Source organism: Streptomyces sp. NPDC056144 (genome assembly GCF_042264145.1).
Classification (GTDB): Bacteria; Actinomycetota; Actinomycetes; order Streptomycetales; family Streptomycetaceae; genus Streptomyces.
The window spans coordinates 595,396-705,123 of the sequence record NZ_JBHJVF010000003.1; the positions used below are offsets into that span (position 1 = coordinate 595,396).

Below are 109,728 nucleotides of genomic sequence, written 5' to 3' on the forward strand. Positions count from 1 at the left end.
ACGCCGTGGTGCTCCTCGGTCTGGACCGTGTCGACGCCGTGGGTGTCGGCGTACGCGGACATGGCGAGGGCGGCCTTGTAGCGCTCGGAGAGGGACTCCGGAGTGGCTCCCGGATCGACGAGGTTGAACCGTACGACGCTGAACGGCATGGGAAAGTCCCCCTTCGCGGGTGCGCGGAAGGGGGACAGTATCTGACGTGTCGTCAGATGGAAACGGTCTCGTCGGGCTCGGGGGTCTCGTCGGACTCGACGGACTCGACGGACCCGGTGGCCTTCGCCGGGACGGCGGCCGGGGCCGTGCGCGGCAGCACCGCGTACAGCACACCGGCCACCACGATCGTGGCCGCCCAGCCGAGACCGTTCTCGCCGATCCAGGACGAGGCCAGCGGACCGGCGAACCAGTCGACCTTGGTGAACAGCAGACCCACGGCCAGGGCGACCGCCCACGCCGTCATCGCCTGCCAGGCATAGCCGCCCCGGTACCAGTACGCGCTGGTCCGGGTGGTGTCCATGAGCGCCACCGGGTCGTACGTCTTCCTGCGGAGCATGTCCACGCCGAAGACGCCGATCCACGCCGAGAAGGCCACCGCGAGCAGCGTGAGGAAGGAGATGAACGAGCCGATGAAGCTGGTCGCGACCACCATCAGGAGGAAGCCGAAGACCAGGCTGATGACCGCGTTCACGCTGACGGCCGCGGCCCGCGAGACCTTGATGCCGAGCGTCTGCGCGGTGAAGCCGGCCGAGTACATCGACATCGAGTTGATCAGGAGCATGCCGATCAGCGCGATCACCAGGTACGGCACGGAGATCCACATCGGCAGCAGCTCGCCGATGAAGGAGACCGGGTCCTGCGCCGAGGCCAGGTCGGGGGTGGAGACCGCCATGACCGCGCCCATCAGGACCATCGGGAGCACGACGATCCCGGCGCCGCCGATCGTCGAGCCGACCAGCGCCTTCGAGGAGGCCGTCCGGGGGAGGTAGCGGGTGAAGTCGGGGCCCGAGGGGACCCAGCTGATGCCGCCGGCGGCGATCGTGCCGATGCCCGCGACCATCATCGCCGTCGAACCGGCGGGCTTGGCGAAGACCGCGTCCCAGTCGGTGTTGGCCACCAGGTAGACGAGGACGAGCACCGAGAACGCGCCGAAGAGGTACGTGGACCACTTGCTGCACACCCGCAGCGCGTTGATCCCGAGGCCGGACACCAGGAAGGTGCAGGTGACGAAGAGCAGCAGCGTCACGATGATGAGGAACGTGTTCGACTTCACGCCGAAGAGCAGATCGAGGACGGTCAGCACCGCGTAGGCGCCGGTCACCGCGTTGATCGTCTCCCAGCCCCAGCGGGCCACCCAGATCAGCGCACCGGGAAAAAGGTTTCCTCGCTGACCGAAGACGGCCCGTGACAGCGCCATGCCCGGCGCGCCGCCCCGCTTGCCCGCGATCGAGATCAGGCCGACGATCCCGTACGAGATCACCGGCGCGACGACCGCCACGGCCAGGACCTGCCAGAAGTTCAGGCCGTTGAAGACGATCAGGCCCGCGCCCATCGTGAGCAGCAGCACACTGATGTTGGCCGCGACCCAGGTCGGGAAGAGCTCGCGGACCCTGCCGGTCCGCTCCGCGTCGGGGACGGGTTCGAGACCTCGGGTCTCCATGGCGCCGTCGTGCGTCGCGCCTGCGGCTTCGGAGGCGTCGTGGGGCATGGGGGTACTCCGTACGAATGTGGGGGGAGCCATCCAGGGTACGTGCTCCGCCTGTGCGGGGGTCGTGGCCGATACTGGACGGGTTATGGAACTCATCCTTGCTGTAGTCATCGCTCTGGTCGTCGCGGTCGCCGTGACGAGCGGGCTCGTGATCAGCGGCCGCAAGAAGAAGCAGCTGCCGCCGGCCGAGCCGCCGTCCACCACGCCGATCATCACCGCTCCGCCCGCCGAACCGCATGTCGGCGAGGAGGCGGAGACACCGCGGGAGGAACCACGCCGCACGGTCGAGGAGGTCGAACTCCCCGACGCGACGGCCCCCGAGGCCCCCGCCGCCGAAGCCCCGGCCGAGGAGGCCCCGGCCACCGTGGAGCCCGAGGCTCCCGAGGCCCCGGCCGCTCCGGAGATCGAGGTCCCCGAGCCCACCGCCGGCCGCCTCGTACGGCTCCGGGCCCGCCTCGCCCGCTCCCAGAACTCGCTCGGCAAGGGGCTGCTCACGCTCCTGTCCCGCGAGCACCTCGACGAGGACACCTGGGAGGAGATCGAGGAGACCCTTCTCACGGCCGACGTTGGCGTCGCCCCCACGCAGGAGCTCGTCGACCGGCTCCGCGAGCGGGTCAAGGTCCTCGGCACCCGCACCCCCGACGAGCTGCGCGCCCTGCTCCGCGAGGAGCTCGTCGCGCTCCTCGGCGACTACGACCGCACCGTGAGGACGGAGAGCCCCGAGGACACCCCGGGCGTCGTCATGGTCGTCGGCGTCAACGGCACCGGCAAGACCACCACCACCGGCAAGCTGGCCCGCGTCCTCGTCGCCGACGGCAAGTCCGTCGTCCTCGGCGCCGCCGACACCTTCCGCGCCGCCGCCGCCGACCAGCTCCAGACCTGGGGCGAGCGCGTCGGCGCCCGCACCGTCCGCGGCCCCGAGGGCGGCGACCCGGCGTCGATCGCCTTCGACGCGGTCAAGGAGGGCATCGCCGAGAAGGCCGACGTCGTCCTCATCGACACCGCCGGCCGTCTCCACACCAAGACCGGCCTCATGGACGAGCTCGGCAAGGTCAAGCGCGTCGTCGAGAAGCACGGCCCGCTCGACGAGATCCTCCTCGTCCTCGACGCCACCACCGGCCAGAACGGTCTGATCCAGGCCCGCGTCTTCGCCGAGGTCGTGGACGTCACCGGCATCGTCCTGACCAAGCTCGACGGCACCGCCAAGGGCGGCATCGTCGTCGCCGTCCAGCGCGAGCTGGGCGTCCCGGTCAAGCTGGTCGGCCTGGGCGAGGGCCCGGACGACCTGGCCCCCTTCGAGCCGGGCGCCTTCGTCGACGCCCTGATCGGCGACTGACCGCCGTACCGGCACACGCGTGAGGGCCCCCGCCGTGGGAAACGGCGGGGGCCCTCACGCGTCCACGGGTCCACGGGTGTCAGGCGCGCGTCCGGTGACAGATGTACGCGAGAGTGCCCAGCAGCAGCCGCGCCTGCGGCGGAGCGCCCGCCGTGTCCAGCGTCGGCGGGCGAAGCCAGCGCACCGGCCCGAGCCCGCCGAGGTCCGACGGGGGAGCGGTGACGTGCGTGCCGGGCCCCAGACAGTGCAGGTCCAGATCGGCGTCGTCCCAGCCCATCCGGTAGAGCAGCCGCGGCAGCTCGGCCGCCGCGCCCGGCGCCACGAAGAACCGCGCCCGCCCGGTCGGGGTCGCGCAGACCGGTCCCAGTGGCAGCCCCATCCGCTCCAGGCGCACCAGCGCCCGGCGGCCCGCCGCCTCCGCGACCTCCAGGACGTCGAAGAACCGGCCCACGGGCAGCAGCAGCGCCGCGCCCGGGTACTGGTCCCACGCCTTGACCGCGTCGTCGAGACCCGCGCCCGCGGGCACCGGTTCCGCGAAGGAGAGGGGGTGCGCCCCCGGAGCCGCGCACGCCGGATCCCCGCAGGAGCACCGGCCGGAGGCGGCGCGTGCTCCGGGGACCACGTCCCAGCCCCACAGTCCTGTGTACTCGGCCACCGCTGTGCACTCAGAGGTGCGCACGCGGCGGCGCGAGCCGGACCGCATCTCACGAATGCCGCCGATCGTGAAGCCCATGCCCCCTCCAACGGGTCGAACGCGCCGGTGGTTACGACCCGGAGGGTCCTCGTCACCTTCGGACACGGTCCGACGCCGTCCAGGGCGTGCGGTCGTGGGCGGGGTGGTGCGGGTCGTCGCGCGCGCCTCTCCGCGCATCCGTCCGCCAACTCCGGTTCGTCGCCTGTCAAGTGAATCGCGTTCCGTGGGAGGCGAGTTCATTCGAAGGGGTGGCGAATGGTGGCGTTTCTTGAATCGCCCTCACGGGAGGGGTGATCGTAGGATTACTTTCGGTACGCGAACCCGGGGCCACTCCGCGCGTGGGTATGCCGGAGGCAAGCCGGATTCCCGTTCGAAGGAGTGAGAACGCCGGACGGAAGCCCCCACGAGGCGGCATTCTGATAGGGCTTCGCATGACAGGCATTCAGGTGGATGGGGGCGTTCCAGTGGGCGGCAACGGCGCAGACGGTACGACTGCCGGCAAGCGCCCGAACGAGCAGCTGGGCTCATGGTTCGTGCGCAGCGGCTGGTCCAAGGGCGAACTGGCGCGGCAGGTGAACCGCAGGGCGCGCCAGATGGGCGCGCACCACATCTCGACCGACACCTCGCGCGTACGGCGCTGGCTCGACGGCGAGCAGCCGCGCGAGCCCATCCCGCGCATCCTCTCCGAGCTGTTCTCCGAGCGCTTCGGCTCCGTCGTCGCCGTCGAGGACCTCGGGCTGCGCACCGCCCACCAGTCCCCGTCGGTCTCCGGCGTCGACCTGCCCTGGGCCGGACCGCAGACCGTCGCCCTGCTCAGCGAGTTCTCCCGCAGCGACCTCATGCTGGCCCGGCGCGGCTTCCTCGGCTCCTCGCTCTCGCTCGCCGCCGGCCCCCAGCTCATCGAGCCGATGCAGCGCTGGCTCGTCCCCACCCCGGTCACCGAGATCGCGGTCCCGGAGATCGCGGCCCCCGACGGGCGGCGGCCCAACAAGCTCTCCGAGATCGAGCTCAACCTCCTCGAGTCCACCACCGCCATGTTCCGCAAGTGGGACGCCCAGTGCGGCGGCGGACTGCGCCGCAAGGCCGTCGTCGGCCAGCTCCACGAGGTCACCGACCTCCTCCAGGAGTCGCACCCGGCCGCCACCGCCAAGCGCCTCTTCACCTGCGCCGCCGAGCTCGCCGAGCTCGCCGGCTGGATGAGCTACGACGTGGGCCTCCAGCCCACCGCCCAGAAGTACTTCGTACTCGCCCTGCACGCCGCCAAGGAGGCCGGCGACAAGCCCCTCGGCTCGTACATCCTGTCGTCCATGAGCCGCCAGATGATCCACCTCGGCCGGCCCGACGACGCCCTCGAACTCATCCATCTGGCCCAGTACGGCAGTCGAGACTGCGCCACCGCCCGCACCCAGGCCATGCTGTATGCGATGGAGGCCCGCGCCTACGCCAACATGGGCCAGCCCTCCAAGTGCAAGAGGGCCGTCCGCATGGCCGAGGACACCTTCGCCGACGCCGGCCTCGACGGCGAGCCCGAGCCCGACTGGATCGGCTTCTTCTCCGAGGCCGAGCTCAACGGCGAGAACTCCCACTCCTACCGCGACCTCGCCTACGTCGCCGGACGCTCCCCGACCTACGCCTCGCTCGCCGAACCCGTCATGGAGCGGGCCGTCGAGCTCTTCGCGCAGGACCCCGACCACCAGCGGTCGTACGCCCTCAACCTCATCGGCATGGCCACCGTCCACCTCCTCAAGCGCGAGCCCGAGCAGTCCGTGGCCCTCGCCGAGAAGGCCCTCGGCGTCGCCCGCAGCATCCGCTCCGAGCGGGTCAACAACCGCCTCCGCAAGACCGTCGACCAGGCCGCCCGCAGCTTCGGCGACGTCGCCGAGGTCGTCCGGCTCACCGACAGCATCACCCAGCTCCTCCCCGAGGCGGCCGCCGAAGCCGTCTGACCCGCCCCCGGTCCCGGGGCCCCGCCCCGAGACCCCGCACAGACCCCGGCCGCGCCGGACGTCCCGTACAACCCGACTCGGCTCCCCCGCCGCAAGGTCAACGGACGCCCCGCGCGGCCGGTTTTGTCGTCCCAGGACCGTTCACGGCCGCGTAACACGCCTCACACCTTCGTCACCGTCGCGAAACATCGAGCGGCATCGGCCGAAACCGCGCTGCGCGAATCTCTGGCCCATAACCGGCCACGCCCCTCAACGGCCGACCGCTCCCCGGCCCCGCCCCGCACAGGCCGCTTCGACGACGAGGAGACGCCGATGGCACCAGCCATCACGACCCTGGCAGCAGACGCCCCCGAGCTGTCCGCCGCCAACACCGGGTTCATGCTCATCTGCTCCGCCCTGGTCATGCTGATGACCCCGGCACTCGCCTTCTTCTACGGAGGCATGGTCCGCGTCAAGTCCACGCTGAACATGCTGATGATGAGCTTCATCAGCCTCGGCATCGTCACGATCCTCTGGGTGCTCTTCGGCTTCAGCATGGCCTTCGGCACCGACATCGGCTCGATCGTCGGCTGGTCCTCCGAGTACGTCGGCCTCAGCGGCATCGGCATCACCGAGCTCTGGGACGGCTACACCATCCCGGTCTATGTCTTCGCCGTCTTCCAGCTGATGTTCGCGATCATCACCCCCGCGCTCATCAGCGGCGCCCTCGCCGACCGCGTCAAGTTCACCGCCTGGGCGCTCTTCATCACCCTCTGGGTCACGGTCGTCTACTTCCCCGTCGCCCACTGGGTCTGGGGCGCGGGCGGCTGGCTCTTCGAGATGGGCGTCATCGACTTCGCCGGCGGCACCGCCGTCCACATCAACGCGGGCGCGGCCGCCCTCGGCGTCATCCTCGTCATCGGCAAGCGCGTCGGCTTCAAGAAGGACCCGATGCGCCCGCACAGCCTCCCGCTGGTCATGCTCGGCGCCGGTCTCCTCTGGTTCGGCTGGTTCGGCTTCAACGCCGGCTCGTGGCTCGGCAACGACGACGGCGTCGGCGCCGTGATGTTCGTCAACACCCAGGTCGCCACCGCCGCCGCCATGCTCGCCTGGCTCGCGTACGAGAAGATCCGCCACGGCTCCTTCACCACCCTCGGCGCCGCCTCCGGCGCGGTCGCCGGCCTCGTCGCCATCACCCCGTCCGGCGGCGCCGTGAGCCCGCTCGGCGCGATCGCCGTCGGCGCCATCGCCGGTCTCGCCTGCGCCATGGCCGTCGGCCTCAAGTACAAGTTCGGCTACGACGACTCCCTCGACGTCGTCGGCGTCCACCTCGTCGGCGGTGTCATCGGCTCCCTGCTCGTCGGCTTCTTCGCCACCGGCGGCGTCCAGTCCGACGCCAAGGGCCTCTTCTACGGCGGCGGCCTCGACCAGCTCGGCAAGCAGGCGGTCGGCGTCTTCGCCGTCCTCGCCTACTCCCTGATCGCCTCCGCGCTCCTCGCCCTGATCATCGACAAGACGATGGGCATGCGGGTCAGCGAGGACGACGAGGTCTCCGGCATCGACCAGGTCGAGCACGCCGAGACCGCCTACGACTTCAGCGGCGCCGGCGGCGGCGTCACGGGACGCGGCACCGCCGTACCCGCCCCGGTCGTCACGGAGAACAAGAAGGTGGACGCATGAAGCTCATCACCGCGGTCGTGAAGCCGCACCGGCTCGACGAGATCAAGGAGGCCCTCCAGGCCTTCGGGGTCCACGGCCTGACCGTCACCGAGGCCAGCGGATACGGACGCCAGCGCGGCCACACCGAGGTCTACCGCGGCGCCGAGTACACCGTCGACCTCGTCCCCAAGATCCGCATCGAGGTCCTCGTCGAGGACGAGGACGCCGAACAGCTCATCGACGTCGTCGTGAAGGCCGCCCGAACCGGCAAGATCGGAGACGGCAAGGTGTGGAGCGTGCCGGTCGAGACCGCCGTACGGGTCCGCACCGGCGAGCGCGGTCCGGACGCACTGTAAGCACACGTGAGGAGCCGCCGGGTGACGAGCACCGACATGAGTGGAACGACCGAAGACTCGGGACCCGGCGGTTACGCGGCGGCCCGGCTGCTCCTTCTCCACGAGAAGGAGCGGTCCGGGCCGCCGCGCCGTTCCGCCCTGGCCCGGCTCACCGACGACTGGCTGGCCGGACTCTTCGCCGCCGCCGCGCCGCCCCGCGGGACCGCCCTCGTCGCCGTCGGCGGCTACGGACGCGCCGAACTCTCCCCGCGCAGCGACCTCGACCTCCTCCTGCTCCACGACGGCACCGCCGACACGGCCGCCGTCGCCGCCCTCGCCGACCGCATCTGGTACCCCGTCTGGGACCTCGGCCTCGCCCTCGACCACTCCGTACGGACCCCCGCCGAAGCCCGGACCACCGCAGGCGAGGACCTCAAGGTCCACCTCGGCCTCCTCGACGCCCGGCACGTCGCCGGAGACGCCGGACTCGTCGCCGCCCTGCGCACCACCGTCCTCGCAGACTGGCGCAACCAGGCCCCCAGGCGCCTCCCCGAACTCGACGCCCTCTGCCGCGAACGCGCCGAACGGGCCGGAGAGCTCCAGTACCTCCTCGAACCCGACCTCAAGGAGGCCAGGGGCGGCCTCCGCGACGCCCAGGCACTGCGCGCCGTCGCCGCCTCCTGGGTCGCCGACGCCCCCCGCGAGGGCCTCGACGCCGCCCGCCGCCGCCTCCTCGACGCCCGGGACGCCCTCCACCTCGCCACCGGACGCGCCACCGACCGGCTCGCCCTCCAGGAACAGGACGCCGTCGCCCGCGAGCTCGGCCTCCTCGACGCCGACACCCTGCTCCGCGAGGTGTACGAGGCCGCGCGGACCATCTCGTACGCCACCGACGTCACCTGGCGCGAGGTCCACCGCGTCCTCAAGGCCCGCTCCGCCCGGCCCCGGCTGCGGTCCCTCCTCGGCCGGGGCGGCGGGGTGAAACCGCCCGCCGAACGGACCCCGCTCGCCGAAGGCGTCGTCGAGATGGACGGCGAGGCCGTCCTCGCCCTCACCGCCAAACCCGAACGCGACCCCGTCCTCCCCCTGAGGGCCGCCGCCGCGGCCGCCCAGTCCGGCCTGCCCATCTCCCTCCACGCCGTACGCCGACTGGCGACGGCCGCCAAACCCCTCCCCGTCCCGTGGCCCGCCGAGGCCCGCGAGGAGCTCGTCACCCTCCTCGGCGCGGGCGAGGCGACCGTGCCCGTCTGGGAGGCCCTCGAAGCCGAAGGGCTCGTCACCCGGCTCCTCCCCGACTGGGAACGGGTCCGCTGCCGCCCGCAGCGCAACCCCGTCCACACCTGGACCGTCGACCGCCACCTCGTCGAGACCGCCGTCCGCGCCTCCTCCCTGACCCGCCGCGTCGGCCGCCCCGACCTCCTCCTCGTCGCCGCGCTCCTCCACGACATCGGCAAGGGCTGGCCCGGTGACCACTCCGTCGCCGGCGAGACCATCGCCCGCGACCTCGCCGCCCGCATCGGCTTCGACCGCACCGACACCGCCACCGTCGCCACCGTCGTCCGCCACCACCTGCTCCTCGTCGAGACCGCCACCCGGCGCGACCTCGACGACCCGGCCACCATCCAGTCCGTCGCCACCGCCGTCGGAACCCTCGGCACCCTGGAACTCCTGCACGCCCTCACCGAGGCCGACGCCCTCGCCACCGGCCCCGCCGCCTGGTCCTCCTGGCGCGCCTCGCTCGTCGCCGACCTCGTCAAACGGGTCGCCGGCGTCCTCGCGGGCGAACCCCTGCCCGACCCCGAGGCCGCCGCGCCCAGCGCCGAACAGGAACGGCTCGCCATGGAGGCCCTGCGCACCGGGGAACCCGTCCTGGCCCTCCGTACCGAACCGGTCGCCGCCGAGCCGGAGGAACCCGAGCCCGTCGGCGTCGAACTCCTCATCGCCCTCACCGACCGGCCCGGCGTCCTCCCCGCCGTCGCCGGCGTCCTCGCCCTCCACCGGCTCACCGTCCGCGCCGCCGACCTCCGCGCCGTCGAACTCCCCACCGGGGTGGGCGCCGGCAGCGTCCTCGTCCTCGACTGGCGGGTCGCCGCCGAGTACGGCTCGCTGCCGGAGGCCACGCGGCTCCGCGCCGACCTCGTCCGCGCCCTCGACGGCACCCTCGACATCCCCGCCCGGCTCGCCGAACGCGAGGCCGCCTACCCGCGCCGCCGGGGCCTCACCGCCCCGCCGCCCCGCGTCACCGTCGCCGCCGCCGACTCCCGCCTCGCCACCGTCATCGAGGTCCGCGCCCAGGACGCCCCCGGCCTCCTCCACCGCGTCGGCCGCGCCCTGGAGGGAGCGGCGGTACGGGTCCGCAGCGCCCACGTCTCCACCCTGGGCGCCAACGCCGTCGACACCCTGTACGTGACCCGCCCCGACGGCACGCTCCTGACGGACGAGGAGGCGATCGACCTGGCCCGGGCGGTGGAGAAGGCGCTGGGGTGACGCCCCGGCCGACCCGCTCCCGTCCGCCGGATCCGGTGGGCGGGAGCACATCCTTCGAGCGGCCCGATACCCTGGAGGGCAATCCGACCGCCCCCGACACCTGAGGATCCGCGACCGCCGTGTTCGATACCCTCTCCGACCGCCTTGCAGCGACCTTCAAGAACCTCCGCGGCAAGGGCCGTCTGTCCGAGGCGGACATCGACGCCACCGCGCGCGAGATCCGTATCGCGCTGCTCGAAGCGGATGTCGCCCTGCCGGTCGTCCGGTCCTTCATCAAGCAGGTCAAGGAGCGCGCCCTCGGCATCGAGGTCTCGCAGGCGCTGAACCCGGCGCAGCAGGTCATCAAGATCGTCAACGAGGAGCTCATCGGCATCCTCGGCGGCGAGACCCGCCGTCTGCGGTTCGCCAAGACCGCGCCGACCGTGATCATGCTCGCCGGTCTCCAGGGTGCCGGTAAGACCACCCTCGCCGGAAAGCTCGGTGTCTGGCTGAAGGGCCAGGGCCACTCCCCGCTGCTCGTCGCCTGTGACCTCCAGCGCCCCAACGCCGTCAACCAGCTCTCCGTCGTCGCCGACCGCGCGGGCGTGGCCTTCTACGGCCCCCAGCCGGGCAACGGCGTCGGCGACCCGGTCCAGGTCGCCAAGGACTCGATCGAGTACGCGCGCACCAAGCTGTACGACGTCGTGATCGTCGACACCGCCGGCCGCCTCGGCATCGACCAGGAGCTGATGCAGCAGGCCGCGGACATCCGCGACGCCGTCAGCCCCGACGAGGTCCTCTTCGTCGTCGACGCCATGATCGGTCAGGACGCGGTCAACACCGCCGAGGCCTTCCGCGACGGCGTCGGCTTCGACGGCGTCGTGCTGTCGAAGCTCGACGGCGACGCCCGCGGTGGTGCCGCGCTCTCCATCGCGCACGTCACCGGCAAGCAGATCATGTTCGCCTCCAACGGCGAGAAGCTCGACGACTTCGACGCGTTCCACCCGGACCGCATGGCGTCGCGCATCCTCGGCATGGGCGACATGCTCTCCCTCATCGAGAAGGCCCAGCAGACCTTCGACGAGGAAGAGGCCACCAAGATGGCCTCGAAGCTCGCGTCGAAGAAGGGTCAGGACTTCACGCTCGACGACTTCCTGGCGCAGATGGAGCAGGTCCGCAAGATGGGCTCCATCTCGAAGCTCCTCGGGATGCTGCCCGGCATGGGCCAGATGAAGGAGCAGATCGCCAACATCGACGAGCGGGACGTCGACCGCACGGCCGCCGTCATCAAGTCGATGACCCCTGCCGAGCGCCAGGACCCGACCATCATCAACGGCTCCCGCCGTGCCCGTATCGCCAAGGGCGCGGGCGTCGAGGTCAGCGCCGTGAAGAGCCTGGTCGAGCGGTTCTTCGAGGCCCGCAAGATGATGTCCCGCATGGCCCAGGGCGGCGGCATGCCGGGGATGCCCGGCATGCCCGGCATGGGTGGCGGCCCCGGTCGGCAGAAGAAGCAGGTCAAGCAGGCCAAGGGCAAGCGCAAGAGCGGCAACCCGATGAAGCGGAAGGCCGAGGAGCAGGCCGAGGCCGAGCGTCGCGAGCAGGCCCAGGCGGGCGGCGCCTTCGGCCTGCCGGCGGCGGGTCAGACCCCGAAGGACTTCGAGCTCCCGGAGGAGTTCAAGAAGTTCATGGGCTGACGCAGCAGAAACCGGCGCAGCACAGGCTGACGCAGCACAGGAGAAGGGGCCCGTGGCGGTACGACACCGCCGCGGGCCTTTTTTCGTACTTTCTTTCACCCCACCGGCCTGTCTGTTATGCCGGGTTAGCCCCGTTCTTCGATACTGAGGCCATTGCCGCCCCCGAGGAGAGAGCCACGTGGCCAACCCCGTACCCCCGCGCGACCGGACCGACCAGCCCTGGCGCTCGGAAGGGGCCCCGCCGCCCCCGCCGCCGAAGAGGAAGATGCCGGGCGGCTGGGGGAGCCTGATCCTGACCGCCCTTGCCGTGTACCTGATCGCCAACATCGTGCTCGGGTTCTTCAACGGCGGCGACGGGCCGACCGTCTCGTACACCGAGTTCAGCAAGCAGGTCGCCGCCGGCAACGTCACCAAGATCTACTCCAAGGGCGACGCCATCCAGGGGCAGCTGAAGAACGAACAGCCCGTCCCGGACGGCAAGGGCGACTACACCAAGTTCCAGACCCAGCGCCCGGCCTTCGCCGACGACGACCTGTGGGACCAGCTGACCAAGCAGAAGGTCACGGTCACCGCCGAGCCCGTGGTCCAGGAGCGCAGCTTCCTCGCCAACCTCCTGCTCTCGCTCGCGCCGATGCTGCTCCTCGTCGTCCTGTGGATCTTCATCGCCCGCCGGATGAGCGCCGGCATGGGCGGCGGGGGCGGCGGCATGCTCGGCCGCAAGACCCCGCCGAAGCCGGTCGAGCTGGAGGAGGGCGGCAAGCGCACCACCTTCGCGGACGTCGCCGGCATCGACGAGGTCGAGGGCGAGCTCAACGACGTCGTCGACTTCCTGAAGAACCCCACCGCCTACCGCGAGATGGGCGCCAAGATGCCCCGGGGCGTGCTGCTCGCCGGTCCTCCCGGCACCGGCAAGACCCTGCTCGCCCGCGCCGTGGCCGGCGAGGCCGGGGTGCCGTTCTTCTCGGCCTCCGCCTCCGAGTTCATCGAGATGATCGTCGGCGTCGGCGCCTCCCGGGTCCGCGAGCTCTTCGCCGAGGCCCGCAAGGTCGCCCCGGCGATCATCTTCATCGACGAGATCGACACCATCGGCCGGGCCCGCGGCGGCGGCTCGGGCATGGGCGGTCACGACGAGCGCGAGCAGACGCTCAACCAGATCCTCACCGAGATGGACGGCTTCACCGGCTCCGAGGGCGTCATCGTCCTCGCCGCCACCAACCGCGCCGACGTCCTCGACCCCGCCCTCACCCGGCCGGGCCGCTTCGACCGGATCGTCCACGTCAACCCGCCGGACCGGGGCGGCCGCGAGGCGATCCTGAAGATCCACACGCGGGCGATCCCGCTCGCGAAGGACGTCGACCTGGAGCAGGTGGCCAGGACGACCCCCGGTATGACCGGCGCCGAACTGGCCAACCTCGCCAACGAGGCGGCCCTCCTCGCCGTCAAGCGCGACCAGAAGGCCGTCACGCAGTCCGACCTCTCCGACGCCCTGGAGAAGGTCCAGCTCGGTGCCGAGCGCCCCCTCGTGATGCCGGAGGAGGAGCGGCGCCGTACCGCGTACCACGAGAGCGGGCACGCGCTGCTCGGCATGCTCCAGCCCGGCGCCGACCCGGTCCGCAAGATCACCATCGTGCCGCGCGGCCGCGCCCTCGGCGTCACGCTGTCCACCCCGGACGCCGACAAGTACGCGTACACGGAGGACTACCTGCGGGGCCGGATCATCGGCGCCCTCGGCGGCATGGCGGCCGAGCAGGTCGTCTTCGGGGTCATCACCACCGGCGCCGAGAGCGACCTCGAACAGGTCACCAACATCGCCCGGGGCATGGCGGGCCGCTGGGGCATGAGCGAGCGCGTCGGCCGGCTGACCGCCATCCCGAGCGACGCCCAGCAGGCGTACGGCCTGTCGGCGGCCCCCGCGACCCTCGACACCGTCGACGAGGAGATGCGCCGGATCGTCGACGAGTGCTACGAGAAGGCCGTGCGCCTGCTCGGCGAGCACCGGTCGCAGCTGGACGCCCTGGCCGCCGCCCTCCTCGCGAACGAGACCCTGGAGGAGGACGCGGCCTACGCGGCGGCGGGCATCACGCGCGTGGTGGAGGGCGCGGGCGGGGGCGGGGGCGCGGAGGCCTGAGCCGTACGCCCTGACGACGTCCGGGGCCCCGCGACCGTCACGGTCGCGGGGCCTCCGTCGTACGGCTACGGCACGCGCGCGAGTACGTACCGGAAGACGTTCGGCATCCACACCGTCCCGTCGCCGCGGACGTACGGGGCGAGCGCCTCCTCGATCTCCTTGCCGACCTGCGAGGGGTCGGTCGCCAGGACCGCCTCGTCGAAGGCGCCCGTGGACAGGAGCCCGCGGACCGCGCTGCCCGCGTCCGCGTACCCGAAGGGGCAGGCGACCCGGCCCGACCCGGCGGGCCGCAGCCCCGCGGCGGCGACCAGCGCCTCCAGGTCGGGACCCGGCGCCTGTCGCCGGTCCGCGAGCCGCGCGGCGATCCGCAGGACCGGTTCCGTCGCGCACCGCTCGGCCGGTCCCCACCCGGCGAGGACGACCGCGGCGCCGGACTGCGCCGTACGGGTGAGGGCGGCGAGCGCCGGGAGGTCCGCAGCCGTCGCGTGGAAGGCGGTGACCACGTCGTACGGATCACCCTCCGGGGCCCCCGGGAGCCGGTCCGTCAGCACGACCTCCCGGGGGAGCCGCTCCCTCGCCAGCTCCACGCGCGCGTGGTCCCGGTCCACCCCGGTCACCCGGGCTCCCCGCGCGGCCGCCATCAGGAGCGCGAGGCCGGAGCCGCAGCCGAGGCCCAGGAGCCGGGACCACGGGCCCACGCCGAGGCGGTCGTACACCGCCTCGTAGAGGGGGACGAGCATGCGTTCCTGGATCTCGGCCCAGTCGCGCGCGGGGTGGTGCGGGACGAGCGTAGGTGTCATGGAAAAGCGCCCCAATCCGTGCTTCGGACGACAGCCCCCCGTAGTCAGGGAACTGCGCATCACGGGCCGCGTCCAGTGCTCGCGCCGCACGGGTTGGCACGGGTTCGCCCGGAGGGAGGGGCGGTGCGCCCGCCCGCGTACGGACCCGGTAATGTCCTCGCAACAGTCCCACCGGACCGCCCCCGTCCCCGCAAGGGGCGCGCGCATCAGGAATGCGCGCCGGGGCGTATGCGCTACTACGCACCGGCTTGAGGACTCCTGCGCGACTTCTCCGCAGATCGGCGCACTGGCCCTCGTCAGGACGCATCAACGGCAACTGACGGGTACGTGCAAAATATTTGGGATGCCCCGGAATGGAACCCGGCGGCACTTCGGCTCGTTGTAGACGACGTGAGCACGACACCACCTGTTCTCGCCGCAGAGCTGGCACAGGCGTGGGCCGACATTCAGCGGCACCACCCCGAGCTGCCCGATCTTGCCGCGCCCGAGTCCCTGATCGGAGAGTCCTCGTCCGCCTGCGGCGCCGAGCTCTCCTTCGAACGGCTGCTCCACGAGGCAGTCCACGGCATCGCCGCAGCCCGGGGGGTCCGCGACACCTCCCGGGCCGGCCGCTATCACAACCGCAGATTCCTCGCGATCGCCGAGGAGATGGGGCTCGACCACCCCGAGGAACCACACGCGAGCAGCGGTTTCTCCCTGGTCACGCTGAACCCGGAGGCGCGCAGGCGCTACCGGCCGACGATCGAGCGGCTCCAGCGCGCCCTCAAGGCGCACACGGTCGCGACGGCCGCCGACACCAAGCGCTCCTTCCGGGGTCCGGCCGCCCGGCACGGCTCCTCGGGCGGCGGCGTCCGGGTCAAGGCGGTCTGCGACTGCGGGCGGAACGTGCGCGTGGTGCCGTCGGTGCTGGCCCAGGCTCCGATCATGTGCGGCGGCTGCGGCAAGCCCTTCCGCATCCCGGAGACGGTGGGCGCCGCCAACTGAGGCGGCGGCGTGTGGCACAATGGCTAGCTGTACTCGACAGTCGCATAGGACCCCTCTCTCCTCCGGCTGACGCGTCCATCGGGCATCCGAGTACCGCAACCCCACGTGGCATCTCAAGTGCCCAACCACGTCAAGACCAGGAGACACCACTCCAGTGGCAGTCAAGATCAAGCTCAAGCGCCTCGGTAAGATCCGCCAGCCGCACTACCGCATCGTCGTCGCCGACTCGCGCACCCGCCGCGATGGTCGCGCGATCGAGGAGATCGGCCTCTACCACCCGACGTACAACCCGTCGCGTATCGAGGTCGACTCCGAGCGTGCGCAGTACTGGCTGTCTGTCGGCGCCCAGCCGACCGAGCCGGTTCTCGCCATCCTGAAGCTCACCGGCGACTGGCAGAAGCACAAGGGCCTGCCGGCTCCGGAGAAGGCCCTGCTCGTCCCGGCCACCAAGGAAGCCAAGCGCGCCTCGTTCGACGAGTTCGCGAAGGCCCTCGAGGGCGGCGACGACAAGGGTGAGGCCATCACCCCCAAGGCCAAGAAGGCCGACAAGAAGGCTGACGAGGCCGAGGCCGCGTCGACCGAGTCGACCGAGGCCTGATCATGCTCGAGGAGGCTCTCGAGCACCTCGTGAAGGGCATCGTCGACAACCCCGACGATGTGCAGGTCGCCTCGCGCAACCTGCGCCGTGGCCGCGTGCTGGAGGTCCGGGTGCACCCCGACGACCTCGGCAAGGTGATCGGCCGTAACGGCCGCACCGCGCGTGCGCTGCGTACCGTCGTGGGCGCCATCGGCGGCCGTGGAATCCGTGTCGACCTCGTCGACGTGGACCAGGTCCGCTAAGTCGGCCGCATCGGTTGAATGATGTGCCGGCACGGGCCGGGGAGGGCTTTAGCCCACCCCGGCCCGTTGTCGTTTTTGTCGTTCGTACTGCGTGACAGGAGAGTGTGGAGCAGTGCAGTTGGTAGTCGCGCGGGTCGGCCGCGCCCACGGCATCAAGGGCGAGGTCACCGTCGAGGTGCGGACGGACGAGCCCGAGCTCCGGCTCGGCCCCGGCGCCGTCCTGCGTACCGACCCGGCCTCCCTCGGGCCGCTGACCATCGAGTACGGCAAGGTCCACAGCGGCAAGCTGCTGCTGCGCTTCGAGGGCGTCCGCGACCGCAACGGCGCCGAGGCCCTCCGCAACACCCTCCTCATCGCCGAGGTCGACCCCACCGAGCTGCCGGAGGAGGAGGACGAGTACTACGACCACCAGCTCATGGACCTCGACGTCGTCCTCGCCGACGGCACCGAGATCGGCCGGATCACCGAGATCTCCCACCTGCCGTCGCAGGACCTCTTCATCGTCGAGCGCCCCGACGGCACCGAGCTGATGATCCCGTTCGTCTCCGAGATCGTCACCGAGATCGACCTGGAGGAGCAGCGGGCCGTCATCGACCCGCCGCCCGGCCTGATCGACGACCGCGCCGAGATCGTCTCCTCCCGCGACGAAGAGCCGGGTGACGAGGCATGAGGCTCGACGTCGTCACGATCTTCCCCGAGTACCTGGAACCGCTGAACGTCTCGCTCGTCGGCAAGGCGCGCGCGCGGGGACAGCTCGACGTCCACGTCCACCACCTCCGCGACTGGACGTACGACCGGCACAACACGGTCGACGACACCCCGTACGGCGGCGGTCCCGGCATGGTCATGAAGACCGAGCCCTGGGGCGACGCGCTCGACCAGACGCTCGCCGACGGGTACGAGGCCGGTGCGCACGGCCCGGTCATGGTCGTCCCGACCCCCAGCGGCCGGCCCTTCACCCAGGAGCTCGCCGTCGAGCTCTCCGAGCGGCCCTGGCTGATCTTCACCCCGGCCCGGTACGAGGGCATCGACCGGCGCGTCATGGACGAGTACGCGACCCGGATGCCCGTCTACGAGGTCTCCATCGGCGACTACGTCCTCGCGGGCGGGGAGGCCGCCGTCCTCGTCGTCACCGAGGCCGTCGCCCGCCTCCTGCCCGGCGTCCTCGGCAACGCCGAGTCGCACCAGGACGACTCCTTCGCGCCCGGCGCCATGGCCAACCTCCTGGAGGGGCCCGTCTACACGAAGCCCCCGGAGTGGCGCGGCCGGGGCATCCCCGACGTACTGCTCAGCGGGCACCACGGCAAGATCGCCCGCTGGCGGCGGGACGAGGCCTTCCGGCGTACCGTCGCCAACCGGCCCGACCTCATCGAGCGCTGCGACCCGTCCGCCTTCGACAAGAAGGACCGCGAGGTCCTCTCGATGATGGGGTGGGCGCCCGAGCCCGGCGGCCGATTTTGGCGCAGGCTCCCCGACGTGGAAGAATAGGCCGCTGTCGTCCGTCCGGCGCGCGCCCCTGCCACAGGGGGACCGACGCCCGCCAGGGACGCACGACATCCCCATCATCCGAACGTACCGCTGATGACCTGTGGCATCAGCGAGGAAAGAGACCTTCATGGCCTCCCTGCTCGACCAGGTCAACGCGGCCGCGCTCCGCTCCGACCTCCCCTCCTTCCGCCCCGGCGACACCGTGAACGTCCACGTGCGCGTCATCGAAGGCAACCGCTCCCGCATCCAGCAGTTCAAGGGTGTCGTCATCCGCCGCCAGGGCTCGGGCGTCAGCGAGACCTTCACGGTCCGCAAGGTCTCGTTCTCCGTCGGCGTCGAGCGCACCTTCCCGGTGAACTCCCCGATCTTCGAGAAGATCGAGCTCGTGACCCGCGGTGACGTCCGTCGCGCCAAGCTCTACTACCTGCGTGAGCTGCGCGGCAAGGCTGCCAAGATCAAGGAGAAGCGCGACCGCTGAGCCCCGGCTCACCGCTCACGCGACGCTTGAGGTCCTCGCACAGACGGGCCGGATAGGCTCTGTCCCCGATGGACACCGAAGCACAGCACACGGAGCGCGACCCCTCCACCGACATGGAGGAGGGGTCGCGCTCCGCGCGCGTTTCCTGGCGGCGCACGGGGCTCGCGGGCGTCGCCTGCGTGGTCTTCCTGCTGCTCCTGAGCCACTTCGTGATCCAGCCGTTCCTGATCCCCAGCGGCTCGATGCAGCCGACGCTCGACGTCGGCGACCGGATCCTCGTGAACAAGCTGGCGTACCGTTTCGGCAATGAGCCGGAGCGGGGCGACGTCGTCGTCTTCGACGGCACGGGATCCTTCGTACGGGCGGAGACAGGCGGCAATCCCGTGGCCGGCCTCCTGCACGACGGCGCGGCCGCCCTCGGCTTCGCCGAGCCCGACGAGACCGACTTCGTGAAGCGGGTCGTCGGCGTCGGCGGCGACCGGGTGGTCTGCTGCGACAAGGACGGACGGCTCACCGTCAACGGCGTCCCCGTCGCGGAGCGGTACGTGATGCTGGGCGACCAGCCCTCCAGCGTGCCCTTCGACATCGTCGTCCCCGAGGGCACGCTCTGGGTGATGGGCGACCACCGCAGCCAGTCCAGCGACTCCCGCGACCACCTCGGCAACCCCGGCGGCGGCATGGTCCCCGTCGAGAAGGTCGTCGGACGGGCCGACTGGATCGCCTGGCCCTTCGGCCGCTGGTCGACCGTGGCCGGGACCGACGCCTTCGCCGGCGTACCGGCCCCGCCCGCCGGCGGGCACGCGACGGGCCCCCGTGGGTAGCCGCGGCCGCACGGCCGACGGGACGGGCGACGGCGGCGCGCCGCTGCCGGGCCGCGCCGAGCGGCGCAGGCTCGCCCGCAAGGTCAAGCGGCGCAGGCAGCGCTCGGCGATCCGCGAGATCCCGATCCTCCTCACCGTCGCCGTCCTCATCGCGCTCGTCCTGAAGACCTTCCTGGTCCAGGCGTTCGTCATCCCCTCCGGCTCAATGGAGCAGACGATCCGGATCGACGACCGGGTCCTCGTCGACAAGCTCACCCCCTGGTTCGGCACCCGGCCGCAGCGTGGCGACGTCGTCGTCTTCAAGGACCCCGGCAACTGGCTCCACGACGAGCCCGCGCCGGCCGACGAGGACCCGATCGGCGTCAAGCAGGTCAAGCAGGCCCTGACCTTCATCGGACTGCTGCCCTCGGCCGACGAGCGCGACCTCATCAAGCGGGTCGTCGCCGTCGGCGGGGACACCGTCCGCTGCTGCGGCACGGACGGACGGCTCACCGTCAACGGCGTACCCGTCGAGGAGCCGTACCTGCACCCGGGCAACGAGCCGTCCACGATCCCCTTCGAGGTGAAGGTGCCGGAGGGCCGGATCTTCGTCCTCGGCGACCACCGCGCCAACTCGGCCGACTCGCGCTTCCACCTCGACGAGCCGGACCGCGGCACGATCTCCGAGGACCAGGTCGTGGGGCGGGCCGTCGTGATCGCCTGGCCCGTCTCGCACTGGCGGGGCCTGGAGGAACGGGAGACCTTCGCCGCCGTACCGGACGGGCGTGCGACGTCTGATCAAGCGAGTGATCTGTCGCATAGTGTGTCCTCGCGGGATCTCAATGGATTCCCCGGGCTCCCGACCCCTGCGGAACTTCTGCTCGTTATGGGAGTGATGGGCCTTCCCCTGTTCCGGGGTGGGCAATCGCACGGAGTGAGGAGTGGACGTGGGGGATTTGGCCGTCGGCGCACGATCCGGACACGATGGGCCCGAGAAGAGGGCCGACGAGGCCATCGGTGACGACGTGACAGGTGACGACGTGACGGATGACGACGCGACAGGCGGCGTGACGGGCGGAGGCGCCCCGGGTGGCGGCGCGGACGGCGACGAGCCGACGCACGACCACGACGCGGGCGGGTCGGGCAAGGGCCCGAAGAAGCAGCGTTCCTTCTGGAAGGAGCTGCCCCTCCTCATCGGCATCGCCCTGGTGCTCGCGCTGTTGATCAAGACCTTCCTGGTGCAGGCGTTCTCGATTCCCTCGGAGTCGATGATGAACACCCTGCAGAAGGGCGACCGGGTCCTCGTCGACAAGCTCACTCCGTGGTTCGGCTCCGAGCCGGAGCGCGGAGAGGTCGTCGTCTTCCACGACCCGGGCGGCTGGCTCGAGGGCCAGGTGACCCCGAAGCCGAACGTCGTCCAGAAGTTCCTCAGCTTCATCGGCCTCATGCCGTCCGCCGAGGAGAAGGACCTGATCAAGCGGGTCATCGCGGTCGGCGGCGACACGGTCTCCTGCAAGGAGGGCGGCAAGGTCGTCCTCAACGGCAAGGCCCTGGACGAGAGCGCGTACCTCTACCCGGGTTCCGTGCCCTGCCAGGACTCCTTCGGCCCGATCAAGGTCCCCCAGGACCGGATCTGGGTCATGGGCGACAACCGGCAGAACTCGCTGGACTCCCGCTTCCACCAGCAGCTCCCCGGCGGCGGCACCATCGCCAACGACGGTGTCGTGGGCCGCGCGGTCGTCATCGCCTGGCCGGTGACCCGCTGGGCCACCCTCCCGGTGCCGGACGTCTTCGACCAGCCCGGCCTGAACCAGGCCGTGGCCGCCGCGCCGCTCGGCGCGGTGAGCGTGGCCGGAGCACTCCCGCTGGTGCTGTGGCGCCGCAAGAAGCGCACGGCGGGGCATACCGCCGAGTAGCTTCCCGCGGGTAGATTGCCGTCCCGAACGTCGACAGACCTCTGACGTCGACCGATCCCTGGGGTGGCGCATGAGCGGGACCATACGAGCGAAGGGCGGCCGCGGCCGCCTCGGCAGCGTGCTGTCGGGGCTGGCCGTGGCCGTCGGCTTTCTGCTCTTCCTCGGCGGCTTCGTCTGGGGCGCGGTGGCCTACCAGCCGTTCAGCGTGCCCACGGACTCCATGAACCCCACCATCGCGACCAACTCCAAGATCCTCGCCGAGCGCGTCGACGGCACGGAGGTGCGGCGCGGTGACGTCGTCGTCTTCGCCGACCCCCTCTGGGGCGGCTCGACGATGGTCAAGCGGGTCGTCGCGATCGGCGGCGACACCGTCGCCTGCTGCGGCGCGGACGGCCGGCTCACCGTCAACGGCACGCCCGTGGACGAGCCCTACCTCGGGCGCGGACTCGAAGGCCGGTCCGTCGCGTCCGAGCAGGAGTTCTCCGTGACCGTCCCCGACGGCAACCTCTTCCTCCTCGGCGACGACCGCTACACCTCGCTCGACTCCCGCTCCCACCTGGAGGACGCCGGGCAGGGCACCGTGCCGCGCTCCACGGTCGTCGGCCGGGTCGACCTCGTCATCTGGCCCGACACCAGCTACCTGGAGCGCCCGGCGGGCTTCGCGGGGCTCCCCGGCGGGGTCTCGGACCCGGGGCCCTTCCGCGCCCTCTTCACCGCGATCGTCGCCGGGTGTGTACTGATCCTGGCGGGGTCCGCGTACGGCCCCGTGGCGCGGCTCGCGGACCGGCGCCGGGGCAGGGCGGCGGCCGGGGCACGGGAGAAGGTGGGCACATGAGACGGCAGGTGGCCAGGGTCGTCCTCCTCGACCCCGACGACCGCGTCCTGCTCCTGCACGGACACGAACCGGACGACCCGGCCGACAACTGGTGGTTCACCCCGGGCGGCGGACTCGAAGGCGACGAGACGCGTGCAGAGGCCGCGCTGCGGGAACTCGCCGAGGAGACCGGCATCACCGACGCGGAGCTCGGGCCGGTCCTCTGGCAGCGGTACTGCTCCTTCCCCTTCGACGGGCGTCGCTGGGACCAGGACGAGTGGTACTTCCTCGCCCGCGTCGGAAGGACCGCCGCCGAGCCCCGGCACCAGGCCCTGACCGAGCTGGAGAGCCGCAGCCTCGCGGGCCTCAGATGGTGGACCTCCGCCGAACTGTCGGCGGCGCGTGAGACGGTGTACCCGACCAGACTCGCCGAGCTGCTGCGCACGCTGCTCGACGAGGGACCTCCCGGTGCGCCGGTGGTCCTCGCCCCGGAAATCGTCTAGGGCGCGGACGGCTGACGCACAATAGGTGGACGCACGGCTGAAGGGGAACATGCCATGAGCGCCGAGGACCTCGAGAAGTACGAGACCGAGATGGAGCTGAAGCTCTACCGGGAGTACCGCGACGTCGTCGGGCTGTTCAAATACGTGATCGAAACCGAGCGGCGCTTCTACCTCACCAATGACTACGAGATGCAGGTGCACTCGGTCCAGGGCGAGGTCTTCTTCGAGGTCAGCATGGCCGATGCCTGGGTCTGGGACATGTACAGGCCGGCCAGGTTCGTCAAGCAGGTCCGCGTCCTCACGTTCAAGGACGTGAACATCGAGGAGCTCAACAAGAGCGACCTCGAACTCCCCGGCAGCTGACCGCCCGCTGACCGCCGGCTGACCGCCGCTCACTCGGGAGAGTGAGCGGGTTTTCCACAGCGCCACGGTCGTCCACAGCGCCGCACGCGGATCGCCCCACCACGTCACAGTCGGTGACGGAGGTGGTACCGCATGAACAAGACCCAAGCCCTCGGACGGTACGGGGAAGAGCTGGCGACCCGCCGGCTCACCGCGACCGGCATGCACATCCTCGCCAGGAACTGGCGCTGCGGCCGGGCCGGAGAGATCGACATCGTCGCCCGGGACGGCGACACCCTCGTCATCTGCGAGGTCAAGACCCGACGCCACGGGGCGTACGAGCACCCCATGGCCGCCGTCACCCCGACCAAGGCCGAGCGGCTCCGGCGCCTCGCCGCCTGCTGGCTCGACCGCAGCGGCGTCCCGGCCCCCGCCGGAGGCGTCCGCATCGACCTCGTCGGCATCGTCCTGCCCCACAAGGGTGCCCCCGTCCTCACCCACGCGCAGGGGGTGGCCTGATGGGATTCGCCCGCACCTGCTCCGTCGCGCTCGTCGGCGTCGAAGGCGTCGTCGTCGAGGTCCAGGCCGACCTCGAACCCGGCGTCGCCGCCTTCACCCTCGTCGGCCTGCCCGACAAGAGCCTCAGCGAGAGCCGCGACCGCGTGCGCGCGGCCGTCGTGAACTCCGGTGCCGAGTGGCCCCAGAAGAAGCTGACCGTCGGGCTCAGCCCGGCGTCCGTGCCGAAGAGCGGCAGTAGTTTCGACTTGGCAGTGGCGGTCGCCGTCCTCGGCGCCGCCGAGCGCGTCGACCCCGCCGCCATCGCCGACCTCGTCCTCATCGGCGAACTCGGGCTCGACGGGCGGGTCCGGCCCGTCCGCGGCGTCCTGCCCGCCGTCCTCGCCGCCGCCGAAGCCGGATACCGCCAGGTCGTCGTCCCCGAGCAGACCGCCGGCGAGGCCTCCCTCGTCCCGGGCGTCTCCGTCCTCGGCGTCCGCACACTCCGTCAGCTGATCGCCGTCCTCACCGACGAACCCGTCCCCGACGAGGAACCGCCCGAGGAGGGCAGGCCCGACGCCATGCTCGCCGGGCTCCTCGTCCCCGGCGCCGGCATCGGCGCGGGACTCAGCCCCGGCTCCGCCGACGGGCCCGACCTCGCCGACGTCGCCGGGCAGCACCGGGCCCGCCGTGCCCTGGAGATCGCCGCCGCCGGCAGCCACCACCTGCTGCTCTCCGGCCCGCCGGGGGCCGGGAAGACCATGCTGGCCGAGCGGCTCCCCGGCATTCTCCCGCCCCTCACCCGACAGGAGTCCCTCGAAGTCACCGCCGTCCACTCCGTCGCGGGCATCCTCCCGCCCGGCGAACCCCTCGTCCGGCGCGCGCCCTACTGCGCCCCGCACCACTCCGCGACCATGCAGTCCCTGGTGGGCGGCGGCAACGGCCTCCCGAGGCCAGGCGCCGTCTCCCTGGCGCATCGCGGCATTCTCTTCCTCGACGAGGCGCCGGAGTTCTCCGGCAAGGTCCTCGACGCGCTCCGCCAGCCCCTCGAATCCGGGCACGTGGTCATCGCCCGGGCGGCGGGCGTCGTCCGGCTGCCCGCCCGGTTCCTCCTCGTCCTCGCCGCCAACCCCTGCCCCTGCGGACGGCACAGCCTGCACGGCTCCGACTGCGAGTGCCCCGCCTCGCTCGTCCGCCGCTACCAGGCACGGCTGTCGGGGCCGTTGCTCGACCGCGTCGACCTGCGCGTCGAGGCCGAACCCGTCACCCGGGCCGACCTGCTCGGGCGGGGCGGGCGCGGCGAGAGCAGCGCCGTCGTCGCCGCGCGCGTCCAGGAGGCCAGGGACCGCGCCGCCGCGCGGCTGGCCGGCACCCCCTGGAGCGTCAACAGCGAGATCCCCGGCCAGGAACTCCGTACGCGCTACCTCGCGGCCCCCGGCGCCCTCGCCGCCGCCGAACGGGACATGGAGCGCGGCCTGCTCACGGCACGCGGCCTCGACCGGGTCCTCCGCGTCGCCTGGACCGTCGCCGACCTCGCGGGCCACGACCGGCCGGACGGCCAGGACATCGCCCTGGCCCTGGAGATGCGGACGGGCGTCGCACGCGGAGTCCCCGTGGGAGCGGGGGAGTACGCATGACCGGGAACGCGAATACGCACACGGAGGACGAGCGGGTCGCCCGGGCCGCGTTGACGCGGGTCGTGGAACCCGGGGACGAGCACGCGGGGCGATGGATGCGGACGTACGGAGCCGCGGGGTTCCTCGAACGGCTCCTCGGGGGCGAGGACGACATCTGCCCCGGGACCGGGGGGAAACGGGTCGAGGGGTGGCGGAGGCGGGCCGCCGGGGCCGAGCCCGCGCGGGACCTCGACGCCGTCCGGCGGGACGGCGGACGGTTCCTCGTCCCCGGTGACATCGAGTGGCCGCGTCAACTCGACGACCTCGGCGACGCCCGGCCCGTCGGGCTCTGGATCCGCGGCCCCGCCGACCTGCGGACCTGGGCCCTGCGCTCCGTCGCCCTCGTCGGCGCCCGCGCCTGCACCTCGTACGGCGCCCACATGGCGGCCGACCTCGCCACCGGTCTCGCCCGGCAGGGCTGGGTCGTCGTCTCCGGCGCGGCCTACGGCATCGACGGCGCCGCCCACCGGGGCGCCCTCGCCGCCGGCGGGGCCACCGTCGCCGTCCTCGCCTGCGGCATCGACACCCCCTACCCCCGAGGCCACGCCGGGCTCATCGGCCGCATCGCGGAACAGGGCCTCGTCCTCGGGGAGCTCCCGCCCGAGAGCCACCCGACACCCGCCCGGTTCATCCTCCGCAACCGCGTCATCGCGGCCCTCACGCGCGGCACGGTCGTCGTCGAGGCCCAGCACCGCAGCGGCTCCCTCGTCACCGCCCGGGCCGCCGCCCGGCTCGGACGGCACACGATGGCCGTTCCCGGCCCCGTCACCAGCGCGTTGTCCGCGGGGGCCCACGAACTCCTGCGCGGCGGAGCCACCCTCGTCACCGACGCCGACGAGATCGTCGAACTCGTCGGTGACATGGGCGAACTGGCCCCCGCCCGACGCGGGCCCGTCCTCCCGCGCGACCTGCTCGCCCCCGCCGCCGCGCACGTCCTCGAAGCCGTCCCGGCCCGGGGGCCCACCCCCACGACCGAGATCGCCCGCCGCGCCGGAACCGGCCCCGACGAGACGCTCGCCCGCCTGTACGAACTCCACTCGCTCGGCTTCGTCGAACGGTACGGAATCGGCTGGCAGTTGACGAACAAGGGCACGCGGCCTTCGAACGGACGGCGAGGCGATACTTGACCTGGAGCATTCGGGTGACAGGGTGAAGACGATGAACACCCGAGTTCTCTCGGCCGGATCCGAGGGGCCGCGACGCGCCACGGCCCGGGTTCGAAGATGTGGCCGACGGCGTCCACCCGGACCGGCGCGATCCGCCGCCGTGCGCGCACCGCGACAGCTCACTCACGCTACGCTCACCAGGATTCCCCACAGGACACCTCCACCGACACACCCGACGGCAGAACGGCTCAAGGCAACGCATGCCCCAGCACACCTCCGGGTCTGACCGCGCTGCGGTGCCCCCAGCAGCCCGGGGCACCGTGCGACCGTCCGCACCGACCTCGCTCGACGAGCTGTGGCGGTCGTACAAGGACACGGGCGACGAGCGCCTGCGGGAGCAACTGATCCTGCACTACTCGCCGCTCGTCAAGTACGTCGCCGGCCGGGTCAGCGTGGGGCTGCCGTCCAACGTGGAGCAGGCCGACTTCGTCTCCTCCGGCGTCTTCGGCCTCATCGACGCCATCGAGAAGTTCGACGTCGAGCGGGCCATCAAGTTCGAGACGTACGCGATCACCCGCATCCGCGGCGCCATGATCGACGAACTCCGCGCCCTGGACTGGATCCCGCGCTCCGTCCGTCAGAAGGCCCGCAACGTCGAACGTGCCTACGCGACCCTCGAAGCCCAGCTCAGGCGCACCCCCACCGAGAGCGAGGTCGCCGCCGAGCTCGACGTGACACTGGAGGAACTGCACGCGGTTTTCAGCCAGTTGTCCCTGGCGAACGTGGTCGCCCTCGAAGAGCTGCTGCACGTCGGCGGGGAGGGCGGCGACCGGCTGTCCCTGATGGACACCCTGGAGGACACGGCGGCCGACAACCCCGTCGAGGTCGCCGAGGACCGTGAGCTGCGCCGCCTGCTCGCCCGGGCGATCAACACGCTCCCCGAGCGCGAGAAGACGGTCGTCACCCTCTACTACTACGAGGGCCTCACCCTGGCCGAGATCGGCCACGTCCTCGGCGTCACGGAGAGCCGCGTCAGCCAGATCCACACCAAATCGGTTCTCCAGCTCCGCGCCAAGCTGGCCGACGTCGGACGCTGAGCCGGCCGGAGCCGGTCGTACAGTGGACGGGTGCCCAGGATTCGAGCGGCCTCCGTGGCCGAGCACCGGACGATGCAGCGAGGCGCCCTTCTGGACGCCGCGCGATCCCTCCTGTCCGAGGGCGGTACGGAGGCGCTGACCTTCCCCGCCCTCGCCGAGCGCACCGGCCTGGCCCGGTCGTCGGTGTACGAGTACTTCCGCTCCCGCGCCGCCGTCGTCGAGGAGCTCTGCGCCGTCGACTTCCCCGTCTGGGCTGCCGAGGTCGAGACGGCCATGGCCGCGGCCGACACCCCCGAGGGCAAGGTCGAGGCCTACGTCCGCGCCCAGCTCGCCCTCGTCGGCGACCGGCGCCACCGCGCCGTCGTCGCGATCTCGGCGAGCGAGCTCGACGACGGCGCCCGCGAGAAGATCCGCGCCGCCCACGGCGGCCTCGTCGCCATGATCGTCGAAGCCCTCGCCGCCCTCGGCCAGACCCAGCCCCGCCTCGGCGCCATGCTCCTCCAGGGCGTCGTCGACGCCGCCGTCCGCCGCATCGAGCTCGGCGCCGCCGAGAACCCCGACGAGATCGCCGAGGCCGCGGTCGCGATGGCCCTGCACGGCGTCGGCGGCTCACCCGCCGACCGGTAGCAGCCGCGACGGAGGTCTCCGCACCAGCAGGAGCGGATTCAGATAGTCCCCGCCCCGGAGCAGCCCCCAGTGGAGGCAGGTCTCCGGGCAGTGGGACCCCGGCGCCACCCGGGCGATCACCGTCCCCGCCGCGACCCGCGCCCCCGCCCGTACCACCGGGGTCACCGGGGAGAAGGTCGTCCGCAGCGGGGGAGCGCCCGTGTCCGGCAGTGTGAGGGTGACCACCCCGCGCCCGCCGACCGGGCCCGCGAACGAGACCGCCCCGGCCGCCGGCGCCAGGACGGGGGCACCCGGGGCCGCGGCCAGGTCGACACCGCGGTGACCGGGGCCGTACGGCCCCGCCGGCGGCTGCCAGCCGCGCACGATCACGGGCGGCGGCGGACCCACCGGCCACAGCAGGCCGAGGACGAGAAGCAGCGGCAAGAAGTTCATGGCGGCAGGCTGCCCGCCCCGAACGCTCCGTGACGGCCCCGGGCCGGATCTGTGGACAACCCACCGCTTGTGTACAGGGCCGTCACCCGCCACGCCCGGGGTCCCGTACACTTCCTATGGCGACTCGGGTCACCGGGTCGACTTCGCACGCCCCGCCAGCGGCCCTCACCGGCCATGGCAGCGCCTTTCGGTCCCTCTGGGGCATGGCGCGCCGGGGCGTCAGGAATACAAAACCGAGAAACCAAGGAGATGGCCATGGCCGTCGTCACGATGCGGGAGCTGCTGGAGAGCGGCGTCCACTTCGGTCACCAGACCCGTCGCTGGAACCCGAAGATGAAGCGCTTCATCTTCACCGAGCGCAACGGCATCTACATCATCGACCTGCTCCAGTCGCTGTCGTACATCGACCGCGCCTACGAGTTCGTCAAGGAGACCGTCGCGCACGGCGGCTCCATCATGTTCGTCGGTACGAAGAAGCAGGCCCAGGAGGCCATCGCCGAGCAGGCGACGCGCGTCGGCATGCCGTACGTCAACCAGCGTTGGCTCGGTGGCATGCTCACCAACTTCTCCACCGTCTACAAGCGTCTGCAGCGCCTCAAGGAGCTCGAGCAGATCGACTTCGAGGACGTGGCCGCCTCCGGCCTCACCAAGAAGGAGCTCCTGGTCCTCTCCCGCGAGAAGGCCAAGCTGGAGAAGACCCTCGGTGGTATCCGCGAGATGCAGAAGGTGCCGAGCGCCGTCTGGATCGTCGACACCAAGAAGGAGCACATCGCCGTCGGTGAGGCGCGCAAGCTCCACATCCCGGTCGTCGCGATCCTCGACACCAACTGCGACCCCGACGAGGTCGACTACAAGATCCCGGGCAACGACGACGCGATCCGCTCCGTCACCCTGCTCACCCGCGTGATCGCCGACGCCGTCGCCGAGGGCCTCATCGCCCGCTCCGGCGCCGCGACCGGCGACTCGAAGCCGGGCGAGAAGGCCGCCGGCGAGCCCCTCGCCGAGTGGGAGCGCGACCTGCTCGAGGGCGAGAAGAAGGCTGACGCCGAGGTCCAGACCTCCGCCGAGACCGAGAAGGTCGCGGACGCCGAGGCTGCCGAGGCTCCGGCCGAGGCCGCCGAGCAGGCCTGACCCTTCAGGACCTTCGGTTGAGACGGCGGGGGCCCACAAAGCCCCCGCCGTCCACCCGTGGACCCGCCCGAATCTTTCAGACTTCGAGAGAGAAACAGACTCATGGCGAACTACACCGCCGCTGACGTCAAGAAGCTCCGCGAGCTCACCGGCGCCGGCATGATGGACTGCAAGAAGGCCCTGGACGAGGCCGACGGCAACGTCGACAAGGCCGTCGAGGCCCTGCGCATCAAGGGCATGAAGGGCGTCGCCAAGCGCGAGGGCCGTTCCGCCGAGAACGGCGCCGTGGTCTCCCTCATCGCCGACGACAACACCTCCGGTGTCCTCGTCGAGCTGAAGTGCGAGACGGACTTCGTCGCCAAGAGCGAGAAGTTCCAGGCCGTCGCCAACCAGCTCGCCGCGCACGTCGCCGCGACCTCCCCGGCCGACCTCGACGCGCTGCTCGCCTCCGAGATCGAGGCCGGCAAGACCGTCCAGGCGTTCGTCGACGAGGCCAACGCCAACCTCGGCGAGAAGATCGTCCTCGACCGCTTCGCGCAGTACGCCGACGGCTCGGTCTTCGCGTACATGCACCGCACGATGCCCGACCTGCCCCCGCAGATCGGTGTCCTCGTCGAGTTCGACAAGGCCGACGCCGACGTCGCCAAGGGTGTCGCGCAGCACATCGCCGCCTTCGCGCCGAAGTACCTCACCCGTGAGGACGTCCCGGCCGAGGTCGTCGAGACCGAGCGTCGCGTCGCCGAGGAGACCACCCGCGCCGAGGGCAAGCCCGAGGCCGCGCTCCCGAAGATCGTCGAGGGTCGCGTGAACGGCTTCTTCAAGGACGCCACGCTGCTCGGTCAGCCGTACGCCCTTGACAACAAGAAGTCCGTCCAGCAGATCCTGGACGAGGCCGGTGTCACCCTGAAGCGCTTCACCCGCATCAAGGTCGGCATCTGAGTCCGTCCGCGAACGCGACGGACGCCGGACCCCGGTAGGGTCTGAGGCAGTCGTCCGCGCCCGCGCAGGACGACCGCAGATCTGACGAGGAGGCCATTGCCGCACGGGATACCGCGAGTACCCAAGGCAATGGCCTCCTTCGTATGTGCACGAGGAGATCTCCATGAACCAGGGCGCCGTACAGGGCGACGACAACAACGGCAAAAAGGTCGGCCGCTTCATGCTGAAGCTGTCCGGAGAGGCTTTCTCCGGCGGCACCGGCCTGGGCGTCGACCCGAACGTCGTGCACGCCATCGCGCGTGAGATCGCGGCGGTCGTCCGCGACGGCGCGGAGATCGCGGTGGTGATCGGCGGCGGCAACTTCTTCCGCGGCGCCGAACTCCAGCAGCGCGGCATGGACCGGGCCCGCTCCGACTACATGGGCATGCTCGGCACCGTGATGAACTGCCTCGCCCTCCAGGACTTCCTGGAGAAGGAAGGCATCGACTCCCGCGTCCAGACCGCCATCACCATGGGCCAGGTCGCCGAGCCGTACATCCCGCTGCGCGCCGTGCGCCACCTGGAGAAGGGCCGCGTGGTCATCTTCGGTGCGGGCATGGGCATGCCGTACTTCTCCACCGACACCACCGCCGCCCAGCGCGCCCTGGAGATCGACGCCGAGGCGCTCCTCATGGGCAAGAACGGCGTGGACGGCGTCTACGACTCCGACCCGAAGGCCAACCCCGACGCGGTCAAGTTCGACGCCCTCGAGTACGGCGAGGTGATCTCCCGCGACCTCAAGGTCGCCGACGCCACCGCCATCACCCTGTGCCGGGACAACAACCTCCCGATCCTCGTCTTCGAACTGCTCACCGAGGGCAATATCGCTCGCGCGGTGAAGGGTGAGAAGATCGGCACGCTCGTGAGCGACCAGGGCACCCGGGCCTGACACCCGAACCGGGAACCGCCCCGCGAGGGGATGGACAGAGCCCTGCCGGTCGTACCCACCGTGCAGGACACAACGCGACGACACGCAGGAGCATGTGGTGATCGAAGAGACCCTCCTCGAGGCCGAGGAGAAGATGGAGAAGGCCGTCGTGGTCGCCAAGGAGGACTTCGCCGCGATCCGCACCGGCCGTGCGCACCCGGCGATGTTCAACAAGATCGTGGCCGAGTACTACGGCGCCATCACCCCCATCAACCAGCTCGCGTCGTTCTCCGTGCCGGAGCCGCGCATGGCCGTGGTCACGCCGTTCGACAAGAGCGCGCTGCGCAACATCGAGCAGGCCATCCGCGACTCGGACCTGGGCGTGAACCCCAGCAACGACGGCAGCATCATCCGGGTGAACTTCCCCGAGCTGACCGAGGAGCGCCGCCGCGACTACATCAAGGTCGCCCGGACCAAGGCCGAGGACTCCAAGGTCTCCATCCGCGCCGTGCGCCGCAAGGCCAAGGACGCCCTCGACAAGCTCGTCAAGGACAAGGAAGCGGGCGAGGACGAGGTGCGCCGCGCCGAGAAGGAGCTGGACGACCTCACGGCGAAGCACGTCGCCCAGGTCGACGAGCTGCTCAAGCACAAGGAAGCCGAGCTCCTCGAGGTCTGATGAACGACTCTTCCTGGGGGCCCGCGGCCGGTACCGGCCGCGGGGGACCCGACCAGGGGCCCGCCCCGGCGGGTCCCGCACACGATCGGCATCAGGCGGCGCAGACTCGGCCCATGCCCATCGTGCCCGACGTTCCCTCCGGCGGATTCCAGGACGGTCACGGCCGGGGGGCCGCTCACCCGAGCGGTCCCCTGTTCCGTGACGACACGCCGCACGAGCACCCGCAGGAGCCCATGCCCAGCCCCGCCCCGCCTTCCCCGCCCGCGCCGCCGGCGCCCCGGCAGAAGAAGAGCGCGGGTCGTGACCTGGGCGCGGCCATAGGGGTCGGTGTCGGACTCGGCGCCGTCATCGTCGCGTCGCTGTTCATCTGGAAGCCGGCGTTCGTCGGCGTGATAGCGGTCGCGGTCGTCGTCGGTCTGTGGGAGCTCACCTCCCGCCTCCAGGAGCGCAAGGCCATCAAGGCCCCGCTGGTGCCGCTCGCGGTCGGCGGCGCGGCGATGGTCGTCGCCGGATACGTCCGGGGCCCCGAGGGCGCCTGGGTGGCGATGGCGCTCACCGCGCTCGCGGTGCTCGTCTGGCGCATGACGGAGCCTCCCGAGGGCTACCTGAAGGACGTCACTGCGGGCGTGTTCGCCGCGTTCTACGTGCCGTTCCTGGCGACCTTCGTGGCGATGCTCCTGACCGCGGACGACGGCGCGTGGCGGGTGCTGACCTTCCTGATCCTCACCGTCGTCAGCGACACCGGGGCGTACGCGGTGGGCTGGCGCTTCGGCAAGCACAAGCTGGCCCCGAGGATCAGCCCCGGGAAGACCCGGGAGGGTCTCCTCGGCGCGGTCGCCTTCGCGATGGCCGCGGGCGCGCTGTGCATGGAGTTCCTGATCGACGGCGGGGTCTGGTGGCAGGGCCTGCTCCTCGGCCTTGCCGTGGCGGCGAGCGCGACGCTCGGCGACCTCGGCGAGTCGATGATCAAGCGCGACCTCGGCATCAAGGACATGGGCACGCTGCTGCCGGGCCACGGCGGCATCATGGACCGCTTGGACTCGCTGCTGCCGACGGCGCCGGTGGTGTGGCTGCTGCTCGCGCTGTTCGTCGGCACGACTTGACGGACAGCGGGTACTCTGGAAGGGCTCGTGGCGCGTGCGCCGCGGGCCCTTCGTTCGTCCCCGCCACCGCGGGGATGGTCCAGTGAGGTCTCCTGGCTCCGGCATCGTGGTGCCGTGCTCCCCGCCCGCCGCGGGGATGCCAGACCTCGTGCCGTCTGAGGAGACACCCCATCGTGGCCCGTCCTGTGCCCGGAGAACTCACTTTCGTCGCCCCCCGCGGAGCCAAGAAGCCGCCGCGGCACCTCGCCGACCTCACGCCCGCCGAGCGCAAGGAAGCCGTCGCCGCGATCGGCGAGAAGCCGTTCCGCGCCAAGCAGCTGTCCACGCACTACTTCGCGCGGTACGCCCACGACCCCGCCGAGTGGACGGACATCCCGGCCGCCTCGCGGGAGAAGCTGGCCGGGGAGCTGCTGCCCGACCTCATGTCCGTCGTGCGGCACATCTCGTGCGACGACGACACCACCCGCAAGACGCTGTGGCGGCTGCACGACGGCACGCTCGTCGAGTCGGTGCTCATGCGCTACCCGGACCGGGTGACCATGTGCATCTCCTCGCAGGCCGGCTGCGGCATGAACTGCCCGTTCTGCGCGACCGGGCAGGCCGGCCTCGACCGGAACCTGTCGACCGCCGAGATCGTGCACCAGATCGTCGACGGCATGCGAGCCCTGCGCGACGGCGAGGTCCCGGGCGGTCCCGCGCGGCTCTCCAACATCGTCTTCATGGGCATGGGCGAGCCGCTCGCCAACTACAAGCGGGTCGTCGGCGCCATCCGCCGTCTCACCGACCCCGAGCCCGACGGCCTCGGCCTCTCCCAGCGCGGCATCACGGTCTCCACCGTCGGCCTCGTGCCCGCGATGCTGCGCTTCGCCGACGAGGGCTTCAAGTGCCGTCTCGCCGTCTCGCTGCACGCCCCGGACGACGAGCTGCGCGACACCCTCGTGCCCGTCAACACGCGCTGGAAGGTCCGCGAGGTCCTCGACGCCGCCTGGGAGTACGCGGAGAAGTCCGGCCGCCGGATCTCCATCGAGTACGCGCTCATCCGCGACATCAACGACCAGGCCTGGCGCGGCGACCTCCTCGGCCGCCTCCTCAAGGGCAAGCGGGTGCACGTCAACCTCATCCCGCTCAACCCGACGCCCGGCTCGAAGTGGACGGCCTCCCGCCCCGAGGACGAGAAGGCCTTCGTCGACGCCATCGCGCGCCACGGCGTGCCGGTGACCGTCCGCGACACCCGAGGTCAGGAGATCGACGGTGCCTGTGGACAGCTGGCGGCCGCCGAGCGCTGAGCTTGTACTCTGTGCTCGCACACATCTTCATATTCCGACAGGGGAGCGCCACAGCGCTGAGAGTGCGGTAACCGTAGACCGCAGACCCTCTGAACCTTGCCCCGGTCATTCGGGGTAGGAAGTTCGGTCGTTTACTCAAGCTGTTGCGCCCTGCCCGCGTCCGGTCTCCTCCGGACGCGGGCAGGGCCGCGTCTCTTCCTGGTCATACCCAGGAGGACAATCCAGTGAGCATCAAGAAGGCCGCCGCCGTCGCGCTCGTCGCGGCGCTCGGCGTCACCACCCTCGCCGCGTGCGGTGGCGACTCCGACTCCGGCACGAAGAAGGACGCGGCCGGCAAGTCCGGAGCGCCCGCGCCGAAGAACGTCACCCTCGTGACCCACGACTCGTTCGCCGCCTCCAAGGAGGTCCTGGCGGACTTCACGAAGCAGACCGGCTTCACCGTCAAGGTGCTCAAGGCCGGTGACGCGGGCGAGGCGGTCAACAAGGAGATCCTGACCAAGGGCTCCCCGCAGGGCGACGTCTTCTTCGGCGTCGACAACACCCTGCTCTCCCGCGCCCTCGACAACGGGATCTTCGTCCCGTACGAGGCGAAGGGCCTGGACCGGGTCCCGGAGGCGTACCTGCTCGACAAGGAGCACCGGGTCACGCCCGTCGACTCCGGTGACATCTGCGTCAACTACGACAAGAAGTACTTCGCCGACAAGAAGCTCGCGCCGCCGGTGACCTTCGACGACCTCGCGAAGCCGGCGTACAAGGACCTACTCGTCGTCGAGAACCCCGAGCGGTCCTCCCCGGGCCTCGGCTTCCTCCTCGGCACGGCCGCGAAGTACGGCGACGAGGGCTGGCAGGACTACTGGAAGAAGCTCAAGGCCAACGGCGTGAAGACCGTGGACAGCTGGGAGCTCGCCTACAACCAGGAGTTCTCCGGTTCGGCCGGCGGCAAGCAGGCCAAGGGCGACCGGCCGCTCGTCGTCTCCTACGCCTCCAGCCCGCCGGTCGAGGTGCTCTACGGCGAGCCGCAGCCGAAGGTGGCGCCGACCGGCGTCTCCACCGGCACCTGCTTCCGGCAGACCGAGTTCGCGGGCCTGCTGAACGGGGCGAAGAACCCCGAGGGCGGCAAGGCGCTGATCGACTTCCTGATCTCGAAGAAGTTCCAGGAGGACATGCCGCTCCAGATGTTCGTCAACCCGGTCGCGAAGGACGCGGCGCTGCCGGAGCTCTTCACGAAGCACGGCGTGGTCGTCGACAAGCCGGAGACCATGGCGCCCGACAAGATCGCGGCCAACCGTGACGCGTGGATCCAGCAGTGGTCGTCGCTCGTCCTGAAGTGACCTCCCGCCCGGCACCTCGCCCGAAGGGGAGCGCGGCGCGGCTGGGGCTGATGGCCCTGCCCGTCGCGTTCTTCGCCGTCTTCTTCGCCTGGCCGGTCGTGTCGATCGTCGACCGGGGCCTCAGGCCCGACGGCTCCTGGGACCTCGGCCGGATCGGGGAGACCCTGACCCGGCCCGACATCCTGGACGTGCTCGGCTTCACGGTGTGGCAGGCGCTCGCCTCCACCGCCCTGACGCTGCTGGTCGCGCTGCCGGGGGCGTACGTCTTCGCGCGCTTCGACTTCCCCGGCAAGGGCGTGCTGCGGGCCGTCGTCACCGTCCCGTTCGTACTGCCGACGGTGCTCGTCGGTACGGCGTTCCTCGCGCTCGTCGGCCGGAACGGGCTGACGGACCAGCTGTGGGGCCTGCGGCTCGACACGAGCGTGTGGGCGATCCTCCTCGCCCACGTCTTCTTCAACTACGCGGTCGTCGTCCGGACCGTCGGCGGCCTCTGGTCGCAGCTCGACCCGCGCCAGGAGGAGGCCGCCCGGGTCCTCGGCGCCTCCCGCTGGACGGCCTGGCGGACGGTGACCCTGCCCGCGCTCGGGCCGGCCGTGTCGGCGGCGGCCCTGATGGTCTTCCTCTTCACCTTCACCTCCTTCGGCGTCGTCCAGATCCTCGGCGGGGACCAGTACTCCACCCTGGAGGCCGAGATCTACCGGCAGACGGCCCGGCTGCTCGACCTGCGCACGGCCGCCGTCCTCACCCTCGTCCAGTTCGCGGCCGTCGGCGCGATCCTCGCCGTGCACGCCCGGACGGTACGGAGACGGGAGACCGCGCTGCGGCTCGTACCGCCCGAGCGGACCGCGCGCCGGCCGCGCGGCGCCGGGCAGTGGGCGCTGCTCGGCGGCGTCCTCGTCTCGGTGGCGCTGCTGATCCTGCTGCCGCTCGGTGTGCTCGTCGAGCGGTCCTTCGCGGGACCCGACGGGTACGGCCTGCGGTACTACCGGGCGCTCGGCGAGATCGACGACTCCGGGACCTTCCTCGTACCGCCGCTCGAAGCCATCGGGAACTCGCTGCGGTACGCGGGCGCCGCGACGGCCATCGCCGTGCTGATCGGCGGGCTCGCGGCGGCGGCGCTCACCCGGCGGGCCGGGCGGCTCGTGCGCGGCTTCGACGCGCTGCTCATGCTGCCGCTCGGGGTGTCGGCGGTCACCGTCGGCTTCGGCTTCCTCATCACCCTCGACGAGCCGCCCTTCGACCTGCGGGCCAGCTGGATCCTCGTACCGCTCGCGCAGGCCCTGGTCGGCGTGCCCTTCGTCGTACGGACGATGCTGCCGGTGCTCAGGGCGGTGGACGAGCGACTGCGGGAGGCGGCGGCCGTGCTCGGTGCCTCGCCGTGGCGGGGCTGGCGGGAGGTGGACCTGCCGATGGTGCGGCGGGCGCTGCTCATCGCCGCCGGGTTCGCCTTCGCCGTCTCGCTCGGAGAGTTCGGCGCGACCGTCTTCATCGCCCGGCCGGACGCCCCGACGCTGCCGGTCGCGGTGGCCCGGCTCCTCGGGCGGCCCGGCGAGCTCAACTACGGACAGGCCATGGCCCTGTCGACGATTCTGATGGTGGTGTGCGCGGTGTCCCTGCTGCTGCTCGAACGGCTGCGCACCGACCGGACCTCCGGGGAGTTCTGATGCTGTCGATCGAGAACGCGACCGTACGGTTCGGGGAGCGGGCCGCGCTCGACGCCGTCGGCCTGGAGGTCGCCGAGCACGAGACCGTGTGCGTCCTCGGCCCGAGCGGCAGCGGCAAGTCCACGCTGCTGCGGGTGGTCGCCGGGCTCCAGGGCCTCGACGGCGGCCGGGTGCTGCTCGGCGGGGCCGACCAGGCGGGGGTGCCGACGCACAAGCGGGGTGTCGGACTGATGTTCCAGGACCACCAGCTGTTCCCGCAGAAGGACGTCGGCGGGAACATCGCCTTCGGGCCCCGGATGCGCGGCGCCGACCGGGCCGAGCGGGCGGAGCGCGTACGGGAGCTTCTCGACCTCGTCGGGCTGCCGGGGGCGGAGAAGCGCTCCGTCGCCACGCTCTCCGGCGGCGAACAGCAGCGGGTGGCGCTGGCCAGGGCGCTCGCGCCGCGGCCCCGGCTGCTGATGCTGGACGAGCCGCTCGGGCAGCTCGACCGGGGGCTGCGGGAGCGGCTCGTCGTCGAGCTGCGGCAGCTCTTCGGGCGGCTCGGGACGACGGTCCTCGCCGTCACCCACGACCAGGGCGAGGCCTTCGCGCTCGCCGACCGGGTCGTCGTCATGCGGGACGGGCGGATCGCCCAGTCGGGCGCGCCCGTCGAGGTGTGGTCGCGGCCGGCCTCGGAGTTCGTGGCGCGCTTCCTCGGCTTCGAGAACGTGGTGGCGGCACGGGTGGACGGCACGGTCGCCGAGACCGCCTGGGGGCCGGTGCCGGTGCCGGAGGGCTCGCCGCGGGGCGAGCGACGGCTGCTCGTACGGCCCGGGGGCGTGCGGCTCACGGCGGACGGCGGCTGGACGGTCGCGTCGCGCACCTTCCGGGGCAGCCATGTCCTGGTACGGCTCCGCCGGGGCGACGGCCCGCCCCTGGAGGCGGAGCTGCCGCTGCGGGAGGCGCCGGAGGAGGGCGCCGAGGTGGGCGTGGAGTTCCGGGCGGAGGACGTCGTGGTCCTGGGGGCTGACGGGCAGGACGCCGCCTAGCGGATGCGATGAGTTCCCTCCGGCGGAAGAGTCTTCTCCTGTGTCCGTCGTTTCTGTCGACTGTGCCGGAGGAAAGTCGTGGGACAGCTGCTGAGGGTCCAGAACTTCAACGTCTCGTCCGACGGGTTCGGCGCCGGTGAGGGGCAGAGCCTGGAGCGGCCGTTCGGGCACGCGGATCCGGGGGAGATGTTCTCCTGGGCCGGTGCCACGGCGAGCTGGCCCATGCGGACCGATCCCGGGGGCAGCCGGGGGCTCGACGACTACCTGACGCGGGACTTCGCGCGGAACATCGGCGCCGAGATCATGGGCCGCAACAAGTTCGGCCCGCAGCGCGGGCCCTGGCGGGACCACGAGTGGCGGGGCTGGTGGGGCGACGAGCCGCCGTTCCACACGCCGGTCTTCGTCCTCACCCACCACCCGAGGCCCTCGTTCACGCTCTCCGACACCACGTTCCACTTCGTCGACGCCGATCCGGCGACGGTCCTGGAGATGGCCCGCGAGGCGGCCGACGGCAAGGACGTCCGGCTCGGCGGCGGGGCGGCGACCGTCCGGGAGTTCCTCGACGCCGGTCTCGTCGACACCCTGCACGTCGCCGTCTCGCCGTTGAGGCTCGGCGCCGGGTCGCGGCTCTGGGAGTCGCCCGAGGAGCTCCTCGACCGGTACCACCGCGACGTCGTGCCCAGCCCGGGCGGCCGGGTGACTCATCACCTGTTCTGGAAGAAGGAGTCCTAGGCGGCGGAGAGCCGCTCCAGGGCAGCCGGGGCCTCGTCGATCGAGTCGACCAGGGTGATCCTCGCGGCCATCGGACGGCCGGCGGCGAGGGTCTCCAGGAGGGGCCAGGCCGGGAGGCGGGTGGTCCAGTGGGCGCGGTCGACCAGGACCATCGGGGTCGGGGCGCCCCGGGACTCGTAGTAGTTCGGGGTCGCGTTGTCGAAGATCTCCTGGACCGTGCCGGCCGCGCCGGGCAGGAAGACCACGCCGGCGGTGGAGCGGGCGAGGAGACCGTCCTCGCGTGTGGCGTTGGCGAAGTACTTGGCGATGTGGCCGGCGAAGGCGTTCGGCGGCTCGTGGCCGTAGAACCAGGTGGGGATGCCGACCGAGTCCCCGCCGTGCGGCCACCTCGACCGTACGTCGAAGGCCGCGCGGGCCCAGTCGGTGACCGAGGGGGCGAAGGACGGGGTCTCGGAGAGGAGCGCGAGGGCCTTCGGCAGGGTCTCGTCCTCGAAGGGGGCCAGGTACGCGCCGAGGTTGGCGGCCTCCATCGCGCCGGGGCCGCCGCCGGTCGCCACGGTGAGGCCCGAGCGGGCCAGGGTCCTGCCGAGCCGCGCCGCGCCCGCGTACGCCTCCGTGCCCCGGCCCATCGCGTGTCCGCCCATCACGCCGACGACGCGCTCGCCGGCGAGGAGTTCGTCGAGGGCGTCGGAGACGGCGTCGTCGTGGACCGAGCGGAGCATCGAGGCGAGGATGTCGCCGTCGGCCCTGGTCCGGCCGAACCAGTCGTACGCGAGGGCGTCGGGCGTCGCCGCGTACCCCGCCGGGCCGGATATACCGCCGTAGAGCTCCTCGGGCGCGTAGAGCGCGGAGCGGTACGGGTCGAACGGCAGGTCGGGGACGGGCGGGAAGACGAGGGCCCCGTCGGCGCCGACTTTCGCCGCGGCCTCCGGCTCCATGGGGCAGCCCAGGAAGACGGCCTCGGCGGTGGAGACCGAGAGCAGGGCGAAGGTCCGGCCCGTCAGGTCGATCGACTGGAGGCGGAGCCCGGCGAGCGCGCCGGGCCGGGCCACGGCCGCGTCGAACTCGTCGAGCGTGTGGATCTCGCGTCCGTGCCCGCGCGGACCGGGCGGGCGGTGGGCCGGGGGGAGCGTCGCCATGGCCCCCACGATAGGGGCCGCCTCCGACAGCGGCCCCTCGTGGCGGATCGGGGCGGTGCTCAGCCGGTCAGGGGCAGGGCCGCCAGCTCGGCGACGAGCCAGGTCAACGGCAGGAAGACGGCGAGGAGGGCGCCCGCGCGGACCAGCGCGGTGGTGCGCAGGACGGCGGGCGGGGCGCCGAGGCGGCGGAGCGCCTCGGTGGTGTGGGCGCGGTACTGCCGGGAGTCGAGGGCGGCGGTGAGGAGCGTGGCGGTGGTGCAGGCCACGACGAGGCTCGCGCCGAGGGCGGTGAGCGGTCCGAACGCGCCGGGTTCCGTGCCCGCCGAGTAGAGCGCCGCCGCGGCGAGCGTGCCGGAGAGGACCGCGCTGACCACGCCGAGCGGGCGGCCGATGCGGCGGGAGTCGTCCATGAGGACACGGCCCGCGAGGAGCCGGACGGCGCCGGGGCGGACCGCCTGGAGCAGCCGTCCGCAGCCGTACGTGATGCCGGGGCCGGCGAGCGCGAGGCCGAGGGCGGTGAGGACCCAGCCGGCCAGGACGCCCGCCGGGCTGCCGTCGAAGTTCCCCGGCAGCGGCAGGCCGTCCTCGCCGCCGCCGCGTCCCGCGTACATCTCGACGGCGAGACCGATCGCGATGAGCGCGACACCCCAGGGGAGGCCGGTCGGCACGGGCTTCTCGGCGCCCTCGGGCGCGGTGGGCGCGGAGCGCGGGCGCAGGGCGAGCCCGGCGGCGGTGGCGGCGACGACGGGGAGGATCGCGAGGAGGGTGAGGGCGGCGGCGAGCGGCATCGGCTGGTCGGCGGCGAGCAGGTCGGCCGCCGCCCCGTCGAAGGGCAGGCCGGTGATGTCCCCGCGCAGGTGCAGATAGACGAGGAGGGCGACCGTCGAGCCGAGCGTGCAGGCCACGGCCGTCGAGGCGGCGGCGACGGCGGTGAGCCGGACGGGTCCGAGGCCGACGGCGGAGAGGCCGGTGCGCGGCCGGGTGCTGGGGTCGGTCCGGGCGACGGCGACGGCGAACTGGACGGTGGCGGCGAGCGGCAGGACGCACCAGAGCAGGCGCAGGACCGAGGCCGAGGACTGGGCCGGGTGCCCGACGGCGTATCCGAGGGTGCAGAGCAGCAGGAAGCCCACGCCCGCGGCCGCGGCGGCGACGAGGAGCCGCCGGGTCTGGACGAGCGGGTGGGACCCGCGGGCTAGACGGAGAGCGAGCACGCGGCGACGCCCTCCGCCCCTGACGCCGGGGGTACGGTGCCGACCCGGCGTCCGTCGAGGAGGGCGACCGTGCGGTCGGCGAGCGCCGCGACCTCGGGGTCGTGGGTGGCGAGGAGCACGGTGATGCCGTGCGAGCGGGCGGCGGCGGTGAGGGTGCGCAGCACCTGTGCCCCGTCGGCCCGGTGCAGCGAGGCGGTGGGTTCGTCGGCGAAGAGCACCGAGGGGGTGGTGACGAGGGCGCGGGCGATGGCGATCCGCTGGCGCTGCGCCTGGGTGAGGGCGTGCGGGCGCTTGCGGGCGCAGGCGCCGATGTCGAGGCGCTCCAGCCACTCGGTCGCGGCGGTCCTCGCGGCCCGGTGGGAGACGCCCCGGAGCAGCAGGGGGAGGGCGGTGTTCTCCCAGCCGTTCAGTTCGGGTACGAGGCCGGGCTCGGGGGCGATCCAGCCGAAGCGTTCGCGGCGGAGCCGTTCGCGCTGGGCGGGGCCGAGGGTGTGCACGGGGCTGCTGTTGAACCAGATCTCGCCCTGCTGGGCGACGAGCTGGCCGGACAGGCAGCGCATGAGGGTGGTCTTGCCGCTGCCGCGCGGGCCGACGAGGGCGAGGATCTCGCCTTCGCGGACGCCGAGGGAGACGCCGCTGAGGGCGTCCGAACCGTCGAGGGCGCAGTGCAGGGAACGCGCCCAGAGCACGTCGTTGTCCGGTGGGGCCATCGCGTACACCTCGAAGTCGGATCTGATGTGTATTCCCCCCGTCGTCCCCCGTACGGGGGAACGAGGGGACCGGCCTGTGGGTCACTCGGCACGGTAAGGATTCAGATCCGCTTGTAGAAACAGCACACGGCCCGGGGCGCCGCCATCCACTCGGATGGCGGCACGCCCGGGCCGCGGGGGTCACGCCGTGAGGGCGGCGTGATGCTGGTGGACCCTTCCGCACAGGGTCCGCGGGACCTTTAGAGCTTGGTCCAGGCCTCGGTGAGCACGTTGCGCAGGATGCCCTCGATCTCGTCGAAGGTGCCCTGGTCGGCGATCAGCGGCGGGGCCAGCTGGATGACCGGGTCGCCACGGTCGTCGGCGCGGCAGTACAGGCCGTTCTCGTACAGCGCCTTGGAGAGGTAGCCGTACAGGACGCGCTCGACCTCTTCGTCGTTGAAGGACTCCTTGGTGACCTTGTCCTTGACGAGCTCGATGCCGTAGAAGAAGCCGTTGCCGCGGACGTCGCCGACGATCGGGAGGTCGTGCAGCTTCGACAGCGTCGAGAAGAAGGCGCCCTCGTTGTCCAGCACGTGCTGGTTGAGGCCTTCCTTGTCGAAGATGTCGAGGTTGGCGATGGCGACGGCCGAGGAGACCGGGTGGCCACCGAAGGTGTAGCCGTGCAGGAAGGTGTTGTCACCCTTGTAGAACGGCTCGGCGATGCGGTCCGAGACGATGCAGGCACCGATCGGGGAGTAGCCCGAGGTCATGCCCTTGGCGCAGGTGATCATGTCCGGCACGTAGCCGAACTTGTCACAGGCGAACATCGTGCCGAGGCGGCCGAAGGCGCAGATCGTCTCGTCGGAGACGAGCAGCACGTCGTACTGGTCGCAGATCTCGCGGACGCGCTGGAAGTAGCCGGGCGGCGGCGGGAAGCAGCCACCGGCGTTCTGCACGGGCTCGAGGAAGACGGCCGCGACGGTCTCGGGGCCCTCGAAGAGGATCTGCTGCTCGATCTGGTCGGCGGCCCAGCGGCCGAAGGCCTCGGGGTCGTCGCCGTGGATCGGGGCGCGGTAGATGTTGGTGTTCGGCACCTTGTGCGCGCCGGGGACCAGCGGCTCGAAGGGGGCCTTCAGGGCCGGCAGACCCGTGATGGACAGGGCGCCCTGCGGGGTGCCGTGGTAGGCGACCGCACGCGAGATGACCTTGTACTTGGTGTGCTTGCCCTGCAGCTTGAAGTACTGCTTGGCGAGCTTCCACGCGGTCTCGACGGCCTCGCCGCCACCGGTGGTGAAGAAGACCTTGTTCAGGTCGCCCGGGGCGTAGTCGGCGAGGCGCTCGGCCAGCTCGACGGCCTTGGGGTGCGCGTACGACCACACGGGGAAGAACGCGAGCTCCTGGGCCTGCTTGTACGCGACCTCGGCGAGCTCCTTGCGGCCGTGACCGGCGTTGACCACGAACAGGCCGGCGAGGCCGTCGAGGTAGCGCTTGCCCTTGTCGTCGAAGATGTAGGTGCCCTCACCGCGGACGATGGTGGGGACGGGGTTGTTCTCGTACGACGACATGCGGGTGAAGTGCATCCACAGGTGGTCGTAGGCGGTCTTGGACAGGTCCTGGCTCACGGCTATCGGGTTCCCCACATATAGGTCTGCTTCTTGAGCTTCAGGTAGACGAAGCTCTCGGTGGAGCGCACCCCGGGGAGGGTGCGGATGCGCTTGTTGATCACATCCAGGAGGTGGTCGTCGTCCTCGCAGACGATCTCCACCATCAGGTCGAAGGAGCCCGCGGTCATCACCACGTACTCGCATTCGGCCATGGCCGTCAGCGCCTCCGCAACCGGATCGAGGTCACCCTCGACGTTGATGCCGACCATCGCCTGGCGCCGGAAACCCACGGTGAGCGGGTCGGTGACGGCGACGATCTGCATGACGCCCTGGTCGAGCAGCTTCTGTACGCGCTGGCGGACGGCGGCCTCGGAGAGGCCGACGGCCTTGCCGATCGCCGCGTAGGGGCGGCGACCGTCCTGCTGGAGCTGTTCGATGATTGCCAGGGAGACGGCATCGATCGTCGGGGACGAACCGGTTCCGGTTCTGGAGTCTGTGCTTCGACTGGCCACACCTCACTGTGCACCGAGACTCGTCGTTCTGGCAAGCCCGGAGCGATGTAATTCGTTGTTAAGGACCTCCGGCTCCACTGAATCCGAAGTTGGCGAGGGGCGGGGCTGTTGAAAGCGTCTGCCGACCGATTAGGCTGAGGTGTCCCACCCACTGGGACGCCGCACAAGGATGTGCGACGACAGAACGTGACAGGAGGGGTGGCCACGTGACCACCGAGCTGCGCCGGCTGCGTAACTACATCAACGGGGAGTTCCGTGACGCGGCCGACGGCCGCACCATCGAGGTGGTCAACCCGGCCACCGGCGAGGTCTACGCGACCTCCCCGCTCTCCGGCCAGGCCGACGTCGACGCCGCCATGGAGGCCGCCGCGGCCGCCTTCCCCGCCTGGCGCGACGCGACCCCGTCCGAGCGCCAGAAGGCGCTCCTCAAGATCGCCGACGCCTTCGAGGCCCGCGCCGACGAGCTCGTCGCCGCCGAGGTCGAGAACACCGGCAAGCCGATCGCGATGACCGCGAGCGAAGAGGTTCCGCCGATGGTGGACCAGATCCGCTTCTTCGCCGGTGCCGCCCGCATGCTGGAGGGCAAGTCCGCCGGCGAGTACATGGAGGGCATGACCTCCATCGTCCGCCGCGAGCCCGTCGGCGTCTGCGCCCAGGTCGCGCCGTGGAACTACCCGATGATGATGGCCGTGTGGAAGTTCGCCCCGGCGCTCGCCGCGGGCAACACCGTCGTCCTCAAGCCCTCGGACACGACCCCCGCGTCGACCACCCTGATGGCCGAGATCATCGGCGAGATCCTCCCCAAGGGCGTCTTCAACGTCATCTGCGGCGACCGCGAGACCGGCCGCGCGATGGTCGAGCACCGGACCCCGGCCATGGCCTCCATCACCGGCTCCGTCCGCGCCGGCATGCAGGTCGCCGAGTCGGCGGCCAAGGACGTCAAGCGCGTCCACCTGGAGCTCGGCGGCAAGGCCCCCGTCGTCGTCTTCGAGGACACCGACATCGAGGCCGCCGTCGGCGACATCGCCGTCGCGGGCTACTTCAACGCCGGCCAGGACTGCACGGCCGCCACCCGCGTCCTCGTCCACGAGTCGATCCACGACGAGTTCGTCGCCGCGCTCGCCAAGGCCGCCACCGAGACGAAGACCGGCCAGCCGGACGACGAGGACGTGCTCTACGGCCCGCTCAACAACGCCAACCAGCTCGCGCAGGTCGCCGGCTTCATCGAGCGCCTCCCCGCGCACGCCAAGGTCGAGGCCGGCGGTCACCGTGTCGGCGACAAGGGCTACTTCTGGGCCCCGACCGTCGTCTCCGGCCTCAAGCAGGACGACGAGATCATCCAGAACGAGGTCTTCGGCCCCGTCATCACCGTCCAGTCCTTCACGGACGAGGCCCAGGCCCTGGAGTTCGCCAACGGCGTCGAGTACGCCCTGGCCTCCTCCGTCTGGACCAAGGACCACGCGCGCGCGATGCGCATGTCCAAGAACCTCGACTTCGGCTGTGTGTGGATCAACACCCACATCCCGCTCGTCGCCGAGATGCCCCACGGCGGCTACAAGAAGTCCGGCTACGGCAAGGACCTCTCCGCGTACGGCTTCGAGGACTACACGCGCATCAAGCACGTCATGACCTCCCTGGGCTAAGCACCCCGGCACGCCAGGCGCGGCCCCGACACCGTGATCGACAAGGTGTCGGGGCCGCGCCGCGTCGCTCGACGGACCGTCCATTGCCGCAGGTCATGGCGGGCGGGAAGACTGCCCGAGTGAGAGCGATAGCCAGGAACACCCTGTCCCGCCGATCCCTGCTGCGCGGGACGGCCGGCCTCGGCGCCGCGACCCTGCTCGCCGGCTGCGGAGTGCCCCCCGCCTACGTCGACGAGAGCAGGCGGGCCGCCCGCGACCTCTCCGCCCGCGACCGCACGCTCGCGTTCTCCAACTGGCCCCTCTACATCGACACCGACGACGAGGACACGGCCAAGCGCCCCACCCTGAACGCCTTCCGCGAGCGCACCGGCATCTCCGTCCGCTACACGGAGGAGATCAACGACAACGACGAGTTCTTCGGCAAGATCGGCCCGTCCCTCATGAACGGGCAGGAGCCCGGCCGGGACCTCATCGTCGTCAGCGACTGGATGGCCGCGCGCTTCGTCCGCCTCGGCTGGGTCCAGGAGATGGACCGCGAGGGCCAGCCCAACGTCGACCGGCACATCGACCCGCAGCTCCACTCGCCCGCCTTCGACCCCGGCCGTCTGCACTCCGTGCCCTGGCAGTCCGGGATCACCGGCATCGCGTACAACCGCAAGAAGCTCGGACGGGAACTGCGCTCCACCAAGGAGCTGTGGGCCGACGACCTGCGCGGCAAGGTCACCCTGCTCTCCGGACTCGACGAGTCCTTCTCGCTGCTCATGCAGGGCGAGGGCGTCGACGTCACGAAGTGGACCGAGGACGACTTCCACGGCATGTGCGAGCACGTCGAGAAGCTCGTCCGCGCCAAGCACATCCGCCGCTTCACCGGCAACGACTACATCAAGGACCTCTCCAGCGGAGACGTCCTCGCCTGCCAGGCGTACTCCGGCGACGTCATCCAGCTCCAGGCCGACAACCCGGACATCGAGTTCGTCGTCCCCGAGGAGGGCGCCGAGCTGTGGGCCGAGTCGCTCATGATCCCCAACCGGGCCCAGCACAAGACGAACGCCGAGAAGCTCGTCGACTACTACTACGAGCCCGAGGTCGCCGCCGAACTCGCCGCCTGGGTCAACTACGTCTGCCCGGTCCCCGCCGCGCAGAAGGTCCTCGCCGACTCCGGCGACGCGGAGCTCGCGGCCCTCGCCGAGGACCCGCTGATCTTCCCGGACGCCGCCATGCGGAGCCGGCTCGCCATCCCCCGGGACATCGGCGCGGACGAGCGCGTGGCGTTCTCGAAGCGGTGGAACGCGATCGTCGGGCTGTGAGGCGCCCGGGCACCCCCCGTTTCTGAACGCGTTCAAGACAGGCGTACGCTGCCCCCGTGAACGACACGAACGGGCCGAGAGCCCTTCTGAAGAGCATCCGCGCATGGCTGGTCGTCTTCGTCGTCTGTCTGGTCCTGAGCGGGGCGACCGCCTTCCCGCTCGTGACCGAACTCCGCCTGCTCGACTCGGCGTTGACCGGCTGGGCCGCGCCCGTGGCGGACCTCGCCCCCGGGCTCGGCGAGTGGATCCACCGGGTGCGGGGCGGCGTCGAGGAGGCCGGCGAGCACGCCCCGTACCTCCTCTACGGCACCGACTGGCTGGCCTTCGCCCACCTCGTCATCGCCGTCGCCTTCTACGGGGTGTACCGCGATCCCGTCCGCAACGTCTGGGTCGTCGAGTTCGGGATGATCGCCTGCGCCGGCATCATCCCGCTCGCCCTGATCTGCGGCCCGATCCGCTCCATCCCCTTCTGGTGGTCGGTCGTCGACATGTCCTTCGGCGTCATCGGCATCCTGCCGCTGCTCCACGTGCGCCGGATGATCAAGCGCCTGGAGGCCGCGACGGCCACGGCGCCGGCAGTGGAGCCCGTACCCGTGTAGCGGCCTCCCGGACCGCCGCCGTCACACGGTCCAGGGGTACGCCGGCGGTGACCGTCACGCCGAGGGCGGCGACCGGCCCGGCCGGGCCCGCCACCGGGGCGGCCACCGTGACCTCGCCCAGCCGGTACTCCTCGGCGCAGACCGCGAGGCCCTCCGCGCGGACGCGGGCCAGCTGGGCGGCCAGGACTCCCGGAAGGACCACCGTGTGGCGGGTGAAGCGCGGGAGGTCCGCCGGAGGAGCCGCGAGCAGGATCCTGCCGAACGCCGTCGCGTGGCCGGGCAGCCGCTCGCCGCTCACCAGACACAGCACATCGCCGGACCCGGCGAGGACCGCCACGTCCGCGTGGCCGCCCGTCCTGGCGCCCAGCGCGCGCAGCGCGGGCAGCGCCGCGTCGAGGAGGCCGCGCGGGCAGGGAGCCGCCGCGCCGAGCGCCCGCAGCCGCAGCCCCAGCCGGTACGTGCCGTCCGCGCCCCGCTCCAGACCGCCCCAGGCCACCAGCTCCCGCACCATCCGCAGGGCCGTCGGTGCCGGGAGCCCCGTCCGCGCCGCGATGTCGGTGAGCCGCAGCGCCGCCGGGCCTCCCCGCCCGACGTCGAAGGCGTCCAGTACGGAGAAGAGCCGTCCGGCCACGCTCTCGCCCATGTCGCCGACCACGCCTTTCACTCAGTGGAAGCCCGGACTTCCCGCCCCGCCGGGCCCGTACGAGGCTCAACGCATGAACCTCGGTCTCGCTTCCGACACCCTGCTCTCCACCACCCGGGCCGTCCGGCACCGCCTCGACCTCACCCGGCCCGTACCCCGCGCTCTCCTGGAGGAGTGCGTGGACCTCGCCGTCCAGGCGCCCACCGGCCGCAACCGGCAGCGCTGGCACTTCGTGATCGTCACCGACCCGGCCCGCCGGGCCGTCCTCGCCGACCTCTGGCGCGCCTCCCTCGCCGCACCCGACGCCCATCAACCGCTGCCCGACCGGGACGTGCGCCGGGCCGAGGTCGTCCCCGGCGTGATGGAGCGCGTCTACTCCGGCGTCGGGCATCTCTACCAGCACCTGCACGAGGTGCCCGCGTACGTCATCCCCTGCGTCGAGGGGCGGACCGAGGACGCCTCCGTCACCCATCAGGCCGGCACCTGGGGGTCGATCCTGCCCGCCGCCTGGAGCTTCATGCTCGCCGCCCGCGAACGCGGTCTCGGTACGGTGTGGACGACGGGGAACCTGCCGATGGAGCGGGAGTTCGCGCGCGTCCTCGGCATCCCGTACGAGCACGTGATGCAGGCCGCCTTCATCCCCGTCGCGTACACGATCGGCACCGACTTCCGGCCCGCCCGGCGCATCCCGCGCGAGCGGGTGCTGCACTGGGACGCCTGGTGATCCGCCGGCGCCGGCGGGCGGTCAGTCCGGCAGGCCGTACGCCGCCACCATCAGGCCGAGTGCCGTGCGGTTCATGTCCTGGCCCTTCGCGTCGGTCGCGTTGACGCTGTAGACGAGGGTGCGGGAGCCGTCCCGGGTCGAGGCGATGGCCGTGTTGTAGCCCCAGCGGCCTCCCGTCTTGCCCCACACCTCGCGCCCGCCGAGCCGCTTCATCGACAGGCCGACCGCGTACGCGGCCGGGGCGCCGGTCGCCGCGTCGGGGACCTGCGGCAGCGTGAACATCTCCTCCAGGAGCGGCCCGCGCACCACCCGGCCCGCGAACAGCGCGCGGGTGAACCGCTCCAGGTCGGCCGTGGTCGACACGAGGTCGCCGGCCGCCCAGCCGTCCGTCGCCCGCCAGACGGAGACGTCCCGCAGCCCGGTCGTCCCGTCGTCGAGCCGCATCGTCTGGTAGCCGTGGTTGTACGGCCCCGTGATCTCGGCCGCCGTGCCCGGCAGGTACGTGTCCCGGAGACCGAGGGGGCGCAGGATCCGGCGCTCCACCTGCCGCTCGAAGGTGTCGCCGGTGACCCGCTCCACGATCAGCCCGGCGATCGTGTAGCCGATGTTCAGGTAGTGCTGCTTCGTCCCCGGCCGGAACTCGCGCGGCTTCGCCGTCGCCGAGCGGACCAGCTCCTCGGGCGTGTGGACGTCGAAGCGGCGCGCGTACCACTCCTCCACCGTCTCGCCGGGCAGGTCGGCCGCCGGGATGCCGTGGGTGTGGTTGAGGAGCTGGCGGACCGTCACGCCGGCGTACCGGCCGGGGATCAGCTCCGGGAGGTACGAGCGGGCCGTCCGGTCCAGGTCGATCCGGCCCTCGGCGGCGAGCTGGAGGACGGTCGCCGCCGTGAAGACCTTCGTCACCGAACCGGCCCGGAAGCGGGCCGCCGGGTCGGCCGGGGCGCCGCTCTCCAGGTCGTGGACGCCCGCGCTGCCCTGCCAGGTGCCCTCCGTGCCGCCGACCCGGACGAGCGCGGCGGTCGCGTCGGCGCGGGGGAGTCCGGCGATCACGGCGCCCAGGTCGGGGCTCTGGGTGACGGACACGGCGGGGGGAGTGTCGGCGAAGGCCGGGGTCAGGGACGGGCCGGCCGCCACACCCAGGACCAGGGCGGCGGCGAGGAGTGCGCGGGTGCTCTTCTTCATGGTCAACTCCGGTGGTGTGAGCCGTCGTTCTCGATGACTCCATCCTGCTGACCTGCGGCGACGAGGGGATCGCCCGCACCGGCGGTCTTCCCGGGGTCAGTTCCTCCCCGGCACGGGGGAGGGGCCTCCCCCGTGCGGGGGAGTGCCCGCCGCGACGAGCCCCGTCTCGTACGCGCAGATCACCGCCTGGATCCGGTCGCGCAGCCCCAGCTTCGCGAGCACGTTCCCCACGTGCGTCTTCACCGTGTGGTCGCTGACCACCAGTTCCGCCGCGATCTCCGCGTTGGACAGGCCGCGGGCCAGGAGCAGCAGCGTCTCGCGCTCGCGCCCGGTGAGGACGTCGAGGCGGGGGTCGACCCGGCGCGGGCCCCGGCCCGTCGTGTACTGCTCCACGAGCCGCCGCGCGACGGACGGCGCGAGCAGCGAGTCGCCCGCCGCCACCACCCGTACCGCGTGCACCAGGTCGTCCCTGCGGACGTCCTTCAGGAGGAAGCCGCTCGCGCCGGCGTGCAGCGCCTCGTACACGTACGCGTCGGTGTCGAAGGTCGTGAGGATCACCGTCCGGCAGCCGGACTCCGCGCTGATCGTCCGGCAGGCCTCGATGCCGTCGGTCCGGGGCATCCGGATGTCGAGGAGGGCCACGTCGGGCGCGTGGCGCCGTACCGCCTCGACCGCCTCCGTGCCGTCGCCCGCCTCGGCCACCACCTGGATGTCCGGCTGCGCGTCCAGGATCATCGCGAACCCGCTGCGGACCAGCTCCTGGTCGTCGGCGACCACCACGCGGATCGTCATGCCCCCACCTCCGATGTCGTCGTCGACGACGACGGTACTGGAAGCCGTACGCGCACTTCGAAGCCCCGGCCGCCGGGGCCGGGCCCGGTCTCCGCCGTGCCGCCGTGCGCGGCGGCCCGCTCCCGGATGCCGACCAGGCCGTGACCGGCGGGGCCGGGCCGGGGACCGCGCCCGTCGTCCGTCACGGTCACGCCCAACACCCCGCCGTCGTACGCGAGCCGGACCTCGGCCCTGCGCGCTCCGGCGTGCTTGACCACGTTCGTCAGGGCCTCCTGCACGATCCGGTACGCGCTCGCGCCGGTGGCCTCCGGCAGCGCCCGTACCCCGCCCTCCGTCGCGTACCCGACCGCCAGACCACTGGCCCGTACGCGCTCCACGAGCTCGGGGATCCCCGCGAGGCCCGGCTGCGGCTCCCGGGGAGCCGCGGGCTCCCCTCCCTCGCGCAACAGGCCCAGCATCTGGCGCAGTTGGACCATCGCCTCGCGGCCCGTCGCCGAGATCGCGTCGAACGCGGCCTCGGCGCGCTCCGGCGCCGCCCGCACCGCCACCGGTCCCGCCTCTGCCTGCACGACCATCAGACTCACCGCGTGCGACAGGATGTCGTGCATCTCCCGCGCGATCCGCGCCCGTTCGCGCGCGGCGGCCTGCTCTGCCTCGATCCGGTGCGCCCGCTGCCGGGCGTCCTGGAGCCGCCCGAAGACGTAGGCGGCGCCGAACACGAAGAGCGAGAAGGTCAGTTCGCGCGCCGACTGGGTGTTGAGCCAGACCGAGACCGGCACGGCGACGAGCAGCAGCGCCGCCGTGACGAGCCGTTTCCACGGCGGCGACAGCACGGCCACCGTGTAGACGCTGACGAGACCGGTGTACGGCAGCGGCTGCCCCGGTCCTTCGACGGCCAGCTTGTACAGCGCGCTCGCCGCGACCACGGCGAGCAGGACGGTCATCGGCGCCCGGCGCCGCCACACGAGCGGCAGCACGGTGAGCGTCGTCAGCCCGTACGCCGGCCAGGTCGCCGGTTCGAGCTCGGGCCCGCGCGGGACCACGAACGGCATCGTCATCGCCGCCTGCACGAGCAGGGCGATCCCGATGTCCACCGCCCACGGGTTGGCGGCGCCCCAGGTCCGCAGTCGCTCCCACCGGCCGCGGACGTCCCCCCGTATGCCCATGTCAGCCGCGCGTCCCGGCGGAGGCGGACGCGCGCAGGACGGCGGCGAGGGCGTCGACACGGTTCGTGGTGACCGAGTCGACGCCGTGCGCGACGAGCCTGCGCATGGTGCGGCTCGTGTCGGCCGTCCAGGCGGAGACGAGCAGACCGTCCCGGTGGACGCGGTCCGCGAGCTCCCGGCCGACGAGCCCGAAGCGGTAGTTGAGCCACTTGGGCCGGACCGCGTCGAGCAGCACGCGCCGGGGCGGGGCGAGGGTCGTCCACGTCAGCGCGATCTCGGCGGCCGGGTCGGCGGCCCTGACGTGGAGCATCGCGACCGCGCCCGCGCAGTAGTACGCGCGCTCGCCGGCACCCGCCTCGCGGACCGTCCCGACGATCTTCCGGACGGACTCCTCGTTCCCGCCGGGCAGGTCCAGCATCAGCCGGTGGTCCCCGGCGGCCAGGATCGCCTCGCGCAGCGTCGGCACCCCGCCGTACGTGAGCTCGCGGACCTGCTCGTACGTGAGCGCGGCGAGCGGCCGGTCGTGGCCCCAGAGCCGCTTGAGGGTGTCGTCGTGGAGGAGGACGGGCACCCCGTCCTTCGTGAGCCGGACGTCGATCTCGACGGCGTCCGCCCCCCGCTCGATCGCCGAGGCGATCGAGGGGAGCGTGTTCTCACGGACGCGGTACGGGTCCCCGCGGTGGCCTACGGCAGTGACGGTGCGCATGGCCACATTCTGGCTCCGCCGTCAGCGCGCCAGCCAGCCGTCGGTGTACGTGTCGATCTCGGCGGCGATGCGGGTCTTGCCGGCCGCGTCGAGGAAGGAGGCCTCCACCGCGTTCTTCGCGAGGGCGGCGACACCGCGCTCGTCGAGGCCGAGGAGCCGGGCGGCGACCGCGTACTCGGTGTTGAGGTCCGTGCCGAACATCGGCGGGTCGTCGCTGTTGACGGTGACGAGGACCCCGGCGTCGGCCATCTGCCGGATCGGGTGCTCGTCGAGGGTGGCGACGGCCCGCGTGGCGATGTTGGAGGTCGGGCAGACCTCCAGGGCGATGCGGTGCTCGGCGAGGTACGCGAGGAGCTCCGGGTCCTTCACCGAGCTGGTGCCGTGGCCGATGCGCTCGGCGCCGAGCTCGCGGATCGCGTCCCAGACCGTCTCGGGGCCGGTCGTCTCGCCCGCGTGCGGGACCGAGCGCAGACCGGCGGCGCGGGCCAGGTCGAAGTACGGCTTGAACTGCGGGCGCGGCACGCCGATCTCCGGGCCGCCGAGGCCGAAGGAGACCAGGCCCTCGGGGCGGAGCCCGTCGGTGGTGGCCAGGCGCGCGGTCTCCGCGGCGGCTTCGAGGCCGGCCTCGCCGGGGATGTCGAAGCACCAGCGCAGGATGGTGCCGAACTCCGACTCGGCGGCCTTGCGGGCGTCCTCGATGGCCTCCATGAAGGCCCGCTCGTCGATGCCGCGGCGGGTGGAGGAGTACGGAGTGATGGTGAGCTCGGCGTACCGGATGTTCTGCCGGGTCATGTCCCGGGCGATCTCGAAGGTGAGGTCGCGGACGTCCTCGGGGGTGCGGACCAGGTCGACGACCGAGAGGTAGACGTCGATGAAGTGCGCGAAGTCGGTGAACGTGAAGTAGTCGCTCAGGGCTTCCGGGTCCGTCGGAACCTTCGAGTCCGGGTGGCGGGCGGCGAGCTCGGCGACGATCCGGGGCGAGGCGGAGCCGACGTGGTGGACGTGCAGCTCGGCCTTGGGCAGGCCCTCGATGAAACGGTGGAGATCGGTCATCAGGTCATCGTAGGCCGGACGGGTCCCTCGCACGGGTGAGGTCGTAACATGGCGTGACCACGATGGGGGAGGCTCATGTCTGAGAACCGCGACCAGCCGCAGGGCGGCTACGACCCGGCGGACCCGTGGGCGCCGCCCAACCGGGACGGGGTGGAGCTGAGCAAGGCGCAGGAGACGCCGCCGGCCTCGCCGCCGTCCGTCCACGATCAGCAGACGGTCGTGTCCATGCCGGGCGTGCCCGACGGCGGCCAGGTGCCGCCGCCCCCGGTCGCCCCCGGCGGCCCGGGGACGACGACGCCCGGATACGGCTACCCGGCGGCCACGCCGACGCCCACCCCGGGATACGGCTACCCGGCCGCGACCCCGGGGCCCCCGACCGCCCCGGGCTACGGCTACCCGTCCCCGTCCCCGTCCCCGTCCTACGGCGCGGGATACGGCCAGCCGGGCTGGCCCCAGCAGCCGCAGCAGAACAACGGGATGGCCATCGCCGCGATGGTCGTCGGCATCTGCGGCGTCGTGCTCGCCTTCTGCTCGTACGGCATCCTCGGCCTGGTCCTGGGCGGCGTCGCGCTGCCGCTGGGCATCGTGGCCCGGAAGCGGGCCGTGCGGGGCGAGGCCGGGAACAAGGGCCAGGCCGTCGCCGGCATCGTGCTCGGCTCCATCGGCATCGTCTTCGGCATCGCCGGCATCGTGCTCATCGCCCTGATCGTGACGAACTCCGAGGAGTGGGGCGACAGCGGCGAGGACCCCTGGTCGTCGACCGGGACGTCGTTCAGCGCGCCCCGCTGAGCCGCCCCGCCACGCGCCACCGGCTGCCGCGAAGGGCCCGCACCTCGTCCGAGGCGCGGGCCCTTCGCGTACCGCTATCCGGCGGCCCGCAGCCGGTCCCGCGCCTCCATCAGCGCGAAGCCCAGCAGGTTCAGCCCGCGCCACCGCGCCGGGTCCTGGGCCCGCGGGTCGTCGGCGGCGAGCCCGACGCCCCAGATCCGGTCCACCGGGCTGGCCTCCACGAGCACCCGCGAGCCCGTCGAGAGCAGGTACGAGCGCAGTGCCTCGTCCGAGGCGAACTTGTGGACGCTGCCCTCGACGACGATGCCGAACCGCTCCCGCTCCCACACCGCGTCGTCGAAGCCGCGGACCAGCCGGCCCGCCTTCTTCGCCTCCGCGGGCGTCCGTGCGGAGAGCGCGGCCCGCTCGGCCTCGGCGTCGCCGAAGAGGCGCGCCTTGGCCGCCATCATCCAGTGCTCGGCCGTCTCGTACCGGACCCCGTCGACGACGAAGGGTGACGGCCACCACTGGCTCAGACAGCTCGCCGAGAGACGTCCCGAGGGGTGCGGACGGTGGCCCCAGAAGAGCAGCCACTTGACCCGCTCACCCCCGGTGACCTGCTGTGTCAGCTCCTCGATCGTGTTCATGCATGCGAGTCTGGCATCCGCCACGGACACTCCGTCGGGGTATTTCCGGGTGGCCTCGACACATGGTCGACCGATTCCGTCGCGTAACCAAAAGGCAACAACGGAATCGCTTGTTGTGGGCGTGCTCACATGTCAGGATCGGCACTCAAATCGAGCGTGGACAACGGAGAGCGTGATGGGCAACCGCTTCCAGGTGATCGACCGCTTCGCGGACGGCGCACAGTACATCGGCGGGCGTCTGCGGCCCGGAACCTCCGATCGAGAACACACGGTGATCAACCCGGCGACCGGGGAGGGGATCTACACCTACGTCGCCGCCTCCGTCGCGGACGTCGACGAGGCCGTGGCCGCCGCGAAGGCCGCCTTCCCCGGCTGGTCCGGCGCGACCCCCGGAGAGCGTTCCGACGCCGTCCACCGCTTCGCCGGCGTCCTCGCCGACTGGGCCGAGGACATCGCGACGGTCGAGTCGCTCCAGGCGGGCAAGCCGCTCCGGCTCACCACCGAGTTCGACGTGCCGGGCACGATCGACAACACCGCCTTCTTCGCGGGGGCCGCGCGCCACCTCCAGGGCCAGGCGGCCGCCGAGTACAGCGGCGACCACACCTCGTACATCCGGCGCGAGGCGCTCGGTGTCATCGGCTCCATCGCCCCCTGGAACTACCCGCTCCAGATGGCGGCCTGGAAGGTCCTCCCGGCCATCGCCGCCGGTAACACGATCGTCCTCAAGCCGGCCGAGATCACCCCGCTGACCTCGCTGATGTTCGCCATGGCGGCCACCGAGGCCGGCATCCCCGACGGCGTGATCAACATCGTCTGCGGCTCCGGCCGGGTCGTCGGCGAGCACCTCGTCGGCCACCCCGACGTCGTCATGACCTCCTTCACCGGCTCCACCGGCGTCGGCAAGCGCGTCGCCGAGGTCGCCACCCAGACCGTCAAGCGCCTCCACCTGGAGCTCGGCGGCAAGGCGCCCTTCGTCGTCTTCGACGACGCCGACCTGGAGGCCGCCGCCAACGGCGCCGTCGCCGCCTCGCTCATCAACACGGGCCAGGACTGCACCGCCGCCACCCGCGCCTACGTCCAGCGACCGCTGTTCGACGCCTTCGTCGCCCGCGTTGCCGAGCTGATGGAGTCGGTCCGCGTCGGCGACCCCTTCGCGGCCACCACCGACCTCGGCCCGCTGGTCAGCTTCGCCCAGCGCGACAGCGTCGCCGGCTTCGTCGAGCGCGCCCGCGCCTACGCCACCGTCGTCTGCGGCGGAGAGGCCCCGGGGGGTGACCTGAAGGACGGCGCGTACTATCGTCCGACCCTGATCACCGGCGCGTCCCAGGACAGCGAGGTCGTCCAGTCGGAGATCTTCGGACCCGTCCTGGTGGCCCTGCCCTTCGACAGCGACGACGAGGGCTTCGAGCTCGCCAACGACACCCCCTACGGCCTCGCCGCCTCCGCGTGGACCAAGGACGTCTTCCGGGCCAACCGCGCCACGCGGGAGCTCAAGGCGGGCTGCGTCTGGGTCAACGACCACATCCCGATCATCAGCGAGATGCCGCACGGCGGAACCAAGGCATCGGGATACGGAAAGGACATGTCGGCGTACTCCTTCGAGGAGTACACGCAGGTCAAGCACGTGATGTTCGACAACACCGCGGTCGCCGCGAAGGACTGGCACCGCACGATCTTCGGGGACCGATAGCACTTCGCCGCCTGACCAGCGGCTCCCACCATCCCGAAAGGGCACAGCGCATGGAGCAGTACGAGCCCGAGAGCCTGTCCGCCGCGCAGCTTGCGGCGATGCAGCGCAGCCTGACCAGCGGCCGGGGCGCCCTCACCCGCCGCTCGATGCTCCGCGCCGGTGGCGTCGGGGCGCTCACGATCGGCGGTCTCGCCGGTCTGAGCGCCTGCGGCATCCCGCCGGCCAAGCGAGAGGGCACGGGGACCGCTTCCACGGACGACTCGGCCAAGGAGAAGACGCTCTCCTTCTCCAACTGGACCGAGTACATGGACATCAGCGAGGACGAGAAGTCCCGTCCGACGCTGGAGGCGTTCACCAAACGCACCGGGATCAAGGTCAAGTACACCGAGGACATCAACGACAACGTCGAGTTCTTCGGCAAGATCAAGCCGCAGCTCGCGGCCGGTCAGGAGACCGGCCGTGACCTGATATGCGTGACCGACTGGCTCGCGGCCCGCATGATCCGGCTCGGCTGGGTGCAGAAGCTCGACCCGGCGCACCTGCCCAACGCGTACGCGAACCTCTCCGCGCAGTTCCGCCGCCCCGACTGGGACCCGGGCCGCTCGCACTCGTACCCGTGGACGGGCATATCCACCGTCATCGCCTACAACTCCAAGGCGACCGACGGCAAGAAGATCGAATCCGTCTCCCAGATGCTCGACGACCCCTCGCTCAAGGGCCGCGTCGGCTTCCTCACGGAGATGCGCGACTCCGTCGGCATGACCCTGCTCGACATGGGCAAGGACCCCGGCACCTTCTCCGACGCCGACTTCGACGCGGCGATCGGCCGCCTCCAGAAGGGCGTCGACAAGAAGCAGATCCGCCGCTTCACGGGCAACGACTACACCTCGGACCTCGACAAGGGCGACCTGGCCGCCTGCCTCGCGTGGGCCGGTGACGTCATCCAGCTCCAGGCGGACAACCCGGACATCAAGTTCGCCATCCCGGCCGCCGGATACATCACCTCCAGCGACAACCTCCTCGTCCCGGCCGGCGCCCGCCACAAGGCCAACGCCGAGAAGCTCATCGACTACTACTACGAGCTTCCCGTGGCCGCCCAGCTCGCCGCGTACATCAACTACGTCTGCCCCGTCGACGGGGTGAAGGACGAGCTCGCCAAGATCGACCCGGAGCTCGCGAACAACACGCTGATCCTCCCGGACAAGGCGATGGCCAAGAAGTCGCGTTCCTTCCGTTCGCTCAGCAGCGCGGAGGAGACGGCGTACGAGGAGAAGTTCGCCAAGCTCATCGGCGCCTGAGCCCGTCGTCGTCCACCTCTCTCACTTCTCACTCCTTGGGACCACACCCCATGACTGACAAGACCACCGGCGGCGATGTCCGCCTCACCGGGATCAGCAAGTCGTACGGCTCCTTCCACGCCGTCAAGCCGCTCGACCTCACCGTCCCGCAGGGCTCGTTCTTCGCCCTCCTCGGCGCCTCCGGCTGCGGAAAGACCACCACGCTGCGGATGATCGCCGGCCTGGAGGACCCGACCACGGGCACCGTCTTCCTCGGCGACCAGGACGTCACCGACCTCCCGCCGTACAAGCGGCCGGTCAACACCGTCTTCCAGTCCTACGCGCTCTTCCCGCACATGGACATCTCTGAGAACATCGCCTTCGGCCTCCGCCGCCGCGGCATCAAGTCGGTGAAGGCGCAGGTCGACGACATGCTGGAACTCGTCCAGCTCGGCGACAAGGCCCGCCACAAGCCGCACCAGCTCTCCGGTGGCCAGCAGCAGCGCGTCGCCGTCGCCCGCGCGCTCATCAACCACCCCCAGGTCCTCCTGCTCGACGAGCCGCTCGGCGCGCTCGACCTCAAGCTGCGCCGTCAGATGCAGCTGGAGCTGAAGCGGATCCAGACCGAGGTCGGCATCACCTTCGTCCACGTCACCCACGACCAGGAGGAGGCCATGACCATGGCCGACCAGGTCGCGGTGATGAACGGCGGACGGGTCGAGCAGCTCGGCGCCCCCGCCGACCTGTACGAGAACCCGCAGACCACCTTCGTCGCCAACTTCCTCGGCACCTCGAACCTCATCGAGGCCGAGGTCCTGGAGACAGGTAGCGACAAAGCAGACGTCCTCGTCACCGCCGGCGGCGGCAAGCTCCGCGTGCCCGGCGACCGCTGTACCTCCGCCGTCCGCCAGGGCGGCAAGCTCCTCGTGGGCGTACGCCCCGAGAAGATCTCGCTCGCGCACGCCGACGACGCGGGCTCGATCGCCGACGGCCGCAACCGCGTGACCGGCCGGATCGTCGACTCCTCCTTCATCGGCGTCTCCACCCAGTACGTGGTGAACTCGCCGGCCGGTGCGGAGCTCCAGGTCTACGAGCAGAACATCGAGAGGGACGCGCGACTCCGTCCCGGCGCCGAGGTCGTCCTGCACTGGAACCCCGCGCACACCTTCGGTCTCGACGCGGCCCAGGACATCGACGCGGGTGTGGAGACGGTGGAGGACGCCGGATGAGCACCCCCACCCTGACGAAGGACGCGCCGGAAGCGCCGGTTGAAGAACCGGTTCTGCGCAAGCCTTCCGCACGCAAGCGGGCCATCCCGTACCTGCTGCTCCTGCCCGGCATCGTCTGGCTGGTCGTCTTCTTCGCGCTGCCGCTGGTCTACCAGGCCTCCACCTCGGTCCAGACCGGCTCCCTGGAGCAGGGCTTCGAGGTCACCTGGCACTTCCAGACGTACTGGGACGCCTTCACCGAGTACTGGCCGCAGTTCGTCCGCTCCCTGCTGTACGCCGGGACCGCGACCCTCCTGTGCCTGCTGCTCGGCTACCCGCTGGCGTACCTGATCGCCTTCCGGGCCGGCCGCTGGCGGAACCTGCTCCTGGTCCTCGTCATCGCGCCGTTCTTCACCAGCTTCCTCATCCGCACCCTCGCGTGGAAGACGATCCTGGCGGACGACAGCGTCGTCGTGGAGGCGCTCAACGCCCTCCACTTCCTCGACGTCACCAGCTGGCTCGGCTGGACCGAGGGCGACCGCGTCCTCGCCACGCCGATGGCGGTCGTCTGCGGTCTCACGTACAACTTCCTGCCGTTCATGATCCTGCCCCTCTACACCTCCCTGGAGCGGATCGACGGCCGGCTGCACGAGGCCGCCCAGGACCTGTACGCCTCCCCGGCGACCACCTTCCGCAAGGTGACCTTCCCGCTGTCGATGCCCGGCGTCGTCTCCGGCACCCTGCTCACCTTCATCCCGGCGAGCGGTGACTACGTCAACGCCGAGCTCCTCGGCTCCACCGACACCAAGATGGTCGGCAACGTCATCCAGTCGCAGTTCCTCCGCGTCCTCGACTACCCGACCGCCGCCGCGCTCTCCTTCATCCTCATGGCGATCGTGCTCGGCATGGTCACGGTCTACATCCGCAAGGCGGGAACGGAGGACCTGGTCTGATGCGCTGGATCCGGAAGAACCTGGTCGTCATCGCGGGCCTGCTGACGCTCGCGTACATGATCCTGCCGAACCTCGTGGTGATGGCGTTCTCCTTCAACAAGCCGAAGGGCCGCTTCAACTACTCCTGGCAGGAGTTCTCGCTCGACGCCTGGAAGGACCCCTGCGGCGTCGCCGACATGTGCGAGTCGCTCTCCCTGTCCCTCCAGCTCGCCGCCTGGGCGACGGTCGGTGCGGTGATCTTCGGCACGCTGATCGCGTTCGCGCTCGTCCGCTACCGCTTCCGGGCGCGCGGCGCGGTCAACTCGCTGATCTTCCTGCCGATGGCGATGCCCGAGGTCGTCATGGCCGCCTCGATGCTCACCCTCTTCCTCAACATGGGGATCGAGCTGGGCTTCTGGACGGTCCTCATCGCCCACATCACGTTCTGTCTGTCGTTCGTCGTGACGGCGGTCAAGGCCCGGGTCGTCTCCATGGACCCGCGCCTCGAAGAGGCCGCGCGCGACCTCTACGCGAGCCCCACGCAGACCTTCCTGCGCGTGACCCTGCCGATCGTCGCGCCCGGCATCGCCGCCGGTGGCCTCCTGGCCTTCGCGCTCTCGTTCGACGACTTCATCATCACCAACTTCAACGCGGGCTCCACCGTCACCTTCCCCATGTTCGTCTGGGGCTCGGCGCAGCGCGGAACCCCCGTTCAGATCAACGTCATCGGCACCGCGATGTTCGTTCTCGCGGTACTGATGGTCATGGCCGGGCAGATCATCACGAACCGGCGCAAGAAAACAGCAACAGCCTGAGCGGTGGCCCCACCGCCCAGGCACTGAAGGAGTTGGAAACCATGGCCCCAGTTGCCATGCGTCTCGCTGCACAATCTCTCTCCGACGCCCAGCCCGTCCCCTTCTGGCTGGAAGACCCCGGCAAGCCCGGAGCCCTGCCCGCCCTCACCGGCACCGAGAAGTGCGATCTCCTCGTGGTCGGCGGCGGATACAGCGGACTGTGGACCGCGCTCCTCGCCAAGGAGCGCGATCCCTCCAGGGATGTCGTACTGATCGAAGGCCGCGAGGTGGGCTGGGCCGCCTCGGGCCGCAACGGAGGCTTCTGCGCCGCCTCCCTCACCCACGGCTTCGGCAACGGACTCGCCCGCTGGCCGGGCGAGCTCGCGAAGCTGGAGGAGATGGGCGAGCACAACCTCGACGGGATCGAGGAGGCGGTCGCCACGTACGGCCTCGACTGCGACTTCGAGCGCACCGGCGAGATCGACGTCGCCACCGAGCCGTACCAGGTCGACGAGCTCCACGAGGTGTACGAGGAGATCGAGCGTCTCGGCCTCGCCGACGGCATCGAGCTGCTCGACCAGGACGCCGTACGGGCCGAGGTGAACTCCCCGACCTTCCTCGGCGGCATGTGGGACAAGCGCGGCGTCGCCATGCTCAACCCGGCGAAGCTGGCCTGGGGCCTCAAGCGGGCCTGCCAGGACCTGGGCGTGCGGATCTACGAGAACACCCCGGGCCTCGACCTCACCTCGGTCGGCGCCGGCATGGGCGTGCGCACTCCGTACGGCCGGATCCTCGCCCGCCGGGTCGCGCTCGGCACCAACGTCTTCCCGTCGCTGGTCAAGCGGGTCCGCTCGTACACCGTCCCGGTCTACGACTACGCCCTCATGACCGAGCCGCTCAGCCCCGAGCAGCTCGCCTCGATCGGCTGGAAGAACCGGCAGGGCCTCGGCGACTCCGCCAACCAGTTCCACTACTTCCGGATCACCGCCGACAACCGCATCCTCTGGGGCGGCTACGACGCGATCTACCGCTTCGGCGGGAAGGTCGAGGCGGAGATGGACAACCGCCCGGAGACCTACCTCAAGCTGGCCGAGCACTTCTTCCGCTGCTTCCCGCAGCTGGAGGGCCTGCGCTTCAGCCACGCCTGGGGCGGCGCGATCGACACCTGCTCGCGCTTCTCGGCCTTCTTCGGTACGGCGTACCAGGGCAAGGTGGCGTACGCGGCCGGGTTCACCGGCCTCGGCGTCGGCGCGACCCGCTTCGGCGGGGACGTCATGCTCGACCTGCTGGCGGGGGAGAGCACCGAGCGCACGCGCCTGGACATGGTCCGCTCGAAGCCGCTGCCGTTCCCGCCCGAGCCGATCGCGTGGGCCGGCATCGGCATCACCAAGTGGTCGCTGGCCCGCGCCGACGAGAACGGCGGCCGGCGGAACCTGTGGCTGAAGACGATGGACCGCCTGGGCCTGGGCTTCGACAGCTAGCCCCGCCCTCGATCTCGCCTGTGATCTACATCACAACCGATTGGTAGCCGAAACCGCGTAAGAGATGGCGCCCACCCCGCTCTCTCCGTGTGGACACCGTGTCCACACGGAAGGAGGACCGTCGAGATGACCGGTACGGGGGCCGCGGGCGCCAGGAGTGCGGTGGAGTGGCTGACTTCGGTCGCACCCGATCCCGACGCCTGTCGGTGGGAGTGGGAGCGCAACCCTCACGGGGTCGCGCTGCTGCCCGCCGGCAGGCGTTGGGACGTTCTGATCCTGCCGGGGGAGCTCGGCTACCCCACCCTTGACGTGCTGAACCGCCTGGTGGACCGGCCGGGGCCGGTGCTCGCCGACTTCGGCGACGCCCGGATCGGCTTCTTCGTCCCGCCGGGCACGGCCGCCCGCTGGCTCGGCACGGGCGTGCGCACGGCCGGTACGGGCACCTGGATCGTCGTGCCGTACCCGGGCCGGGCGACGGGCGGGGTCAGGTGGCTGGTGCCGCCGGACGGCCAGGGCACCCTCAACGACACCTCGCTCCTTGAGCTGGCGATGCACGAGGCGGCGGGACAGCTGGCGAGGGGGGACGGCGACGGCCGGGTGAACGAGAGGTCTTGACCACTCAATTGGTCTGGACCATGCTGTGGCGCGCTCACTCCACCTCGATTCCCCCACATCCGGAGGCAGTTGTGGACCGCACCAGACCCCTCACCCTGCTGTTGGCGGGCGCACTCGCCGCCGGCGGGCTCCTGGCCCTCACCCCCGTGACGGCGCAGGCCGCCGACGCCGAGCTCGCCCGCAACGGCGGCTTCGAGGCCGGCCTCGACGGCTGGACCTGCACCGCCGGCAGCGGCGCCGTCGTCTCGTCCCCCGTCCACGGCGGGACGAAGGCGCTCCAGGCCACCCCGGCCGGCGCCGACAACGCCAAGTGCTCCCAGACCGTCACCGTGAAGCCCAACTCCTCGTACGAGGTGAGCGGCTGGGTGCGCGGCAGCTACGTCTACCTGGGCGCCTCGGGCACCGGCACCACCGACGTCTCCACCTGGACGGCCTCGGCCCCGGACTGGCAGCGCCTGACGACCCGCTTCACGACGGGCGCCTCGACGACCTCGGTCACCCTCTACACCCACGGCTGGTACGGCACCCCCGCCTACCAGGCCGACGACCTCTCCCTGTACGGCCCCGGCGGCGACCCGGTCCAGCTCCCGGCGGCCCCGACGGGCCTGACGACCGGCACCGCGACCTCCAGCTCCGTCCCCTTGAGCTGGTCGGCGGTCCCGAACGCCACCTCCTACAACGTCTACGTCGGCACCGCCAAGGTCCTCACGACCACCACCCCCTCGGCCACCGTCTCGGGGCTCGCGCCGAACACCCCGTACACCTTCCAGGTCACCGCGGTGAACAGCGCCGGCGAATCCCCGAAGTCGGCGCCGCTGACCGCGAGCACCACCTCGGGCGGCGGCGGAAACCCGGGCACCCTCCCGGCACACGCCCTCGTCGGCTACCTCCACGCGAGCTTCGCCAACGGCTCCGGCTACACCCGCATGGCCGACGTCCCCGACTCCTGGGACGTCATCAACCTCGCCTTCGGCGAGCCGACCTCGGTGACCTCCGGCGACATCCGCTTCTCCCTCTGCCCGGCCACCGAATGCCCCAACGTCGAATCACCCGCCGACTTCAAGGCGGCGATCAAGGCCAAGCAGGCCGCGGGCAAGAAGGTCCTCATCTCCATCGGCGGCCAGAACGGCCAGGTCCAGCTCGCGACCACCGCCGCCCGTGACACCTTCGTCTCCTCCGTCTCGAAGATCATCGACGAGTACGGACTCGACGGCCTCGACATCGACTTCGAGGGCCACTCGCTCTCGCTCCAGACCGGCGACACCGACTTCCGCAGCCCCACCACCCCGGTGATCGTCAACCTCATCCAGGCCGTCAAGACCCTCAAGGCCAAGTACGGCGCGGGCTTCGTCCTCACCATGGCCCCGGAGACCTTCTTCGTCCAGCTCGGCTACCAGTACTACGGCTCCGGCCCCTGGGGCGGCCAGGACCCGCGCGCGGGCGCGTACCTCCCGGTCATCCACGCCCTGCGCGACGACCTCACGCTGCTCCACGTCCAGGACTACAACTCGGGCTCGATCATGGGCCTCGACAACCAGTACCACTCCATGGGCGGCGCCGACTTCCACATCGCCATGACCGACATGCTCCTCACCGGCTTCCCGGTGGCGGGCAACACCTCCCGCGTCTTCCCGGCCCTCCGCCCGGACCAGGTCGCCATCGGCCTCCCGGCCTCCACCCAGGCGGGCAACGGCCACACGGCCCCGGCCGAGGTGAACAAGGCCCTGAACTGCCTCACCAAGAAGACCGACTGCGGCACCTACCAGACCCACGGCACCTGGCCGGCCCTGCGCGGCCTGATGACCTGGTCGATCAACTGGGACCGCTACAACCAGTGGCAGTTCTCGAAGAACTTCGACGCGTACAACTGGAGCTGACGCTCAGTCGAGTATCGCGTCGAGCAGCCGGGCCGGAGCCGCCGAAGGCTCCGGCCCGGCGAGACCGTCGAGCACCGCCCGCAGATCCACCGGCACCGCCCGGACGAGGGCGGACACCCCGCCGCCCGGCCCCCGGACGGAGACGGCGGCCCCGGACACCCCTGCCTCCCCGGGATGGACCAGGACGCACCGCGCCGGCTCCTCGGACAGGGCGTGGGCGTAGAGGAACGCCTGGTAGAGGTCCTGCGTCGAGAGCTTCCGCCGGTCGTAGAGCTTGTACTTGAGGTCGACGGGCAGCCGGAACGGGGAGCCGTCCCGGCTGCCCGAGAGCAGCAGGTCCGGCCGTATCTCCGAGTAGGGCGCGCCCTTGGCCTCGTCGAACAGCACATGGCGCTGCCGCGACTGCGCGTCGGCGTGGATCCCGGCGGCGGCGGCCGCCTCGCGCAGGATCCGGGTCGTGAACGCCTCGAAGAGCTGGTTCATGTCGACGAGGAAGGCCCGCGAGGACAGCGGACCGGCGGTGAACAGGTCCTGGAGACCGCCGCCCGAGAGCAGCAGCCGCGCCCATAGGTGGGCGGGCCGGTAGTGCTCGTTCTGCCGGTGGTAGACCAGCTCCGGCACCACCGTGCGAAGGTCTCCCAGCGGCCCCGGCGCGTATCCGGAGAAGCGGGCCGCCGCGCGCCGGGCCCGGCTCCGCACCTCGGGCGAACGTGCGGTCCGCGCCGCCCGCTCCACGGCGTGGGCGCAGAGTCGGTTGTCGAGGACGTCCGCCTCGTGCTCGTCGAACCGGCAGGCCAGCCGGTCGAGACGGCCGTGGTGGCGCAGCAGCTGGCGGTCCGGCAGCAGCCGCCCGCGGACCACCGGCAGGTCGTCCTCGCGGGTGAGGTAGTCGCTCCGGAGCCCGTGCCGCAGGAGCCTCTCGGCGTGCTCCGTGACCATGAGCGCGACCAGGTCCCGCAGATGAGGCGCGCCCCCGGCGAAGTCCTGGCCGAGCGGCGGCACCACACCGGTTCCGCCCCAGGCGTAGTCGAGCATGCGAAGCACGTCCAGTTCGCCCCCCAGGTACTTCGGCACCACGCGCAGCTCGCAGGCGTCGAGCCGCACCACACCGACGTACGGCCCGGCGGTCACCTCGATCCGGCCGCCGCTCCGCTCCCGTACGTCGAGGCGCCCGTCGAGCGTGCCGTCCTCCAGGAGCCGGCGGTCGCCTTCCGACAGCCGGACGTCGGACAGCAGGAGCCGTCCGTACTCACGCAGGGTGGGCATCGGTGCCGACCCGCAGCTCGGAGTAGAGGGCCGCGACGAGCGCCTCGTCGTCGAGCGGCCGCAGCCGGTGCGCCACGGTGTCGACCACGGCCTCGCCGAGGAAAGAGGCGAGCAGGCCGTAGTCGTCGTACGCGTACTCCTGGAGCAGGGGCACGATCTCGTCGCGGACGATGGCGGCCAGCTCCTGCGCCGTGGCCACCGGCTCGCCCCCGGGCAGCAGGAAGGCGTGGCCGATCTGCTTCTCGCGGTCCAGGGCCCCGCGGATGCGCGCGTTGAGCTCTTCGAGGAACTCGCCCAGGTCGAGCTGGTCGACGTTGAACCCCCGCAGCGGCTTCGGGTCGGGGAGCAGCTCGACGAAGGCGAACCGGCGGCGCACCGCGGAGTCGAGAGTCCGGATGGACCGGTCGGCGGTGTTCATGGTGCCGATGAGCAGGACGTTCCGCGGGACGGCGAACGGCTCCTCGCTCAGCGGCAGCCGGACCGACAGGCCGCGCTTGTCCTTCTCCAGGACGGTGATCAGCTCGCCGAGGATCTTCGGCACGTTGCCCCGGTTGAACTCGTCGACGATCACGAGGTACGTGTGGTCGGGATCGGCCGCGGCGGCCTCGCAGACCTGCTTGAAGACGCCGGCGCGCGGCTCCAGGGCCAGGCCCGCCTGCCCCTTCACCGGGCGCAGGCCCTCGACGAAGTCCTCGTACCCGTACGTGGGGTGGAAGCCGACCACGGTGAGCCGCTTCCTCTCCTGCAGGGCGTGGAGGGTCGCGCGGTACGCGGCGCTCTCCGGCTCGGCCCATGGGGAGAGACCGGGGAGGTCGTCGGAGAGGGCACCGAGCCGCTGCACCGCGTACCGCAGGGCCTGATAGGTCTTGCCGGTGCCCGGCGGGCCGTACAGGATCGCCTGGCCGCGGCGGGTCAGGGCGTCGTCGAGGCGCTGGAGCTCCGGGTCGAGGGGCTGGAGAGGCTGGAGGTCGGGGACGTCCCCGACCTCGGCGACGGCCTCGCCGCTCCCTTCGCCCTCCTTGGCGGGAAGGTTCTCCTCCTCCAGCTGATCGGTCAGCCACCGCTTGAACTTCGTCCAGGTGGCGGGCTTGACCTCCGTGACGGGGTCGGCCGCCCACTCCTTGACCGGCTGGTCGAACGCGACGGCCCAGGAGTCGTCCCAGTCGACGGCCATGGTGTGTCGGCGCGCCGGAAGCTCCGGCCGCCAGGCGTACCCGTCCCCGGTGACCCGGCCGACGGCGAGGACCGCGCTCCCGTCGCGGTGCCCCACGACGAGGTCCCCGGGGCGCATGCGCAACAGCTCCCAGGCGCCCCCGGCCATGCGCCGCTCGGCGGGGTCCGGGAAGTGCCGCCGCACGGCGCTCGTGTACTCCGCCTCGTCGGCGTAGCCGTGCAGGTCGCCGAGGACGTCCGCGCCGACGGTGGCGTACCCGTCCCGCAGGCAGTCGGCGGCGGTGTCCGGGTCGAGACCGACGGCGAACACCCGGGGCGCCTCCCGGGGCGGGGCCCACCAGGCCAGGAAGCGGTAGACGAGGTCGGGCCGCCACTCCCGCAGCACGGGGTGCTGCCGCACCAGCCTCCGCAGGTGGGCCTTGCGGGCGAACGGACGCAGCCGGGCCGGGACCTCGGCACCGAGCGCGTCCGCGAGCAGGGCCGTGTAGTGCCGGGTGTAACTGTCCGCGTACGCCGGGACGATCGCGTCCGGCACGTAGATCCGCAGGGTCTTCGCGATCAGCGTGTTCGCCGCCCTGACCGCGCCGATGTCGTCGATGTCCTCGACCCTGCCCTCGCCGGCGGCGGCCACGGCGTCGACGACTCCCTGCCTAACCGCGCGCCAGGCGGTGTCCACGTCGGGATACCCGGCGTCGTGCCACCAGCCGCCGCCGTCCCGCCAGTAGACGAGGTGCTTCATGGCCGAGCCGCCGGTGATGCTGCCGAGCTCGCCGCTGCCGTACTCCAGGGCGTGGCAGTACGGACGGGGGAGGTCCGGATCGAACTTGTGGACGCCGAGCGCGTACCGCTCCAGCTGCATCTCCGGCCACGCCTCCAGGGGGAACTCCCCGCGGATCTCCTCGGCCCGGCGGTCGGCGGCGTCGAGCGCCGCCGCGTGCCGGCCGGTGTCGAAGGCGTCGAGCGCCTCGTCGAGCGGCCAGTACGGCAGGCCGTCCGCATGGTCGGCGGTCACGGGCCGAAGGGCGCAGGAGCAGACACCGGTCAGCGGCCGGTTCTTGCCGTTGCGCAGGCCGACGGAGGCGGACCAGGCAGCCGGGTCCTCGGCGTCGAGCAGCCGACGCCAGGTCAGTCCGTCCGGATCGGGATGCCTGCCGAGACTGTCGGAGTCCGTCAGGTGGATGCACCAGGGGTCGTGATGGATCTTGGAACCGTGGGCCGGAAGGATGACCTCCCCGCCCGAAGGCCGCAGCTCGTGTGCCCGTCCGTCGAACGTCACCGAGTAACGCGTGCCGGCCATCCGTGTCCCCCTGACTCCCTCACCGCTTCCGCGCGCCCCCCGCGCGGTCCTGACGACCGTATCGCGCGGCTCCGACAGGCCAGCACAGCAGTGGCAGGCACAGGGCGACCGCGGCCAGGACGTCCAGCGGCCAGTGGTACCCCCGCAGGACGAGTCCGACGGCCGTCACCGTGGTGAGGAGGGCGGCGACGGGGATCAGCCGGTTCGAGACGAGGAAGGCGGCGCCGAAGTAGGCGACCGTCGCGGTGGCCGTGTGGCCGGACGGGTAGTAGCCGTGGGCCCAGGGTTCGAGGGGGCCGGGGCGGGCCGTCCACACCTTCAGGGGGACGACCAGGAGCGGCACGGCGGCCATGGCCAGACCGGCCCAGAGAGCCTCGGCGCGGCGCCCGCGCCACACGGCGTACGCCATGGCGCAGGCCAGGACGGGAAGGGCGACCGTCATGTTGCCGAGGTCGGAGGCGAGCTCGCTCAGGCGCCGGGGGACCGTGTCGACCACCGCGCGGGACACCCGCTCGTCGAGCCTGGCCAAGGGGCCGTGGACGAGCACCTGCCAGGTCACGACGGCGAGGGCGACGAACGCCGAGAGGAGAGCCGGCCGCCCTGGAACAGGGGGGGTGGTTCCAGGGCGGCCGAGGGGATCGGGCTGCCGCGCGCCCCGGGGGGTGTGGGGCGGGCGGCCATCCGATCGGTGAGGAGTTCCGGAGCATGAAGCGCCGGGCGTGTGCGCGGTGGCACGGTGTGGGCGGGGCTGGGGAGGCTCCGCCCGGGGTGTCTCTCTCATCTGCAGAAACCGTACGCCACGAGAAAGGGGGCCGACAGCGGGATGCGTATCCCGCCATCGGCCCCCCACACAGTCTTCACACCGTGTGCCTCATCCGGGCTCTCGGAGCTCAGATCGTGGCGAGCGCGCTCTCGATCACGTCCAGGCCCTCGTTGAGGAGGTCCTCGCCGATGACCAGCGGCGGCAGGAAGCGGAGGACGTTGCCGTAGGTGCCGCAGGTCAGGACCAGCACACCCTCGTTGTGGCAGAACTTCGCGAGCGCGGCGGCGGCCTCGGCGTGCGGCGCCTTGGTCTCCGGGTCCTTCACGAGCTCGATGGCGATCATGGCGCCGCGGCCGCGGATGTCACCGATGACCGGGAACTTCTCCTGCATGGCGGTGAGGCGGGCCTTCATGACCTCCTCGATGCGCTTCGCCTTGCCGTTGAGGTCGAGCTCCTTCATCGTCTCGATGGCGCCGAGCGCACCGGCGCACGCGACCGGGTTGCCACCGTAGGTGCCGCCCAGACCGCCGCCGTGGACGGAGTCCATGATCTCGGCGCGGCCCGTGACGGCGGCGAGCGGCAGACCGCCCGCGATGCCCTTGGCGGTGGTGATGAGGTCCGGGACGATGCCCTCGTCCTCACACGCGAACCACTGGCCCGTGCGGCAGAAGCCGGCCTGGATCTCGTCGGCGACGAAGACGATGCCGTTGTCGTTGGCGAACTTCACGATCGCCGGCAGGAAGCCCTTGGCCGGCTCGATGAAGCCACCCTCGCCGAGGACCGGCTCGATGACGATCGCGGCGACGTTCTCGGCGCCGATCTGCTTGGTGATGTTGTCGATCGCCTGGGCGGCGGCCTCGGGGCCGCAGTTCTCGGCACCGGTGGGCCAGCGGTAGCCGTAGGCGACCGGCACGCGGTAGACCTCGGGGGCGAACGGACCGAAGCCCTGCTTGTACGGCATGTTCTTCGCCGTCATGCCCATGGTGAGGTTCGTACGGCCGTGGTAGCCGTGGTCGAAGACGACGACGGCCTGGCGCTTGGTGTACGAACGGGCGATCTTCACCGCGTTCTCGACGGCCTCGGCGCCCGAGTTGAACAGCGCGGACTTCTTGGCGTGGTCGCCCGGGGTCAGCTCGGCCAGGGCCTCGCAGACCTCGACGTAACCCTCGTACGGCGTCACCATGAAACAGGTGTGGGTGAAGTCCTGGAGCTGCGCGGCGGCGCGGCGCACGACGGCCTCGGCGGAGGCGCCCACGGAGGTCACGGCGATGCCGGAGCCGAAGTCGATCAGGCGGTTGCCGTCGACGTCCTCGATGATGCCGCCGCCGGCCCGCTTCGTGAAGACAGGCAGCGTGGAGCCCACGCCCCCGGCGACGGTGTCCAGCCGACGAGCCTGAAGCTCCTGCGACTTCGGACCGGGAATGGCGGTGACGACGCGCCGCTCCTGCGGGACAGCGTTCATGCGGGGCTCCTGGGGGTGTTCTGGACGCACTTTTGCGGGTTTCCTCCGGGCAGGCTAGGCGCGGGGGAGGGGGTCAGGCATGCGCCGATAGGGAGTGATGGGGGCGTGTCGTTGTCCGGGATGGACAGGGTGAGGCTTCTTTGGTTCCTGGACAGGGGGCTACGGCTCCGCTTCCCGGCTGGCGGGGAGGGGCTACGGCTCCGCTTCCCGGCTCCGCTCCACCTCCCCGACGGCGTCCGGCCACAGGGCTCGGCGAATCCCCTCCGGGGGGCGCCGGGCCCACTAGATTGACGGTGGCACAGATGCGGCGACCTGGCTGGTCAGGGGGCAGGGGTTCATGGAGACCGACGGCACGTACGAGTCACGCGACACGCGGGGTGGGGCGGTGCCGCGCCCGACCGGGCCGCCGACGGGTACCCCGGTCCACGGAGGATCCCCGAGCCCCCCGCCCATGCCGCCGACGCTGCCGGCCCCGTCCTCCCCGCCGCCTCTGCCGACCACCCCGCCGAGCGTCCCGTCCCAGTCACCCCTGGCCCCGTCCGGGAGCGGCGTGCCTACCTCTGCCGTCGTCGCGTGGCTGGACGCCCCGCGCCCGGCGGCCGGACTCGGCATCTGGCGATTCCGGCACGTTCCTCCGCCGGAACCCCCCGCGCGCCTCATGCCGATCACCTTCCTCGGCATGCTGATCCCCGCCGCGATCGGACTGTTCCTCTGGTCGGCCTGGCGCAACAACACCCTCCCGTACGTGGACCTCGTGCTGCGGACCCTCACCCCACCTGACTGGTGGAACGCCGGTACCACCTCGCCGAAGGACTGGCAGGGTGTCGCCGCGCACAAGGTCTTCGACGGCGCCTTCTTCCTTCTCCTCGTCTGGGGTGTCGGTCGCCTCGGGTCCTGGGGCAAGGTCGTCCGCCACTACGTCGGTCGATGCACTCCGACCGCGCGCGCCGCGCTCACCGGGGCGGGCGCCCTGATCGTCCTCGCCTTCGTCTTCTCCGAAGTGCTCGACCTCGGGTGGCCCCCGCTGCCCGTCATCGACCCGATCGCCTGCCTTGCCGCCCTGGTCACGGGCGGCTGGGACGTCCCCCAGTCGCCGCTCTTCGTCTACCCCATGCGCGCGCTGGTCACGGCGGCGGTCGTCTGGCCGTTCGCTCGCGTCGGAGGGTGGCCGTCCTTCATCCGCGGTCGGCGTGCCCGGTCCGCCTCCGCCTCCGACTCCACCCCCGTCGGCGCTCCGAACCCGGTGGTCCCGGCGCTCCTCCGCTCCCAGTGGCCCGAACTCAGGGCGGCGGGCCAGCACCGGGCCGCCGATCTGCTCGCCGCCGAACTGGTGGCGGGGCGCATGAACGATGTCGACTGCGTCAGGGTCAGCCGCGGCTGGGAGAGGAGCGAAGGGGACGCCAAGCGCCGCACCGCCTTCGTCGACGCCCTCCTGCGCAAGGGGGCCGCCGCGGGCGCGCATCCCTCCGGTGCCCGCGACCTGCCGGTGCGTTCGGCCACGCACGACCTGCTCCTGAGCCAGGTGCGCGTGGGGCGCTGGGCCGCCGCCGAGCGCACCCCGCACGCCTACCACGGTGCCGGCGTCGCGCTCGACCCCGGACTCCTCGGCACGTCCCTCCTCGCCGTGGGGCCCTCCGGCGCGGGCAAGACCCGGTCGCTCGTCGCTCCGGTCGTGGAGTCGCTCACCGCACAGGCGCTCACCGGGGCCGTCGCCGTCGTCGCCGTCGGGACGGCGGGCGCCCCCCTCGGCCCCGACGCGGCGTACGACGTCGTGATCCGCCTCGGAGACCCCTCTTCTCCCTACGACCTGGACCTGTACGCGGGGACCGGTGACCCGGACGAGGCCGCGGCCTTCCTCGCCGAAGGGCTCGTCGGAGACATGGAAGGCGTGGAGACGCAGCGCGCCGCCACGGTGCTCGCCCAGCTCATCGGCCCCTACCGGGCCGCGTACGGACACTTCCCCTCCGTCCCGGCCCTGCGGGAGCTCCTCGAAGCCCGCCCCGAGACCCTGGACGCGCTCCTCGAGCTGCTGCCGGCCGACGGAGCGCGGACGATGCGCCGGGAGCTGGAGTCCCGGATGCGTCAGATCGGAACCGCGACCGACGTCGGCCCCCTGCTCGCCGACCGGCTCGCCACCCTCGACCGGCCCGCCTTCGCCGAGTTCTTCGGAAGTGGCCGCGACACACAGCCCTTCTCCCTCCGCGCCGTCGCCCAGCACCCGATGCGGGTGCGGGTCAGCCTCCCGGAAGGCGGCCACGAGGAAGCCTCGCGCCTGCTCACCCGATTGCTCCTCGCCCAGTTCCAGCAGGTCACCCGGGACCGTGCCGGGACCGGGCACTTCGCGTGCCTGGTGCTCGACGACGCGGCGGGTGCGCTCACGCCGGGGACCGTACGGGGCCTCCAGCGGCTGCGCCCGCAGAACGCGGGCGTCGTCCTCGCCCTCCGTACGCTCGCGGAGGTGCCGCAGGCTCTGCACGGTCCGCTGCTCGCCGGCGTCGGCTGCCGGATGGCCTTCGCCGGGCTCCCCGCCTGGGACGGACGGGCCTTCGCCGAGGCGTGGGGAACCGAAAGAGTGGAGACGACCGAGGTGGCCCACCACACGGTCTTCGCCGACCAGCCGATGACCCGCGCCTTCCACGCGCTGCGCAAGCTCACCACCGGCAAGGCCGTGACCACCGAGGCCGTCACCGTCCGCGAAGTCGAGCGGCAGCGGTGGTCCGCCTCCGACCTCGCCCACGCCGTCCCCCCCGGCCACGCCGTGCTCTCCCTCACCCACGTACGTGGCGAGCACACGCCACCGCTCCTCGTCGAGCTGCGCGGCTGAGCAGGGACCTTGCGGCCCTGGCACAATCAGGGGCGCCGCTCGGCTGAGCGGCGCCCTCCCCAGTACCGCGTGCGGGCCCCCGTGGCGGTACCCGCTCAAAGGTTCGACGGGTCCCCCATGCCGCCCACCCTCGCCTCGCTCGTGCAGCACTCCGCCCTCAAGCTGGTCGTCCGCGCGGGTGAGGACCGCCTCGACACCCCTGTCCGCTGGGCCCACGTCAGCGAGCTGGCCGATCCCGTCCCGTACATGGAGGGCGGCGAGCTTCTGCTCACGACCGCGCTCACCCTGGACGCGGAGGACCTGGAGGCGATGCGCCGCTACGTCCGGCGTCTTCTCGGCGCCGGTGTCGTCGGCCTCGGTTTCGCCGTCGGGGTCAACTACGAGGAGATCCCCCGCGCTCTCCTCGACGCCGCCCGCGAGGAGCACCTCCCCCTCCTGGAGGTCCCGCGCCGGACCCCCTTCCTGGCCATCAGCAAGGCCGTCTCCGCCGCCATCTCCGCCGACCAGTACCGCGCCGTCACCGCCGGCTTCGAGGCCCAGCGGGAACTGACCCGTGCCGCTCTCGCCGAGGGCCCCGAGGCCGTCGTCGCCCGTCTCGCCGCCCACGTCGACGGCTGGGCCGCGCTCTACGACACCTCCGGCACCGTCGTCGCCGTCTCGCCCGAGTGGGCCTCCCGCCGCGCCGCCCGGCTGACTCCCGACGTCGAGCGTCTCCGCGACCGTCCGGCCCCCGCGAGCGCCGTCGTCGGCGGTACGGACGACCGGGTCGAGCTGCAGTCCCTCGGTACCGGCCGCCGCGTCCGGGGCGCCCTCGCCGTCGGCACCGGTGCCCCGCTCGGGACGGCCGAGCGGTACGCCGTCCATTCGGCCATCGCGCTCCTCACTCTCACGACGGAACGTTCCCGCTCCCTCCAGGCCGCCGAGCACCGCCTCGGCGCCGCCGTCCTGCGCATGATGCTCGCCGGTCAGCCGGACCATGCCCGCGCGGTCGCCGGCGACGTGTACGGGGAGCTGCTCGACGCCCCCTTCCGTCTGCTCGTCGCCGAGTCCGTCGGTGGCGACCCCGCCTCCGATGCCCCCCTGTCGGCCCTCGCCGAGACCCTGGAGACGGCCGCCGCCCGTGCGGGCGAGTCGGTGCTCACCGTCCCGGAGGGCGACGGGCGGCTCGTCGTCCTCGCCGGTGACGGCGGCGCGGTCGCCGCGGCCTGCCACGGGTACGCCGAACGGGAGGCCGAGGAGGCCGGCGTCGTCGTCGGGCTCTCCGCCCCGGCCGGGCCGGCCGCCGCGGCAGCCGCGTACAAGCAGGCCGAACAGGCCCTCGCCGTCGCCCGCCGCCGCGGCCGCGCGCTCGTCGAGCACGAGGAGCTCGCCGCGGGCTCGGTCCTGCCGCTCCTCGCCGACGACGCCGTCCGCGCCTTCGCCGACGGGATGCTCCGCGCGCTGCGCGAGCACGACGCCACGGGCCGCGGCGACCTGGTCGCCTCGCTGCGCGCCTGGCTCGCCCGCCACGGCCAGTGGGACGCGGCCGCCGCCGACCTCGGCGTCCACCGGCACACGCTGCGCTACCGGATGCGGCGGGTGGAGGAGATCCTCGGGCGCTCGCTCGACGACGCGGACGTCCGTATGGAGCTGTGGCTGGCGCTCAAGGCGACGGGAGGAGATACGGAGTCGTAGAGGTCCAGACTTCGGGATCCCTGCCCGGATCCGGGCAGTTTTCTTGGCTACGGGCTTCCGTGCTCCCTAGTCTCCTGGGCATGACAAGCCCTGCCGCTGATCCGACCGACACCCCTGCTCCCACGAGCATCGGCACACCCGCCGCCGTCCCCGCCCCCCGCCGCATCACCGGCGCCGTCTGGGCCGCGCTCGGCATCGTCTACGTCGTCTGGGGATCCACGTACCTCGGCATCCGGATCGCCGTCGAGACCATGCCGCCGTTCCTCTCCGCCGGCGCCCGTTTCGTCACCGCGGGCCTGATCCTCACCGGGATCATCGCCTGGCGGCAGGGTCCCGCCGCCCTCAAGGTCACCCCGCGTCAGCTCGCCTCGGCGGTCGTCGTCGGCCTGCTCCTCATCCTCGGCGGCAACGGTCTCGTCGTCCTCGCCGAGACGTCCATACCCTCCGGCCTCGCCGCGCTCCTCATCGCCGTCGTGCCCGCCTGGGTCGTCATCCTCAAGGCGGCGTACGGGCAGCGGCCCACCCTCGGCGGTGTCGGCGGTGTCCTTCTCGGTCTGGCCGGGCTCGCCGTCCTCACGCTTCCCGGGCTCAGCGGCGACGTGAAGATCGGCGGCGTGCTCCTCGTCCTCGCCGGCACTCTCTGCTGGGCCGTGGGCTCCTTCTCCTCCTCGCGCATCCCCATGCCGTCCAACCCGTTCACCGCCAGCGCGTACGAGATGCTCGCGGGCGGCCTCGCGGGCCTCTGCGTCGGCCTGATGCGGGGCGAGCAGCACGGCCTCGACCTCGCCGGGATCTCCACCCGCTCCTGGGTCGCCCTCGCCTACCTGGTCGTCTTCGGCTCCCTGATCGCCTTCACGGCGTACGCCTGGCTCCTCCAGGCCGCCCCCATCTCCCTGGTCGCCACCTACGCGTACGTCAACCCGGTCGTCGCCGTCGCCCTCGGCGCCCTCGTCCTCGACGAGGCCCTGACCTGGCCGATCGTCCTCGGCGGCGCGATCGTCGTGGGCGGCGTCTGCCTGATCGTCTCCACCGAGCGGCGGGGCTGACCCGGGGGCGCGCCGACGCGCCCCCGCCAAAGCGGACAGCGGCCTCACCCCCACCACTCCACACCGGACAAACCCATACCCCCCACCCCGGCCCTAACGTGTCCCCAGAGCAACCGCTCGCTCCCCGAAACGGAAAGGGCCGGGCCGCAATGACGACCACCCACGCCTTCTGGCTCGCCGGCCGCGAGGCCACCGGCGACGCCACCTTCGACGTCACGAACTCGTACGACGGACGTCTGGTCGGCAAGGTCAGCGTGCCCACCGAGGCTCAGGTCGAGGAGGCCGTCGCCGCCGCGCAAGCCGTCGTCGACGAGTTCGCCGCGACCCCGGCGCACGTCCGCGCCGCCGCCCTCGACCACGTGTCGAAGCGGCTCGCCGAGCGCACCGAGGAGATCGCCCTCGTCATCTCCGCCGAGAACGGCAAGCCCATCAAGTGGGCCCGCGGCGAGGTCGGCCGTGCCGTCTCCGTCTTCCGTTTCGCCGCCGAGGAGGCCCGCCGCTGGAACGCCGGCGAGGCCCAGCGCCTGGACACCGAGGCCGGCGGTGTGGGCCGCCTCGCCGTGACCCGCCGCATCCCCACGGGCGTCGTCCTCGGCATCGCGCCGTTCAACTTCCCGCTGAACCTCAGCGCCCACAAGGTCGCCCCGGCCATCGCCGTCGGCGCCCCGATCATCCTCAAGCCGGCCCCGTCGACGCCGATCTCCTCCCTGATCCTGGGCGAGATCCTGGCCGAGACCGACCTGCCGGCCGGCTCCTGGTCCATCCTGACCGTGCCGAACGACCGCATGCCGGCCCTCGTCAAGGACGAGCGCCTCCCGGTCATCTCCTTCACCGGCTCCGACAAGGTCGGTTACGCCATCCAGGAGTCCGTGCCGCACAAGCACTGCACCCTGGAGCTCGGCGGCAACGCCGCCGCCGTCGTGCTGCCCGACTGGTCCTCCGAGGCCGACCTGGACTGGGCCGCGACCCGCATCGCGACCTTCTCCAACTACCAGGGCGGCCAGTCCTGCATCTCCGTGCAGCGCGTGATCGCCGACGCCTCCGTCTACGACCGCCTGCTCCCGAAGATCGTCGCGGCCGTCGAGGCCCAGGTCACCGGCGACCCGGCGGACGACGCCACCGACGTCGGCCCGCTCGTCGACGAGGCCGCCGCCCAGCGCGTCGAGTCCTGGGTCGACGAGGCCGTCGCGGCCGGCGCCAAGCTCCTCACCGGCGGCAAGCGCGAGGGCGCCACCTACGCCCCGACCGTCCTCACCGAGCTTCCCGAGGGCGTCACCCTGGCCCGTTCCGAGGTCTTCGGCCCGGTCCTCACGGTCGCCAAGGTCGACGGCGAGGCCGAGGCCTTCGCCGCCGTCAACGACTCGGACTTCGGCCTCCAGGCCGGCGTCTTCACCCACGACCTCCAGACCGCGTTCCGCGCCCACCGCGCGCTCGAGGTCGGCGGCGTGATCATCGGTGACGTCCCGTCGTACCGCGCCGACCAGATGCCGTACGGCGGCGCCAAGCGCTCCGGCGTCGGCCGCGAGGGCGTCCGCTACGCGATGGACGACTACACGTACGAGCGTGTCCTCGTCCTGACGGGCCTGGCCCTGTAACAGCACCACCGCGAGACCAGGCGGTCCGAGCCCACTGTGCGGGGGCTCGGGCCGCCTTTCGTCGTCCACGCGCGCGCGTGGAGCGGTGGCGGGTCCCCGCCCGCCGTCTTTCCGGACGCCTCGACATGGGGTACGACGGACAGGAAGCCCAGGACCGGAGCAGGAGCCCCAGGAGGCGTCCATGTCCGCACCCGCCCAGCGCCCGCCCAAGGTCACCGAACGCGAGGCCCGGCAGACGGCCGAGGCCGCACGTGAGCAGGACTGGCACAAGCCCAGCTTCGCCAAGGAGCTGTTCCTCGGCCGGTTCCGGCTCGATCTCATCCATCCGCACCCGCTGCCCGACCCCGAGGACGTGCGGCGCGGCGAGGCCTTCCTCGCGACGCTCCGTACGTTCTGCGAGACCCGGATCGACGGCGCCCGCATCGAACGCGAGGACCGCATCCCCGACGAGACCGTCGCCGGCCTCAAGGAGATCGGGGCGCTCGGGATGAAGATCGACCCGGCGTACGGCGGCCTCGGCCTCACCCAGCTGTACTACAACCGGGCCCTCGCGCTCGTCGGTTCCGTGAGCCCGGCGGTCGGCGCGCTGCTCTCCGCGCATCAGTCGATCGGCGTACCGCAGCCGCTGAAGCTCTTCGGCACGAAGGAGCAGAAGGAGACCTTCCTGCCCCGCCTGGCCCGTACCGACCTCTCCGCCTTCCTCCTCACCGAGCCGGACGTGGGCTCCGACCCGGCGCGGCTCGCCACCACCGCCGTACCCGAGGGCGACGACTACGTCCTCGACGGAGTGAAGCTCTGGACGACGAACGGCGTGGTCGCCGACCTCCTCGTCGTCATGGCCCGGGTCCCCGCGTCCGAGGGGCACCGGGGCGGCATCACCGCCTTCGTCGTCGAGGCCGACGCGCCCGGCGTGACGGTCGAGCACCGGAACTCCTTCATGGGCCTGCGCGGCCTGGAGAACGGCGTCACCCGCTTCCACCGGGTCCGGGTCCCGGCGGCGCACCGCATCGGCCCCGAGGGCGGCGGCCTCAAGATCGCGCTCACCACCCTCAACACCGGCCGCCTCTCCCTCCCGGCGGCGTGCGCGGGGGCCGGGAAGTGGTGCCTGAAGGTCGCGAGGGAGTGGTCGGGGGTCCGCGAGCAGTGGGGCAAGCCGGTCGGACGGCACGAGGCCGTCGGCACGAAGATCTCATTCATCGCGGCGACCACCTTCGCGCTGGAGGCGGTCGTCGAGCTGGCCTCCCAGATGGCCGACGAGGACCGCAACGACATCCGCATCGAGGCCGCGCTCGCCAAGCTGTACGGCTCCGAGAAGGCGTGGCTGATCGCCGACGAACTGGTCCAGATCCGGGGCGGGCGCGGGTACGAGACCGCCGACTCGCTCGCGGCCCGCGGCGAGCGGGCGGTCCCCGCCGAGCAGATGCTGCGCGACCTGCGGATCAACCGGATCTTCGAGGGCTCGACCGAGATCATGCACCTCCTGATCGCCCGCGAGGCCGTCGACGCCCACCTCTCCGTCGCGGGTGACCTCATCGACCCCGACACCTCGCTCGCCGACAAGGCGAGGGCCGGGGCCCGGGCCGGAGGCTTCTACGCCCGCTGGCTGCCGGGGCTCGTCGCCGGTCCGGGACAGCTGCCGGGGGCGTACGGGGAGTTCGGCGCCCTCGCGACCCACCTCCGGTACGTCGAGCGGGCCTCCCGCAGGCTCGCGCGCTCGACCTTCTACGCGATGTCCCGGTGGCAGGGGCGGATGGAGCTCAAACAGGCGTTCCTCGGCCGGATCGTCGACATCGGGGCGGAACTGTTCGCGATGAGCGCGGTGTGCGTGCGGGCGGAGCTCCTGCGGACGACGACGGACCACGGCCCCGAGGCCCGGCGACTCGCGGACGCGTTCTGCCGCCAGGCCCGCCTGAGGGTCGAGGAGCTGTTCGGCCGCCTCTGGTCGAACACGGACGACGCGGACCGCCGGATCGCGGACGGCGTCCTGACGGACCGCTACACGTGGCTGGAGGCCGGCATCGTGACCCCGCCCGACGAGGCCCCCTGGATCGCGCCCACGCCCCCGGGCCCTTCGGCCCACGAGAACGTCCACCGCCGCCTGCGCTGACGGCCCCGTCCACGGACCGGAACACCACGCCCGCGCGTACCCCCACAGGGCAGGATGGGGGACGTGACCGTCATCGACATCCCCGGATCCAAGTCCGTCACCGCCCGCGCGCTGTTCCTCGCCGCCGCGGCCGAGGGCACCACGACCCTCCTGCGGCCGCTCGCCTCCGACGACACGGAGGGGTTCGCCGAGGGGCTCGGCGCGCTCGGGTACGGGGTGCGGCGGGAGGCCGGCGCCTGGCACATCGACGGGCGCCCGGCCGGTCCCGGCGCGGAGACCGCCGACGTGTACTGCCGGGACGGCGCCACCACCGCCCGGTTCCTGCCGACGCTCGTCGCCGCCGGCCACGGCACGTACCGCTTCGACGCCTCCGCCCAGATGCGCCGCCGCCCCCTCGGCCCGCTCAGCACCGCCCTGCGCGAGCTCGGCGTCGACCTGCGGCACGGCGACAAGGAGGGCCACCACCCGCTCGCCGTGCACGCCGACGGCGTGAAGGGCGGCGCGCTGACGCTCGACGCGGGCCAGTCGTCCCAGTACCTGACGGCCCTGCTCATGCTCGGCCCGCTCACCGCCGAGGGCCTCGACATCACGGTCACGGACCTGGTCTCGGAGCCGTACGTCGAGATCACGCTCGCGATGATGCGGTCGTTCGGCGCGGAGGTCGTCCGGGAGGACGTCCGGGAGGGCCGTACGTACAAGGTCGCGCCGACCGGCTACCGCGCCCTCACCTACGGCATCGAGCCCGACGCCTCCACCGCCAGCTACTTCTTCGCCGCGGCGGCCCTCGAACCGGGCCGCTCGGTCACGGTCCCCGGTCTCGGCAGGGGTGCGCTCCAGGGCGACCTGGCGTTCGTGGACGTGCTGCGCCGGATGGGCGCGGACGTCGAGATCGGCGACACGGAGACGACGGTCCGGTCCACCGGCACCCTGCGCGGACTGACCGTCAACATGCGGGACATCTCGGACACCATGCCGACCCTCGCCGCGATCGCGCCCTTCGCCGACGGCCCGGTCCGCATCGAGGACGTCGCCAACACCCGGGTCAAGGAGTGCGACCGCCTCGACGCCTGCGCGGAGAACCTCCGCCGCCTCGGCATCACCGTCCACACCGGCCCCGACTGGATCGAGATCCACCCCGGCACGCCGACCGGACCCGTCGAGATCGCCACGCACGGGGACCACCGGATCGTCATGTCCTTCGCGGTCACGGCCCTCCGCACGCCCGGGATCACCTTCGACGACCCGGGTTGCGTGAAGAAGACGTTCCCGGACTTCCACGAGGTTTTCCACAGGTACACCCGGACCGCGTGAAGACCGCACAGGCTTTGGGGCAAGAATGGGGGGCATGAGCGACCGCCCCTCTCCTCTCGCCGATCCGCACATCGCCTTCGACGTCTCCGAAGGACGCCGGGACATCGTCGTCCTCGGCTCGACCGGATCCATCGGCACCCAGGCCATCGACCTGGTCCTGCGCAACCCCGACCGCTTCCGGGTCACCGCCCTCGCCGCCTCCGGCGGCCGTGTCGGGCTGCTCGCCGAGCAGGCGCACCGGCTGAGGGTCCGGCAGGTCGCGGTCGCCCGCGAGGAGGTGGCCGAGGAGCTGCGTACGGCCCTGAAGGCGCTGTACGGCTCCGAGCCGCTGCCCGAGATCCTCGCGGGCCCGGACGCGGCCACCCAGCTGGCCGCCTCCCCGTGCCACACGGTGCTCAACGGCATCACCGGCTCCATCGGCCTCGCGCCGACCCTCGCCGCCCTCGAAGCCGGCCGCACCCTCGCCCTCGCCAACAAGGAGTCGCTGATCGTCGGCGGCCCCCTGGTGAAGGCGCTCGCCAAGCCCGGCCAGATCATCCCGGTCGACTCCGAGCACGCGGCGCTCTTCCAGGCGCTGGCCGCCGGCACCCGCGCCGACGTCCGCAAGCTGGTCGTCACCGCCTCCGGCGGCCCGTTCCGCGGCCGTACGCGCGCGGAGCTGGCCCACGTGACCCGCGAGGACGCGCTCGCCCACCCGACCTGGGCCATGGGCCCGGTCATCACGGTCAACAGCGCGACGCTCGTGAACAAGGGCCTGGAGGTCATCGAGGCCCACCTGCTCTACGACATCCCCTTCGACCGCATCGAGGTCGTCGTCCACCCCCAGTCGTACGTGCACTCGATGGTCGAGTTCACGGACGGCTCCACGCTCGCCCAGGCCACCCCGCCGGACATGCGCGGCCCGATCGCCATCGGCATCGGCTGGCCCGAGCGCGTCCCGGACGCGGCCCCCGCCTTCGACTGGACCAAGGCCTCCACCTGGGAGTTCTTCCCGCTGGACACGGAGGCCTTCCCCTCGGTCGGCCTCGCCCGCCACGTGGGCGGCCTGGGCGGAACCGCCCCCGCCGTCTTCAACGCGGCGAACGAGGAGTGCGTCGAGGCGTTTCTCGCCGGACGCCTGCCGTTCAACGGAATCATGGATACGGTCACAGCGGTCGTCACCGAGCACGGACAGCCCACCACGGGAACCTCGCTCACGGTGTCGGACGTCCTCGAAGCGGAGACCTGGGCGCGCGCCCGGGCCCGTGAGCTCGCAGCGAAGGCAACAGCGGAGGCCCGCGCATGACCGAAGTACTCCTGTACGCCCTGGGCATCGTGCTGTTCGCCCTGGGCCTCCTCGTCTCCATCGCCTGGCACGAGCTCGGTCACCTCTCCACGGCCAAGCTCTTCGGCATCCGCGTGCCGCAGTACATGGTCGGCTTCGGCCCGACGATCTGGTCGAAGAAGCGCGGCGAGACCGAGTACGGCATCAAGGCCATCCCGGCCGGCGGCTACATCCGCATGATCGGCATGTTCCCGCCCGGCGAGGACGGCAAGATCGAGGCCCGCTCGACCTCGCCGTGGCGCTCGATGATCGAGGACGCCCGCGAGGCCTCGTACGAGGAGCTCCAGCCCGGCGACGAGACCCGGCTCTTCTACACGCGCAAGCCGTGGAAGCGCGTCATCGTGATGTTCGCCGGACCGTTCATGAACCTGGTCCTGGCGGCCGCGCTGTTCTTCGGCTCGATGATGACGCTCGGCGTCGAGGGCCAGACGACCAAGGTCGCCGGCGTCCAGAAGTGCGTGATCGAGCAGAGCAGCAAGCGCGAGAAGTGCGAGGCCGGCGACCCGGTCTCCCCGGCGTTCAAGGCGGGCCTCAAGGAGGGCGACCGGATCGTCGCCTTCAACGGGACCCCGGTGGCCGACTGGGACACGCTCTCGGACCGCATCCGCGACACCCTCGGCACGGCGACGATCACCGTCGAGCGCGACGGACAGCGCGTCGACCTGCACCCCACGCTCGTGACCAACAAGGTGCCGAAGAAGGACGAGGACGGCCAGGTCGTCCAGCCCGTCACCTACGTCGACGCCGGCTACCTCGGCTTCGCCTCCAAGACGGAGGTCGCGCCCCTCAGCTTCGGCGAGACCACCGAGCGGATGACCGACCTCCTGGAGAACGGCGTCCACTCCGTCATCGCCCTCCCCGGCAAGATCCCGGGCCTGTGGGACGCCACCTTCGGCGACGGAGAGCGCGCCCAGGACTCCCCGGTCGGCGTCGTCGGCGCCGCCCGGATCACCGGCGAGCTCATGACGATCGAGGCGCCGCCGACGACGATCCTCGTGATGTTCATGAACCTGCTGGTGTTCTTCAACGTCTCGTTGTTCCTGTTCAACATGCTCCCGCTGCTGCCGCTCGACGGCGGCCACATCGCGGGCGCCCTGTGGGAGTCCGTGCGCCGTCACACGGCCCGGCTCTTCAAGCGCCCCGACCCCGGCCCGTTCGACGTGGCCAAGCTGATGCCCGCCGCCTACGTGGTGGCCGGTGTCTTCGTCTGCTTCACCCTGCTCGTGCTCGCCGCCGACATCGTCAACCCGGTGAAGATCACGTAGCTCCCAGGGGGGACGGACGCCCGCGTGTCCGGCCCCCCGCCCCCGGGGCGGTAACCTCGAACACCTGAGACCGCCGACGCACAACCTTGAGGTTGCACTTCAGATGACCGCGATTTCTCTCGGTATCCCGACCGTTCCGACCCGGCTCGCCGAGCGGCGCAAGAGCCGCCAGATCCAGGTCGGCAGCGTGGCCGTCGGCGGTGACGCACCCGTCTCCGTCCAGTCGATGACGACGACCCGCACCTCCGACATCGGCGCCACGCTCCAGCAGATCGCCGAGCTGACCGCCTCCGGCTGCCAGATCGTGCGCGTCGCCTGCCCGACCCAGGACGACGCCGACGCCCTCGCGGTCATCGCGAAGAAGTCGCAGATCCCGGTCATCGCCGACATCCACTTCCAGCCGAAGTACGTCTTCGCCGCGATCGACGCCGGCTGCGCGGCCGTCCGCGTCAACCCGGGCAACATCAAGCAGTTCGACGACAAGGTCAAGGAGATCGCCAAGGCGGCCTCCGACGCCGGCACCCCGATCCGCATCGGCGTCAACGCCGGTTCGCTCGACGCGCGGCTCCTCAAGAAGTACGGCAAGGCCACCCCCGAGGCGCTCGTCGAGTCCGCCCTCTGGGAGGCCGGCCTCTTCGAGGAGCACGGCTTCCGCGACATCAAGATCTCGGTCAAGCACAACGACCCGGTCGTCATGGTCGAGGCCTACCGCCAGCTCGCCGCCCAGTGCGACTACCCGCTCCACCTCGGCGTCACCGAGGCGGGCCCGGCCTTCCAGGGCACCATCAAGTCGGCCGTCGCCTTCGGCGCGCTGCTCGCGCAGGGCATCGGCGACACCATCCGCGTCTCGCTCTCCGCGCCCCCGGCCGAGGAGATCAAGGTCGGCATCCAGATCCTGGAGTCGCTCAACCTCCGCCAGCGCCGCCTGGAGATCGTCTCCTGCCCGTCCTGCGGCCGCGCCCAGGTCGACGTCTACAAGCTCGCCGAGGAGGTCACCGCCGGCCTCGACGGCATGACCGTCCCGCTGCGCGTCGCCGTCATGGGCTGCGTCGTCAACGGCCCCGGCGAGGCCCGCGAGGCCGACCTCGGCGTCGCCTCCGGCAACGGCAAGGGCCAGATCTTCGTCAAGGGCGAGGTCATCAAGACCGTCCCCGAGTCGAAGATCGTCGAGACCCTCATCGAAGAGGCGCTCAAGATCGCGGAGCAGATGGAGAAGGACGGCGTCGCCAGCGGCGAGCCGTCGGTCGCCATCGGCGTCTGATCCCCGCCGCACACCACGTGAAGCCCCTCCGCCCCACCGGGCGGAGGGGCTTCACTCATGGGCGGGTCACCCTGTGAGCCCGGCTCTGGCGCCCCGGAGGCGAACCGAGCCCCGAAAAGGGGGGTGGGGGTAAAGTGCGGAGACCAGCAGAACCCGCACGGTGAGGCCCCCTCGTGTTGACACAGACGACCACCCGGGTCCTCGAACCCGCCGATCTCGGCGCCGCACTCGCCGTCCTGGAGAGCGCCCCCGTCGAGAACGCCTTCGTGACCGCCCGCGTCCAGGTCGCCGGGCTCGACCCCTGGCGCCTCGGTGGCGAGATGTGGGGCTGGTACGACCAGGGGCGTCTCCGTTCCCTCTGCTACTCCGGGGCCAACCTCGTCCCGATCTGCGCAGGCCCCGATGCCGTCCGCGCCTTCGCCGACCGGGCCCGCAGGATCGGCCGCCGCTGCTCCTCGATCGTCGGCCCCGCCGAATCCACCGCCCTGCTCTGGCGGCTCCTCGAACCGAGCTGGGGCCCCGCGCGCGACGTCCGCGCCCGCCAGCCCCTGATGATCGCCGAGGAGCCCTCCACCACGGTCGACCCCGACCCGCTGGTCCGCCGCGTCCGCAAGAACGAGATGGACGCGATCATGCCCGCCTGTGTCGCCATGTTCACCGAGGAGGTCGGCATCTCGCCGCTCGCCAACGACGGCGGCCTCCTCTACCAGGCCCGGGTCGCCGAGCTCGTCGGCGCCGGCCGCTCCTTCGCCCGCTTCGAGGACGGCAAGGTCGTCTTCAAGGCCGAGATCGGCGCCGCGACCCGCCAGGCCTGCCAGATCCAGGGCGTCTGGGTAGCCCCCGAGCACCGGGGCAAGGGCCTCTCCGAGACCGGCATGGCCGCCGTCCTCCAGTACGCCCTCGCCGACGTCGCCCCCGTCGTCAGCCTGTACGTCAACGACTACAACACCCCCGCCCGCGCCGCGTACCGCCGCGTCGGCTTCCGCGAGACCGGCGCCTTCATGAGCGTGCTGTTCTGAGCCGTCGTCGCGGGGCCGGGCGTGCTGTGCCGAGCGTGCTGTGCCGACGCCCCCGGCACTTGTAGGGTGCGCCGCATGGATGACGCAGGGATCACCGAGGTCGCGATCGGACCGGTCAACCTCGCCGCCCGGGTGGACGAGGCCCTCGCCGTGCAGGCGGTCGCCTTCGGCCTGGACCGCGACGAGGTCGCCGTACGCCGTCACATCGTGCTGCGCCACCTCATGTGCCCGGGCGCCCGCGCCTACGGGGCCACCACGCCCGACGGCCGGCTCGTCGGCTTCGTGTACGGGATGCCCAACGACCGCACGCACTGGTGGTCGACCGTCGTGGAGCCGTACCTGCGCGCCACGGAAACGGCCGACTGGCTGGTCGACTCCTTCGTCATCACCGAACTCCACGTCCACCCCGACTTCCAGGGCCGGGGCGTGGGCCGCGAGCTGATCACCACGATCACCGACGGCGCCGCCGAACCGCGCTCGATCCTCTCCGCGATCGACACCGAGTCCCCGGCCCGCGGCCTCTACCGCGCCCTCGGGTACGAGGACCTCGCCCGCCAGGTCCACTTCCCGAGCGCGGCCCGCCCGTACGCGGTCATGGGCGCGCCCCTCCCGCTCAAGCGCCGGAACTGATTTCTCCTGCCAGGGATGGCCCGGCTAACCTCGGCCCTACCATCCTTACCCGTCGGGAGTACGAGAACCATGGCCAACGCACCGGTCCAGCGCATGTCGAAGTTGATGGCGAAGACGCTGCGCGACGACCCGGCGGACGCCGAGGTCCTCAGCCACAAGCTCCTCGTCCGCGCGGGCTACGTCCGCCGCACCGCCGCCGGCATCTGGAGCTGGCTGCCCCTCGGCCTGAAGGTCCTCGCCAACGTCGAGCGCGTGGTCCGCGAGGAGATGGACGCCATCGGCGCGCAGGAGGTCCTGCTCCCCGCCCTGCTGCCCCGCGAGCCCTACGAGGCGACCGGCCGCTGGGAGGAGTACGGCGCCGAGCTCTTCCGCCTCCAGGACCGCAAGGGTGCCGACTACCTCCTCGGCCCCACCCACGAGGAGATCTTCACCCTCCTGGTCAAGGACCAGTGCTCGTCCTACAAGGACCTGCCGGTGATCCTCTACCAGATCCAGAACAAGTACCGCGACGAGGCCCGTCCGCGCGCCGGCGTCCTGCGCGGCCGCGAGTTCCTCATGAAGGACTCCTACTCCTTCGACACGGAGGACGAGGGCCTCGCCGAGTCCTACGGCCTGCACCGTCAGGCGTACCAGCGGATCTTCGAGCGCCTCGGCCTCGACTACCGGATCGTCGCCGCCACCGCCGGTGCGATGGGCGGCTCGAAGTCCGAGGAGTTCCTCGCCCCGGCCGGCGCCGGTGAGGACACCTTCGCCGACTGCCCGAACTGCGACTTCGCCGCGAACACCGAGGCCGTCTACCAGGCCGTGAAGCCGGTCGACGCCGCCGGTGTCCCCGCCGCCGAGGAGATCCCCACCCCCGACACCCCCACCATCGAGACGCTCGCCGCCTCGCTGGGCGTGCCGGCCTCCGCCACCCTCAAGAACCTCCTGGTGAAGGTCGACGGCGAGATCGTCGCCATCGGCGTCCCCGGCGACCGCGAGGTCGACATGGGCAAGGTCGAGGAGCACTTCGGCGCCACGGCCACGGTCGAGCTGGTGACCGAGGAGGACTTCGCGCAGCGCGCCGACCTCGTCCGCGGCTACGTCGGTCCGCAGGGCCTGGAGAAGGTCACGTACCTCGCCGACCCGCGCGTCGCCCCCGGCACCGCGTGGATCACGGGCGCCAACAAGGAGGGCATGCACGCGAAGAACGTCGTCGCGGGCCGTGACTTCGAGGTCTCCGAGTACGTCGACGTCGTCGTGGTCGAGGAGGGCGACCCGTGCCCCAAGTGCGGTACCGGGCTCAAGCTCGACCGCGCGATCGAGATCGGTCACATCTTCCAGCTGGGCCGCAAGTACGCCGACGCCCTCAAGCTCGACGTCCTCGGCCAGAACGGCAAGCCGGTCCGCGTGACCATGGGCTCGTACGGCATCGGCGTCACCCGCGCCGTGGCCGCGCTCGCCGAGCAGACCGCCGACGAGAAGGGCCTGTGCTGGGCCTCCGAGGTCGCCCCGGCCGACGTGCACGTCGTCGCCGCCGGCAAGGCCCTCCAGACCGAGCTGGCCCTGGAGGTCTCCGACAAGCTGGCCGCCGCCGGCCTCCGCGTCCTGGTCGACGACCGCGCGGGCGTCTCCCCGGGCGTCAAGTTCACCGACGCGGAGCTCATCGGCGTCCCGAAGATCCTCGTCGCCGGCCGCCGCGCCGCCGAGGGCGTCGTGGAGCTGAAGGACCGCCGCACGGGCGAGCGCGAGGAGCTCACCGTCGACGAGGCCCTGGCCCGTCTGTCGGCGTAACCAGCCGCGTCACCAGCCGCGTCACACCTAGGCCGGGGCCCCCGCGGGGGCCCCGCGCCGCGTCCGGCGGTCAGGCCGCCGCGTCGCGCGGGGCCGGTTCCGCCGACGCGCCCGTGAGGTCCTCGATCTCCTGCTCCGCCCCGTACAGCGGCGGCACGGGCGCGGGGCCCGTGTAGGGCTGCGGCGGGGCCGTGTGCGGGGCCGCCGACGCGTCCGGCGTCGCCCGTTCCAGGAACCGCAGCAGTTCCACCGGGATCGGCAGGACCAGCGTCGAGTTCTTCTCCGCCGAGACCGCCATCACCGTCTGCAGCAGGCGCAGTTGCAGCGCCGCCGGCTCCGCCGACATCACGCCCGCCGCCTCCGCCAGCTTCTTCGACGCCTGGAGCTCCGCGTCCGCGTTGATCACCCGGGCCCGGCGCTCCCGGTCCGCCTCCGCCTGCCGGGCCATCGAGCGCTTCATCGTCTCGGGCAGGGACACGTCCTTGATCTCGACCCGGTCGATGGCGACGCCCCACCCCATCGCGGGGCTGTCGAGCATCAGCTCCAGTCCCTGGTTGAGCTTCTCCCGGTTGGAGAGCAGGTCGTCGAGGTCGCTCTTGCCGATGATCGACCGCAGCGAGGTCTGCGCCATCTGCGAGACGGCGAACTTGTAGTCCTCGACCCGCACCAGCGCGTCCGCCGGGTCGACCACCTTGAAGTACACGACCGCGTCCACCCGGACGGTCACGTTGTCCCGGGTGATCCCCTCCTGCGCCGGTACGGGCAGGGTGACGATCTGCATGTTCACCTTGTGCAGCCGGTCCACGACCGGAACGATCATCGTGAATCCGGGCCCGCGCACCTCGCTGCGCAGCCGGCCGAGGCGGAAGACGACCCCGCGTTCGTACTGCTTGACCACCCGCGCCGCCGCGCCCGCGTACACCGCGGTCGCGGCGGCCGCGCCGGCCGCTGCCATGAGCAGCTCTTCGATCATCACGGCCCCCTCAATCGGAAGGGACGAACCGTATGAAAAGGGTATTCCCCTACAGCCAGCTCGCGAACTCCAGAAGGAGCTCCGCGTCCTGCCGCCGCCCCGCCGTCAGCGCCCGCGTCCCCGACTCGACCGCGCGGAACAGGGTCCAGCCCCGCAGCCGCTCCCGGTCCACGTCGAGCGAGTCCGCCAGCTTGTTGACCCGCCGGCGCGCCGTCGCCGCGCCCGCCGAGGCGCCCACCAGGTCCTCGACCCGGTCCCGTACCAGCCGGGCGAGGTCGTAGGCCCGCTCGCCTACCAGCGGCTCGGGACCGACCACGAGCCACGGCGACCGGTCGCCGGCGAGCACCTTGCCCTGACGGAAGCAGCCGTGCAGGAGCAGCGACTCGACCGGCATCGCGAGCAGTTCCTCGCGGGCCGCGAGCGCCGAGTCCGTCAGCTCCGCGGTCGCCGGGTCCGTCCGGTACGGCTCCATCGCCTCCGCCTGGCGGCCCGTCCGCTCGGCCACCGACTCGAAGCCGTGCCCGTCCGCCGGCTCGACCCACAGCTTCCGTACGGCTCCGGCGGCCTCCAGGAGCGCCTTGGCCTCCGGCAGCGACCGCAGCGAGACCTCGGGGTGCAGCCGCTCCAGGACGAGCCCGCCCTCGGCCGTCTCGTCGAGCAGCCGCACCGCGCCCCAGCCGTTCCACCGCGCGAGCGCGTCCCGCTCCAGGTCGGGGCGGGCGAACGACGGCGCGATCTTGAGCGCGGCGGGGGAGTCGTCCGGGCGCCGGACGAGCAGGACGAGGCTGCTGCGCCCGCCGGGCGCCATCACCCGTTCGGCGGCCAGCGAGGCGTGGTCCGCCACGGCCCGCGCGTGCTCCGGAAGCGGCCCGAGCCACTCGGTCGCCGCGGTCTCCCCGTACGTCTCGCCGAGTGCCCGTACGAGTCGCTGCGGCGGTTCGAAAGCCATGCGTGCGTTGTCCTTCTGCCGTTCGGTCGACCTGGTCGGGGCCGGGGAGTCACACTCGCTCGGCGAGCCCAGGAAAGGTTACGTGGCTGCCGCGCCAGCGGACGGCACGCACGGCCGCCTCCCGCAGCGCGGCGGCCGCCTCGCTCCGCAGCGGGCCCTGTCCGGCCCGTACGAGATCGGAGTAGACCCCGGCCACCCGGTCCTCCAGGACGGCCGCGAGCCGCACCGCGCCCGCCGTGTCCGCGACCGCGAACGGCAGCGCGTAGGCCGCCTCCGCCGCCACCGGCGTCCCGCCGAGGTCGCGCACGGTCCGGCGCAGCGCGTCCCGGCGCGCCCGGTGGGCCTCGTACGCGGCGGTGGCCTCGGTGCGGCGGGCGGCGCCGATCCGGCCGCCGACGACCCCGTACCCGTACACCGCCGCGTGTTCGGCGGCCAGCGCCGCCTGGGCCGCGTCGAGGGCGCTCATGCCGGTGCTCCTTCGGTCAGCAGGTACGCGTGCGCGGCCCCCGCCGCCGCCACCGAGGCGAGCAGCCGCGCGTACTCGGACGGGGCCGTGACCAGGGCCTTCGCGTACTGGTCCGAGGTCGCCCGCTCGGCCGCCGCGAGCTCCCTGAGGGCGGCCCGTGGATCGGCCGCCACGCGCGCGCGTGCGGAGGGGGCCGCCGTGGGGGAGTGGGACGGGGAGGGGGACGCGGACGGGGACGAGCTCGCCGTCGGGACCGTCGTCCCGCCCTCCCCGAGCGCCTGCGCGTGCGCCGCCACCGACCGCCGCAGCGGCGTCAGCCGGGGCGCGAGCACGGGATGCGCGGCGAGGGCCGCGTCGTAACGTTCCAGCAGGTCGCGCGAGGCCGTCACCGAGCGGAGCCGCAGCGCGGCCTCGGCGCGCGCCACCCGTTCGGCCTCCAGCTCGGCGGCGTTCGGCTTCCGCGGACCCCCGCCGCCCTCGCCGGACGCGGTGCAGCCCACCAGGGCCGTCGCTCCCGCCGCCGCTCCCGCCAGCGCGCCCGCCCTGAGGAGTGCGCGCCTGCCCGTCGTCGTCACGCTCTCTCACTCCGTCCGTCGTACGTCGTCGAAGATCGTCGAGATCACCGCAGGCGAGCGTACCCGCGGGCCCCGGGCCCGTGGACGGCAACACCCTCCGGGACCGGATACCCTTTGATCTGACACGCGACGAACCCACAACAGCACACGCGGCCGAGGAGTCACCCGGATGAGCACCACCCAGAGCGACAGGCTGCGCGGACTCATTGAGCCGCTCGTCACCGCGAAGGACCTGGATCTGGAAGAGATCGAGGTGTCCCGGGCCGGCCGCCGCGGACTGCTGAGGGTCGTCGTCGACTCGGAGGAGGGCGTCGAACTCGACGCCTGCGCCGAGCTGAGCCGCGAGATCTCCGAGAAGCTCGACGAGACCGATGTGATGGGCGAGGGCGAGTACGTCCTCGAAGTCAGCTCCCCCGGCGCCGACCGCCCCCTGACCGAGCACCGCCACTACGTGCGCGCGACCGGTCGGCTGGCCAAGCTCTCCCTCGTCGAGGGCGGCGACCTCGTCGCCCGCATCCTCGTCGTGGACGAGGACGGCATGGACATGGAGGTCCCGGGTGTGAAGGGGCGCAAGCCCACCGCCCGTCGCGTCGAGTTCGCCGAGATCGCGAAGGCGCGTGTCGAGATCGAGTTCAACCGCAAGGACAAGAAGGAAGAGGAGGCGTAGCCGTGGACATCGACGTGAAGCTCCTGAAGGGCTTGGCACAGGAGAAGGACATCTCCTTCGAGATGCTGGTCGAGGCGATCGAGTCGGCCCTCCTCATCGCGTACCACCGCACTCCCGACGCCCGCCGCCACGCGCGCGTGGAACTGAACCGGGCCACCGGTCACGTGACCGTGTGGGCGAAGGAGGACCCCTCCGACCTGGAGGAGGGCCAGGAGCCCAAGGACTTCGACGACACCCCGACGGACTTCGGCCGGATCGCGGCGAGCACCGCCCGCCAGGTGATCCAGCAGCGCCTGCGCGACGCCGAGAACGACGTGACGTTCGGCGAGTACGCGCGCCGCGAGGGCGACGTCGTCGCCGGTGTGGTGCAGCAGGGCAAGGACCCGAAGAACGTCCTGGTCCGTCTGGACGACAAGCTGGAGGCCATCCTCCCCGTGCAGGAGCAGGTGCCGGGCGAGGACTACTCGCACGGTCTGCGCCTGCGGACGTACGTCGTCCGGGTGGCCCGCGGTGTCCGCGGCCCGTCCGTCACCCTCTCGCGCACGCACCCCAGCCTGGTGAAGAAGCTCTTCGCCCTGGAGGTGCCGGAGATCGCCGACGGTTCCGTCGAGATCTCCGCCATCGCGCGCGAGGCGGGTCACCGCACCAAGATCGCCGTCCGTTCCACCCGTTCGGGCCTGAACGCCAAGGGCGCCTGCATCGGCCCGATGGGCAGCCGCGTCCGCAACGTGATGGCGGAGCTGCTCGGCGAGAAGATCGACATCGTCGACTGGTCGGACGACCCGGCCGAGATGGTGGCGAACGCGCTCTCCCCGGCGCGGGTCTCCAAGGTCGAGATCGTCGACCTGGCCTCCCGTTCCGCCCGGGTCACGGTGCCGGACTACCAGCTGTCGCTGGCGATCGGCAAGGAGGGGCAGAACGCCCGTCTCGCCGCGCGCCTGACCGGCTGGCGGATCGACATCCGTCCCGACACGGAGCCGGCCGGTCCGCAGGACTGAGACCGTTTTTGGCCAACAGCTGTTCGATTTTTGCCCCAAACGGGTGAGGTCGGTACGGGGAGGTAGACTTAATCGTGTCTGGCCGGACGCAAGCCCGCGTATGCCCTGAACGAACCTGTGTGGGATGTCGGGAGCGAGCGGCCAAGAGCGATCTGCTGCGGATCGTGGTGAATAAGGACGAGTGCGTTCCGGATCATCGCGGTACGCTGCCCGGCCGGGGTGCGTACCTGCACCCCGCCGTGGTCTGTCTCGACCAGGCGGTCCGCCGCCGGGCGTTCCCCCGGGCCTTCAAGGCCCAGGGCCCGCTCGACACGACGGAGCTCCGTCTGCACGTCGAGGAAGCCGAGGGATCGGCACCGCAGTGAACAAGAAGTACGGCACGGATCACCGTGCGGTCAGGTACCTCGCGAGTTGGAAGTAGGTCGAGATTGCGATGAGCACTCGATGAGTACGCGATGAGTACGCCCATGAAGTAGCGACGGTCCGGCGGTAACCGGACCTCACAAAGGAGCAAAGTGGCTAAGGTCCGGGTATACGAACTCGCCAAGGAGTTCGGCGTGGAGAGCAAGGTCGTCATGGCCAAGCTCCAAGAACTCGGTGAATTCGTCCGTTCGGCGTCCTCGACGATCGAGGCGCCGGTCGTGCGCAAGTTGACTGACGCTTTGCAGGGTCCCGGCGGCAACGCCGGCAAGACCGCTGCCAAGCCCGGCGCGCCCCGCAAGGCGGCGCCCTCCCCCGCGGCGCCGTCTCCGGCCGCCGCGGCTCGTCCCGCTGCCCCCAAGCCCGGCGCCCCGGCCCCCAAGCCGGCCCCCGCCGCGCCTGCGGCCCCGGCCCCGGTCACGCCGGCCGCGCCCGCGAGCAGCACCCCCTCTCCGGCTCCGGCCGCCTCGGGCCCCCGCCCGGGCCCGAAGCCCGCGCCCAAGCCGGTTACCCCGGCTCCGGCCGCGCCCGAGTTCACCGCGCCTCCGTCGGCTCCCGCCGCCGGTGCGCGTCCCGGCGGTGCCGCCCCGGGTCCCCGTCCCGCCGGCGAGCGTCCCGCCCGCCCGGGTCAGGGTGCCCCGCGCCCGCAGGGTCAGGGCCAGGGCGCTCCGCGTCCGCAGGGCCAGGGCGCTCCCCGTCCGGGCGGTGCCCGTCCGGCCGGTCCGCGTCCGGGCAACAACCCGTTCACCTCGGGTGGCTCCACCGGCATGGCGCGCCCGCAGGCGCCCCGTCCCGGTGGCGGTGCCCCGCGCCCGCAGGGCCCCGGCGCCGTTCCCGGCGCCCCGCGTCCGCAGGGTGGCCCCGGCGGCGCCCCGCGTCCGCAGGGTCAGGGCGGCGCGCGTCCCACCCCCGGTGGCATGCCGCGTCCGCAGGCTCCCCGTCCGGGCGGCGCGCCCGGCGGTAACCGTCCGAACCCGGGCATGATGCCGCAGCGTCCCGCTGCCGGCCCGCGTCCCGGTCCTGGCGGTCGTGGTCCCGGTGGCCCCGGCGGTCGTCCCGGCGGCGGTGCCGGTGGCGGCGGTCGTCCCGGCTTCGCCGGTCGTCCGGCCGGTCCCGGCGGCGGTGGCGGCGGCTTCGCCGGCCGTCCCGGTGGTCCCGGTGGCGGCGGCGGTCGTCCGGGTGGTCCCGGCGGTGGCGGCGGCTTCGGCGGTCGTCCCGGTGGCTTCGGCGGTCGTCCCGGTGGTCCGGGTGCCCGTGGTGGCACGCAGGGCGCCTTCGGCCGTCCCGGCGGTCCCGCGCGTCGCGGTCGCAAGTCGAAGCGTCAGAGGCGCCAGGAGTACGAGGCCATGCAGGCCCCGTCCGTGGGCGGCGTGATGCTGCCTCGCGGCAACGGCGACACCATTCGCCTGTCGCGCGGTGCCTCCCTCACCGACTTCGCCGAGAAGATCGGCGCCAACCCGGCGTCGCTCGTCGCGGTGATGATGAACCTCGGTGAGATGGTCACGGCCACGCAGTCGGTCTCCGACGACACGCTGACCATGCTCGGCGAAGAGATGAACTACGTCGTTCAGATCGTCTCGCCGGAGGAGGAGGACCGCGAGCTCCTCGAGTCCTTCGACATCGAGTTCGGCGAGGACGAGGGCGGCGAAGAGGCTCTGGTCTCCCGTCCGCCGGTCGTCACCGTCATGGGTCACGTCGACCACGGTAAGACCCGACTGCTCGACGCGATCCGCAAGACGAACGTCGTCGCGGGCGAGGCCGGTGGCATCACCCAGGGCATCGGTGCCTACCAGGTGGGCACCGAGGTCAACGGCGAGGACCGCAAGATCACCTTCATCGACACCCCGGGTCACGAGGCGTTCACCGCCATGCGTGCCCGTGGTGCGAAGTCGACCGACATCGCGATCCTCGTGGTCGCGGCCAACGACGGCGTCATGCCGCAGACGATCGAGGCGCTCAACCACGCCAAGGCCGCCGGCGTCCCGATCGTCGTCGCGGTCAACAAGATCGACGTCGAGGGTGCGGACCCGGTCAAGGTCCGTGGTCAGCTGACCGAGTTCGGTCTGGTGGCCGAGGAGTACGGCGGCGACACGATGTTCGTCGACATCTCCGCCAAGCAGGGTCTGCACATCGACTCCCTGCTGGAGGCCGTCGTCCTCACCGCCGACGCCTCGCTCGACCTGCGGGCCAACCCGAACCAGGACGCGCAGGGTATTGCGATCGAGTCCCACCTCGACCGCGGTCGCGGTGCCGTCTCCACCGTCCTCGTCCAGCGCGGAACGCTGCGCATCGGCGACACCGTGGTGGTCGGCGACGCGTACGGCCGCGTCCGGGCGATGCTCGACGACAAGGGCAACAACGTCGAGGAGGCGACCCCGTCGACTCCCGTCCTGGTGCTCGGTCTCACCAACGTGCCGGGTGCCGGCGACAACCTCATCGTTGTCGACGAGGACCGTACGGCCCGTCAGATCGCCGAGAAGCGCGCCGCGCGTGAGCGCAACGCCGCCTTCGCCAAGCGCGTCCGCCGGGTGTCCCTCGAGGACCTCGACAAGGTGCTCAAGGCCGGTCTGGTCCAGGAACTCAACCTCATCATCAAGGGCGACGCGTCCGGTGCGGTCGAGGCCCTCGAAGCCTCGCTGCTCCAGCTCGACGTCGGCGAAGAGGTCGACATCCGCGTCCTGCACCGCGGTGTGGGTGCGGTCACCGAGTCCGACATCGACCTGGCGATGGGCTCCGACGCCATCGTCATCGGCTACAACGTCCGCGCGGCCGGCCGTGCCGCGCAGATGGCGGAGCGCGAGGGCGTCGACGTCCGGTACTACTCGGTGATCTACCAGGCCATCGAGGAGATCGAGGCGGCCCTGAAGGGTCTCCTCAAGCCGGAGTACGAAGAGGTCGAGCTCGGTACGGCGGAGATCCGCGAGGTCTTCCGCTCGTCCAAGCTGGGCAACATCGCCGGTGTCCTCATCCGCTCCGGCGAGGTCAAGCGCAACACCAAGGCGCGCCTCGTCCGCGACGGCAAGGTCATCGCCGAGGACCTCACGATCCACGGTCTGCGCCGCTTCAAGGACGACGTCACCGAGATCCGCGAAGGCTTCGAGGGCGGTATCAACCTCGGAAACTTCAACGACATCAAGATCGACGACGTCATCGCGACGTACGAGATGCGCGAGAAGCCGCGCGCGTAACGCGTGAGCTGCGTCCGGGGCCGGTCGGCGGGAGTTATTCCGTCGATCGGCCCCGGCCGTTCCGTGTACGGTTCTGGTGACCCTGCCGAGCGACGGCCTGGCAGGCCACCGAACCCGAACCGGCGGGACATCCGGCACCGCATGTACCTGGGGACTCTGTCCTTCGATCTGCTCCTCGGCGACGTTCACTCGCTGAAGGAAAAACGCTCCGTCGTCCGGCCGATCGTGGCCGAGCTCCAGCGCAAGTTCTCCGTGAGCGCTGCCGAGGTGGGCGACCAGGACCTCCATCGCAGGGCCCGTATCGGGGTCGCGCTGGTGTCCGGGGACGCGGGGTTCGTGTCGGACGTGCTCGACCGCTGCGAGCGGCTGGTGGCCGCGCGGCCGGAGGTGGAGCTGCTTTCGGTGCGCCGAAGGCTCCACACTGATGAAGACTGATTGAGCAAGGCAAAGAAGGAGAAGGACCAGTGGCCGACAACGCGCGGGCGAAGAAGCTGGCAGACCTCATCCGGGAGGTGGTCGCCGAGAAGCTGCAGCGCGGCATCAAGGACCCCCGCCTGGGTACGCACGTGACCATCACGGACACCCGTGTCACCGGCGACCTGCGGGAGGCCACGGTCTTCTACACGGTCTACGGCGACGACGAGGACCGCGCGAGCGCGGCGGCCGGTCTGGAGAGCGCCAAGGGCATCCTCCGTTCGGCCGTGGGCCGCGCGGCGGGCACCAAGTTCACCCCGACCCTGACGTTCATGGCCGACGCCCTCCCGGAGAACGCGCGGACGATCGAGGACCTCCTCGACAAGGCGCGGGCCTCGGACGCCCAGGTGCGGCAGGCCTCCTCGGGCGCCACCTTCGCGGGCGACGCCGACCCCTACAAGAAGCCGGGCGAGGACGAAGCCGCCGAATGAGCACCGCACCCACCAAGACGCCCGACGGCCTCGTCATTGTCGACAAGCCGTCGGGCTTCACTTCGCACGACGTCGTGGCCAAGATGCGCGGGATCGCCAAGACCCGGCGCGTCGGCCACGCGGGCACGCTCGACCCCATGGCCACGGGCGTCCTCGTCCTCGGCGTCGAGCGGGCCACCAAGCTCCTCGGTCACCTCGCGCTGACCGAGAAGGAGTACCTGGGCACCATCCGCCTGGGCCAGACCACGATCACCGACGACGCCGAGGGCGAGATCACGGCGTCGGTCGACGCTTCGAAGGTCACCCGCGAGCAGATCGACGCCGGCGTGGCCGAGCTGAGCGGCGACATCATGCAGGTGCCGTCGAAGGTCTCCGCGATCAAGATCGACGGCAAGCGGTCGTACGCGCGCGTGCGCGGCGGCGAGGAGTTCGAGATCCCGGCCCGCCCGGTGACCGTCTCCTCCTTCCGGGTGTACGACGTCCGCGAGGCCACGGCCGAGGACGGCACGCCCGTCGTCGACCTGGTCGTCTCGGTCGTCTGCTCCTCCGGTACGTACATCCGGGCGCTCGCCCGGGACCTCGGTGCCGGGCTCGGCGTGGGCGGCCACCTGACCGCGCTGCGCCGGACCCGCGTCGGCCCGTACAAGCTGGACACGGCGAAGACCCTGGACCAGCTCCAGGAGGAGCTGACGGTCATGCCGGTCGCCGACGCGGCGGCGGCGGCGTTCCCGCGCTGGGACGTCGACGAGAAGCGCGGCCAGCTTCTGCTCAACGGCGTCCGCCTGGAGATGCCGACCTACCCGCCGGGTCCGGTCGCGGTCTACGGGCCGGGCGGGAAGCTGCTCGCGCTGGTCGAGGACCAGCGGGGCAAGGCGAAGAGCCTCGCGGTCTTCGGCTGATCAGGACGGTTCGGTTCCGAGGGGGCGGCACGCGCGCGTGCCGCCCCCTCGGTGTTCCCCCCTTGTTTCCCCCCGGGGTTTCCCCTCGGGGGCTCCTGCCCACCGAATCCGGGATATTCACCCGATCAGGGAGGCGCTTGGAGTGCCAGGGGGAGCGCCAGGGGGCGCGTTTCCCGAGTCCGTCCTTCCGGTGATCACCACCGACCTACCGTCGTCCCATGGGACGCGGGGACCTGGCGACGCTGGTAAGCATCTGTGATCCGGCGGGCCGGCGGCGCGGCACCGGATTCCTCGCCGACCACCACGGCACGGTCGTCACCAGCCACGAAGCCGTCGACGGGCTCACGCGCGTCCTCCTGCGCGCCCCCGGCGGCCTGACCTGCCTCGCCGGACCCGAGGCCGTCACCCGGCTGCCGGAGCGGGGCCTCGCACTCGTACGGAGCGAGGGGCTCGGCCTGCGCCCGGTGGCCCTCGCGACCCGCCCCGAGACCGAACCCGGCACGTACGTACGGATCGCCGCCCAGGGCTGGCGCGAGGCCCGCGTCCTCGGCCCCGCCGCCGTCACGTACGCCACGGCCGGCGGGCACCACCGCCTAGGGGACGCCCTCGAACTGGCGATCGGCACCGAAGGCGCCGAGGCGCTCCGCCTCGACGGCGGGGCGGCCGGCGGCCCGGTCCTCGACACGAGCACGGGCACCGTCCTCGCCGTCCTCGGCACGGCACTGCGCGGCGACCGGGCGGGGGCGGGATACGCCGTGACGGTACGGGGGGACGGGCCGCTCGCCACCCTCCTGCGGCGGAACGCGGCCACCGTCCCCGCGTACGGCCCCGACCTCAACCTCGCGGGGATCCTGGAACTCACCGCGACCTCCACCGGACCCGCCCGCGAACCCGACCCCTGGCCGGAGCCCGTGGAACGCCCGGCGTGCGTCCGCGAGTTCACCCGCTTCACCGAAGGGGACGCCCTCGTCATGGGGCTGGTCGGAGCCCCCGGCACCGGACGGACGACCGCCCTCGCCGCGCTCTGCGTCCGCCGCGCCCGGGGCGCCGCCCCCGCCCCCACCGTGCGGCTGCGCGGCGCCGACCTGCGGGCCGAGGACGGCTCCCTCGCCGACGCCGTCGGACGCGCCCTCCGCCAGGCCGGCCGCATCGTCACCGCCTCCGGGGCGCTCGGCGACACCGGCACCGCGACGCCGGAGCGGGCCGCCGCGCTCGCCCTTGACGCGGGGCGGCCGCTCCTCGTCGTCCTCGACGGCCCCGAGGAGATGCCGCCGCTCCTCGCCCACCGGCTGGCCGACTGGACCGAGGCGACGGAACGGTGGCTGCGGGACCACGGGGTACGGCTCGTCACGGCCTGCCGCCCGGAGCACTGGGACCTCGCGGGCGCGCTGTACGCCCCCGGCCTCCTGCACCGGCCGGCGGAGGCCCCGGGAGACCTCGGGAACGTCTGGGACCTCGCGCCCCCGGCCCTCGCGCTCGGCCCGTACGCGGAGGCCGAGGCCAGGGCCGTACGGCAGGGGTACGGGCTCGGGGAGGCCGACCTCGCCGAGGCGGACGCCCGCCACCCGCTGGCGCTGCGGCTGCTCGCCGAGGTCCGCGCGGCGCTCCCCGGCTCCGTGCCGGGGAGACCCAGTCGGGAGGAGATCTTCGACGCGCACGTCGACCTGATGTGCCTGCGGGTCGCCGTCCGGGTCGCGGCCGGCTCCCGCCCCCTCGTCCGGGGCACCGCCGTCCGCCTGCTCGCGGCCCGGGTCGCGGGCCAGGTCCACGAGGCGGCCCGGCGCTGCCTGGGCCCCGGCCACGGCGTCCTCGACCGGGCCTCCTTCGAGGAACTCTTCCCCTGGCGCGAAGGCTGGGCCTCGGCCGTCCTCACGGAGGGCCTCCTCGTCCCGGCGGGCACCGGCTACCGCTTCGCCCACGAGGAACTCGCCGACTGGCTCCAGGCGTCCCACCTGGACCTGGACACGGCGCTGGACACGCTGATCCACAGCCGGGCGACACCCCCCGCCCCCTCGACCGAAGCCCCCGGCCGACCGGACCCGGCACCGGAACGCTCCTCGGGAGCGGGCCGCCCCTCACCCGAGCCCGCCGCCTCGGTGGAGGGGCGCGGCCGCTCGTCCCCGGGACGGCGCCCGGGGGCGGGCGGCCCCGCCGCCGGGTCGGCTCCCGAGACCGCCGCCTCGGGTGAGGAGCGCGGCCGCTCGTCACGGGGGCGGCGCTCCGGGGCGGGCCGCCTCGCCGCCGAGCCTGCTTCCGAGGCCGCCGCCTCGGGCGAAGCGCCCGGCCGCTCGTCACGGGGGCGGCGCTCCAGGGCAGGACGCCCCGTCCCCGAGGCCGAACCCGAGGGGCCCGCCACCGGACACGGCACCCGGCGGGGGGACGCCTCCCTCGCGAGGACCGATGCCGTGCCCGGGTGCGGCTCCGGCCCGACACCGAGGAGCGTGCCCGCGTGCGACGTCGCCGCGGGGAGCGGCCCGACGCTCGCGTGCGGCCGCGAGCAAGGTTGCGCGTCCGCGCCCGCGCACGGCCTCGCGCCGGAGAGCCGCCTCACGCCCGGGGAGGTGTCCGCACGCGGGACCACCGTCCCGCCGCGCGCCGCCGAGGCCGCGTTCCGGAGCGGGGCTTCGGCGGAAGCCGGGGCTGAGGCCGGGTCCCCGTACCCGGCCGGGTACGGGGCCGGCTCCGCGTACGAAACCGACGCTGCGGTCTGTTCCGTGCACGAGGCTGGGTCCGGGGCCGGTTCCTGGTACGACGCCGGTGCCGGTGCCGGCACCGGCGTCGGTGCCGCGTACGAGGTCGGGTTCGGGGTCGATGCACGGCGCCCGGCTGGGTCCGGGGCTGGTTCCCCATGCGACGCCGGAGCTGTGGCCGGTTCCCCGTGCGAGGCCGGGGCTGGGGCCGGTTCGTCGTACGAGACCGGGGCTGGGGCCGGTTCCCCGTACGAGACTGGGACTGGGGCCGGTGCCGCGTGCGAGAACAGGGTTGGGGCCTGCTCCCCGTACGCGGCTGGGTTCGGGGTCGATTCAGGGTGCGCGGCTGGGTTCGGGGCTGGTTCCCCGTGCGGAGCCGGGCTCGGGGTCGGTTCCCCGTACGAGGCTGGGGCCGGGGCCCGCTCCCCGTACGAGGCCGGGCTCGGGGTCGGTTCCCGGTACGAGGGTCTCTCCGGCGGCGACTCCGGCATCGCCGCCCCCGCCGGGGCGGCGGTGAGGGGGCTCGCCATGGTCACGGCCACCGTCGCCGGTGCCGCCTCGGCGGACGCCGCCACCGTCGTCCCGGGGCTCCCGTCCGACGTCCACGTCCCGCGACCCCGGGGCGCGGGTCCGGACGAGCCCGCGGCTCAGCGGCTGCCCGTGCCCCGGCATCGGATCGGGCCCGTGCTCCAGGCGCTGCTCCGGCTCCATCGGGACGAGGGGCCGGCCGCCCTGGCCCCGCGTCTCGCGGCGCTCGTCGTGTCCCTCGACCGGCTCGCGGACGGGCCGGGGCCGACGGACGCCGATGCCGTCTGGTGGGCCGGACGGCTGCTCCGGGAGGCCGTACGGGAGGTGGGCGATCCACGGCCCTACCTGCCGGTCCTGCGCCTCCTGGCCGACCGGATCGGCGGGCGCAGCCCGCGCCACGGGGTCTTCGCTCCCTTCGGCGCCGAGTTCTGGCGAGCCCTCCCCGTCGGCGAGGACGAACGCATGGACCTCCTGCGCCGACAGGTCCCCGCCGACCCGCCCGCGCCCGGCACACCGAGAGCCCCGGGGAGGGGCTGGACGGCGCCCGTGCCGCCGGGAGAAGCGGGCACGGGCCCGGCGCCGCACGCCGCGCCGGGCGCCCTGGTCCATGAGAACCCGGCGCCGGGCATGACGCCGCACGTGCCGCCTCCCGCGCCGCCGTTTCCGCCCGGGGGAGTGGGTGCGGGCCCGGCGTCGTACGCGGCCTCGGGCGCTCCGGCCCCGGGCGGGACACCGCGTGTGTCGCCGCCGGCGTCGCCGTACCCGCCGGGGGAAGCGGGCACGGGCCCGGCGCCGCACGCCGCGCCGACCCCGGGCCTGGTGCCGCGCCTGTCGCCTCCCGCGTCGTCGTTCCCGTCGGGGGGAGCGGGCACGGGCCCGGTGCCGTACGAGGCGCCGGGTGCTCCAGCCCCGGGCATGGCGCCGTACGCGTCGCCTCCCGCGTCGCCATTCCCGCTGGGGGGAGTGGGCGCTGGCGCGGCGCCGTATGTCGCGCCGGGCGTTCCGGCCCCGGGCGGGACGCCGTACGTGTCGCCTTCGGCGTCGCCGTACCCGCCGGAGGGAGCGGGCGCGGGCCCGGCGTCGTACGCCGCGCCGGGTGCTCCGGCGCCGGGCGTGGCGCCGTACGTGTCGCCTCCCGCGTCGCCGGACCCGCCGGGGGGAGCGGGCGCCGGCCCGGGGCCGTACGCCGACTCGGGCGCTTCGGCCCCGGGCGTGGCGCCGCGCTTGTCGCCGCCGGCGGCGTACGCCGTGTCGGGTGTCCCGGCACAGGGCAGCGGCCCGGCAGCGGATTTCCCGGCCCAGGGGCGGACGTCGCCCGGCGGCCCGGCGGCGGGTGCCGGGCCGGGTGGGGCAGCCACCCCGCCCCCGCCCCGCACCCTCGATCTCGTCGCGCAGCTGCTCGCCGCCGATCCCCGGGGGGTGCAGCCGCTGCTCTGTCGGTGGTTCGGGGACGAGCGGGCCCTGCCGGCCGCTCCGTACGCCACCGTGGCGACCGCCGCCCAGGCGTTGCTGCACACCCACCGGGCGCTCGCCGTCGACGATTTGTGCGAGGCGCTCGTCGCCACCGCGCATCCGCTCGCCGAGGGGCTGCTCGGCGCGCTCGTCGAGGACGAGCCGTCGGCGGTGTGCCGGGCCGTGGACCGGTGGGCGCACGACGACGGGCGGCCCGAGCGCCGGGTGGCGGCCGCCGTGTACGGGGAGCGGGTCGCCGGTCGGGTGGACGAGCCCGGGGACCGTGAGCTGCTCCGGTACGCCGCCCTCGCGCTGCTCGCCCGGCCCGCCGACCGCCGGCTGCACGGGGCGGCCCTCGGGCTCCTCGTCCGCGACCCGGAGAGCCGCGCCCGTCACCTGCCCCGCGCCATCGCCGACCCCCGGGTGCCCGCCGCCGCGCTGGCCGAGGCCCTCGCGACCCACCCGGGGCCGGTCCTCACCGCTTTCCGGTCCCGGCTGCACGGGACCGGCGAGGAGGCGGGCGAGGCGCTGCGCGCGCTCGCCGGGATCGACACGCCCGCCCTGACCCGCCGGATCGCCGCCCTGGTCCGCGACTACGTCGCCCGTCTGCCCGAGGGGGCCGGACACGTCGCCGCGTACGTCGACCGGCGGTTCGAGGACGGGCCGACGGCCAGGGCGGTCCTGTTCCCGCTGGTGGCGGGGCTGATCCGGGGCCGCCCGGCGGTCGTCCGCCGCGCCCTCGCCCCCGTGCTCGCCGCCCCCGGCACCGGCGCCTCACGCCATCTGCGGGCCGAGCTCCTCGACGTACTCCTCGCTCACGAGCGGTACGAGGCGGAGACCGGCGAGTACGGCGTCCTGGACGCCCTGCTGACCGCCGCCGCCGAGGGGGCCGGGGAGCGGAGCGAGCCGCGCACGCGGGAGCTCGTGCGGCGGGTCGGGATGCTGTACGGCCGCAGCCACGAGGGCGGCGGGGCGTTCGACCGGGCCCTCGGCGGTCTGGTGCGAGGGCTTCCGGAGTTCGCCGGGCGTCTGCGCGGATGGGTCCGTGACGAGCCCGGGGAGTGGGCCCCGCTGCTCGGTCCGGAGACGCTCAGGGCCCTGCGGTTCCCCGGCACTTCCATGCCGATGCGTACCGACGGGCGTGGGCATGGCAGTCTTAGACCTGCGTAATCGGCGAGCAGGGCGAACAGGCGGACGAGGAGCGGTCACAGTGCAGCGCTGGCGTGGCTTGGAGGACATCCCCCAGGACTGGGGGCGCAGCGTCGTCACCATCGGCTCCTACGACGGGGTGCACCGCGGGCACCAGTTGATCATCGGCCGCGCCGTGGAGCGCGCCCGTGAGCTCGGGGTCCCCTCCGTCCTGGTCACCTTCGACCCGCACCCCTCCGAGGTCGTGCGCCCCGGCAGCCACCCGCCGCTGCTCGCCCCGCACCACCGCCGCGCCGAACTGATCGCGGAGCTGGGCGTGGACGCGGTCCTCGTCCTGCCGTTCACGGCCGAGTTCTCGAAGCTGTCCCCGGCGGACTTCATCGTGAAGGTCCTCGTCGACAAGCTGCACGCGCGGGCCGTCATCGAGGGCCCCAACTTCCGCTTCGGCCACCGGGCCGCCGGGAACGTGGAGTTCCTCGCCGAGCTCGGCGAGACCTACGACTACGACGTCGAGGTCATCGACCTGTTCGTGAGCGGCGAGGCGGGCGGCGGTCAGCCGTTCTCGTCCACGCTCACCCGCCGCCTCGTCGCCGAGGGCGACATGGCGGGCGCCGCCGAGATCCTCGGCCGCCCGCACCGGGTCGAGGGCATCGTCGTGCGCGGCGCCCAGCGCGGCCGCGAGCTCGGGTTCCCGACGGCCAACGTCGAGACCCTGCCGCACACGGCGATCCCCGCCGACGGCGTCTACGCGGGCTGGCTGACCGCCGCCGGCGAGCGGATGCCGGCCGCCATCTCCGTCGGCACGAACCCGCAGTTCGACGGCACGGAGCGGACCGTCGAGGCGTACGCGATCGACCGCGAGGGCCTCGACCTGTACGGGCTCCACGTCGCCGTGGACTTCCTGGCGTACGTGCGCGGCATGCTGAAGTTCGACACCCTCGACGACCTGCTCGTGGCGATGGCCGACGACGTCGCCCGCTGCCGCGCGCTGACGGAGACGTACGACCGGGAGCACCCGGCCTCCTGACGGACGCCGGTCACCAGGTGACGAGCAGCTCCTTCGGGCCGCGGATCAGCCCCTTCGACTGCCACACCACGTCCTCGGGGCGGCCCGCGAGCCGCAGGTCCGGGTAGCGGCGCAGCAGCGTCGACAGGATCACCTCGGACTCCATCCGGGTGAGCATCGCGCCCATGCAGTGGTGCGGACCGTGCCCGAAGGACACGTGCCCGATGCCCTCCCGGTCGAAGTCGAGCGTGTGCGGGTCGTCGAAGACCTCCGGGTCCCGGTTGGCGGCGAGGTAGGACGCGTACACCGCCTCGCCCGCCCGGATCCGTACGCCGCCGATCTCGACGTCCTCCGTAGCGATCCGCGGCAGACCGACGCCGTTGCGGTGCGGGATCCAGCGCAGCAGCTCGTCCACGGCCTGCGGGAGCAGCTCCGGCTCGGCGCGCAGCCGGGCCATGAGGTCCGGGCGGGTGAGGAGCACGTACACCATGTTGGCGCTGTTGTTCCGTACCGCGTGCGCCCCGCTGATCAGGATCGCCATGGCCAGGGAGACGGCCTCGTCGACGGTGATCCTGCCCTCCGCGAGGGACTCGGCGAGCACGCCCGCGAGGTCCTCTGAGGGCTCCGCGAGCCGCCGGTCGAGGAGCTCGCTGATGTAGCCGTGGATCTGGGCCTTGGCCGCGCGGCTGTTCTCCGGGCCGGGCCCGGAGGAGAGGATGAGGTCGGGCCAGGAGGCCAGCTCCGCGCGGTCCTCGTCGGGGATGCCGAGCAGGTCGCACACCACCTCCATCGGCAGCGGACCGTGCAGGTGCCGCATGAGGTCGGCCGGGCGGCCCGCCTCCTCCATCGCGTCGAGCAGCCGGTCGGTGCTCGCCTGCGCGAGCGGCCGGAGCCGCTTGGTGCTCTGGCCCGTGAACGCCTTCGTCACCGCCTTGCGCAGCTGCGTGTGGTACGGCGGATCGGCGTAGTTCAGGGCCGCCTTCGAGGCCACCATGTGGCCGGTCATCTTGGTCACCTGATGGTCGAGCAGGGCCGTACGGCTGAAGCGGGGGTCGGAGGTGACGGCGCGGACGTCCTCGTACCGCGTCACGAGCCAGGCCTCGTTCTCCGCGATGAACGGGAGCCGGATGCGGGCGACGGGCTCCTTCGCGAGGAGCTCGGTGAGCAGCGGGTCGAAGTCGAGCGCGGGGAGGTCGTCCACGGCCCAGTCGCGGACCGGGGACGGGGCCACGGGCGGGACCGGGGGCGAGGCGGGGGATGTTTCGGGGGTCATGACATACGTGTTCCCGGCGGCCGTCCCCGCCGACCCGACGAGGGTCGACAGCCCCCTGAACGGAGCACGGCCCCTACCCCGTTCCGGTCACCCTGTGTGCGTATCTCGTGACTCTCGCGGTTGCGGCCCGGCGATCACCGGGTGAGTGTGGGCCGCAGTTCACGCGAATGAGACGAAGGAGCGAGTGTCCGTGGTGACCCTGTGCAAGCCCGCTGTGTCCGTGCCCGAGCACGTGATCACGATGGAGGAGACGCTCGACCTCGCCCGTTCGCGCCACGCGGACCATCCCCAACTGGGCCTGGCGCTCCGGCTGATCGGCAACACCGGCGTCACCAGACGCCATCTGGTCCAGCCCATCGAGGAGACGCTGAAGCACCCCGGCCTTGAGGAGCGCAACATCCGGTACGAGGCCGAGGCCAAGGCCCGGGTGCCGGCGGTCGTCCGGGAGGCCCTGGACAACGCGGGCCTGCGCCCCGCCGACATCGACATGATCGTCTACGTGTCGTGCACGGGCTTCATGATGCCCTCGCTCACCGCCTGGATGATCAACACGATGGGCTTCCCCAGCCACACCCGGCAGGTGCCCATCGCCCAGCTCGGCTGCGCGGCCGGAGGCGCGGCGATCAACCGGGCGCACGACTTCTGCACGGCCTACCCCGAGGCCAACGTCCTCATCGTGGCCTGCGAGTTCTGCTCGCTCTGCTACCAGCCGACCGACCTCGGCGTCGGATCGCTGCTCTCCAACGGCCTCTTCGGCGACGCCGTCGCCGCGGCCGTGGTGCGCGGACACGGCGGCACGGGCATCGCCCTGGAGCGGAACAGCTCCCACCTCGTCCCCGACACCGAGGACTGGATCGCCTACAGCGTCCGCGCCACCGGCTTCCACTTCCTCCTCGACAAGCGGGTCCCGGGGACGATGGAGCCGCTGGCCCCGGCCCTGCGCGAGCTCGCCGGAGAACACGGCTGGGACGCCGGGAAGCTCGACTTCTACATCATCCACGCGGGCGGCCCCCGCATCCTCGACGACCTGAGCCACTACCTCGAAGTGCCCCCGGAGGCCTTCCGGTTCAGCCGCGCGACCCTCACGGAGTACGGGAACATCGCCAGCGCCGTCGTCCTCGACGCGGTCCGCAGGCTCTTCGAGGAGGGCGGGCAGCCGGAGGGCGCCCGCGGCATCCTCGCGGGCTTCGGGCCCGGCATCACCGCCGAGATGTGCCTCGGCCGGTGGACGAACGGGGAGCACGCGCCCGCCGAGAAGGCGCTCGGCGCCCGCCGGATCGTCGGCTACTCGCCGCCGCTGCACCCGGCCCGCACCTCGGCCTGACCGTTCGCCGTTCGCCGTCCGCCGTACGTCACCCCCCCCCCACATGCAGCAGAGCAGCAGAGGAGCAGTCGTATGTCCCCCACGCCACCCTCCCGCCCCACGGGCCGGCGCCCGTCCCTGCGCACCACGGCCGCGATGACCGCGCTGCTCGCCGGGGCGGCCGCGGCCTCGCTCGCCGGCGCGCCCGCTCAGGCGTCCGGCCCGCACGCGGGCCGTGTGCCGATGCACCAGTGCTGGGTGAACGGGGTCGCGGCCCCGCCCGGCGACATCGTGAGCGGCACGAGCGGCGACGACAACATCTTCTGCGACAGCGACCTGGAGAACGTCACCGTCTGGGGCGGCGCCGGGAACGACATGATCGAGGTACGCGGTCTGGTCGTCGACTCGGCGATCATGGGCGGCGAGGGCGACGACGTCATCCGCGCCAAGCACCTGGTGCCGCTGAACGCCTCCAGCATGGTCCGGGGCAACGCGGGCAACGACATCATCAAGGTGGCCACCGTCCAGGGCGACGGGGCCGAGCACGGGGCCGTCGTCCATGGCGACAACGGCGACGACAAGATCACCACGGGCTCGGTCACCGGCGCGCCCGGCAAGTTCAACCGGGGCGGCGGCATCGTCACCGGCAACGACGGGGCCGACACCATCAAGGTCGGCACGATCGACTTCTCCGGCCGCGTCCTCGGCGGCAGTGAGGCCGACGTCATCGAGGCGGAGGCCCTCGGGCCGGAGTCCGGCGGGCTCATCCAGTCGGGTCCGGGAGACGACACGATCAGCGGCCCCGCCGGTGCGGTGCTCATCGTCGGCGAGCACTGGGGGACGGTGGACGCGGGCGTCGGCAAGGACACCTGCACGGTGAAGTCCGTCTCCACCCGCACCTCGATCAGTTCGTGCGAGGTGCTCCCGCCGAAGACCCCGACGACGGCGGAGGCCCCGGCGGCGCCTGCCGCCCCTGTCGCACCCGCCGCGCCCGCTGCTCCCGCGAAGCCCTAGCCCCCGCCCCTCCCCGAACTGGGGCTCCGCCCCAGACCCCGCGCCTCAAACGCCGGCGAGGCTGGGGTGTCGGGGCTGCGCCCCAGACCACGT

The 109,728-nt window shown here is 72.3% G+C and carries 96 protein-coding genes and 1 riboswitch (1 of these 97 only partly in view); of the genes, 70 read left to right on the top strand and 26 right to left on the bottom strand.

The window, feature by feature from the left end; all coding sequences use genetic code 11:
• Together ACFC0Z_RS13555 and ACFC0Z_RS13560 are read right to left on the bottom strand one after the other, a co-directional pair.
• Positions 1-149, bottom strand: the beginning of a protein-coding gene (locus tag ACFC0Z_RS13555) for an LLM class flavin-dependent oxidoreductase (RefSeq protein ID WP_376436351.1). The gene continues 823 nt to the left of window position 1, outside the view; the window shows 149 of its 972 coding nt (coding positions 1-149); it begins with the start codon at positions 147-149; its stop codon lies off the left edge, out of view.
• 53 nt (positions 150-202) lie between these two features.
• On the bottom strand, positions 203-1,699 hold the full coding sequence (locus ACFC0Z_RS13560; RefSeq protein WP_376436354.1) for a cytosine permease: 1,497 nt from the start codon (positions 1,697-1,699) through the stop codon (positions 203-205).
• Between the two features lie 85 nt (positions 1,700-1,784).
• On the opposite strand from ACFC0Z_RS13560, the gene ftsY reads away from it, so the two are divergent.
• Positions 1,785-3,035, top strand: coding sequence for a signal recognition particle-docking protein FtsY (gene ftsY, locus ACFC0Z_RS13565; RefSeq protein ID WP_376436357.1), 1,251 nt, complete (start codon positions 1,785-1,787; stop codon positions 3,033-3,035).
• Positions 3,036-3,114: 79 nt separating this feature from the next.
• Here the strand turns inward: ftsY and ACFC0Z_RS13570 are convergent, their stop codons facing one another.
• Positions 3,115-3,768, bottom strand: a complete 654-nt coding sequence (locus ACFC0Z_RS13570; RefSeq protein WP_376436359.1) for a bifunctional DNA primase/polymerase — start codon at positions 3,766-3,768, stop codon at positions 3,115-3,117.
• A 425-nt stretch (positions 3,769-4,193) separates the two neighbouring features.
• Here ACFC0Z_RS13570 and ACFC0Z_RS13575 point away from each other — a divergent pair, with 425 nt between their 5' ends.
• The 6 genes from ACFC0Z_RS13575 (at position 4,194) to ftsH (ending at position 13,936) form a co-directional block, all read left to right on the top strand.
• Entirely contained in the window at positions 4,194-5,675 is a 1,482-nt protein-coding gene (locus tag ACFC0Z_RS13575; RefSeq protein WP_376436701.1) for a hypothetical protein, read from the top strand.
• A gap of 312 nt (positions 5,676-5,987) precedes the next feature.
• A complete protein-coding gene (locus ACFC0Z_RS13580) occupies positions 5,988-7,334 on the top strand; it encodes an ammonium transporter (protein WP_376436362.1) in 1,347 nt (448 codons plus the stop codon).
• A complete protein-coding gene (locus ACFC0Z_RS13585; protein WP_015036464.1) occupies positions 7,331-7,669 on the top strand; it encodes a P-II family nitrogen regulator in 339 nt (112 codons plus the stop codon). The genes ACFC0Z_RS13580 and ACFC0Z_RS13585 overlap by 4 nt, the downstream gene beginning before the upstream one ends.
• A gap of 36 nt (positions 7,670-7,705) precedes the next feature.
• Positions 7,706-10,135, top strand: a complete 2,430-nt coding sequence (locus ACFC0Z_RS13590; RefSeq protein ID WP_376436364.1) for a [protein-PII] uridylyltransferase — start codon at positions 7,706-7,708, stop codon at positions 10,133-10,135.
• A gap of 119 nt (positions 10,136-10,254) precedes the next feature.
• Positions 10,255-11,808: a signal recognition particle protein gene (ffh, locus tag ACFC0Z_RS13595; RefSeq protein WP_376436365.1), complete on the top strand. Its 1,554-nt coding sequence runs from the start codon at positions 10,255-10,257 to the stop codon at positions 11,806-11,808.
• 178 nt (positions 11,809-11,986) lie between these two features.
• The gene (gene ftsH, locus ACFC0Z_RS13600; protein WP_376436368.1) at positions 11,987-13,936 is read left to right on the top strand and encodes an ATP-dependent zinc metalloprotease FtsH; all 1,950 of its coding nucleotides are present in this window, start codon (positions 11,987-11,989) and stop codon (positions 13,934-13,936) included.
• Between the two features lie 65 nt (positions 13,937-14,001).
• Here the strand turns inward: ftsH and ACFC0Z_RS13605 are convergent, their stop codons facing one another.
• Positions 14,002-14,736: a methyltransferase domain-containing protein gene (locus ACFC0Z_RS13605; protein WP_376436370.1), complete on the bottom strand. Its 735-nt coding sequence runs from the start codon at positions 14,734-14,736 to the stop codon at positions 14,002-14,004.
• A gap of 390 nt (positions 14,737-15,126) precedes the next feature.
• Here ACFC0Z_RS13605 and ACFC0Z_RS13610 point away from each other — a divergent pair, with 390 nt between their 5' ends.
• The 17 genes from ACFC0Z_RS13610 to ACFC0Z_RS13690 all read left to right on the top strand — a co-directional run bounded on the left by ACFC0Z_RS13610 (position 15,127) and on the right by ACFC0Z_RS13690 (position 27,902).
• A complete protein-coding gene (locus ACFC0Z_RS13610; protein WP_376436372.1) occupies positions 15,127-15,720 on the top strand; it encodes a hypothetical protein in 594 nt (197 codons plus the stop codon).
• A gap of 154 nt (positions 15,721-15,874) precedes the next feature.
• Positions 15,875-16,318 carry a 30S ribosomal protein S16 gene (rpsP, locus tag ACFC0Z_RS13615; RefSeq protein WP_030325634.1) on the top strand — a complete coding sequence of 148 codons (444 nt, stop codon included), beginning with the start codon at positions 15,875-15,877 and terminating at the stop codon, positions 16,316-16,318.
• Between the two features lie 2 nt (positions 16,319-16,320).
• A complete protein-coding gene (locus ACFC0Z_RS13620) occupies positions 16,321-16,560 on the top strand; it encodes an RNA-binding protein (RefSeq protein ID WP_005311361.1) in 240 nt (79 codons plus the stop codon).
• 112 nt (positions 16,561-16,672) lie between these two features.
• The gene (rimM, locus tag ACFC0Z_RS13625; RefSeq protein WP_376436375.1) at positions 16,673-17,230 is read left to right on the top strand and encodes a ribosome maturation factor RimM; all 558 of its coding nucleotides are present in this window, start codon (positions 16,673-16,675) and stop codon (positions 17,228-17,230) included.
• Positions 17,227-18,048 carry a tRNA (guanosine(37)-N1)-methyltransferase TrmD gene (gene trmD / locus ACFC0Z_RS13630; protein ID WP_376436378.1) on the top strand — a complete coding sequence of 274 codons (822 nt, stop codon included), beginning with the start codon at positions 17,227-17,229 and terminating at the stop codon, positions 18,046-18,048. Before rimM ends, trmD begins: the two co-directional genes overlap by 4 nt.
• A 127-nt stretch (positions 18,049-18,175) precedes the next feature.
• Complete coding sequence (gene rplS / locus ACFC0Z_RS13635; RefSeq protein WP_056566038.1) at positions 18,176-18,526, top strand: 50S ribosomal protein L19; 351 nt, start codon at positions 18,176-18,178, stop codon at positions 18,524-18,526.
• Between the two features lie 68 nt (positions 18,527-18,594).
• Positions 18,595-19,347, top strand: a complete 753-nt coding sequence (gene lepB, locus ACFC0Z_RS13640) for a signal peptidase I (protein WP_376436381.1) — start codon at positions 18,595-18,597, stop codon at positions 19,345-19,347.
• A complete protein-coding gene (lepB, locus tag ACFC0Z_RS13645) occupies positions 19,340-20,347 on the top strand; it encodes a signal peptidase I (protein WP_376436383.1) in 1,008 nt (335 codons plus the stop codon). Before lepB (ACFC0Z_RS13640) ends, lepB (ACFC0Z_RS13645) begins: the two co-directional genes overlap by 8 nt.
• Entirely contained in the window at positions 20,283-21,242 is a 960-nt protein-coding gene (gene lepB, locus ACFC0Z_RS13650; RefSeq protein ID WP_376436704.1) for a signal peptidase I, read from the top strand. The genes lepB (ACFC0Z_RS13645) and lepB (ACFC0Z_RS13650) overlap by 65 nt, the downstream gene beginning before the upstream one ends.
• A gap of 70 nt (positions 21,243-21,312) precedes the next feature.
• Entirely contained in the window at positions 21,313-22,077 is a 765-nt protein-coding gene (lepB, locus tag ACFC0Z_RS13655) for a signal peptidase I (RefSeq protein ID WP_376436386.1), read from the top strand.
• Positions 22,074-22,559, top strand: a complete 486-nt coding sequence (locus ACFC0Z_RS13660) for an NUDIX hydrolase (protein ID WP_376436388.1) — start codon at positions 22,074-22,076, stop codon at positions 22,557-22,559. Before lepB (ACFC0Z_RS13655) ends, ACFC0Z_RS13660 begins: the two co-directional genes overlap by 4 nt.
• 54 nt (positions 22,560-22,613) lie before the next feature.
• Positions 22,614-22,922, top strand: coding sequence for a DUF2469 domain-containing protein (locus ACFC0Z_RS13665; protein ID WP_005311352.1), 309 nt, complete (start codon positions 22,614-22,616; stop codon positions 22,920-22,922).
• Positions 22,923-23,054: 132 nt separating this feature from the next.
• Entirely contained in the window at positions 23,055-23,420 is a 366-nt protein-coding gene (locus tag ACFC0Z_RS13670) for a YraN family protein (RefSeq protein WP_376436390.1), read from the top strand.
• Positions 23,420-25,033: a YifB family Mg chelatase-like AAA ATPase gene (locus ACFC0Z_RS13675; protein WP_376436392.1), complete on the top strand. Its 1,614-nt coding sequence runs from the start codon at positions 23,420-23,422 to the stop codon at positions 25,031-25,033. Before ACFC0Z_RS13670 ends, ACFC0Z_RS13675 begins: the two co-directional genes overlap by 1 nt.
• A gap of 62 nt (positions 25,034-25,095) precedes the next feature.
• Positions 25,096-26,199, top strand: coding sequence for a DNA-processing protein DprA (dprA, locus tag ACFC0Z_RS13680; RefSeq protein ID WP_376436707.1), 1,104 nt, complete (start codon positions 25,096-25,098; stop codon positions 26,197-26,199).
• Positions 26,200-26,438: 239 nt separating this feature from the next.
• Positions 26,439-27,275 (top strand): RNA polymerase sigma factor WhiG, encoded by an 837-nt coding sequence (whiG, locus tag ACFC0Z_RS13685; protein WP_376436395.1) that lies wholly within the window; start codon positions 26,439-26,441, stop codon positions 27,273-27,275.
• 72 nt (positions 27,276-27,347) lie between these two features.
• Complete coding sequence (locus tag ACFC0Z_RS13690; RefSeq protein ID WP_376436710.1) at positions 27,348-27,902, top strand: TetR/AcrR family transcriptional regulator; 555 nt, start codon at positions 27,348-27,350, stop codon at positions 27,900-27,902.
• Here the strand turns inward: ACFC0Z_RS13690 and ACFC0Z_RS13695 are convergent.
• Positions 27,885-28,334: a murein hydrolase activator EnvC family protein gene (locus ACFC0Z_RS13695; protein WP_376436398.1), complete on the bottom strand. Its 450-nt coding sequence runs from the start codon at positions 28,332-28,334 to the stop codon at positions 27,885-27,887. The two genes, ACFC0Z_RS13690 and ACFC0Z_RS13695, sit on opposite strands and share 18 nt — an antisense overlap.
• A 255-nt stretch (positions 28,335-28,589) precedes the next feature.
• On the opposite strand from ACFC0Z_RS13695, the gene rpsB reads away from it, so the two are divergent.
• The 10 genes from rpsB (at position 28,590) to ACFC0Z_RS13745 (ending at position 39,131) form a co-directional block, all read left to right on the top strand.
• Complete coding sequence (gene rpsB, locus ACFC0Z_RS13700; RefSeq protein ID WP_376436400.1) at positions 28,590-29,465, top strand: 30S ribosomal protein S2; 876 nt, start codon at positions 28,590-28,592, stop codon at positions 29,463-29,465.
• Between the two features lie 102 nt (positions 29,466-29,567).
• The gene (gene tsf / locus ACFC0Z_RS13705) at positions 29,568-30,404 is read left to right on the top strand and encodes a translation elongation factor Ts (RefSeq protein ID WP_376436402.1); all 837 of its coding nucleotides are present in this window, start codon (positions 29,568-29,570) and stop codon (positions 30,402-30,404) included.
• A 163-nt stretch (positions 30,405-30,567) separates the two neighbouring features.
• Complete coding sequence (gene pyrH, locus ACFC0Z_RS13710; protein WP_376436405.1) at positions 30,568-31,332, top strand: UMP kinase; 765 nt, start codon at positions 30,568-30,570, stop codon at positions 31,330-31,332.
• Between the two features lie 97 nt (positions 31,333-31,429).
• Positions 31,430-31,987 carry a ribosome recycling factor gene (frr, locus tag ACFC0Z_RS13715; RefSeq protein ID WP_360807950.1) on the top strand — a complete coding sequence of 186 codons (558 nt, stop codon included), beginning with the start codon at positions 31,430-31,432 and terminating at the stop codon, positions 31,985-31,987.
• Entirely contained in the window at positions 31,987-33,090 is a 1,104-nt protein-coding gene (locus tag ACFC0Z_RS13720; protein WP_376436408.1) for a phosphatidate cytidylyltransferase, read from the top strand. The genes frr and ACFC0Z_RS13720 overlap by 1 nt, the downstream gene beginning before the upstream one ends.
• Before the next feature lie 173 nt (positions 33,091-33,263).
• Positions 33,264-34,376: a 23S rRNA (adenine(2503)-C(2))-methyltransferase RlmN gene (gene rlmN, locus ACFC0Z_RS13725; RefSeq protein ID WP_376436411.1), complete on the top strand. Its 1,113-nt coding sequence runs from the start codon at positions 33,264-33,266 to the stop codon at positions 34,374-34,376.
• 29 nt (positions 34,377-34,405) lie between these two features.
• A riboswitch (TPP riboswitch) is annotated at positions 34,406-34,515 on the top strand.
• 85 nt (positions 34,516-34,600) lie between these two features.
• Complete coding sequence (locus ACFC0Z_RS13730; protein WP_376436414.1) at positions 34,601-35,707, top strand: thiamine ABC transporter substrate binding subunit; 1,107 nt, start codon at positions 34,601-34,603, stop codon at positions 35,705-35,707.
• Positions 35,708-35,757: 50 nt separating this feature from the next.
• The gene (locus ACFC0Z_RS13735; RefSeq protein WP_376436417.1) at positions 35,758-37,371 is read left to right on the top strand and encodes an ABC transporter permease; all 1,614 of its coding nucleotides are present in this window, start codon (positions 35,758-35,760) and stop codon (positions 37,369-37,371) included.
• Complete coding sequence (locus ACFC0Z_RS13740; protein WP_376436420.1) at positions 37,371-38,399, top strand: ABC transporter ATP-binding protein; 1,029 nt, start codon at positions 37,371-37,373, stop codon at positions 38,397-38,399. Before ACFC0Z_RS13735 ends, ACFC0Z_RS13740 begins: the two co-directional genes overlap by 1 nt.
• A 78-nt stretch (positions 38,400-38,477) precedes the next feature.
• On the top strand, positions 38,478-39,131 hold the full coding sequence (locus ACFC0Z_RS13745; protein WP_376436423.1) for a dihydrofolate reductase family protein: 654 nt from the start codon (positions 38,478-38,480) through the stop codon (positions 39,129-39,131).
• Here the strand turns inward: ACFC0Z_RS13745 and ACFC0Z_RS13750 are convergent.
• From ACFC0Z_RS13750 to ACFC0Z_RS13770, 5 genes are all read right to left on the bottom strand, one after another.
• Positions 39,128-40,270: an LOG family protein gene (locus ACFC0Z_RS13750; protein WP_376436425.1), complete on the bottom strand. Its 1,143-nt coding sequence runs from the start codon at positions 40,268-40,270 to the stop codon at positions 39,128-39,130. The genes ACFC0Z_RS13745 and ACFC0Z_RS13750 overlap by 4 nt on opposite strands.
• 59 nt (positions 40,271-40,329) lie before the next feature.
• Entirely contained in the window at positions 40,330-41,481 is a 1,152-nt protein-coding gene (locus ACFC0Z_RS13755; protein WP_376436428.1) for a hypothetical protein, read from the bottom strand.
• Complete coding sequence (locus ACFC0Z_RS13760) at positions 41,463-42,191, bottom strand: ABC transporter ATP-binding protein (protein ID WP_376436429.1); 729 nt, start codon at positions 42,189-42,191, stop codon at positions 41,463-41,465. The genes ACFC0Z_RS13755 and ACFC0Z_RS13760 overlap by 19 nt, the downstream gene beginning before the upstream one ends.
• Before the next feature lie 239 nt (positions 42,192-42,430).
• Entirely contained in the window at positions 42,431-43,810 is a 1,380-nt protein-coding gene (locus ACFC0Z_RS13765; RefSeq protein WP_376436432.1) for an aspartate aminotransferase family protein, read from the bottom strand.
• A complete protein-coding gene (locus tag ACFC0Z_RS13770) occupies positions 43,795-44,286 on the bottom strand; it encodes an Lrp/AsnC family transcriptional regulator (protein WP_376436435.1) in 492 nt (163 codons plus the stop codon). Before ACFC0Z_RS13770 ends, ACFC0Z_RS13765 begins: the two co-directional genes overlap by 16 nt.
• Before the next feature lie 206 nt (positions 44,287-44,492).
• On the opposite strand from ACFC0Z_RS13770, the gene ACFC0Z_RS13775 reads away from it, so the two are divergent.
• The 3 genes from ACFC0Z_RS13775 (at position 44,493) to ACFC0Z_RS13785 (ending at position 47,835) form a co-directional block, all read left to right on the top strand.
• Positions 44,493-45,929, top strand: a complete 1,437-nt coding sequence (locus ACFC0Z_RS13775; RefSeq protein ID WP_376436437.1) for a gamma-aminobutyraldehyde dehydrogenase — start codon at positions 44,493-44,495, stop codon at positions 45,927-45,929.
• A 143-nt stretch (positions 45,930-46,072) separates the two neighbouring features.
• Positions 46,073-47,236: a PotD/PotF family extracellular solute-binding protein gene (locus ACFC0Z_RS13780; protein ID WP_376436712.1), complete on the top strand. Its 1,164-nt coding sequence runs from the start codon at positions 46,073-46,075 to the stop codon at positions 47,234-47,236.
• Between the two features lie 56 nt (positions 47,237-47,292).
• Positions 47,293-47,835: a hypothetical protein gene (locus ACFC0Z_RS13785; RefSeq protein WP_376436440.1), complete on the top strand. Its 543-nt coding sequence runs from the start codon at positions 47,293-47,295 to the stop codon at positions 47,833-47,835.
• Here ACFC0Z_RS13785 and ACFC0Z_RS13790 read toward each other — a convergent pair.
• Entirely contained in the window at positions 47,777-48,478 is a 702-nt protein-coding gene (locus tag ACFC0Z_RS13790; RefSeq protein ID WP_376436443.1) for an IclR family transcriptional regulator, read from the bottom strand. The two genes, ACFC0Z_RS13785 and ACFC0Z_RS13790, sit on opposite strands and share 59 nt — an antisense overlap.
• Before the next feature lie 73 nt (positions 48,479-48,551).
• Between ACFC0Z_RS13790 and ACFC0Z_RS13795 the strand changes: the two genes are divergently transcribed.
• A complete protein-coding gene (locus tag ACFC0Z_RS13795) occupies positions 48,552-49,202 on the top strand; it encodes a nitroreductase family protein (protein WP_376436446.1) in 651 nt (216 codons plus the stop codon).
• 21 nt (positions 49,203-49,223) lie between these two features.
• On the opposite strand, the gene ACFC0Z_RS13800 is transcribed toward ACFC0Z_RS13795, so the two are convergent.
• The 5 genes from ACFC0Z_RS13800 to ACFC0Z_RS13820 all read right to left on the bottom strand — a co-directional run bounded on the left by ACFC0Z_RS13800 (position 49,224) and on the right by ACFC0Z_RS13820 (position 54,101).
• Entirely contained in the window at positions 49,224-50,384 is a 1,161-nt protein-coding gene (locus tag ACFC0Z_RS13800; protein WP_376436449.1) for a serine hydrolase domain-containing protein, read from the bottom strand.
• 96 nt (positions 50,385-50,480) lie between these two features.
• Positions 50,481-51,176: a response regulator gene (locus ACFC0Z_RS13805; protein ID WP_376436452.1), complete on the bottom strand. Its 696-nt coding sequence runs from the start codon at positions 51,174-51,176 to the stop codon at positions 50,481-50,483.
• The gene (locus tag ACFC0Z_RS13810) at positions 51,173-52,342 is read right to left on the bottom strand and encodes a sensor histidine kinase (protein ID WP_376436454.1); all 1,170 of its coding nucleotides are present in this window, start codon (positions 52,340-52,342) and stop codon (positions 51,173-51,175) included. The genes ACFC0Z_RS13805 and ACFC0Z_RS13810 overlap by 4 nt, the downstream gene beginning before the upstream one ends.
• 1 nt (position 52,343) lies before the next feature.
• Complete coding sequence (locus tag ACFC0Z_RS13815; RefSeq protein WP_376436455.1) at positions 52,344-53,048, bottom strand: glycerophosphodiester phosphodiesterase; 705 nt, start codon at positions 53,046-53,048, stop codon at positions 52,344-52,346.
• A gap of 21 nt (positions 53,049-53,069) precedes the next feature.
• On the bottom strand, positions 53,070-54,101 hold the full coding sequence (locus tag ACFC0Z_RS13820) for an adenosine deaminase (protein WP_376436457.1): 1,032 nt from the start codon (positions 54,099-54,101) through the stop codon (positions 53,070-53,072).
• A 75-nt stretch (positions 54,102-54,176) separates the two neighbouring features.
• Here ACFC0Z_RS13820 and ACFC0Z_RS13825 point away from each other — a divergent pair, with 75 nt between their 5' ends.
• The gene (locus ACFC0Z_RS13825; protein WP_376436459.1) at positions 54,177-54,890 is read left to right on the top strand and encodes a DUF4190 domain-containing protein; all 714 of its coding nucleotides are present in this window, start codon (positions 54,177-54,179) and stop codon (positions 54,888-54,890) included.
• A gap of 74 nt (positions 54,891-54,964) precedes the next feature.
• Here the strand turns inward: ACFC0Z_RS13825 and ACFC0Z_RS13830 are convergent, their stop codons facing one another.
• Entirely contained in the window at positions 54,965-55,516 is a 552-nt protein-coding gene (locus ACFC0Z_RS13830) for an NADAR family protein (RefSeq protein WP_376436460.1), read from the bottom strand.
• Positions 55,517-55,691: 175 nt separating this feature from the next.
• Here ACFC0Z_RS13830 and ACFC0Z_RS13835 point away from each other — a divergent pair, with 175 nt between their 5' ends.
• The 8 genes from ACFC0Z_RS13835 to ACFC0Z_RS13870 all read left to right on the top strand — a co-directional run bounded on the left by ACFC0Z_RS13835 (position 55,692) and on the right by ACFC0Z_RS13870 (position 65,390).
• Positions 55,692-57,206, top strand: coding sequence for a gamma-aminobutyraldehyde dehydrogenase (locus ACFC0Z_RS13835; RefSeq protein ID WP_376436461.1), 1,515 nt, complete (start codon positions 55,692-55,694; stop codon positions 57,204-57,206).
• 50 nt (positions 57,207-57,256) lie between these two features.
• Positions 57,257-58,504, top strand: a complete 1,248-nt coding sequence (locus tag ACFC0Z_RS13840; protein WP_376436463.1) for a spermidine/putrescine ABC transporter substrate-binding protein — start codon at positions 57,257-57,259, stop codon at positions 58,502-58,504.
• Between the two features lie 50 nt (positions 58,505-58,554).
• Positions 58,555-59,712 (top strand): ABC transporter ATP-binding protein, encoded by a 1,158-nt coding sequence (locus ACFC0Z_RS13845; protein WP_376436465.1) that lies wholly within the window; start codon positions 58,555-58,557, stop codon positions 59,710-59,712.
• The gene (locus ACFC0Z_RS13850) at positions 59,709-60,644 is read left to right on the top strand and encodes an ABC transporter permease (RefSeq protein WP_376436467.1); all 936 of its coding nucleotides are present in this window, start codon (positions 59,709-59,711) and stop codon (positions 60,642-60,644) included. The genes ACFC0Z_RS13845 and ACFC0Z_RS13850 overlap by 4 nt, the downstream gene beginning before the upstream one ends.
• Positions 60,644-61,438: an ABC transporter permease gene (locus tag ACFC0Z_RS13855; protein WP_376436468.1), complete on the top strand. Its 795-nt coding sequence runs from the start codon at positions 60,644-60,646 to the stop codon at positions 61,436-61,438. The genes ACFC0Z_RS13850 and ACFC0Z_RS13855 overlap by 1 nt, the downstream gene beginning before the upstream one ends.
• A 41-nt stretch (positions 61,439-61,479) precedes the next feature.
• Positions 61,480-62,898: an NAD(P)/FAD-dependent oxidoreductase gene (locus ACFC0Z_RS13860; RefSeq protein WP_376436470.1), complete on the top strand. Its 1,419-nt coding sequence runs from the start codon at positions 61,480-61,482 to the stop codon at positions 62,896-62,898.
• 126 nt (positions 62,899-63,024) lie between these two features.
• On the top strand, positions 63,025-63,513 hold the full coding sequence (locus ACFC0Z_RS13865; protein WP_376436472.1) for a hypothetical protein: 489 nt from the start codon (positions 63,025-63,027) through the stop codon (positions 63,511-63,513).
• A gap of 71 nt (positions 63,514-63,584) precedes the next feature.
• Positions 63,585-65,390 carry a chitinase gene (locus tag ACFC0Z_RS13870; protein WP_376436474.1) on the top strand — a complete coding sequence of 602 codons (1,806 nt, stop codon included), beginning with the start codon at positions 63,585-63,587 and terminating at the stop codon, positions 65,388-65,390.
• Between the two features lie 3 nt (positions 65,391-65,393).
• Here ACFC0Z_RS13870 and ACFC0Z_RS13875 read toward each other — a convergent pair whose 3' ends face one another.
• From ACFC0Z_RS13875 to gabT, 4 genes are all read right to left on the bottom strand, one after another.
• Positions 65,394-66,656, bottom strand: a complete 1,263-nt coding sequence (locus tag ACFC0Z_RS13875) for an McrC family protein (protein ID WP_376436476.1) — start codon at positions 66,654-66,656, stop codon at positions 65,394-65,396.
• Positions 66,640-69,126, bottom strand: a complete 2,487-nt coding sequence (locus ACFC0Z_RS13880) for an McrB family protein (RefSeq protein WP_376436477.1) — start codon at positions 69,124-69,126, stop codon at positions 66,640-66,642. Before ACFC0Z_RS13880 ends, ACFC0Z_RS13875 begins: the two co-directional genes overlap by 17 nt.
• A gap of 19 nt (positions 69,127-69,145) precedes the next feature.
• On the bottom strand, positions 69,146-69,685 hold the full coding sequence (locus ACFC0Z_RS13885) for a phosphatase PAP2 family protein (protein ID WP_376436480.1): 540 nt from the start codon (positions 69,683-69,685) through the stop codon (positions 69,146-69,148).
• A 331-nt stretch (positions 69,686-70,016) separates the two neighbouring features.
• Entirely contained in the window at positions 70,017-71,351 is a 1,335-nt protein-coding gene (gene gabT, locus ACFC0Z_RS13890; protein ID WP_376436483.1) for a 4-aminobutyrate--2-oxoglutarate transaminase, read from the bottom strand.
• Between the two features lie 550 nt (positions 71,352-71,901).
• Between gabT and ACFC0Z_RS13895 the strand changes: the two genes are divergently transcribed.
• The 12 genes from ACFC0Z_RS13895 (at position 71,902) to ACFC0Z_RS13950 (ending at position 89,180) form a co-directional block, all read left to right on the top strand.
• Entirely contained in the window at positions 71,902-74,175 is a 2,274-nt protein-coding gene (locus ACFC0Z_RS13895; protein WP_376436486.1) for an ATP/GTP-binding protein, read from the top strand.
• Between the two features lie 117 nt (positions 74,176-74,292).
• On the top strand, positions 74,293-75,849 hold the full coding sequence (locus ACFC0Z_RS13900; protein ID WP_376436488.1) for a PucR family transcriptional regulator: 1,557 nt from the start codon (positions 74,293-74,295) through the stop codon (positions 75,847-75,849).
• Between the two features lie 80 nt (positions 75,850-75,929).
• Complete coding sequence (locus ACFC0Z_RS13905; RefSeq protein WP_376436490.1) at positions 75,930-76,895, top strand: EamA family transporter; 966 nt, start codon at positions 75,930-75,932, stop codon at positions 76,893-76,895.
• A gap of 149 nt (positions 76,896-77,044) precedes the next feature.
• Positions 77,045-78,490 carry an aldehyde dehydrogenase family protein gene (locus ACFC0Z_RS13910; RefSeq protein ID WP_376436493.1) on the top strand — a complete coding sequence of 482 codons (1,446 nt, stop codon included), beginning with the start codon at positions 77,045-77,047 and terminating at the stop codon, positions 78,488-78,490.
• Positions 78,491-78,671: 181 nt separating this feature from the next.
• Positions 78,672-80,597, top strand: coding sequence for an acyl-CoA dehydrogenase family protein (locus ACFC0Z_RS13915; protein ID WP_376436496.1), 1,926 nt, complete (start codon positions 78,672-78,674; stop codon positions 80,595-80,597).
• A 63-nt stretch (positions 80,598-80,660) separates the two neighbouring features.
• Entirely contained in the window at positions 80,661-81,908 is a 1,248-nt protein-coding gene (gene aroA, locus ACFC0Z_RS13920; RefSeq protein ID WP_376436498.1) for a 3-phosphoshikimate 1-carboxyvinyltransferase, read from the top strand.
• Positions 81,909-81,942: 34 nt separating this feature from the next.
• Positions 81,943-83,193 carry a 1-deoxy-D-xylulose-5-phosphate reductoisomerase gene (gene dxr / locus ACFC0Z_RS13925; protein ID WP_376436501.1) on the top strand — a complete coding sequence of 417 codons (1,251 nt, stop codon included), beginning with the start codon at positions 81,943-81,945 and terminating at the stop codon, positions 83,191-83,193.
• Positions 83,190-84,497, top strand: a complete 1,308-nt coding sequence (locus ACFC0Z_RS13930; RefSeq protein WP_376436504.1) for an RIP metalloprotease — start codon at positions 83,190-83,192, stop codon at positions 84,495-84,497. Before dxr ends, ACFC0Z_RS13930 begins: the two co-directional genes overlap by 4 nt.
• A gap of 103 nt (positions 84,498-84,600) precedes the next feature.
• Positions 84,601-85,758, top strand: a complete 1,158-nt coding sequence (gene ispG / locus ACFC0Z_RS13935; RefSeq protein WP_360807880.1) for a flavodoxin-dependent (E)-4-hydroxy-3-methylbut-2-enyl-diphosphate synthase — start codon at positions 84,601-84,603, stop codon at positions 85,756-85,758.
• A 173-nt stretch (positions 85,759-85,931) separates the two neighbouring features.
• Complete coding sequence (locus ACFC0Z_RS13940) at positions 85,932-86,777, top strand: GNAT family N-acetyltransferase (protein ID WP_376436507.1); 846 nt, start codon at positions 85,932-85,934, stop codon at positions 86,775-86,777.
• 75 nt (positions 86,778-86,852) lie between these two features.
• Positions 86,853-87,407 (top strand): GNAT family N-acetyltransferase, encoded by a 555-nt coding sequence (locus tag ACFC0Z_RS13945; protein ID WP_376436510.1) that lies wholly within the window; start codon positions 86,853-86,855, stop codon positions 87,405-87,407.
• Positions 87,408-87,476: 69 nt separating this feature from the next.
• Entirely contained in the window at positions 87,477-89,180 is a 1,704-nt protein-coding gene (locus ACFC0Z_RS13950; RefSeq protein ID WP_376436513.1) for a proline--tRNA ligase, read from the top strand.
• Positions 89,181-89,250: 70 nt separating this feature from the next.
• Here the strand turns inward: ACFC0Z_RS13950 and ACFC0Z_RS13955 are convergent, their stop codons facing one another.
• Genes ACFC0Z_RS13955 through ACFC0Z_RS13970 form a run of 4 tightly spaced genes read right to left on the bottom strand, consistent with a single transcriptional unit; the run spans position 89,251 to position 92,143 of the window.
• Positions 89,251-90,153 carry a slipin family protein gene (locus tag ACFC0Z_RS13955; RefSeq protein WP_376436516.1) on the bottom strand — a complete coding sequence of 301 codons (903 nt, stop codon included), beginning with the start codon at positions 90,151-90,153 and terminating at the stop codon, positions 89,251-89,253.
• A gap of 49 nt (positions 90,154-90,202) precedes the next feature.
• Positions 90,203-91,102: an aminoglycoside phosphotransferase family protein gene (locus ACFC0Z_RS13960; protein ID WP_376436519.1), complete on the bottom strand. Its 900-nt coding sequence runs from the start codon at positions 91,100-91,102 to the stop codon at positions 90,203-90,205.
• A gap of 49 nt (positions 91,103-91,151) precedes the next feature.
• The gene (locus ACFC0Z_RS13965; protein WP_376436522.1) at positions 91,152-91,568 is read right to left on the bottom strand and encodes a ferritin-like domain-containing protein; all 417 of its coding nucleotides are present in this window, start codon (positions 91,566-91,568) and stop codon (positions 91,152-91,154) included.
• A complete protein-coding gene (locus ACFC0Z_RS13970) occupies positions 91,565-92,143 on the bottom strand; it encodes a hypothetical protein (RefSeq protein ID WP_376436524.1) in 579 nt (192 codons plus the stop codon). The genes ACFC0Z_RS13965 and ACFC0Z_RS13970 overlap by 4 nt, the downstream gene beginning before the upstream one ends.
• Before the next feature lie 169 nt (positions 92,144-92,312).
• On the opposite strand from ACFC0Z_RS13970, the gene rimP reads away from it, so the two are divergent.
• The 9 genes from rimP (at position 92,313) to ACFC0Z_RS14015 (ending at position 106,066) form a co-directional block, all read left to right on the top strand.
• Positions 92,313-92,810: a ribosome maturation factor RimP gene (rimP, locus tag ACFC0Z_RS13975; RefSeq protein ID WP_376436527.1), complete on the top strand. Its 498-nt coding sequence runs from the start codon at positions 92,313-92,315 to the stop codon at positions 92,808-92,810.
• Between the two features lie 2 nt (positions 92,811-92,812).
• Complete coding sequence (gene nusA, locus ACFC0Z_RS13980) at positions 92,813-93,808, top strand: transcription termination factor NusA (RefSeq protein ID WP_376436530.1); 996 nt, start codon at positions 92,813-92,815, stop codon at positions 93,806-93,808.
• 74 nt (positions 93,809-93,882) lie between these two features.
• On the top strand, positions 93,883-94,173 hold the full coding sequence (locus ACFC0Z_RS13985) for a YlxR family protein (RefSeq protein WP_376436533.1): 291 nt from the start codon (positions 93,883-93,885) through the stop codon (positions 94,171-94,173).
• A 150-nt stretch (positions 94,174-94,323) separates the two neighbouring features.
• On the top strand, positions 94,324-97,416 hold the full coding sequence (infB, locus tag ACFC0Z_RS13990) for a translation initiation factor IF-2 (RefSeq protein WP_376436536.1): 3,093 nt from the start codon (positions 94,324-94,326) through the stop codon (positions 97,414-97,416).
• Positions 97,417-97,557: 141 nt separating this feature from the next.
• Entirely contained in the window at positions 97,558-97,851 is a 294-nt protein-coding gene (locus ACFC0Z_RS13995) for a DUF503 domain-containing protein (protein WP_376436539.1), read from the top strand.
• Between the two features lie 29 nt (positions 97,852-97,880).
• Complete coding sequence (gene rbfA / locus ACFC0Z_RS14000; protein WP_376436542.1) at positions 97,881-98,321, top strand: 30S ribosome-binding factor RbfA; 441 nt, start codon at positions 97,881-97,883, stop codon at positions 98,319-98,321.
• Complete coding sequence (gene truB / locus ACFC0Z_RS14005) at positions 98,318-99,220, top strand: tRNA pseudouridine(55) synthase TruB (protein WP_376436545.1); 903 nt, start codon at positions 98,318-98,320, stop codon at positions 99,218-99,220. Before rbfA ends, truB begins: the two co-directional genes overlap by 4 nt.
• Before the next feature lie 218 nt (positions 99,221-99,438).
• On the top strand, positions 99,439-105,060 hold the full coding sequence (locus ACFC0Z_RS14010) for a hypothetical protein (RefSeq protein WP_376436548.1): 5,622 nt from the start codon (positions 99,439-99,441) through the stop codon (positions 105,058-105,060).
• Positions 105,061-105,100: 40 nt separating this feature from the next.
• Positions 105,101-106,066: a bifunctional riboflavin kinase/FAD synthetase gene (locus ACFC0Z_RS14015; protein ID WP_376436551.1), complete on the top strand. Its 966-nt coding sequence runs from the start codon at positions 105,101-105,103 to the stop codon at positions 106,064-106,066.
• A gap of 10 nt (positions 106,067-106,076) precedes the next feature.
• On the opposite strand, the gene ACFC0Z_RS14020 is transcribed toward ACFC0Z_RS14015, so the two are convergent.
• Positions 106,077-107,318 (bottom strand): cytochrome P450, encoded by a 1,242-nt coding sequence (locus tag ACFC0Z_RS14020; protein WP_376436554.1) that lies wholly within the window; start codon positions 107,316-107,318, stop codon positions 106,077-106,079.
• A gap of 190 nt (positions 107,319-107,508) precedes the next feature.
• Between ACFC0Z_RS14020 and ACFC0Z_RS14025 the strand changes: the two genes are divergently transcribed.
• Both ACFC0Z_RS14025 and ACFC0Z_RS14030 read left to right on the top strand, forming a co-directional pair.
• On the top strand, positions 107,509-108,642 hold the full coding sequence (locus ACFC0Z_RS14025) for a type III polyketide synthase (RefSeq protein ID WP_376436557.1): 1,134 nt from the start codon (positions 107,509-107,511) through the stop codon (positions 108,640-108,642).
• Positions 108,643-108,714: 72 nt separating this feature from the next.
• On the top strand, positions 108,715-109,635 hold the full coding sequence (locus ACFC0Z_RS14030) for a hypothetical protein (RefSeq protein ID WP_376436560.1): 921 nt from the start codon (positions 108,715-108,717) through the stop codon (positions 109,633-109,635).
• The last annotated feature ends 93 nt before the right edge of the window (positions 109,636-109,728 follow it).

What these genes read in the sequence shown, in the direction of transcription:
- lepB (WP_376436386.1), top strand. Translation starts at nt 21,313, where the DNA reads ATGAGCGGGACCATACGAGCGAAGGGCGGCCGCGGCCGCCTCGGCAGC.
- rpsB (WP_376436400.1), top strand. Translation starts at nt 28,590, where the DNA reads ATGGCCGTCGTCACGATGCGGGAGCTGCTGGAGAGCGGCGTCCACTTC.
- ACFC0Z_RS13570 (WP_376436359.1), bottom strand. Translation starts at nt 3,768, where the DNA reads ATGGGCTTCACGATCGGCGGCATTCGTGAGATGCGGTCCGGCTCGCGC.
- ACFC0Z_RS13850 (WP_376436467.1), top strand. Translation starts at nt 59,709, where the DNA reads ATGAGCACCCCCACCCTGACGAAGGACGCGCCGGAAGCGCCGGTTGAA.
- ACFC0Z_RS13875 (WP_376436476.1), bottom strand. Translation starts at nt 66,656, where the DNA reads ATGCCCACCCTGCGTGAGTACGGACGGCTCCTGCTGTCCGACGTCCGG.
- ACFC0Z_RS13720 (WP_376436408.1), top strand. Translation starts at nt 31,987, where the DNA reads ATGAACGACTCTTCCTGGGGGCCCGCGGCCGGTACCGGCCGCGGGGGA.
- ACFC0Z_RS13910 (WP_376436493.1), top strand. Translation starts at nt 77,045, where the DNA reads ATGACGACCACCCACGCCTTCTGGCTCGCCGGCCGCGAGGCCACCGGC.
- ACFC0Z_RS13660 (WP_376436388.1), top strand. Translation starts at nt 22,074, where the DNA reads ATGAGACGGCAGGTGGCCAGGGTCGTCCTCCTCGACCCCGACGACCGC.
- ACFC0Z_RS13820 (WP_376436457.1), bottom strand. Translation starts at nt 54,101, where the DNA reads ATGACCGATCTCCACCGTTTCATCGAGGGCCTGCCCAAGGCCGAGCTG.
- ACFC0Z_RS13740 (WP_376436420.1), top strand. Translation starts at nt 37,371, where the DNA reads ATGCTGTCGATCGAGAACGCGACCGTACGGTTCGGGGAGCGGGCCGCG.
- ACFC0Z_RS13800 (WP_376436449.1), bottom strand. Translation starts at nt 50,384, where the DNA reads ATGAAGAAGAGCACCCGCGCACTCCTCGCCGCCGCCCTGGTCCTGGGT.
- trmD (WP_376436378.1), top strand. Translation starts at nt 17,227, where the DNA reads ATGAGGCTCGACGTCGTCACGATCTTCCCCGAGTACCTGGAACCGCTG.
- whiG (WP_376436395.1), top strand. Translation starts at nt 26,439, where the DNA reads ATGCCCCAGCACACCTCCGGGTCTGACCGCGCTGCGGTGCCCCCAGCA.
- ACFC0Z_RS13835 (WP_376436461.1), top strand. Translation starts at nt 55,692, where the DNA reads ATGGGCAACCGCTTCCAGGTGATCGACCGCTTCGCGGACGGCGCACAG.
- ACFC0Z_RS13620 (WP_005311361.1), top strand. Translation starts at nt 16,321, where the DNA reads ATGCTCGAGGAGGCTCTCGAGCACCTCGTGAAGGGCATCGTCGACAAC.
- ACFC0Z_RS13735 (WP_376436417.1), top strand. Translation starts at nt 35,758, where the DNA reads ATGGCCCTGCCCGTCGCGTTCTTCGCCGTCTTCTTCGCCTGGCCGGTC.
- ACFC0Z_RS13585 (WP_015036464.1), top strand. Translation starts at nt 7,331, where the DNA reads ATGAAGCTCATCACCGCGGTCGTGAAGCCGCACCGGCTCGACGAGATC.
- ACFC0Z_RS14010 (WP_376436548.1), top strand. Translation starts at nt 99,439, where the DNA reads ATGGGACGCGGGGACCTGGCGACGCTGGTAAGCATCTGTGATCCGGCG.
- ACFC0Z_RS13750 (WP_376436425.1), bottom strand. Translation starts at nt 40,270, where the DNA reads ATGGCGACGCTCCCCCCGGCCCACCGCCCGCCCGGTCCGCGCGGGCAC.
- ACFC0Z_RS13880 (WP_376436477.1), bottom strand. Translation starts at nt 69,126, where the DNA reads ATGGCCGGCACGCGTTACTCGGTGACGTTCGACGGACGGGCACACGAG.
- gabT (WP_376436483.1), bottom strand. Translation starts at nt 71,351, where the DNA reads ATGAACGCTGTCCCGCAGGAGCGGCGCGTCGTCACCGCCATTCCCGGT.
- ACFC0Z_RS13795 (WP_376436446.1), top strand. Translation starts at nt 48,552, where the DNA reads ATGAACCTCGGTCTCGCTTCCGACACCCTGCTCTCCACCACCCGGGCC.
- ACFC0Z_RS13860 (WP_376436470.1), top strand. Translation starts at nt 61,480, where the DNA reads ATGGCCCCAGTTGCCATGCGTCTCGCTGCACAATCTCTCTCCGACGCC.
- dxr (WP_376436501.1), top strand. Translation starts at nt 81,943, where the DNA reads ATGAGCGACCGCCCCTCTCCTCTCGCCGATCCGCACATCGCCTTCGAC.
- tsf (WP_376436402.1), top strand. Translation starts at nt 29,568, where the DNA reads ATGGCGAACTACACCGCCGCTGACGTCAAGAAGCTCCGCGAGCTCACC.
- ACFC0Z_RS14030 (WP_376436560.1), top strand. Translation starts at nt 108,715, where the DNA reads ATGTCCCCCACGCCACCCTCCCGCCCCACGGGCCGGCGCCCGTCCCTG.
- ACFC0Z_RS13995 (WP_376436539.1), top strand. Translation starts at nt 97,558, where the DNA reads ATGTACCTGGGGACTCTGTCCTTCGATCTGCTCCTCGGCGACGTTCAC.
- ACFC0Z_RS13580 (WP_376436362.1), top strand. Translation starts at nt 5,988, where the DNA reads ATGGCACCAGCCATCACGACCCTGGCAGCAGACGCCCCCGAGCTGTCC.
- pyrH (WP_376436405.1), top strand. Translation starts at nt 30,568, where the DNA reads ATGAACCAGGGCGCCGTACAGGGCGACGACAACAACGGCAAAAAGGTC.
- ACFC0Z_RS13905 (WP_376436490.1), top strand. Translation starts at nt 75,930, where the DNA reads ATGACAAGCCCTGCCGCTGATCCGACCGACACCCCTGCTCCCACGAGC.
- ACFC0Z_RS13945 (WP_376436510.1), top strand. Translation starts at nt 86,853, where the DNA reads ATGGATGACGCAGGGATCACCGAGGTCGCGATCGGACCGGTCAACCTC.
- ACFC0Z_RS13960 (WP_376436519.1), bottom strand. Translation starts at nt 91,102, where the DNA reads ATGGCTTTCGAACCGCCGCAGCGACTCGTACGGGCACTCGGCGAGACG.
- truB (WP_376436545.1), top strand. Translation starts at nt 98,318, where the DNA reads ATGAGCACCGCACCCACCAAGACGCCCGACGGCCTCGTCATTGTCGAC.
- ACFC0Z_RS13915 (WP_376436496.1), top strand. Translation starts at nt 78,672, where the DNA reads ATGTCCGCACCCGCCCAGCGCCCGCCCAAGGTCACCGAACGCGAGGCC.
- ispG (WP_360807880.1), top strand. Translation starts at nt 84,601, where the DNA reads ATGACCGCGATTTCTCTCGGTATCCCGACCGTTCCGACCCGGCTCGCC.
- ACFC0Z_RS13690 (WP_376436710.1), top strand. Translation starts at nt 27,348, where the DNA reads ATGCAGCGAGGCGCCCTTCTGGACGCCGCGCGATCCCTCCTGTCCGAG.
- ACFC0Z_RS13855 (WP_376436468.1), top strand. Translation starts at nt 60,644, where the DNA reads ATGCGCTGGATCCGGAAGAACCTGGTCGTCATCGCGGGCCTGCTGACG.
- ACFC0Z_RS13695 (WP_376436398.1), bottom strand. Translation starts at nt 28,334, where the DNA reads ATGAACTTCTTGCCGCTGCTTCTCGTCCTCGGCCTGCTGTGGCCGGTG.
- ACFC0Z_RS13560 (WP_376436354.1), bottom strand. Translation starts at nt 1,699, where the DNA reads ATGCCCCACGACGCCTCCGAAGCCGCAGGCGCGACGCACGACGGCGCC.
- ACFC0Z_RS13830 (WP_376436460.1), bottom strand. Translation starts at nt 55,516, where the DNA reads ATGAACACGATCGAGGAGCTGACACAGCAGGTCACCGGGGGTGAGCGG.
- ACFC0Z_RS13840 (WP_376436463.1), top strand. Translation starts at nt 57,257, where the DNA reads ATGGAGCAGTACGAGCCCGAGAGCCTGTCCGCCGCGCAGCTTGCGGCG.
- lepB (WP_376436381.1), top strand. Translation starts at nt 18,595, where the DNA reads ATGGACACCGAAGCACAGCACACGGAGCGCGACCCCTCCACCGACATG.
- ACFC0Z_RS13805 (WP_376436452.1), bottom strand. Translation starts at nt 51,176, where the DNA reads ATGACGATCCGCGTGGTGGTCGCCGACGACCAGGAGCTGGTCCGCAGC.
- ACFC0Z_RS13825 (WP_376436459.1), top strand. Translation starts at nt 54,177, where the DNA reads ATGTCTGAGAACCGCGACCAGCCGCAGGGCGGCTACGACCCGGCGGAC.
- ACFC0Z_RS13865 (WP_376436472.1), top strand. Translation starts at nt 63,025, where the DNA reads ATGACCGGTACGGGGGCCGCGGGCGCCAGGAGTGCGGTGGAGTGGCTG.
- ftsY (WP_376436357.1), top strand. Translation starts at nt 1,785, where the DNA reads ATGGAACTCATCCTTGCTGTAGTCATCGCTCTGGTCGTCGCGGTCGCC.
- ACFC0Z_RS13760 (WP_376436429.1), bottom strand. Translation starts at nt 42,191, where the DNA reads ATGGCCCCACCGGACAACGACGTGCTCTGGGCGCGTTCCCTGCACTGC.
- ACFC0Z_RS13950 (WP_376436513.1), top strand. Translation starts at nt 87,477, where the DNA reads ATGGCCAACGCACCGGTCCAGCGCATGTCGAAGTTGATGGCGAAGACG.
- ACFC0Z_RS13675 (WP_376436392.1), top strand. Translation starts at nt 23,420, where the DNA reads ATGGGATTCGCCCGCACCTGCTCCGTCGCGCTCGTCGGCGTCGAAGGC.
- ACFC0Z_RS13930 (WP_376436504.1), top strand. Translation starts at nt 83,190, where the DNA reads ATGACCGAAGTACTCCTGTACGCCCTGGGCATCGTGCTGTTCGCCCTG.
- ACFC0Z_RS13670 (WP_376436390.1), top strand. Translation starts at nt 23,055, where the DNA reads ATGAACAAGACCCAAGCCCTCGGACGGTACGGGGAAGAGCTGGCGACC.
- ACFC0Z_RS13900 (WP_376436488.1), top strand. Translation starts at nt 74,293, where the DNA reads ATGCCGCCCACCCTCGCCTCGCTCGTGCAGCACTCCGCCCTCAAGCTG.
- ACFC0Z_RS14020 (WP_376436554.1), bottom strand. Translation starts at nt 107,318, where the DNA reads ATGACCCCCGAAACATCCCCCGCCTCGCCCCCGGTCCCGCCCGTGGCC.
- ACFC0Z_RS13955 (WP_376436516.1), bottom strand. Translation starts at nt 90,153, where the DNA reads ATGATCGAAGAGCTGCTCATGGCAGCGGCCGGCGCGGCCGCCGCGACC.
- ACFC0Z_RS13810 (WP_376436454.1), bottom strand. Translation starts at nt 52,342, where the DNA reads ATGGGCATACGGGGGGACGTCCGCGGCCGGTGGGAGCGACTGCGGACC.
- ACFC0Z_RS13605 (WP_376436370.1), bottom strand. Translation starts at nt 14,736, where the DNA reads ATGACACCTACGCTCGTCCCGCACCACCCCGCGCGCGACTGGGCCGAG.
- ACFC0Z_RS13845 (WP_376436465.1), top strand. Translation starts at nt 58,555, where the DNA reads ATGACTGACAAGACCACCGGCGGCGATGTCCGCCTCACCGGGATCAGC.
- ACFC0Z_RS13815 (WP_376436455.1), bottom strand. Translation starts at nt 53,048, where the DNA reads ATGCGCACCGTCACTGCCGTAGGCCACCGCGGGGACCCGTACCGCGTC.
- ACFC0Z_RS13965 (WP_376436522.1), bottom strand. Translation starts at nt 91,568, where the DNA reads ATGAGCGCCCTCGACGCGGCCCAGGCGGCGCTGGCCGCCGAACACGCG.
- ACFC0Z_RS13790 (WP_376436443.1), bottom strand. Translation starts at nt 48,478, where the DNA reads ATGGGCGAGAGCGTGGCCGGACGGCTCTTCTCCGTACTGGACGCCTTC.
- rimP (WP_376436527.1), top strand. Translation starts at nt 92,313, where the DNA reads ATGAGCACCACCCAGAGCGACAGGCTGCGCGGACTCATTGAGCCGCTC.
- ACFC0Z_RS13590 (WP_376436364.1), top strand. Translation starts at nt 7,706, where the DNA reads ATGAGTGGAACGACCGAAGACTCGGGACCCGGCGGTTACGCGGCGGCC.
- rplS (WP_056566038.1), top strand. Translation starts at nt 18,176, where the DNA reads ATGGCCTCCCTGCTCGACCAGGTCAACGCGGCCGCGCTCCGCTCCGAC.
- ACFC0Z_RS13665 (WP_005311352.1), top strand. Translation starts at nt 22,614, where the DNA reads ATGAGCGCCGAGGACCTCGAGAAGTACGAGACCGAGATGGAGCTGAAG.